This is a genomic window from Xanthomonas sp. NCPPB 2864 (assembly GCF_056675615.1).
This window is the reverse complement of record NZ_JBWWVS010000002.1, coordinates 402723-518065: the sequence shown is the minus strand read 5'-3', so window position 1 is coordinate 518065 and position 115343 is coordinate 402723. Positions and strand designations below refer to the sequence as shown.

The 115343-nt window shown below is 66.9% G+C and carries 96 protein-coding genes, 1 other RNA gene and 1 riboswitch (2 of these 98 cut by a window edge); of the genes, 32 read left to right on the top strand and 65 right to left on the bottom strand.

Annotated features, from left to right (window positions below; all coding sequences use genetic code 11):
- The 5 genes from lgt to AC1KVE_RS07125 form a co-directional block, all read right to left on the bottom strand.
- On the bottom strand, nucleotides 1–195 hold the start of the coding sequence (gene lgt / locus AC1KVE_RS07145; RefSeq protein ID WP_184457053.1) for a prolipoprotein diacylglyceryl transferase. Its footprint begins 696 nt before the window's first position; the window shows 195 of its 891 coding nt (coding positions 1–195); the start codon lies at nucleotides 193–195; its stop codon lies beyond the left edge, outside the window.
- A 54-nt stretch (nucleotides 196–249) separates the two neighbouring features.
- The gene (locus AC1KVE_RS07140) at nucleotides 250–741 is read right to left on the bottom strand and encodes a TPM domain-containing protein (protein ID WP_024938289.1); all 492 of its coding nucleotides are present in this window, start codon (nucleotides 739–741) and stop codon (nucleotides 250–252) included.
- Entirely contained in the window at nucleotides 741–1574 is an 834-nt protein-coding gene (locus AC1KVE_RS07135; RefSeq protein ID WP_481092162.1) for a TPM domain-containing protein, read from the bottom strand. The genes AC1KVE_RS07140 and AC1KVE_RS07135 overlap by 1 nt, the downstream gene beginning before the upstream one ends.
- 383 nt (nucleotides 1575–1957) lie before the next feature.
- On the bottom strand, nucleotides 1958–2578 hold the full coding sequence (locus tag AC1KVE_RS07130; protein ID WP_024938291.1) for a LemA family protein: 621 nt from the start codon (nucleotides 2576–2578) through the stop codon (nucleotides 1958–1960).
- A 263-nt stretch (nucleotides 2579–2841) separates the two neighbouring features.
- Entirely contained in the window at nucleotides 2842–3222 is a 381-nt protein-coding gene (locus AC1KVE_RS07125) for a diacylglycerol kinase (RefSeq protein ID WP_184381326.1), read from the bottom strand.
- Nucleotides 3223–3540: 318 nt separating this feature from the next.
- Between AC1KVE_RS07125 and AC1KVE_RS07120 the strand changes: the two genes are divergently transcribed.
- Complete coding sequence (locus AC1KVE_RS07120; protein ID WP_481092163.1) at nucleotides 3541–4242, top strand: SGNH/GDSL hydrolase family protein; 702 nt, start codon at nucleotides 3541–3543, stop codon at nucleotides 4240–4242.
- 235 nt (nucleotides 4243–4477) lie between these two features.
- Here the strand turns inward: AC1KVE_RS07120 and AC1KVE_RS07115 are convergent, their stop codons facing one another.
- From AC1KVE_RS07115 to AC1KVE_RS07105, 3 genes are all read right to left on the bottom strand, one after another.
- Nucleotides 4478–5749, bottom strand: coding sequence for a sensor histidine kinase (locus AC1KVE_RS07115; RefSeq protein WP_226426785.1), 1272 nt, complete (start codon nucleotides 5747–5749; stop codon nucleotides 4478–4480).
- A 144-nt stretch (nucleotides 5750–5893) separates the two neighbouring features.
- Nucleotides 5894–6607, bottom strand: a complete 714-nt coding sequence (locus AC1KVE_RS07110; protein WP_002811889.1) for a response regulator transcription factor — start codon at nucleotides 6605–6607, stop codon at nucleotides 5894–5896.
- 104 nt (nucleotides 6608–6711) lie between these two features.
- A complete protein-coding gene (locus tag AC1KVE_RS07105; protein WP_181106135.1) occupies nucleotides 6712–7380 on the bottom strand; it encodes an arylesterase in 669 nt (222 codons plus the stop codon).
- 103 nt (nucleotides 7381–7483) lie between these two features.
- Here AC1KVE_RS07105 and AC1KVE_RS07100 point away from each other — a divergent pair, with 103 nt between their 5' ends.
- The 7 genes from AC1KVE_RS07100 to AC1KVE_RS07070 all read left to right on the top strand — a co-directional run bounded on the left by AC1KVE_RS07100 (nucleotide 7484) and on the right by AC1KVE_RS07070 (nucleotide 15077).
- Entirely contained in the window at nucleotides 7484–8089 is a 606-nt protein-coding gene (locus AC1KVE_RS07100; RefSeq protein WP_345778024.1) for an ABC transporter ATP-binding protein, read from the top strand.
- Complete coding sequence (locus AC1KVE_RS07095) at nucleotides 8086–10569, top strand: ABC transporter permease (protein ID WP_184457059.1); 2484 nt, start codon at nucleotides 8086–8088, stop codon at nucleotides 10567–10569. The genes AC1KVE_RS07100 and AC1KVE_RS07095 overlap by 4 nt, the downstream gene beginning before the upstream one ends.
- A gap of 194 nt (nucleotides 10570–10763) precedes the next feature.
- Nucleotides 10764–11681, top strand: a complete 918-nt coding sequence (locus tag AC1KVE_RS07090) for a TauD/TfdA dioxygenase family protein (protein ID WP_184457061.1) — start codon at nucleotides 10764–10766, stop codon at nucleotides 11679–11681.
- 85 nt (nucleotides 11682–11766) lie between these two features.
- Complete coding sequence (locus AC1KVE_RS07085; protein ID WP_184457063.1) at nucleotides 11767–12813, top strand: ABC transporter substrate-binding protein; 1047 nt, start codon at nucleotides 11767–11769, stop codon at nucleotides 12811–12813.
- A gap of 3 nt (nucleotides 12814–12816) precedes the next feature.
- Nucleotides 12817–13656, top strand: coding sequence for an ABC transporter ATP-binding protein (locus AC1KVE_RS07080; RefSeq protein WP_102252746.1), 840 nt, complete (start codon nucleotides 12817–12819; stop codon nucleotides 13654–13656).
- Entirely contained in the window at nucleotides 13653–14537 is an 885-nt protein-coding gene (locus AC1KVE_RS07075; protein WP_184457065.1) for an ABC transporter permease, read from the top strand. Before AC1KVE_RS07080 ends, AC1KVE_RS07075 begins: the two co-directional genes overlap by 4 nt.
- A 186-nt stretch (nucleotides 14538–14723) precedes the next feature.
- Nucleotides 14724–15077 carry a DMT family protein gene (locus AC1KVE_RS07070; protein WP_024938302.1) on the top strand — a complete coding sequence of 118 codons (354 nt, stop codon included), beginning with the start codon at nucleotides 14724–14726 and terminating at the stop codon, nucleotides 15075–15077.
- 373 nt (nucleotides 15078–15450) lie between these two features.
- Here AC1KVE_RS07070 and AC1KVE_RS07065 read toward each other — a convergent pair whose 3' ends face one another.
- From AC1KVE_RS07065 to AC1KVE_RS07045, 5 genes are all read right to left on the bottom strand, one after another.
- Nucleotides 15451–16374, bottom strand: coding sequence for a DUF6607 family protein (locus AC1KVE_RS07065; protein ID WP_481092164.1), 924 nt, complete (start codon nucleotides 16372–16374; stop codon nucleotides 15451–15453).
- A gap of 27 nt (nucleotides 16375–16401) precedes the next feature.
- Nucleotides 16402–17034: a ChuX/HutX family heme-like substrate-binding protein gene (locus AC1KVE_RS07060; protein WP_166771747.1), complete on the bottom strand. Its 633-nt coding sequence runs from the start codon at nucleotides 17032–17034 to the stop codon at nucleotides 16402–16404.
- A gap of 5 nt (nucleotides 17035–17039) precedes the next feature.
- Nucleotides 17040–19271 carry a TonB-dependent hemoglobin/transferrin/lactoferrin family receptor gene (locus tag AC1KVE_RS07055; RefSeq protein ID WP_184457068.1) on the bottom strand — a complete coding sequence of 744 codons (2232 nt, stop codon included), beginning with the start codon at nucleotides 19269–19271 and terminating at the stop codon, nucleotides 17040–17042.
- A 156-nt stretch (nucleotides 19272–19427) separates the two neighbouring features.
- Nucleotides 19428–19667, bottom strand: coding sequence for a hemin uptake protein HemP (gene hemP / locus AC1KVE_RS07050; RefSeq protein ID WP_024938306.1), 240 nt, complete (start codon nucleotides 19665–19667; stop codon nucleotides 19428–19430).
- Between the two features lie 332 nt (nucleotides 19668–19999).
- Nucleotides 20000–20968: a potassium channel beta subunit family protein gene (locus tag AC1KVE_RS07045; protein WP_184457070.1), complete on the bottom strand. Its 969-nt coding sequence runs from the start codon at nucleotides 20966–20968 to the stop codon at nucleotides 20000–20002.
- A gap of 868 nt (nucleotides 20969–21836) precedes the next feature.
- Between AC1KVE_RS07045 and AC1KVE_RS07040 the strand changes: the two genes are divergently transcribed.
- The 4 genes from AC1KVE_RS07040 to AC1KVE_RS07025 all read left to right on the top strand — a co-directional run bounded on the left by AC1KVE_RS07040 (nucleotide 21837) and on the right by AC1KVE_RS07025 (nucleotide 26471).
- Nucleotides 21837–23135, top strand: coding sequence for a NupC/NupG family nucleoside CNT transporter (locus AC1KVE_RS07040; RefSeq protein WP_016903833.1), 1299 nt, complete (start codon nucleotides 21837–21839; stop codon nucleotides 23133–23135).
- A gap of 78 nt (nucleotides 23136–23213) precedes the next feature.
- The gene (locus tag AC1KVE_RS07035; RefSeq protein WP_016903834.1) at nucleotides 23214–24170 is read left to right on the top strand and encodes a ribokinase; all 957 of its coding nucleotides are present in this window, start codon (nucleotides 23214–23216) and stop codon (nucleotides 24168–24170) included.
- Nucleotides 24171–24616: 446 nt separating this feature from the next.
- The gene (dusB, locus tag AC1KVE_RS07030) at nucleotides 24617–25615 is read left to right on the top strand and encodes a tRNA dihydrouridine synthase DusB (RefSeq protein ID WP_016903835.1); all 999 of its coding nucleotides are present in this window, start codon (nucleotides 24617–24619) and stop codon (nucleotides 25613–25615) included.
- Nucleotides 25616–25643: 28 nt separating this feature from the next.
- The gene (locus AC1KVE_RS07025) at nucleotides 25644–26471 is read left to right on the top strand and encodes a class I SAM-dependent methyltransferase (protein ID WP_024938309.1); all 828 of its coding nucleotides are present in this window, start codon (nucleotides 25644–25646) and stop codon (nucleotides 26469–26471) included.
- A 60-nt stretch (nucleotides 26472–26531) separates the two neighbouring features.
- On the opposite strand, the gene AC1KVE_RS07020 is transcribed toward AC1KVE_RS07025, so the two are convergent.
- Both AC1KVE_RS07020 and AC1KVE_RS07015 read right to left on the bottom strand, forming a co-directional pair.
- Complete coding sequence (locus AC1KVE_RS07020; RefSeq protein WP_184457074.1) at nucleotides 26532–27620, bottom strand: metal-dependent hydrolase; 1089 nt, start codon at nucleotides 27618–27620, stop codon at nucleotides 26532–26534.
- A 233-nt stretch (nucleotides 27621–27853) separates the two neighbouring features.
- A complete protein-coding gene (locus tag AC1KVE_RS07015) occupies nucleotides 27854–28660 on the bottom strand; it encodes a UDP-2,3-diacylglucosamine diphosphatase (protein WP_047129583.1) in 807 nt (268 codons plus the stop codon).
- A gap of 447 nt (nucleotides 28661–29107) precedes the next feature.
- Here AC1KVE_RS07015 and metK point away from each other — a divergent pair, with 447 nt between their 5' ends.
- The gene (metK, locus tag AC1KVE_RS07010; RefSeq protein WP_024938312.1) at nucleotides 29108–30319 is read left to right on the top strand and encodes a methionine adenosyltransferase; all 1212 of its coding nucleotides are present in this window, start codon (nucleotides 29108–29110) and stop codon (nucleotides 30317–30319) included.
- Between the two features lie 960 nt (nucleotides 30320–31279).
- Here metK and AC1KVE_RS07005 read toward each other — a convergent pair.
- From AC1KVE_RS07005 to AC1KVE_RS06975, 7 genes are all read right to left on the bottom strand, one after another.
- The gene (locus tag AC1KVE_RS07005) at nucleotides 31280–32602 is read right to left on the bottom strand and encodes a histidine-type phosphatase (RefSeq protein ID WP_456362970.1); all 1323 of its coding nucleotides are present in this window, start codon (nucleotides 32600–32602) and stop codon (nucleotides 31280–31282) included.
- A gap of 585 nt (nucleotides 32603–33187) precedes the next feature.
- Complete coding sequence (locus AC1KVE_RS07000) at nucleotides 33188–34390, bottom strand: OmpA family protein (RefSeq protein ID WP_481092165.1); 1203 nt, start codon at nucleotides 34388–34390, stop codon at nucleotides 33188–33190.
- A 325-nt stretch (nucleotides 34391–34715) separates the two neighbouring features.
- Entirely contained in the window at nucleotides 34716–36692 is a 1977-nt protein-coding gene (locus AC1KVE_RS06995; protein ID WP_481092213.1) for an esterase/lipase family protein, read from the bottom strand.
- A gap of 44 nt (nucleotides 36693–36736) precedes the next feature.
- Nucleotides 36737–37774: a DUF4105 domain-containing protein gene (locus tag AC1KVE_RS06990; RefSeq protein WP_016902214.1), complete on the bottom strand. Its 1038-nt coding sequence runs from the start codon at nucleotides 37772–37774 to the stop codon at nucleotides 36737–36739.
- The gene (locus AC1KVE_RS06985; protein WP_016902213.1) at nucleotides 37771–38343 is read right to left on the bottom strand and encodes a TetR/AcrR family transcriptional regulator; all 573 of its coding nucleotides are present in this window, start codon (nucleotides 38341–38343) and stop codon (nucleotides 37771–37773) included. The genes AC1KVE_RS06990 and AC1KVE_RS06985 overlap by 4 nt, the downstream gene beginning before the upstream one ends.
- Nucleotides 38344–38467: 124 nt before the next feature.
- Nucleotides 38468–41182 (bottom strand): phosphoenolpyruvate carboxylase, encoded by a 2715-nt coding sequence (gene ppc / locus AC1KVE_RS06980; protein WP_481092166.1) that lies wholly within the window; start codon nucleotides 41180–41182, stop codon nucleotides 38468–38470.
- A gap of 389 nt (nucleotides 41183–41571) precedes the next feature.
- A complete protein-coding gene (locus AC1KVE_RS06975) occupies nucleotides 41572–44046 on the bottom strand; it encodes a S9 family peptidase (protein ID WP_425525136.1) in 2475 nt (824 codons plus the stop codon).
- A 188-nt stretch (nucleotides 44047–44234) separates the two neighbouring features.
- Nucleotides 44235–44348: riboswitch (S-adenosyl-L-homocysteine riboswitch) on the top strand.
- A gap of 31 nt (nucleotides 44349–44379) precedes the next feature.
- On the opposite strand from AC1KVE_RS06975, the gene ahcY reads away from it, so the two are divergent.
- The 3 genes from ahcY (at nucleotide 44380) to AC1KVE_RS06960 (ending at nucleotide 46719) form a co-directional block, all read left to right on the top strand.
- The gene (ahcY, locus tag AC1KVE_RS06970) at nucleotides 44380–45822 is read left to right on the top strand and encodes an adenosylhomocysteinase (protein WP_016902210.1); all 1443 of its coding nucleotides are present in this window, start codon (nucleotides 44380–44382) and stop codon (nucleotides 45820–45822) included.
- Between the two features lie 326 nt (nucleotides 45823–46148).
- A complete protein-coding gene (locus tag AC1KVE_RS06965) occupies nucleotides 46149–46397 on the top strand; it encodes an SHOCT domain-containing protein (protein ID WP_024938320.1) in 249 nt (82 codons plus the stop codon).
- A 16-nt stretch (nucleotides 46398–46413) separates the two neighbouring features.
- Nucleotides 46414–46719, top strand: a complete 306-nt coding sequence (locus AC1KVE_RS06960; protein WP_228911030.1) for a hypothetical protein — start codon at nucleotides 46414–46416, stop codon at nucleotides 46717–46719.
- Between the two features lie 261 nt (nucleotides 46720–46980).
- On the opposite strand, the gene AC1KVE_RS06955 is transcribed toward AC1KVE_RS06960, so the two are convergent.
- A complete protein-coding gene (locus tag AC1KVE_RS06955) occupies nucleotides 46981–47538 on the bottom strand; it encodes a DUF3228 family protein (protein WP_024938322.1) in 558 nt (185 codons plus the stop codon).
- A 57-nt stretch (nucleotides 47539–47595) separates the two neighbouring features.
- The gene (locus tag AC1KVE_RS06950; RefSeq protein ID WP_104553614.1) at nucleotides 47596–48141 is read right to left on the bottom strand and encodes a DUF2058 domain-containing protein; all 546 of its coding nucleotides are present in this window, start codon (nucleotides 48139–48141) and stop codon (nucleotides 47596–47598) included.
- A 383-nt stretch (nucleotides 48142–48524) separates the two neighbouring features.
- Between AC1KVE_RS06950 and AC1KVE_RS06945 the strand changes: the two genes are divergently transcribed.
- Nucleotides 48525–49895, top strand: a complete 1371-nt coding sequence (locus AC1KVE_RS06945) for an alpha-amylase family protein (RefSeq protein WP_024938324.1) — start codon at nucleotides 48525–48527, stop codon at nucleotides 49893–49895.
- A gap of 131 nt (nucleotides 49896–50026) precedes the next feature.
- On the opposite strand, the gene AC1KVE_RS06940 is transcribed toward AC1KVE_RS06945, so the two are convergent.
- A complete protein-coding gene (locus tag AC1KVE_RS06940; protein ID WP_039523575.1) occupies nucleotides 50027–50962 on the bottom strand; it encodes a Gfo/Idh/MocA family protein in 936 nt (311 codons plus the stop codon).
- Between the two features lie 369 nt (nucleotides 50963–51331).
- Nucleotides 51332–52309, bottom strand: a complete 978-nt coding sequence (locus AC1KVE_RS06935) for an NAD(P)H-quinone oxidoreductase (RefSeq protein ID WP_481092167.1) — start codon at nucleotides 52307–52309, stop codon at nucleotides 51332–51334.
- 364 nt (nucleotides 52310–52673) lie between these two features.
- Here AC1KVE_RS06935 and metF point away from each other — a divergent pair, with 364 nt between their 5' ends.
- Together metF and AC1KVE_RS06925 are read left to right on the top strand one after the other, a co-directional pair.
- Complete coding sequence (metF, locus tag AC1KVE_RS06930; protein ID WP_024938327.1) at nucleotides 52674–53501, top strand: methylenetetrahydrofolate reductase [NAD(P)H]; 828 nt, start codon at nucleotides 52674–52676, stop codon at nucleotides 53499–53501.
- A 70-nt stretch (nucleotides 53502–53571) separates the two neighbouring features.
- Nucleotides 53572–54243, top strand: coding sequence for a hypothetical protein (locus AC1KVE_RS06925; RefSeq protein ID WP_104569056.1), 672 nt, complete (start codon nucleotides 53572–53574; stop codon nucleotides 54241–54243).
- A gap of 159 nt (nucleotides 54244–54402) precedes the next feature.
- On the opposite strand, the gene AC1KVE_RS06920 is transcribed toward AC1KVE_RS06925, so the two are convergent.
- The 5 genes from AC1KVE_RS06920 to AC1KVE_RS06900 form a co-directional block, all read right to left on the bottom strand.
- The gene (locus AC1KVE_RS06920) at nucleotides 54403–54915 is read right to left on the bottom strand and encodes a P-loop nucleotide/nucleoside kinase family protein (RefSeq protein WP_104569437.1); all 513 of its coding nucleotides are present in this window, start codon (nucleotides 54913–54915) and stop codon (nucleotides 54403–54405) included.
- A 2-nt stretch (nucleotides 54916–54917) separates the two neighbouring features.
- Complete coding sequence (locus AC1KVE_RS06915) at nucleotides 54918–55865, bottom strand: Nudix family hydrolase (RefSeq protein WP_054591398.1); 948 nt, start codon at nucleotides 55863–55865, stop codon at nucleotides 54918–54920.
- Nucleotides 55866–55993: 128 nt separating this feature from the next.
- The gene (locus tag AC1KVE_RS06910) at nucleotides 55994–56362 is read right to left on the bottom strand and encodes a VOC family protein (RefSeq protein ID WP_054591399.1); all 369 of its coding nucleotides are present in this window, start codon (nucleotides 56360–56362) and stop codon (nucleotides 55994–55996) included.
- A 426-nt stretch (nucleotides 56363–56788) separates the two neighbouring features.
- The gene (gene secA, locus AC1KVE_RS06905) at nucleotides 56789–59527 is read right to left on the bottom strand and encodes a preprotein translocase subunit SecA (RefSeq protein ID WP_024938330.1); all 2739 of its coding nucleotides are present in this window, start codon (nucleotides 59525–59527) and stop codon (nucleotides 56789–56791) included.
- A gap of 155 nt (nucleotides 59528–59682) precedes the next feature.
- Nucleotides 59683–60627, bottom strand: coding sequence for a M23 family metallopeptidase (locus AC1KVE_RS06900; RefSeq protein WP_024938331.1), 945 nt, complete (start codon nucleotides 60625–60627; stop codon nucleotides 59683–59685).
- Between AC1KVE_RS06900 and AC1KVE_RS06895 the strand changes: the two genes are divergently transcribed.
- Complete coding sequence (locus tag AC1KVE_RS06895) at nucleotides 60628–61074, top strand: DciA family protein (RefSeq protein ID WP_024938332.1); 447 nt, start codon at nucleotides 60628–60630, stop codon at nucleotides 61072–61074. It begins immediately after the preceding gene.
- A 186-nt stretch (nucleotides 61075–61260) separates the two neighbouring features.
- Here the strand turns inward: AC1KVE_RS06895 and lpxC are convergent, their stop codons facing one another.
- From lpxC to mraZ, 15 genes are all read right to left on the bottom strand, one after another.
- On the bottom strand, nucleotides 61261–62172 hold the full coding sequence (gene lpxC / locus AC1KVE_RS06890) for a UDP-3-O-acyl-N-acetylglucosamine deacetylase (RefSeq protein ID WP_024938333.1): 912 nt from the start codon (nucleotides 62170–62172) through the stop codon (nucleotides 61261–61263).
- A gap of 233 nt (nucleotides 62173–62405) precedes the next feature.
- A complete protein-coding gene (ftsZ, locus tag AC1KVE_RS06885) occupies nucleotides 62406–63650 on the bottom strand; it encodes a cell division protein FtsZ (protein WP_104584569.1) in 1245 nt (414 codons plus the stop codon).
- Between the two features lie 293 nt (nucleotides 63651–63943).
- Entirely contained in the window at nucleotides 63944–65179 is a 1236-nt protein-coding gene (gene ftsA, locus AC1KVE_RS06880) for a cell division protein FtsA (protein ID WP_003485272.1), read from the bottom strand.
- Nucleotides 65176–66012: a cell division protein FtsQ/DivIB gene (locus tag AC1KVE_RS06875; RefSeq protein WP_054591400.1), complete on the bottom strand. Its 837-nt coding sequence runs from the start codon at nucleotides 66010–66012 to the stop codon at nucleotides 65176–65178. The genes ftsA and AC1KVE_RS06875 overlap by 4 nt, the downstream gene beginning before the upstream one ends.
- 169 nt (nucleotides 66013–66181) lie before the next feature.
- Nucleotides 66182–67138 (bottom strand): D-alanine--D-alanine ligase, encoded by a 957-nt coding sequence (locus AC1KVE_RS06870; RefSeq protein ID WP_184457103.1) that lies wholly within the window; start codon nucleotides 67136–67138, stop codon nucleotides 66182–66184.
- Nucleotides 67135–68568 carry a UDP-N-acetylmuramate--L-alanine ligase gene (gene murC / locus AC1KVE_RS06865; RefSeq protein ID WP_046345715.1) on the bottom strand — a complete coding sequence of 478 codons (1434 nt, stop codon included), beginning with the start codon at nucleotides 68566–68568 and terminating at the stop codon, nucleotides 67135–67137. Before murC ends, AC1KVE_RS06870 begins: the two co-directional genes overlap by 4 nt.
- Nucleotides 68565–69836 (bottom strand): undecaprenyldiphospho-muramoylpentapeptide beta-N-acetylglucosaminyltransferase, encoded by a 1272-nt coding sequence (gene murG / locus AC1KVE_RS06860; RefSeq protein WP_184457105.1) that lies wholly within the window; start codon nucleotides 69834–69836, stop codon nucleotides 68565–68567. Before murG ends, murC begins: the two co-directional genes overlap by 4 nt.
- Nucleotides 69833–71206 (bottom strand): putative lipid II flippase FtsW, encoded by a 1374-nt coding sequence (ftsW, locus tag AC1KVE_RS06855; protein WP_184551428.1) that lies wholly within the window; start codon nucleotides 71204–71206, stop codon nucleotides 69833–69835. The genes murG and ftsW overlap by 4 nt, the downstream gene beginning before the upstream one ends.
- Nucleotides 71206–72291 (bottom strand): phospho-N-acetylmuramoyl-pentapeptide-transferase, encoded by a 1086-nt coding sequence (mraY, locus tag AC1KVE_RS06850; RefSeq protein ID WP_024939425.1) that lies wholly within the window; start codon nucleotides 72289–72291, stop codon nucleotides 71206–71208. Before mraY ends, ftsW begins: the two co-directional genes overlap by 1 nt.
- Entirely contained in the window at nucleotides 72281–73774 is a 1494-nt protein-coding gene (locus tag AC1KVE_RS06845; protein WP_184457110.1) for a UDP-N-acetylmuramoyl-tripeptide--D-alanyl-D-alanine ligase, read from the bottom strand. The genes mraY and AC1KVE_RS06845 overlap by 11 nt, the downstream gene beginning before the upstream one ends.
- Nucleotides 73771–75246, bottom strand: a complete 1476-nt coding sequence (locus tag AC1KVE_RS06840) for a UDP-N-acetylmuramoyl-L-alanyl-D-glutamate--2,6-diaminopimelate ligase (protein ID WP_184457451.1) — start codon at nucleotides 75244–75246, stop codon at nucleotides 73771–73773. The genes AC1KVE_RS06845 and AC1KVE_RS06840 overlap by 4 nt, the downstream gene beginning before the upstream one ends.
- A gap of 8 nt (nucleotides 75247–75254) precedes the next feature.
- Entirely contained in the window at nucleotides 75255–77123 is a 1869-nt protein-coding gene (locus tag AC1KVE_RS06835) for a peptidoglycan D,D-transpeptidase FtsI family protein (RefSeq protein WP_184457112.1), read from the bottom strand.
- A gap of 82 nt (nucleotides 77124–77205) precedes the next feature.
- Nucleotides 77206–77469: a cell division protein FtsL gene (ftsL, locus tag AC1KVE_RS06830; RefSeq protein WP_005991913.1), complete on the bottom strand. Its 264-nt coding sequence runs from the start codon at nucleotides 77467–77469 to the stop codon at nucleotides 77206–77208.
- Nucleotides 77466–78509 carry a 16S rRNA (cytosine(1402)-N(4))-methyltransferase RsmH gene (gene rsmH, locus AC1KVE_RS06825; protein WP_160954919.1) on the bottom strand — a complete coding sequence of 348 codons (1044 nt, stop codon included), beginning with the start codon at nucleotides 78507–78509 and terminating at the stop codon, nucleotides 77466–77468. Before rsmH ends, ftsL begins: the two co-directional genes overlap by 4 nt.
- A 14-nt stretch (nucleotides 78510–78523) precedes the next feature.
- Nucleotides 78524–78979 (bottom strand): division/cell wall cluster transcriptional repressor MraZ, encoded by a 456-nt coding sequence (mraZ, locus tag AC1KVE_RS06820; RefSeq protein ID WP_024939430.1) that lies wholly within the window; start codon nucleotides 78977–78979, stop codon nucleotides 78524–78526.
- A gap of 314 nt (nucleotides 78980–79293) precedes the next feature.
- On the opposite strand from mraZ, the gene AC1KVE_RS06815 reads away from it, so the two are divergent.
- Nucleotides 79294–80067, top strand: a complete 774-nt coding sequence (locus AC1KVE_RS06815) for an NRDE family protein (protein ID WP_054591405.1) — start codon at nucleotides 79294–79296, stop codon at nucleotides 80065–80067.
- Nucleotides 80068–80336: 269 nt separating this feature from the next.
- Here the strand turns inward: AC1KVE_RS06815 and rnpB are convergent.
- Together rnpB and rsmI are read right to left on the bottom strand one after the other, a co-directional pair.
- Nucleotides 80337–80766, bottom strand: an RNA gene (gene rnpB / locus AC1KVE_RS06810) — RNase P RNA component class A.
- Between the two features lie 163 nt (nucleotides 80767–80929).
- Nucleotides 80930–81751 (bottom strand): 16S rRNA (cytidine(1402)-2'-O)-methyltransferase, encoded by an 822-nt coding sequence (rsmI, locus tag AC1KVE_RS06805; protein ID WP_039523544.1) that lies wholly within the window; start codon nucleotides 81749–81751, stop codon nucleotides 80930–80932.
- Nucleotides 81752–81833: 82 nt separating this feature from the next.
- Between rsmI and AC1KVE_RS06800 the strand changes: the two genes are divergently transcribed.
- The 4 genes from AC1KVE_RS06800 to AC1KVE_RS06785 are packed head-to-tail and all read left to right on the top strand — an operon-like array spanning nucleotide 81834 to nucleotide 85878.
- On the top strand, nucleotides 81834–83564 hold the full coding sequence (locus AC1KVE_RS06800; RefSeq protein ID WP_039530705.1) for a penicillin-binding protein activator: 1731 nt from the start codon (nucleotides 81834–81836) through the stop codon (nucleotides 83562–83564).
- A gap of 4 nt (nucleotides 83565–83568) precedes the next feature.
- Nucleotides 83569–83937: a YraN family protein gene (locus tag AC1KVE_RS06795; protein ID WP_046345708.1), complete on the top strand. Its 369-nt coding sequence runs from the start codon at nucleotides 83569–83571 to the stop codon at nucleotides 83935–83937.
- 19 nt (nucleotides 83938–83956) lie between these two features.
- Nucleotides 83957–84496: a metal-dependent hydrolase gene (locus tag AC1KVE_RS06790; protein WP_024939435.1), complete on the top strand. Its 540-nt coding sequence runs from the start codon at nucleotides 83957–83959 to the stop codon at nucleotides 84494–84496.
- Nucleotides 84493–85878 (top strand): FAD-binding oxidoreductase, encoded by a 1386-nt coding sequence (locus tag AC1KVE_RS06785; protein ID WP_184457114.1) that lies wholly within the window; start codon nucleotides 84493–84495, stop codon nucleotides 85876–85878. Before AC1KVE_RS06790 ends, AC1KVE_RS06785 begins: the two co-directional genes overlap by 4 nt.
- A gap of 13 nt (nucleotides 85879–85891) precedes the next feature.
- Here AC1KVE_RS06785 and AC1KVE_RS06780 read toward each other — a convergent pair whose 3' ends face one another.
- The 6 genes from AC1KVE_RS06780 to AC1KVE_RS06755 all read right to left on the bottom strand — a co-directional run bounded on the left by AC1KVE_RS06780 (nucleotide 85892) and on the right by AC1KVE_RS06755 (nucleotide 93987).
- The gene (locus tag AC1KVE_RS06780) at nucleotides 85892–86608 is read right to left on the bottom strand and encodes a response regulator (RefSeq protein ID WP_016903095.1); all 717 of its coding nucleotides are present in this window, start codon (nucleotides 86606–86608) and stop codon (nucleotides 85892–85894) included.
- Complete coding sequence (locus AC1KVE_RS06775; protein ID WP_065032075.1) at nucleotides 86598–89258, bottom strand: sensor histidine kinase; 2661 nt, start codon at nucleotides 89256–89258, stop codon at nucleotides 86598–86600. Before AC1KVE_RS06775 ends, AC1KVE_RS06780 begins: the two co-directional genes overlap by 11 nt.
- An 89-nt stretch (nucleotides 89259–89347) precedes the next feature.
- On the bottom strand, nucleotides 89348–90001 hold the full coding sequence (kdpC, locus tag AC1KVE_RS06770) for a potassium-transporting ATPase subunit KdpC (RefSeq protein ID WP_481092168.1): 654 nt from the start codon (nucleotides 89999–90001) through the stop codon (nucleotides 89348–89350).
- Nucleotides 90002–90004: 3 nt separating this feature from the next.
- Nucleotides 90005–92053: a potassium-transporting ATPase subunit KdpB gene (kdpB, locus tag AC1KVE_RS06765; RefSeq protein WP_039515790.1), complete on the bottom strand. Its 2049-nt coding sequence runs from the start codon at nucleotides 92051–92053 to the stop codon at nucleotides 90005–90007.
- 11 nt (nucleotides 92054–92064) lie between these two features.
- Nucleotides 92065–93879: a potassium-transporting ATPase subunit KdpA gene (kdpA, locus tag AC1KVE_RS06760; protein ID WP_184457118.1), complete on the bottom strand. Its 1815-nt coding sequence runs from the start codon at nucleotides 93877–93879 to the stop codon at nucleotides 92065–92067.
- A gap of 15 nt (nucleotides 93880–93894) precedes the next feature.
- Nucleotides 93895–93987 carry a potassium-transporting ATPase subunit F gene (locus AC1KVE_RS06755; protein ID WP_006452907.1) on the bottom strand — a complete coding sequence of 31 codons (93 nt, stop codon included), beginning with the start codon at nucleotides 93985–93987 and terminating at the stop codon, nucleotides 93895–93897.
- Between the two features lie 1006 nt (nucleotides 93988–94993).
- Here AC1KVE_RS06755 and AC1KVE_RS06750 point away from each other — a divergent pair.
- Nucleotides 94994–95332, top strand: a complete 339-nt coding sequence (locus tag AC1KVE_RS06750; RefSeq protein ID WP_039509881.1) for a hypothetical protein — start codon at nucleotides 94994–94996, stop codon at nucleotides 95330–95332.
- Nucleotides 95333–95372: 40 nt separating this feature from the next.
- On the opposite strand, the gene AC1KVE_RS06745 is transcribed toward AC1KVE_RS06750, so the two are convergent.
- Both AC1KVE_RS06745 and AC1KVE_RS06740 read right to left on the bottom strand, forming a co-directional pair.
- Nucleotides 95373–96299, bottom strand: a complete 927-nt coding sequence (locus AC1KVE_RS06745; protein WP_184457120.1) for a DMT family transporter — start codon at nucleotides 96297–96299, stop codon at nucleotides 95373–95375.
- Complete coding sequence (locus AC1KVE_RS06740) at nucleotides 96296–97087, bottom strand: PhzF family phenazine biosynthesis protein (protein WP_184457122.1); 792 nt, start codon at nucleotides 97085–97087, stop codon at nucleotides 96296–96298. Before AC1KVE_RS06740 ends, AC1KVE_RS06745 begins: the two co-directional genes overlap by 4 nt.
- Before the next feature lie 128 nt (nucleotides 97088–97215).
- Between AC1KVE_RS06740 and AC1KVE_RS06735 the strand changes: the two genes are divergently transcribed.
- Nucleotides 97216–98625, top strand: a complete 1410-nt coding sequence (locus tag AC1KVE_RS06735; RefSeq protein ID WP_184457124.1) for an aminotransferase-like domain-containing protein — start codon at nucleotides 97216–97218, stop codon at nucleotides 98623–98625.
- Between the two features lie 603 nt (nucleotides 98626–99228).
- Here AC1KVE_RS06735 and fghA read toward each other — a convergent pair.
- The 7 genes from fghA to AC1KVE_RS06700 all read right to left on the bottom strand — a co-directional run bounded on the left by fghA (nucleotide 99229) and on the right by AC1KVE_RS06700 (nucleotide 108328).
- Nucleotides 99229–100059, bottom strand: a complete 831-nt coding sequence (gene fghA, locus AC1KVE_RS06730; RefSeq protein WP_104556174.1) for an S-formylglutathione hydrolase — start codon at nucleotides 100057–100059, stop codon at nucleotides 99229–99231.
- 59 nt (nucleotides 100060–100118) lie between these two features.
- The gene (gfa, locus tag AC1KVE_RS06725) at nucleotides 100119–100694 is read right to left on the bottom strand and encodes an S-(hydroxymethyl)glutathione synthase (protein ID WP_039524052.1); all 576 of its coding nucleotides are present in this window, start codon (nucleotides 100692–100694) and stop codon (nucleotides 100119–100121) included.
- Between the two features lie 68 nt (nucleotides 100695–100762).
- The gene (locus tag AC1KVE_RS06720) at nucleotides 100763–101872 is read right to left on the bottom strand and encodes an S-(hydroxymethyl)glutathione dehydrogenase/class III alcohol dehydrogenase (RefSeq protein ID WP_054591879.1); all 1110 of its coding nucleotides are present in this window, start codon (nucleotides 101870–101872) and stop codon (nucleotides 100763–100765) included.
- A gap of 63 nt (nucleotides 101873–101935) precedes the next feature.
- A complete protein-coding gene (gene frmR / locus AC1KVE_RS06715) occupies nucleotides 101936–102211 on the bottom strand; it encodes a formaldehyde-responsive transcriptional repressor FrmR (RefSeq protein WP_016902624.1) in 276 nt (91 codons plus the stop codon).
- Between the two features lie 275 nt (nucleotides 102212–102486).
- The gene (locus tag AC1KVE_RS06710; protein ID WP_481092169.1) at nucleotides 102487–106065 is read right to left on the bottom strand and encodes a PAS domain-containing sensor histidine kinase; all 3579 of its coding nucleotides are present in this window, start codon (nucleotides 106063–106065) and stop codon (nucleotides 102487–102489) included.
- 362 nt (nucleotides 106066–106427) lie between these two features.
- A complete protein-coding gene (locus AC1KVE_RS06705; protein ID WP_481092214.1) occupies nucleotides 106428–106772 on the bottom strand; it encodes a hypothetical protein in 345 nt (114 codons plus the stop codon).
- A gap of 455 nt (nucleotides 106773–107227) precedes the next feature.
- A complete protein-coding gene (locus tag AC1KVE_RS06700) occupies nucleotides 107228–108328 on the bottom strand; it encodes a glycosyltransferase (RefSeq protein WP_154831460.1) in 1101 nt (366 codons plus the stop codon).
- Nucleotides 108329–108465: 137 nt separating this feature from the next.
- Here AC1KVE_RS06700 and AC1KVE_RS06695 point away from each other — a divergent pair, with 137 nt between their 5' ends.
- Both AC1KVE_RS06695 and AC1KVE_RS06690 read left to right on the top strand, forming a co-directional pair.
- On the top strand, nucleotides 108466–109185 hold the full coding sequence (locus tag AC1KVE_RS06695; RefSeq protein WP_087962308.1) for a response regulator: 720 nt from the start codon (nucleotides 108466–108468) through the stop codon (nucleotides 109183–109185).
- Nucleotides 109182–110705 carry an ATP-binding protein gene (locus tag AC1KVE_RS06690; protein WP_481092170.1) on the top strand — a complete coding sequence of 508 codons (1524 nt, stop codon included), beginning with the start codon at nucleotides 109182–109184 and terminating at the stop codon, nucleotides 110703–110705. The genes AC1KVE_RS06695 and AC1KVE_RS06690 overlap by 4 nt, the downstream gene beginning before the upstream one ends.
- Nucleotides 110706–110840: 135 nt before the next feature.
- Here AC1KVE_RS06690 and AC1KVE_RS06685 read toward each other — a convergent pair whose 3' ends face one another.
- Nucleotides 110841–112205 carry a glutamate--cysteine ligase gene (locus AC1KVE_RS06685; RefSeq protein WP_024939451.1) on the bottom strand — a complete coding sequence of 455 codons (1365 nt, stop codon included), beginning with the start codon at nucleotides 112203–112205 and terminating at the stop codon, nucleotides 110841–110843.
- A 291-nt stretch (nucleotides 112206–112496) separates the two neighbouring features.
- Between AC1KVE_RS06685 and AC1KVE_RS06680 the strand changes: the two genes are divergently transcribed.
- On the top strand, nucleotides 112497–113333 hold the full coding sequence (locus AC1KVE_RS06680; protein ID WP_024939452.1) for a helix-turn-helix transcriptional regulator: 837 nt from the start codon (nucleotides 112497–112499) through the stop codon (nucleotides 113331–113333).
- Nucleotides 113334–113395: 62 nt separating this feature from the next.
- Nucleotides 113396–114415: an MBL fold metallo-hydrolase gene (locus AC1KVE_RS06675; RefSeq protein WP_481092171.1), complete on the top strand. Its 1020-nt coding sequence runs from the start codon at nucleotides 113396–113398 to the stop codon at nucleotides 114413–114415.
- A 70-nt stretch (nucleotides 114416–114485) separates the two neighbouring features.
- Here the strand turns inward: AC1KVE_RS06675 and yihA are convergent, their stop codons facing one another.
- Nucleotides 114486–115109, bottom strand: a complete 624-nt coding sequence (gene yihA / locus AC1KVE_RS06670; protein WP_024939454.1) for a ribosome biogenesis GTP-binding protein YihA/YsxC — start codon at nucleotides 115107–115109, stop codon at nucleotides 114486–114488.
- Between the two features lie 144 nt (nucleotides 115110–115253).
- Here yihA and AC1KVE_RS06665 point away from each other — a divergent pair, with 144 nt between their 5' ends.
- Nucleotides 115254–115343, top strand: the beginning of a protein-coding gene (locus AC1KVE_RS06665; protein ID WP_024939455.1) for a c-type cytochrome. Its footprint extends 708 nt past the window's final position; only the first 90 of its 798 coding nucleotides appear in the window; its start codon is at nucleotides 115254–115256; the stop codon falls past the right edge of the window.

Below are 115343 nucleotides of genomic sequence, written 5' to 3'. Positions count from 1 at the left end.
CACGCCGAGCATGCCGTAGAACAACAGGTCGGAAAATCCGTCCATGTCCACGCCCGGCAGGCGGCCGCGCAGGATGCGCGAGCGCCCCAGCGCCCAGGCAGAGAAGAATGCGGCCAGGTACATCAACCCGTACCAGTGCACCTGCACCGGTCCAAGCGAGAAGGCGATGGGGTCGATGGCGTGCAGATAGATCATGCGGACCGCGGATCACGAAAAAGCGAGGCGTCTATTCTGACACCTCGCACGCGTTCAGCCTAAGAGCTGGGGACGATCGGGCAGCTCATCTTCATGCTGGGAGCCGGCAGCGGCAGGAAAATGCTCGGTCAACAGCTCGGTTACCGCCTCGATCCCGGCCAGCACCGCCGCCTCGTGCTCGCCCTCGCGCAGGAACTGCTGCATGCGCCGGCACACCTCGGCCCACTGCGCTTCCGGCACCCGGCTGCGCAGCCCACGGTCGGCGACCACTTCGATGGCGTGGTCGGCCAGCAGCAAATACAGCAGCACCCCGTTATTGGCTTCGGTGTCCCAGGTGCGCAATTGCGCGAAGGCCTGCTCGGCACGCTGGCGCGCGGTGTGCCCGCGCCATAGCGCGTCCAGCGGCAGGTCGGCTTCCACCGCCACCATGACCTGGCCGGTATGGGTGCGCTCGCTGGCGGCAACCGCCGCCGCGATCGCGTCCATGCAGCCGGCCGGGAAACTGCGCTGCGCCGAGGGCGCGAAGACATGCCTGAGCCACCGCATTACCAGCTCCCCGAGGCGCCACTGCCTCCCGATGATCCGCCGCCACCGCCCCAGCCACCGCCGCCGACAAAGCGCCCCGGCGAACCGGACGCCAGGCCGGCCAGCAGCCCGATCACCGCAGCGCCGGCGCTGGCGAACAGCAGCGAGGTAAACAGCAAGGCGGCGCCACCGGCGGCGACGCCGGTCAGCAGCGCGCGCAGCGGCCGTGGCAGGGCACCAAGAATGCCGCGCGCCACCATCGCGACCACAAAACCGATGAACAAGGCCATGATCCAGCCGCCGCCACCCGAGCCATTGCCCGCGCCGCCATCGGCGTGCCCGCTGACCGGCGCGGGCAAGGCCTCGCCCTCGATCAGGCCGGCCAGCGTCGCAGTCGCCGCACTGATGCCACCGGCGTAGTCGCCCTCACGGAAGCGCGGCGCCAGATACTCCTGGATGATGCGGTTGGCCGTGATGTCGGGGATCGCGCCTTCCAGGCCGTAGCCGGGCTGGATCCGCACCCGGCGGTCGTCCTTGGCTACCAGCAGCAACACACCGTCGTCCACGCCCTTGCGGCCGATCTTCCACTGGTCGAACACGCGCTGGGTGTACTGCTCGATCGGCTCCGGCTGCGTTGTCGGCACGATCAGGACCTGCAACTGCGCGCCCTTGCGCTGCTGCAAGGCCAGCGCCTGCTGCTCGAGTTGCCGGGTCTGCGTTGCGTCCAATGTGCCGGTGGTATCGACCACGGGCGAGCGCAGTGGCGGAATGGCTGCCAGATCCTGCGCCAGCAGCGAGGCCGGCAACAGCAACAGCGCCAACATCCAGAACACCCGCATGTAGTTCTTCCGCATTCGCAACTCCTGGCTGATTAGCACTGACACGTCATCGGCACTGGCTTGACTGATCCTTCTCCCTGCGGGAGAAGCTGCCCCGAAGGGGCGGATGAGGGTGCGAGCGAAGCTTCGTCCAGTTGGAATAGCACGAGGACTTCACCCCATATCCTCCCCTCCCCCGCTCCGCCACCCGGCCCTCGCTAGCAGCGCGGGCGCTCCAGGGCACGTGCGCCAGCGGCGCGCAAGCCGTGCCTTATCGCCCCGAGGGCAGAGGCTTGATGTGCCGCGTCTGAAGTCGATTGCTCCAGCGAACGATGGATAGGTCGACATGGCCCAGCTAACAGTCCCACGCCATGCCATGCACGACACGCAGCAGTTGATGGCGCGCAGTTTGCGATTGCTTACTGCGCAGGCGCGGGCTGCTGCTGCGGCGCCTGCTGATTACCGAAATCCACCTGCGGTGCGCGCGAAATCTGCGCCTCGTTTTCCACGCTGAAATTGGGCTTGGGTTGGTAGCCGAAGATCTTGGCGGTGATCACCTGCGGAAACGAACGGATGTAGGTGTTGTACTCCTGCACCGTCTGGATGTAGCGACCGCGCGCCACGGTGATGCGGTTTTCGGTGCCTTCCAGCTGCACCTGCAGATCGCGGAACGACTGGTCGGATTTCAGCTGCGGATAGTTTTCGCTGACCACCAACAGGCGCGACAGTGCGCTGCCGAGTTCGCCCTGCGCCTGCTGGAACTGCTTGAGCGAGGCTTCGTCGTCGGCATTGACCTGGATCTGCCCGACCCGCGAGCGCGCATTGGTCACCTCGGTCAGCACCTGGCGCTCCTGCTGGGCATAGCCCTGCACGGTGCGCACCAGATTGGGAATCAGGTCGGCGCGACGCTGATATTGATTCAGCACCTCCGACCAACCTGCCTTGACGCCTTCTTCCTTCTGCTGGATCGCGTTGTAGCCGCAACCGGACAGCGAGACGGTCAGGATCAGCAACACCAGGGCGCGAATCAGGACGGGCATGCAGGCGATTCCGTTGAAAGAGAGCCGCAGCATGCCACGCGGCGAGTCAAGCCGGCATGCACGCGTGCGCCTGGCAGGCGATTCGACCAGGCACTATTACGCCCGGCCATCGGCAGAAGCAGTCGCGGCATGCCGCGTGACAGGTTGATACGTCAGCTGGCGCGATCCGGTGCGTCCCATCGCAACGAAGGTCTCCATGCACCTGCCAATCCAGTCGCCTACAGAAGCCGACTGGCAGCTGCGCGTCGCGCAGCCCACACTCTTCAGAGCAAGCGCGGCAGCAGGATCAGCCCCCAGCACAGCAGCACATTGATCAGCAGCAGGAACACCGCAGCCGAGCCCATGTCCTTGGCGCGGCCGGCCAGCACGTGGTGCTCGGGGCCGTAACGTTCGATCACCGCCTCGATGGCCGAGTTCAGCAGTTCGGCGGCCAGCACGATCAGCAACGGCGCGATCAGCGCAATGCGTTCCAGGCCGGACTGGCCAAGCCACAGCCCCAGCGGCAGCAGAACTGCCGCCAGGCACACCTCCAGCCGAAACGAGGATTCGTGCAGCCATGCCGCGCGCAGGCCCTGCCATGACCAGACCGCTGCCTTGAGCATGCGGCGCGGACCGCGTGGCACGTGTCCCAGTTGATCGGCCATGCGTCAGTGCTTCCGGCCGCAAGGGCATATCTGGGGACGGCTCGAACGCATGGCGTGGTCACTGCTGGGGAAAGTGCGAATCTTGCACCGTCGTGCAGCGCGCCGCCAGGGCGTGACCGAGTGCCGCAACAGCTGGCGTTGGGCCTGCAAGGCCGTCAGATGCTGCCGCATGGCGCAGTCTTTTCCACATTGCCGGTGCAGGCCCGGCGGCAGGCTCTGCGAGCAACCCGTGGCAGGCGCTGAACGCCCGCCGGTTTGCCCTCGGCTTCCAGCCTGTCGCACCATGGTGGTCCGCTTCACTGTCGCAGGTTCTTTCGCATGACCAAACATCCCTTGCGCACGCTGCTGTGCGCGCTTGCCTTGTTGTCCGGCCACGTCCACGCCGCCGCCCCGCACACCGCGCCACAGATACCGGCGCAGGTGTCCAATCCCGCCTGGGAAGACGACATGCGGCGCTTTTCCGACAGCGATGCGCAACAACCGCCGCCCAAGCACGGCATCGTCTTCGTCGGCAGTTCGTCGATCCGTTTCTGGGACACGCTGGCCCAGGATTTCCCCGGCATGCCGGTGATCAATCGCGGCTTCGGCGGTTCGGAGGTGCGCGACAGCACCTGGTACGCCGACCGCATCGTGGTCCCGTATGCGCCGCGCCAGGTGGTGCTGTATGCCGGCGACAACGATCTCAACAGCGGCCGCACGCCGCAGCAGGTGCGCGATGACGTGCTGGCATTCGTGCAGCGCATCCGCCGTGATCTGCCCACCGCGCGCATCAGCTATCTGTCGATCAAACCCAGCCCGTCGCGCGCGCATCTGCTGCCGTCGATCGTCACTGCCAACCGCCTGATCAAGGACGCACTCGCGCCGCTGCCGCACGTGGACTACGTGGACGTCTACACGCCGATGCTCGACGCCGACGGCAAACCGCGCGCCGAGCTGTTTCGCCAGGACATGCTGCATATGACCGCCGATGGCTACGCCATCTGGCGCAAGGCGGTGGCCCCGGTGTTGGAGCAGAAGTAGCGCCCTGCAGGTCGATCTGGCGAGGCGCTTGCCAGATCGGTCGATCAATTGCAGCAAGCGATCCCGCAGATGCAGCTGGCGTCTGCGGTGGATCGCCACGGCGCGCGGGATCAATGCAGCGCAGTCGAAAACACCATCATCGCAACCGCAAACGGCGCCCCAGGCGCATGCAGCGCGCCTGCCTCGTCAGCAGACGATTCCAGGCGACCCGCATGTCGCTAACGCCACCACTACCTCAGGCCACCACCACTGCAACCGAGGTGCCGACACCGGACTCGCTATGCAGCTCGATCCGCCAGCCGAAGCGATCGCACAGCCGGCGCACGATCGACAGGCCCAGACCGGTGCCCTGCGGGCGGGTGGGATCGGCGCGGAAGAACGGCTCGAATGCGCGCGCGCGCGCTTCCTCGCTCATGCCGATGCCGGTGTCGCGCACGATGATACGGTCCTGGGCGACTTCCACTTCGATGCTGCCGGTGTCGGTATAGGCACAGGCGTTGCGCAGCAGGTTGCTGAGCACCACCCGCATCACCCGCGGCGGGGCGAACATCTGCAGGCTGCGGTCGCCGACCATCGTCAGGGACACCGGCTTGTCGCCCAGCAGTTCGCGGGCGCTGTCGACTTCCTCGCTGGCCAGTTCGGCGGCATCGAAGGTTTCGCTTTGCGGGTCGATCTCCGCCTCGCGCGCCAGGATCAGGAAGGCGTCGATCACCGCTTCCATGTCGCGGCCGGCACGCTGGATCCGGCGCAGGCTGCGCTGGGTGCGCTGCGACAGTTCGTCGTCGGCCAGCGCCATGTCGCTGGCCACCCGGATCACCGTCAACGGTGTGCGCAGCTCATGGCTGGCATCGCGGGTGAAATTGCGCTCGCGTGCGACATGGTCGCTGACCCTCTGCCCCAGCGCATGCAGCGCGGCGGCCAATTGCCGCGTCTCACCCTGCAGATCGGCAGGCAACCGCTCCGGCGCCAGTTCGTCGACATCGGGATTGCGCGGATCCCACTGCGACACGCGCCGCGCCAGCCAGCTGATCGGCGAGACCAGCCGCTTGGAAATCCGGTAGGTCACCCAGAACACGCCATAGATCGCCAGCAGCACCAGCATCGCAGGCACCACCCCGAACCAGAGTGTCAGGTGCGCCGCGCGCGAGCGTGGGAACACCAGGTACAAGCGCCCTTCCGGACGTTGATCGACATACACCAGGGCGTCGGCGGCGGCCACTTCGCTGAAGCCCGGCGACAACTGCCGCAACGCCGCGGGCGCAGGATCGCGGCCCTGGCCGGAAGGGGAAAAATAACCCTGGATGTTGCGTGTATTCGGCGGCGGATTGCTCGGCGCGCTCTTGTGCAGGCGCCAGAAATGCACTGCCTCGTCGGCAAGCACGGTGCGCACCAGGCTGTACTTGATCACGAAGGACAGCAGATAGCCGCCCAGCACGATCGCCAGGCTCGCCAGGGCGACCTGCAGCAGGAAGGCGAGACGTATTTTTCGTGGAAGCCCGTGCGGCATTGCTGCATCCAGGGGAGAGCGCCGGATTATAGGCAACGCTTCCGTAAGCCCGTCGTGCAGCCAGACGGCAGCACGCGGAAGCGACAGGCGCGTGGGCGCCTAAAGGAGGTGACCGGCCGCCAGAACGGCGGCCGGCCGGTGACATCAGGCCATCGGCTGGGCGATGTCGGCGATGCGGTAGCCGGCGCTCTGCACGGTGTGCAGCAACGGACGGTCGAACGGCTTGTCGATGATCTTGCGCAGGTTGTACAGATGGCTGCGCAGGGTGTCCGAATCCGGCAACCCGTTGCCCCAGATCTCGCGCTCAATTTCCTGGCGGGTGACCACCCGCGGCGACTCGCGCATCAGGATGGTGAGAAGGCGCAGGCCGATCGGCGAGAGCTGCAGCTCGGTGCCGGCGCGGGTGGCGCGCATGCTGACCGGATCGAGCACCAGGTCGGCGACCTTGAGCACTTCCGAACCGACCTGGCGGCGCTCGCGGCGGATCAGGGCACGCAGGCGCGCTTCCAGTTCCTGGATCGCAAACGGCTTGGTCAGGTAGTCGTCGGCACCGAAACCCAGACCGGTGAGCTTGTCGTCCAGCGTGTCGCGGGCGGTCAGCATCAGTACCGGGGTGGACTTGCGTGCGTCGTTACGCAGGCGGCGACACACTTCGATGCCGTCCAGACGTGGCAGCATGAGATCCAGCACGACCACGTCGTAGCTGTTCTCGGCGGCCAGACGGTAGCCGTCGAGTCCGTCCTGCGCATAGTCGACCTCGAAGCCACGGCCTTCCAGGTACTCGCCGATCATTTCAGAGATATTGCGGTTGTCTTCGACGACCAGCACGAGGCCGGACGTTTCCTTGGTCTGACGCATGGACTTTCCTCGGTCTTCAGCTTTGTGAAACATGCCGGATCGGCAGTGGAAAGGGCGTGAAGACCAACTAACGTTCTGTGACGGTGCGCGGTGGCCGCCGGTTGTCAGCGCCCGAGCAACGGACGCAGCGCCGGCCACACCGTTTCCAGCACCCTGGGCTGGGCAGCGGCAGTGGGATGCAGGCCGTCTGCCTGCATCAGGCCTGGCTGCAGCGCGACCTTTTCCAGGAAAAACGGCACCAAGGCGGTCTTGTACTGCCTGGACAGGTCGGCGTAGCTCGCCTTCAGGCGCTCGCGGTAGGCGGGGCCGTAGTTGGGCGGCACATCGATGCCCAACAACAGCACCTTCGCCCCGGCCTGCTGGCTGAGCTGGATCATCTTTTCCAGGTTGCCCTTGAGCTGGGCCGGGGTCAGGCCGCGTAGCGCATCGTTGCCGCCGAGTTCGATCACCACCACGCCGGGGCGGTGCTTCTGCAGCAGGCCGGGCAGCCGCGTCAGCGCACCGGAGGTGGTTTCGCCGCTGATGCTGGCATTGACGACCGCCGGTGGCGTCGCCATGTCACGCTTGAGGCGTTGGTCCAGCAAGGTGACCCAGCCGGACTGCACCGGGATGTTGTGCGCAGCGCTCAGGCTGTCGCCGACCACCAGGATCGGTGCGGTCGCCACCGGACTTTTGGCAGAGGCAATTCCCGGCGCAAGCAGGGACAGTGTCAGCAGCCACAGGACCAGCGCGCCATATCGCAGTGTTCTTTCACGCATTCGGAGATTCCTCATCGACAGTCTGGCCCCCCGCTCCAGCACCCGCACCGCCATCGACGTCCGCGAGGTCGGCAAGTCCGTCAGCGGACCGGAGGGAACACTCCACATCCTCGACAACATCAGCGTGACGGTCAGTGAAGGCGACAGTATCGCCATCGTCGGCGCGTCCGGCTCGGGCAAGACCACCCTGCTCGGCCTGCTGGCCGGGCTGGACCTGCCCAGCCGCGGCAGCATCGCGCTCTCCGGCCAGCAGCTGGGCCAGTTGGACGAAGAGGCGCGTGCCGCCCTGCGCGCGCGCGAGGTGGGCTTCGTGTTCCAGAGCTTCCATCTGCTGCCGGCACTCACCGCCGAAGAAAACATCGCACTGCCGCTGGAACTGGCCGGGCGCGAGGACCCGGCGCGGGTGCGCGAGGTGCTGGAGGCGGTGGGCCTGAGCGCGCGCGCGCGCCACTACCCGCGCCAGCTGTCCGGCGGCGAGCAGCAACGTGTGGCGCTGGCACGCGCCTTCGTGGCCAAACCGCGCATCCTGTTTGCCGACGAGCCCACCGGCAGCCTGGACCAGGCCACCGGCGCGCAGATCAGCGACCTGCTGTTTGCGCTCAATGCCACCAGCGATACCACCCTGGTGCTGGTGACCCACGACATGACGCTGGCGCAGCGCTGCAACCACATCTACCGCATCGACAGCGGCCGCCTGCACGCCCAGCCCGGTTCGGCCGCATGAACGTGCTGCGCCAAGCCGCGCGCGCGGTGCGCCGCGAATTCCTGGCCGGCGACCTGCTGACCGTGTTTGCCGCGCTGGTACTGGGCGTGGCAGTGATGACGGCCGTCGGCACGCTGGTCGATCGGGTGACCCTGGCGCTGACCTCCAGCGCGGCCGAGGTGCTCGGTGGCGATCTGGGCGTGACCGGCCGCCAGGAGATTCCGGCCGACTTCGCCGCGGAAGCGCAGCGGCGTGGCTTGCAGAGCACGCGCATGGTCAGCTTCCCCAGCGTGCTGTTCCATGGCGACGCCAGCCAGATGGCCAATATCCGCGGGGTCGGCGCGGGCTACCCGCTGCGTGGGCAATTGCTGGTGTCCGCGGACAGTGCCGGCATGCAGGGCAAGCCTGCGGGCGCACCGCCGCCGGGCCAGGCCTATGCCGATCCCCGCCTGCTGGAGGCCCTGGGCCTGCGCGTGGGCGAACAGCTGGAATTCGGCGCCGGCCATCTCACCATCACCGGCGTGCTGCGTGCCGAACCGGATGCCTCCGGCGAGCTGATGCAGCTGTCGCCGCCGCTGCTGGTCAATCGCGCCGATATCGCTGGTGCCGGCCTGCTCGGCCCGGGCAGTCGCGCTTCGTATCGGCTGATGTTCTCCGGCGCGCCGGAGGCCATCGCCGACTTGCGTGCCTGGCTGAAACCGCGCGCCAGCGAATACCGCCTGGTCGGCATCGAGGACACCCAGCGCGGCATGCGCGCGGCGTTCGATCGCGCGGGGCGCTTTCTGGCCCTGTCGGCGTTGCTGGCGGTGCTGTTGTCAGGTGTGGCGACTGCCTTGGCAGCCAACCGCTTTGCGATGCGGCGTATCGACACCGTGGCGGTGTTGCGCTGCCTGGGCGCACGTCAGCGCGACATCCTGGCGATGCTGTCGCTGCAATTGCTGTTGACCGCGATCCCTGCCTGCCTGGTCGGTATCGGCTTAGGCATGCTCGCGCAGGAAGGCCTGGTGCAGGCGCTGGGCAGCCTGATCCCGAACCGGCTGCCGCTGCCGCAGGCCACCCCTGCCCTGGCGGGCGCAGGCATCGGCCTGGTGCTGTTGCTGGGCTTCGGCCTGCCGCCGCTGCTGCGGCTGCGCAACGTGCCGCCAATGCGCGTGCTCAACCGCAGCTTTGCCGCGGTGCCGCCGAGTTCCTTGCTGGTCTACGCCGCGGCATTGGCGGCCACGTTGGCGCTGACCGTGTACGCGACCGGCAACCTGGTGCTGGCCGGCTGGGTGCTGGGTGGCCTGGCCGCATTGGCGCTGGTGGCGATGGCGCTGGGACTGGGTCTGCTGGCCCTGCTGCGGCCGATCCAGCACCGCCTGCGCGGCGCCTGGAAGCTGGGCCTGGCCTCGCTGACGCGGCGCCGCGGGCTGAGCGTGGTGCAGCTGGTCGGGCTGTCGCTGTCGTTGTGCGCGCTGCTATTGCTGGCGGTGGTCGGCCCCGGCCTGCTCGGGCAATGGCGCGATCGGCTGCCGGCGGACACGCCCAACTATTTCCTGATGAATATCCAGCCCGAGCAGACCGAACCGGTGCTGCAGACGCTGCGCGGCCTGGGTGTGCAGGATGCGGCCGTGGAGCCGTTTTCGACCGGGCGCCTGGTGGCGATCAACGACAAGCCGCCACTGCGCGGCGACCGCGATCCGGCCGACGATGGCGACGGCGACAACCGGCCGGTCAATTTCTCCTGGCGGCATGCATTTCCGCCGGCAAACACCTTGCTGGAAGGCAAGTTCTGGGCGGCCGACAGCACCGCGCCGGAGGCCTCGGTGGAAGAAGGCTGGGCGCAGCGGTATCAGCTCAAACTGGGCGACCGCATCACCCTGCTGCTGGGCGAGCAGCAGCGCAGCTTCACCGTCACCAGCATCCGCAAGGCCGACTGGGACTCGTTCCGGGTCAATTTCTTCCTACTGCTCAACCAGGGCTCGGTCGGCGATGCGCCGTACAACCTGATTTCCAGCTTCCACCTGCCGCCCGGCAATGCACCCAAGCTGGCGGCGCTGAGCCGCGACTACCCCAACATTTCGGTGCTGGACATCGATGCGATCCTCGGCCGCGTACGCGAGGTGATCGACCAGGTGGCGCAGGCGGTGCAACTGGTGATGGGTTTCAGCCTGCTGGCCGGCGTGCTGGTGCTGCTGGCGGCCTTGCAGGCCACCGCCGGCGAGCGTCGCTATGACAGCGCGGTGCTGCGCACGCTGGGCGCGCGGCGCGGCCAGTTGCGTGGTGCGGTGCTGGTGGAGTTCGGCGCGCTCGGTCTGCTGGCGGCGACGCTGGCGGTGACCGCCGCCGCGGTGATCGGTGCGGTGGTCGGGCAAAAGGCGTTCGAGATCGCATTGACGCCGGACTGGCCGCGCCTGCTGCTCGGCGGCGCGTTTGGCCTTGCGCTGAGCCTGCTGGCCGGCTGGTCGGGCACGCGACGCATCCTGTCCACGCCACCGGCGTTGGCACTGCGGACCGATTAAGGCCGGGTCGGTTGAACCCGCGGACGGGCGGCGCGCAGGCGTCGCCCGTCCGCGTTCCGTCACACCGCTGCATATACCGGCAGCGCATAAGCACCTTGCCAATCGTACGTTCGCAGCGGCGACCGGACTGCCTACAGTGGTGTGTCCGGCCGCCGGCCCAGGCGGCCATCCGTTGCCGTCGAGGTGCCACCGTCATGGCCAGCGTCACTTCCGCTGCGCGTGCGCAGCCGCCGCGCGATGCGGTTTCCACAGAGCATTCTTCCAGTGTCCGGATCGTACCGTTCGATGCCCCGCTGGGCGCCGAAGTGATCGGCCTGGATCTGTCACAGCCACCGGATGCAGACACCTTTGCGCGCATCCATCAGGCGCATCTGGACTACCACGTGCTGGTGTTCCGCGAGCAACGCATCACACCGGCGCAGCAGGTCGCTTTCAGCCGTCGCTTCGGCCCGTTGCAGATCCATGTGCTGCGCAACTTCCAGTTGCAAGGACATCCGGAAGTGCTGGTGGTATCCAACATCAAGGAGAACGGCGAGCCGATCGGTCTGGGCGATGCCGGCCACTACTGGCACTCGGACCTGTCGTACAAGGACACCCCCAGCCTGGGATCGTTGTTGCATGCGCAGGAACTGCCCAGCGAAGGCGGCGACACCTTGTTCGCCAACCAGCACCTGGCCTGGCAGACCCTGCCCGACGCGCTCAAGCACGCGGTGCAGGACCTGCGTGCCGAGCACAGCTATCTGGCCAAGTACGAAGAACTGCGTGCGCGCAATCCGTGGCGCCCGGCGCTGACGCCGGAGCAGATTGCCGAAGTGAAGCCGGTGCAGCATCCGATCGTGCGCACCCATCCGGAAACCGGCCAGAAAGCGCTGTTTGTCAGCGAGCATTTCACCACCCGCATCGTCGGCTTGCCCGACGACGAAAGTGCTGCGCTGCTGCAGGCCCTGTTTGAACACAGCACCGGCGATGCGCTGGTGTATCGGCATCGCTGGCAGCCGCACGACATGGTGTTCTGGGACAACCGCTCGGTCACGCATCTGGCCGCCGGCACGCCCGATCATCTGCGTCGCCGGCTCAACCGCACCACCATCGAAGGCGATGCGCCGTTCTAGCCAAGGTGCTGCCTCGCGCGCGTTTCGCAACACGTAATGCGCTGGGAAACGCGCCTTCTTCCTCCCCCCTCGACTGGAGCGCCGCATGCGTTTGACCGTCAACTCTCACGCACGTCCTCAGCGCCGACGTTTTTCCCGACGTGTCGCGCTGCTGCTCCTGGCCGCATTGCCGTTGCTGCACAGCGCGCATGCGCAGGCCGAAGGAAAGCTGCGCATCGCCAAACAGTTCGGCATCGTCTATCTGTTGCTGGACGTGGCGCAGGATCAGAAGCTGATCGAGCAGCAGGGCAAGGCCGCCGGCGTGGACATCGACGTGCAGTTCCTGCAGCTGTCCGGTGGCGCGGCCGTCAACGATGCCCTACTGACCGGTTCGATCGATATCGCCGGTGCCGGCGTCGGGCCGTTGTTCACCATCTGGGACCGCACGCATGGCCGCCAGAACGTGCGCGGCGTGGCGTCGCTGGGCAACTTCCCGTACTACCTGATCAGCAACAATCCGCGCATCAGGAGCATCGGCGATTTCACCCCGCAGGACCGCATCGCGGTGCCGGCCACCGGCGTGTCGGTGCAGTCGCGTTTCCTGCAGCATGCCTCCCAGCAACGCTGGGGCGACAAGGGCACCCACCAGCTGGATCCGCTGCAGGTCGCCTTGCCGCACCCGGACGCGGCCGCCGCAATCATCCGTGGCCGCACCGAGATCACCGCGCATTTCGCCAGCCCGCCATTCCAGGAGCAGGAGCTGGCGCGCAACCCGGCCGCGCACATCGTGACCAGTTCCTACGAGATCGAAGGTGGCCCCTCCTCGGCCACCGTGCTGTATGCCACCGAGAAATTCCGCCGCGACAATCCCAAGACCTATCGCGCCTTCGTCGCGGCACTGGATCAGGCCGCGCGCTTCGTCACCGCGCATCCGGAGCAGGCGGCGGATATCTTCCTGCGTCGCAATGGCTCGAGCATCGATCGCGCGCTGGTGCTGCAGATCCTCAAGGACCCGAAAGTGCAGTTCACCGTGGTGCCGCAGAACACGCTGGGGCTGGGCAAGTTCATGCGGCACAGCGGCGCGATCAAGCAGACCCCGAGCAAGCTGGGCGACTACTTCTTCGACGATCCGCTGATTGCGGGCGGGAGCTGAGCGATGAGTCCGTCCACACCATTGCTGCAGGTCGATCACGTCAGCCTGGAATACGCCTCGGCGCAACGCGTGGTGCGCGCCACCCATCGCGTGCGCTTCGATGTGCATGAAGCCGATCGCTTCGTGCTGCTGGGGCCTTCGGGTTGCGGCAAATCCACCCTGCTCAAGGCGGTGGCCGGCTTCGTCACCCCGCGCGAGGGGCAGATCCGTCTGGATGGCAAGGCGGTCACCGGGCCGGGGCCGGACCGGGTCGTCGTCTTCCAGGAATTCGACCAGCTGGCGCCCTGGAAGACCGTACGCGAGAACGTGGTGTTCGGCCTGCGCGCAGCCCGCAGGCTGTCGCGCGCCGAGGCGCGCGAACGTGCCGACGACAGCCTGGCGCAGGTCGGGCTGAGCGCGTTTGCCCAGGCCTACCCGCACACCTTGTCCGGCGGCATGAAGCAACGCGTGGCGATTGCACGCGCGCTGGCGATGCGGCCGCGCGTGTTGCTGATGGACGAGCCGTTCGCCGCACTCGATGCGCTGACGCGTTCGCGCATGCAGGAGCAGGTGCTGGAGCTGTGGGAGCAATCGCGCTTCACCTTGTTGTTCGTCACCCATTCGATCGAGGAGGCGTTGGTGGTCGGCAATCGCGTGCTGCTGTTGTCGCCGCATCCGGGCCAGGTGCGCGCCGAGCTCAACGCGCATGCGTTCGGCCCGCACAGCGCCGGTAGCGTGGCATTCCAGCAGACTGCGCAGCGCATTCATCGGCTGCTGTTCGACCTGCCCGACGACGCCCTGGAAGACGCCAAGGTGGCGCCGCTGCGTCGCCCGGCCGAGCGCCAACGCGAGGCGCTGCCATGAGCCGCAGCAACGCCACCGCGCTGCCGCCACTGCCACCGGTGCGGGCCGAGTACGAAGTCGCCCTGCAGCCGCTGGACCCGGCATTGGTTGCAGCCGCCGCGCCGACGCGCTGGCAGGCACCGCCGTGGCTACGCAAGGCGCTGGTGCTGGTGATGCTGGTGGCGGTGTGGGAGATCGCCGCACGCGTGGTCGGCGACGATCTGATGCTGCCCAGCGCGCTGCAGACCGCACGCGCGTTCTACGACGGACTGCTGTCCGGCGAGCTGCTGCGCCGCGTGGGCGCTTCGCTGCGCGTACTGGCGCAGGGCTATGCGCTCGGCGTGGTGCTGGCCTTCGTGCTGACCGCGCTGGCCGCTTCCACGCGCTGGGGCCGCGACGTGCTCGGCACGTTGACCGCCATGTTCAATCCGCTGCCGGCGATCGCGCTGCTGCCGCTGGCCTTGCTGTGGTTCGGCCTGGGCACCGGCAGCCTGGTGTTTGTGCTGGTGCATTCGGTGCTGTGGCCGCTGGCGCTGACCACCTACGCCGGTTTCCAGGCCGTGCCGGAAACGCTGCGCATGGCCGGGCGCAATTACGGGTTGCGTGGGCCGCGCTACGTGGCGCAGCTGCTGATTCCCGCCGCGCTGCCGGCGATCCTGTCCGGGCTGAAGATCGGCTGGGCCTTCGCCTGGCGCACGCTGATCGCCGCCGAGCTGGTGTTCGGCGCCACCTCCGGCCAGGGCGGCCTGGGCTGGTACATCTTCCAGAACCGCAACGAGCTGTATACCGACCGCGTGTTCGCCGGCCTGGCGATGGTAATCGTGCTGGGCCTGTTGGTGGAGGGCGTGGTGTTCCAGGCGATCGAGCGGCTGACCGTGCGCCGCTGGGGCATGCAGCGCTAGCGGGATGACCGCAGGCGCTGCGAGCGCAGCGATGCGTGGCCAGGCGTTTTGCCTGGCCACGCTGCAGATGAACGTGTTGCGCCGGCCACCAACGCCCTGAGCCCGCGTGCCGGGCTCATCGGCACGGTCGCGTGCGCTTAACGGGGCTGGCTTATGCTGCCGGCCCCTTACCTGCCGTCTGCCGTCATGCCTACCGCCCCCTTCACTGCCTATCTGTATCCGGTGCTGTTGCTGATCGCCAGCAACGTGTTCATGACCTTTGCCTGGTACGGGCATCTGAAGTACAAGAGCACGCCGCTGATGATCGCGATCCTGGTCAGCTGGGGCATCGCGTTCTTCGAATACTGCCTGCAGGTACCGGGCAACCGCCTGGGCAGCGCGGTGTACTCGGCGCCGCAGCTCAAGGGCATGCAGGAAGTGATCACGCTGCTGGTGTTCGCCGGCTTCTCGACCTTCTACCTGGGCCAGTCGTTGAAGTGGAATCACTGGGCCGCATTCGGCTTGATCCTGGTCGCGGCATTCCTGATGTTCAAGGAATAACGACCAAGCGCCGTCTCGCCGGTAGGAGCGCACCCGGGCGCGACCTCGCGTGAGCGTCCCGCGGCGCGATGGGCCTTTTCGGGAATGCCACGTCGCGCCCGGGTGCGCTCCTACGGCATGCGGGTGGCTAATTCGCCGGTTCGACCCACTGCGCGAACACCGCGTCCTGCTTGGTTTTCGGACGCAGGCCGGGGCGGCGTATCGAGCAACCTGGCCCAGCGCGTGCGCACCTTGGCCCCATCGCTCTGGGCGCCCCGCCGTCTCGCTCGTAGGAGCGCACCCGGGCGCGACCTCGCAGGAGCGTCCCGGGCGCGATGGGCCTTTTCGGGAATGCCACGTCGCGCCCGGGTGCGCTCCTACGGCATGCGGGTGCCTAGTTCGCTGGTTCGACCCACTGCGCGAACACCGCGTCCAACTGCGCGTCCTTGATCCGCTTGCCGTTCTGCACCGCCTCGGCCTGCTGGAACATCGGCATGATCATCGCCATGCCGTCCGGCTTGGTCTTCAGATGCAGGCCGGGTGGCGTATCGAGGAACCTTGCCCAGCGCGTGCGCATCTTGGCCCAGTAGCCTTGGGTGCCCTTCCAGTACGCATAGGCCGGGGCGAAGTCGACCTCGGTGGTCTTGCGGTAATCGTTGAAGCCGAACTCGCGCGCGATCGCTTCCTGGCTGCCGTCGGGCTTGCGCAGTACCTTGGTGTTGAACTGTTCGTGGGTCCAGCCGTTGGGCGTGAGCGTGTGGCGATTGATCACCGCGAGCGCGTTGTAGTCGCTGCGCTTGGTGTACTCGCGGCGCGGCAACGGGCGCCAGCTCAGGTCGCTGGTCCAGGTGGGATGGCCGTCGGCATAGTCCCAGCGACCGGTGCCGCAATAGCGTGGCGCGTCGCTGACCTCGTAGACGCACTGGGTCCAGGCGCCGGCGGTGACTGCCGGGGGCAGCGCATGCACCGTCCAGGTCTGATCGGCGCTGAATTCGAAACGCTGCGGCGCCTCGTAGATCCAGTCCTGCCGCCAATGCTTGGTCACATGCCTGCTCTTCTCGTCGACCAGCAGATGCTGCAACACCAGCTTGCGCGGTGAATCCTCCACCACGATCACCACTTCGCTGGCGCCGCTGCGCATGGCCGATGCACGCTCGTAACCGGGCTTGAGCAACACCGTCTCGTCGAAGGCAAAGTCCACTGCGTATTCGCCCTGCATCGCCAGGATGCTCTGCCGATCGCGCTGGGCGTCGGCGGCGGCAATCAACGGCAACAGGCTCAGCGTCAGTGCGATACAACGGGAAAACGTTCGGCTCATCGTAGCTCTCGGGAGTGGTGGGAGACGTCAGCGGCGCAGGCGCACCAGCGACGTGGTCATGCCGGATGGGTTGTTGTTGCTGGATGTGGCGGAGGCCGTGCGCAAGGCGGCAGCGCGCGCGCAGCAGCAATCGTCCACCGCCACGCGGCCGTCGATGCCCTCTTCGCGCGCCAGGCGTGCGGCAACTTCCGCGCCCAGCGCCGACACGGTCGCCAGGCTGGCGACAAACGGTTGCTCGCGGGCGGCGGCCGCCTGCAGGCGCAATGCGCTCAATCGCCACGCCTCCCCACGCATGCGCCCGGCCAGACGACGCCACAGCCGCTCGCCGACGCCCAGCTCATGGGTTTCCATCGGCAACGGCGGCAGCCGCGAGACCAGGCGATCCCAGATCAGGAAATCGCTGTCAGGCAGCAGGCAGATGCGCCAGCAGCACTGCCCCTCGGCATCGAAGAACCAGATGCTCTCACGCACGCCATCGCTGTCGACCTGCCGGCACGCCGCCGCATCCACCGCATGCTGCCAACCATCCAGTTCGTTGCCCAATGCGGGCCGGTACAGGCACAGCACCGTGCCCAACGCCGCCAACTGCTGCGGACGCGGCAGCGCTGCGCGGGTGGCACGTGCATGCGACAACGACGGCAGCGGGCGGGCGATGGGCATGGCCGCTACCAGCTCACCGCCAGGCTGACCGAGGCGGTGCGCCCGGCGCCGGTGAAGCGATCGAGCACCGTGCTGCTGGCCAGCGTACCGTTGGGCAGCGCATTCCAGTCCACATAGCGGCGGTCGGCGAGATTGAAGATGCCGGCGGTGACCTTGGCACCGGGTGCGAACTGCCAATGCCCCATCAGGTCCAGCGTGGCGTAGCCGGCCGGGGTGTAATAGCTGTCCAGCTGCGGGCGACGCTTGCGCGCGACGAAGGTGCCGATCAGCTCCGCGCCCCAGGCATCGCTGTCGAAGGCCACGCCGAGCGTGCCGCGCAGCGGGTCGACCGAGTTGAGCGGGGTGTCGTCGGTGAGATTGTCGCCTTCCGCATACGCCACGGCGCTGTTGAGCGACCAACCCTGCCAGCCGGCCAGCGCGCCCAGGTCGATTCCGCCGCGCGCTTCGGCACCCTTGATCACCACATCGTCCACGTTGCGCGACTGGAACAGCATCAGCCCTTCGGCATTGAAGCCGGCCGGCGCATACGATTCGATGAAGTTGCGGTAGTCGGTGTAGTACACGCTGACACCGAGATAGCCGACTGCATCATTGAAACGCAGCCCGAGTTCGCCACCGCGGCTGGTCTCCGATTTCAGATCCGGATTGGCGATGGCGGTGTAGCGCGCCTGCAGATTGGTGAAGCCGATGTTGACGTCGTTGTACGGCGGCGCGCGGAAGCCGTGTGCGTAATTGGCATACGCCGACCACGCGTCCGAAAACCGCCACACCGCACCGAACTTGGGAGACACCTGGGTCTCGTCGATGGTCTCGGCGGCAACGCCGGGATTGTCTTCGCGAAAGATGTCGTCCACCTGCGGCGACAGCCGGAAGTAATCCACGCGCACCCCGGGCGTCAGCGACAGCTGGCCATCGAACAGGCGGATCTCGTCCTGCGCATACAGCCCGAGCTTGGTGGTCTCGCTCTTGGGAAAATCGCGCACCGGGAACACGTCCTGACCGACGCGGTTGGTGATTGCGCCATTGGCCAGATTGACCGAGTAGCCATCGCGCTTGGCGCGGGTGTCGGTCCAGGTGCCGTCCAGGCCATAGGTGATGTCGTGGCTGAGCGTGCCGGTGTCGATGGTCTTGTGCGCGTTGACCAGCAGGCCGTACACGCGCTGATCGAAGTTGTGTTCGTTATGACGGCGGGTGTTGTTGCCGCGTAGCTCGTCGGTACGCTGCAGGCTCTCGCTGTCCTGGCGATACAGCTGCCACTGCAGGTCGTCGGCCAGCGCCCAATCCAATGCATCCAGCTCGTGGCGCAGCGAGACGCGCGCGCGGGTCTGATGGTCGCGTCCGTCCTGCGACAGGATGCGCAGCGATGGCGTGGTCACGCGCGGGTCGATGCCGGTCAACGCCTCGATGCTGCCATAGTCTTCGTTGCCTTCCACGGTGAGCTTGAAGCGCTGCTGCGCGCTGGGCGCGTACACCAGCTTGGCCAGCACGCTGCGGCCATCGATGCGCTGCGGGTTGGCCGCAGTACGGGTGAAATCGCGGCTGCGGTTGTCGCCCTGGTTCTGTGCTTCCTGGCCCTGGCGATGGCTGACCGCCACCATGCCGCTCCAGCGCTCGCCGCCGAACGCGCCGGTGGCACCGGCGAACAGGCCGTTCCAGTCGCCTTCGTAGCCGAACTTCAGGCCGACATAGCTGCGCTTGTCGGCACTCAGGTAATCGGATGGATCCTTGGTGACGAAAGCCACCACGCCACCCAGCGCGTCGGAGCCGTACAGGGAGCTGGCCGGCCCGCGCACCACTTCGACGCGCTTGAGCGTTTCCAGATCGACGAAGTTGCGGTTGGCGTTGAGGTAGCTGCCGAAACTGAAGGTGTCAGACACCGGGACGTTGTCGACCAGGATCGCCACGCGGTTGCCGTCCAGCCCGCGGATGCGGATGCCGTTGGCGCCGGCGAAGCGGCCGCTGGTGCTGGTCACCGACACGCCGGGCGTGTAGCGGAACAGATCCTTGAGCTCGCGCACCAGTTGGTTGTCCAGTTGTTCGCGATCGATCACATCCACGGTGCTCGGCACATCGACCAGGGCACGCTGGGTGCGCGTGGCGGTCACCTGCAAGCGGTCGAAGTCGTGGACCTCACGCGCGGCGTCACCATTGGCGGCAAGGTCGGCAGCGTGGGCACTCAACGGAAGAGCGGGCAGCGCAAGCGACAGCGCGACCACCAGCGGATGCAGGCGAATCATCGGGAACCTTTGAGGGAAGTTCCCGGCAGCGTGTGCTGCAGACTAGGCCGCGACCGGCCGCCGGGAAAGAGCGTGGGATGCGCGGACGGCGGCGGCAACGCCCGCGGCAGACAACCCGATCCCCGGCGCCACTGCGCGGAATCGGAGGGTAAAAACTTACTTGGTCAGGATGAGCTTGTCGTTGCTGGTGTGGCGCAGGCGATAGACCCGGTCGCCATGCTGGATCAGCACTTCGCGACGGCCTTTGAGCAGCGCCTCGCTGCTGATGAGGTCTTCTGCGGGGACGGCGCGCGGAGCAGCACGGTCGCGCAGGTTGACCGGTTCGGAGCGGAGCAGCACGGGATGAGCGGTCATGATCTGGATCTCCAGTCGGTTGGCCAGACAAATAATAACCATTCTCATTTAATGATCAAGAGCCATTCTCATCTTCTTGACACGACCTTTGCATGGTTCAGACGATTTCGATTCACCAATCCTATTGAAAAGATTCAGCCGCGATTTCTGATTGGGGTTTTCCGTGCAGAGCTCGTGGCCTTGCTGATCACATCGGTGGTGAGGACTACGCTGGGCAAGCGCGAGGACTGAGCGGACGGCAGCACCTTGCGATGCATGGATTTGGCTGACGTGCACGACCGGTCAGATGCGGCTTCTCGCTTGTTTTGAAGCGCCCGACGAAAAAGCGTCGCAGCCAACCGTCCCGCACTTGCACCCACCGCATGGGGCATTCCTCAGCGCGTCGCCGCCTCCACCCGTGCCCAACCGTCGGCATCGACCTGGGTCAGGGTCTCCAGCGCGCCGAGATTTTCTTCCAGCTGCGCGACCCGGCTGGCCCCCAGGATCACCGTGGACACGTGCGGGTTGCGCAGGCACCAGGCGATCGCCAGGCGCGCGGGCGACTGGCCCAGCTCGGCGGCCAACGCGCAGAAGGTGCGGGCACGTTCCAGGCGGCGCGCTTCCGGTGCGCCCAGCACTTCGTCCTGCAGCCACTGATTGCCAGGCTGGCCGAGGCGGCTGTCCGCGTCCACGCCGGCGTTGTACTTACCGGTCAGCAGGCCAGAGGCCAGCGGCGACCAGATCGTGGTACCCAGCCCGCCCTCGCACAGCGGCGCGTATTCGCGCTCCAGCCGGTCGCGGTGCAGCAGGTTGTACTGCGGTTGCTCCATCGCCGGAGCGTGCAGGTGTTCCTGCCCGGCGATGCTGATGGCCTCGCGCAACTGCTCGGCGCTCCACTCGGAGGTGCCCCAGTACAACACTTTGCCCTGGCGGATCAGGGCATCCATGCTGCGCACGGTTTCGCGGATCGGCGTGTCCGGATCGGGCCGGTGGCAGAAGTACAGGTCCAGATAGTCCACGCGCAGGCGCTTGAGCGCGGCATGGCAGGCGTCGGTGACATGCTTGCGCGAGAGTCCGCGCTGGGTCGGGCGCGGGCTGTCCACCGCGCCGAAGAACACCTTGCTCGACACGCAGTAACCATCGCGCGGCAGGCGCAGGTCGGCGATCACATCGCCCATCACCTCTTCGGCGCGGCCGCGTGCGTAGACCTCGGCGTTGTCGAAGAAATTGATGCCGTTGTCCCAGGCGGCGGCAATCAGGTTGCGCGCTTCGCTGCGCCCGATCTGCTTGCCGAAGGTGACCCAGGCCCCGAACGACAGGGCCGACAGCTGCAGCCCGGTGGACCCCAGACGACGGTATTGCATTGGCAGACTCCAGCAACCTCCGCGGCGCCCTGCCCCGGATCGGCGTGCGCAGTGTAGGACGTGGTGCTGCCGGGGCGACAGGGTTGCGCGGCATCGATGCCGCTCAAGGTCCCATGCCGGCACGCGCAGGTACCACCGGTTCTATCGGTTCCGGAAAGAAGTGCGAACAGCCAGATGAGCTGCACGTTCTTCCTAGCGTCCATTCCTGGCGCGTGACGCCAGATGGATCGCTTACCGATCACAGCGGCCACGGAGTCCGCAGAGATCAACACGTGCTTGACGCATTGCTTGCCGATCAGCAGTGGCAATGCTGGAAGCGTGGTGTCGCGTCCGGGGGCGGGACCGTGTGGCGGCATGGATGCCGCCACCGAGCCTCCAGGGACGGATTCACGGCGTGTCCCGACGCCGGATGCGGCGCCGCGCCGCCGACCGACCACGCGCATGAGATCTTCAGGTTCTCAGTGCAAGCTCCGGTCTACCGAGGGCGCTTGCACGCGTACCGGCGTGGAACACGCCGCAAGTACGTCCATGTAGGCTCTGGCGCGGCATCCATGCCGCTCAAGGTCCCTCGCCGGTACGCGCGCAAGCACCACGGGTTTTGTCGACGGCTGATTGGAAAAGCGGCGTCCGGTAAGGTGATCGCGCTTCGGGGCGCGGTCTTTGCGGGCGACGCACGGGCGTCGAATCGACGCCCCCGCCCCAAGACCTTGCGCAAGCGCGGCTCGCCCGCCCGGGCGCAGGCAACTGCCCGCGCCCGCCCTGGCTTGCCTGCGGGCCAACGGGCGGGCCCTGAATGCTGCTCACCTTGCCCACGGTCACCCCCTGCTCTAGGCTTCTCGTTTTGCCGTCAGCAGCCCCGGGGATTGGAATGGTCGAAGGTTTGGGAAGGATCGGTTTCGGCCTGTTCGGTCTGGCGGTGCTCATCGGCATCACCTGGCTGTTTTCGAGCAACCGCCGCGCGATCGACTGGAGGCTGGTCGCCACCGGTCTGGCGCTGCAGATTTCGTTCGCCGCGCTGGTATTGCTGGTGCCGGGCGGACGCGATGTGTTCGACTCGCTGGGCAAGGGCTTCGTCAAGGTGCTGAGCTTCGTCAATGAGGGGTCCACCTTCATTTTCGGCAACCTGATGAACATCGACAGCTACGGCTTTATCTTTGCGTTCCAGGTGCTGCCCACCATCATTTTCTTCTCGGCGCTGATGGGCGTGCTCTACCACCTGGGCGTGATGCAGGTGGTGGTCCGCGCGATGGCGTGGGCAATCACCAAGGTGATGCGCGTGTCCGGTGCCGAAACCACCAGCGTGTGCGCCAGCGTGTTCATCGGCCAGACCGAAGCGCCGCTGACGGTGCGTCCGTACATCCCCAAAATGACCCAGTCCGAGCTGCTGACGATGATGATCGGCGGCATGGCGCATATCGCCGGCGGCGTGCTGGCCGCCTATGTCGGCATGCTCGGTGGCAGCGACCCCGCGCAGCAGGCGTTCTATGCCAAGCATCTGCTCGCTGCCAGCATCATGGCCGCGCCCGCCACCCTGGTGGTGGCCAAGCTGCTGGTGCCGGAGACCGGCACCCCGCTAACCCGCGGCACGGTCAAGATGGAAGTGGAAAAGACCACCAGCAACGTCATCGATGCGGCGGCCGCCGGCGCCGGCGACGGTTTGCGGCTGGCGCTCAACATCGGCGCGATGCTGCTGGCCTTCATTGCGCTGATCGCCTTGATCAACGCACCGCTGACCTGGCTGGGCGAGATCACCGGCGCCGCCGCACTGCTGGGCCGGCCGACCAACCTGTCGACGATCTTCGGCTACGTGCTGGCGCCGATCGCCTGGGTGATCGGCACCCCGTGGGTGGACGCGACCACGGTTGGTTCGCTGATCGGGCAGAAGGTGGTGATCAACGAGTTCGTCGCCTACAGCGAGCTGTCGCGTATCGTGAAGGGCGAAGTGCCGGGCGTGGGCCTGAGCGCGGAAGGTCGGCTGATTGCCACGTATGCGCTGTGCGGCTTTGCCAACTTCAGCTCGATTGCGATCCAGATCGGTGGCATCGGCGGGCTGGCACCGGAACGCCGTCACGATCTGGCCAAATTCGGCCTGCGCGCAGTGCTGGGCGGTTCGATCGCCACGTTCATGACCGCTACCATTGCCGGCGTGCTCTCGCATTTCGGTTGAGGCGGCGCGGGTTCATCGGCGTGACGGTCTAATCGCCGCACGCCACGTTTCATTCAGTCATTCAAGTCAAGGGTATTTATGAGTTCGGTCGTCGTTGTCGGGTCCTTCAATGTCGATCACGTGTGGCGCTGTGATGTCCTGCCTGCGCCGGGTGCCACCATCGCCGGTCGCTACAGCACCGGCCCGGGTGGCAAGGGCTTCAACCAGGCGGTCGCGGCCGCACGTGCCGGTGCCAGGACGCACTTCCTGTGCGCGCTGGGCGACGACGCCGGCGGCGCGCTGGCGCGCTCGCTGGCTGCGCACGACGGCTTTGCGTTGATCGCCGAGCCCAGCAACGAGCCGACCGGCACCGGCGGCATCTATGTCGACGCGCACGGCCGCAACACCATCGTGATCGGCGCCGGTGCCAACTCGGTGCTGAGCGCAGCGTTTGTGGACAACCAGCGCGCGTTGGTGGCCTCGTCCGGCGTGTTGCTGGCGCAGCTGGAGTCGCCGGCGGAGACCATCGAATCGGCGCTGGCGCTGGCACGCGAATGCGGCGTGCTGACCGTGCTCAACGCCGCACCGGCCAATGCGCCGACCTCGATCGGCCTGCTCAAGCTGTCGGACGTGCTGACGCCCAACGAAACCGAATTTGCAGCCCTGCTCGGCCGCCACGTCGGCGAACGCATCAATGCCGACGATGTGGCGGCGCTGGACGGCAACACGCTGCATTCGCTGTGCCGCAAGCTGCTGCCGGGCGGTACCGTGGTGGTGACGCTGGGATCGGTGGGCGCCTTCATCTCGCATGCGGAAGAACAGCTGCGCGGCGACACGGCCGCGCATTACCGCGTGGGCGCGGAAAGCGCGCAGACGGTGGACACCACTGGCGCTGGCGACGCCTTCAATGGCGCGCTGGTCGCCTCGCTGGCGCAGGCGCCGACTGCCAGCTTCATCACCCACGTGCGTTTTGCCACCCGCTACGCCGCGCGCTCTACCGAAGTGGAAGGCGCCGCCACCTCGATGCCGCGCATGGTGCCCGAACCGGCCGTGTGATCCGCACGCTTCAAGCAAACAACGAAGGCGACCGCAGCGATGCGGTCGCCTTTTGCGTTCAAGGCGTCGGCATACACAGGAGACTGCTTCGATCCGCGAACAGCATGTCGAGGCCTGTCCATCGACGGACGCCGCCAGACCCGCTGCGCCGGAGCTTCGATCTTCTTCATCGGATAGCAGTCTGGGCGGCAGGACCCGGCGTGATGCCGCGTCGGGCACTCGTACCCTCATCCGGCGCTGACGCGACACCGTCTCCCGACGGGAGAGGAGTTGGGGTGAAGGTACGGTCAGCCAGCAATCTCGCCGCTGCCCTCGCTCTACTGGTCACCTGACCCACACAGCAACCGCACAAGACCGAAGGCCGGAACTGCTCTCCCGATTCCCGATTCCCGATTCCCGATTCCCGAATCCCGATTCCCGAATCCCCACCCAGCTACAATGCCACCATGCAGATCGGCCCCTATTCCATCGACCCGAAAGTGATCCTGGCCCCGATGGCCGGCGTCACCGACAAGCCGTTCCGGCTGCTGTGCAAGCGGCTGGGCGCCGGGCTGGCGGTGTCGGAGATGACCATCTCTGATCCACGCTTCTGGGGCACGCGCAAATCGCTGCACCGCATGGATCATGCCGGCGAGCCGGATCCGGTCAGCGTGCAGATTGCCGGCACCGAGCCGCAGCAACTGGCCGAGGCGGCGCGCTACAACGTCGACCACGGTGCGCAGCTGATCGACATCAACATGGGCTGCCCGGCCAAGAAGGTCTGCAATGCCTGGGCCGGCTCGGCGCTGATGCGCGACGAAGACCTGGTGGCACGCATCCTCAGCGCGGTGGTGCAGGCGGTGGATGTGCCGGTGACCCTGAAGATCCGCACCGGATGGGACTGCGATCACCGCAACGGCCCGACCATCGCGCGCATCGCGCAGGACTGCGGGATCGCCGCGCTGGCCGTGCACGGGCGTACCCGCGATCAGCATTACACCGGCACTGCCGAGTACGCCACGATTGCGCAGATCAAGGCGGCGCTGCAGATTCCGGTGATCGCCAACGGTGATATCGACTCGCCGCAGAAGGCGGCGCAGGTGCTGCGCGAGACCGGCGTGGATGCGGTGATGATCGGGCGTGCCGCGCAGGGGCGCCCATGGATCTTCGGCGAAGTGGCGCACTATCTGTCCACCGGCGAGCTGTTGCCGCCGCCGTCGTTGGCGTTCGTGCGCGACACCCTGCTCGGCCATCTGGAAGCGCTGCATGCGTTCTACGGGCAGCCGCAGGGCGTGCGCATCGCGCGCAAGCATCTGGGCTGGTACGCCAAGGATCACCCGCAGAGCGCCGACTTCCGTGCAGTGGTCAATCGCGCCGAAACGCCGGAAGCGCAGCTGGAACTGACCCGCGCGTATTTCGACGCCTTGATCGCCGGTGTGCCGCCAGCGTTGTCGGTTGCCGCCTGAGTTTTCCTGCGTTGTTGGAGCTGCAGCCATGACCGCACCAAGCGACACCCCGACCTATCTGCATGGGTTTTCGTCTACCGAACAGGCACGCCTGCTCAAACAGGCGCGCCTGCTGGAAGCCACGCTGTTCAACCAGATCGACTACAGCGGCGCACGCCGGCTGCTGGAAGTAGGCAGCGGCGTGGGCGCGCAGACCGAAATCCTGCTGCGCCGTTTCCCCGACCTGCATGTCACCGGCGTGGACCTGAGCGAGGCGCAGTTGGGCGCGGCACGCGCCAATCTGGAACGGCTGGCATGGTGCCGCGAGCGCTACACGCTACAGCAGGCCGATGCCAGCGATCTGCCGTTCGAGGCGCGTCAGTTCGATGCGGCGTTCCTGTGCTGGGTGCTGGAGCATGTGCCCTCGCCTGCGCGCGTGCTCAACGAGGTGCGGCGTGTGCTGCTGCCGGGCTCGCCGGTGTATGTCACCGAGGTGATGAACGCCTCGTTCCTGCTGCATCCGTATTCGCCCAATCTGTGGCGCTACTGGATGGCCTTCAACGATTTCCAGCACGACCAGGGCGGCGACCCGTTCGTCGGCGCCAAGCTGGGCAACCTGCTGCTGGCCGGCGGCTTTCGCGATGTGCACACCGAGATCAAGACGCTGCATCTGGACAACCGCGAGCCGGGCCGGCGCAAGACCATGATCGGGTTCTGGGAAGAAGTGCTGCTGTCGGCGGCCGACCAGTTGCGCGAGGCCGGTGCGGTGAACGCAGACACCGTGGATGGCATGCGCCGCGAACTGGCGCAGGTGCACAGCGACCCGAACGCGGTGTTCTTCTACTCGTTCGTGCAGGCGCGCGCGACAGTGTATTGAGCCGGCGGGCTGCTCGGGCTTACTACGTCCGCGTTGCCGAGCGCCCCCCGCCAAGCAGGCCTACCGAGCTGCCGGAGCAGGCGTGGCGGCGTGTTCCAGGTCGCCGGTCAGCACCGTGCCGGCGGGCTCGTGCCAGATACGGCGCCACATCTGCGCCAGCACCTCGCCGATCTGATCGCGCGCCACCGGCGCGCGGTAGGCGGCCTGGATCTGTCGCGGCGTAATCGGTTGCCATTGCCCGTCTTGGCGATGCGCCACCACGAAGTTGAAGTTGTAGTCCGGCTCCAGACCCATGCGCAGGTCGCTGAGCATCAGCTCGTCATCGACCAGGCGTGCGCGCATGAAGCCGCGATTGAACCAGGTCAACCGGCGCACCGCGTCGAAACCGGCCACCTCGCCCAGGGCCTGGGTGTTGCTGGAATAGCCGCGAAACTGCATCGGTCCCTTGTCGGCCACCAGCGAGCGTTCGCCGATCACATAACCGTTGGGCGTCATCGCCACCACGCGCCACAGCAAGGTGTTGAGCGGCATCGGCACCGAGAAGCGCGGCGCATCCTTCAAGCCGAGCGCGGCCAGCGCACGGTCCGCCTCCTGGTCGACCATGTGCTTGGCCAGCAACGACCAGCCCAGATAGGCGGAGCTGAGCGCCAGCCCGATCACCAGCGCGTGCTGCGCGAGCGGCCGCGCGCGCGCAAACCATGCCACCGCGCAGGCCAGCAACAGCCATAGCGTGTAGGCCGGGTCGATGATGAAGACGCTCGACCACATTGCCGGATGCGGCTGCAGCGGCCACCACAGCTGAGTCCCGTAGACGGTGAAGGCATCCAGCAGCGGATGCGTGATCAAGGCCAGCTGGATCGCCCAGAACCAGCGCTTGGGCGCAGTGGCCACGCGCCCGTTGCCGTAACGGCGAAACAGCCACCAGATCAGCCAGCCCAGCAACGGCAGCACGAACAACGAATGGCTGGCGCTGCGATGCACCGTCATCAGCGTGACCGGATCGTCGGTCAGCGGCAGCAATACCAGCGCATCGAGATCGGGCAAGGTGCCCAGTGCGGCGCCGGCCAACAGGGCTGCACGGCGCTGTCCGGCCGGTGCGATGGCGGCAGCGACGGCGCCACCAAGAACGATCTGGGTCAATGAATCCATCGGCCGATGCTAGCAGGACGGGCATCGTCCAGTGCCATCACGTGCGTTCCGGCCGGCCGGCAGTCAGCCAGTAGCCGCAGTGCTCGCATCGCGCTGCGGCTCGCGGTCGAAAACGGCGCTGCAGCCGCCGTCCGCAGTCCTTGCACCAGGACAGCGAACGCTGCACGCCGCGCACGTCCGATGGCACATACCGGCAGCTGCGGTCTGCCGGCAGCTGCTGCGCCTGGCCAACCTCACGCCGCGCGCTGCTGCGCGGCATGAGGTTGCGGCGCCAGCTCGGCCAGCACGTCGCCGTGATGGTTGACCAGTTGCAGTGCGCCGGACTGCGTTTCGCGCAGCGCCGTCAGGCTCTCCACCCAGTCGCCGGTGTTGGCGTAGAGATGGCCGGCCTGCATGCGCAGTGCGGCGCGATGGATGTGCCCGCAGACGATGCCGTCCAGATCGCGACGCACCACATCGGCCAGGCCGGCCGCCACGAAGCGGCCGATGTAGCGCTCGGCCGCACCGCTGCGGCGCTTGAGGAACTCGGCCAGCGACCAGTAGCGCATGCCCAGGCGCCGCCGCAGACGATTGGTCAGCTGATTGCCGGTGAGGATGCGGTAATAGAGCCAGTCGCCAAATCGTTCCTGCAAGCCGCCGAAATGGGTTTGCGCGTCGTAATCGTCGCCGTGGGTGACCAGCAGCCGGCGCCCGTCCAGCAAGGTGTGGACGCTGCGTCGGCGCACCTGCATGGCCGGCATTACCAGGCCGCAGAAGCGGCGGATGGCACGGTCGTGGTTGCCGGGCACGTAGATGATCTCGGTGCCGCGCCTGGCCTGCGCATGCAGGGCGGCGATCACCTGCTGATGCGCCGCATCCCAGACCGCGCGCCGCTGCGACATCCACCACAGGTCGATGATGTCGCCGACCAGATACAGGGTCTGGCAACGCTGGCGGCCGATGAACGCGGCGATCTCGGCAGCATGGCAGTGCCGCGAGCCCAGGTGCAGGTCGGACAGGAACAGGGCGCGGACGGGAGGGTGCAATGTGGACACGTGCATGCGGACATCTCCAGGGCAAAAAATGTCGGCCGCGATCGGGCGCTGCGCAGGCAGGCTGCGTGCGCCGCCCGCAGGCATCGGCAGCGCGCTGACACAGATGCGCCCCGCAGCAAGCCGCGGCGTAGCACTGCAATCGGACGCGCGCATCCCGGCTCGTGGTCGCCATGGCAGCCATGCGCCCCTCGCCCCGGCACGCTGTCCGACGATATGGCTCATTCCCCTCCAGCGGCGTGGCTGCACGCAGCCATGCCGCCAGGCACGCGCGCATGCTGACCGGTCAGTACGACCGCTGCATGGCAAGCTGACGACACCCGGATGACCGTGCAAACCCCGCCACGACACGGGTTTAACGCCACAGCGGGCTGTTCAGGCGCACAATGCACGGGGTTGTCGGACGGTGTATCATCCGCACCCATCTTTTCATCCGAATCAAGGGATATAAGCCTGATGTCCAGCTACCTGTTCACCTCCGAATCGGTCTCCGAAGGCCATCCGGACAAGATCGCCGACCAGATCTCCGACGCAGTGCTGGATGCCATCCTGGCCCAGGACAAGCGCGCCCGCGTGGCGTGCGAGACGATGGTCAAGACGGGCGTGGCGATCGTTGCCGGCGAAGTGACCACCAGTGCCTGGATCGACCTGGAAGCGCTGACCCGCAAGGTCATTCTGGACATCGGCTACAACAGCTCCGACGTCGGCTTCGACGGCGAGACCTGTGGCGTGCTCAACCTGATCGGCAAGCAGTCGCCGGACATCAACCAGGGCGTGGATCGCAAGAACCCGGAACAGCAGGGCGCAGGCGACCAGGGCCTGATGTTCGGCTACGCGACCAACGAGACCGACAGCCACATGCCGGCCGCGATCCATCTGGCGCACCGCCTGGTCGAGCAGCAGGCCAAGATCCGCAAGAAGAAGAACTCGGCGCTGTCGTGGCTGCGTCCGGACGCCAAGTCGCAGGTCACCCTGCGCTACGAAGACGGCGTTGCGACCGCGATCGACGCGGTGGTGCTGTCGACCCAGCACGATCCTGGCATCAAGCAGAAGGATCTGGTCGAGGCCGTGCGCGAGGAAATCCTCAAGCCGGTGCTGCCGGCCAAGTGGCTGCACAAGGGCACCAAGTTCCACATCAACCCGACCGGCAAGTTCGTGATCGGCGGGCCGGTGGGTGATTGCGGCCTGACCGGCCGCAAGATCATCGTCGACACCTACGGCGGCTGGGCGCGTCACGGTGGCGGTGCGTTCTCCGGCAAGGATCCGTCCAAGGTCGATCGCTCGGCAGCCTACGCCGCGCGCTATGTGGCCAAGAACGTGGTGGCTGCCGGCCTGGCCGACCGTTGCGAAGTGCAGGTCTCCTACGCCATCGGCGTGGCCGAGCCGACCTCGATTTCGGTCACCACCTTCGGCACCGGCAAGATCGCCGACGAGCAGATCGAAAAGCTGATCCGCAAGCATTTCGACCTGCGTCCGTTCGGCATCATCCAGATGCTCGACCTGATCCACCCGATGTATCAGCAGACCGCGTCCTACGGCCACTTCGGCCGCAAGCCGAAGGACTTCTCCTACACCGACGCAACCGGTGCGCAGCACACCGCCACCGCGTTCTCGTGGGAAAAGACCGACCGCGCCGACGCCCTGCGCGCCGACGCCAAGCTGAAGTAAGCCAGCTGCTCCTGCGGGAGCGAATATAGTGAATTGCACATGGGCCGCTGATGCGGCCCATGTGCGTTTTGGTGGAGTGGATGCGTCCAACGAAGCACCACGGATGGATTCACTGCGTGTCCGGTTTTTTGATGCAGCCACCGCGTACTGACGAATCTCCGTGTTGGACGTCTAGTGGGGTTGTGCGAATGCTCCGGTCACTGATGCTTTGTTACTGAGGGCTTCGGCCACTGAAGGCGCTTGCACGCGTAGTGTCTGCCGATCAGCAGTGGCAATACTGGGAGCGCGGGGCCGTGTGGCGGCATGGACGCTGCCACCGGGCCTCCAGGGGCGGATTTACGGCGTGTCCCGACACCGGGTGCGCCGCCGCGCTGCCGGCCGACTCCGTACACCGATCGATCTTGCGCACGACACCTTGCGTTTCATGCATCTGCTTCGGTTTGCTGCGGGCGCTTGCACGCGTACCAGCGTGGGACACGCCGCAAGTACGTCCATGTAGGCTCTGGCGCGGCATCCATGCCGCTCAAGGTCCCACGCCGGCACCCGCGCAAGCACCACCGATCATTGTCGGCAACTGAGAGAAAAGCGGCGGCTGATTGACTGGTCGTGGCCTGGATCTTGTTTCTACCGCCACTACCTAACGACGAAGTGTTGAGGTGATCTCGACGACCTGGCCGACCCAATCCGCAGGCGCTACGTCTGCTTGAAAACAGTGCTTGCCGATCAGCAGCAGCAATGCTGGGAGCGTGGTGTCGCGTCCGGGGGCGGGACCGTGTGGCGGCATGGATGCCGCCACCGAGCCTCCACGGATGGATTTACGGCGTGTCCCGACACCGGATGCGGGGCCGCGCTGCCGACCAATTCCGTACTCCGATCAATCTTGCGCACGACATCTACCCGCTCCATGCGGATGCTTCGACGAGCTGAAGGTGCCTGCACATCGCAGCCCCGGCATTGCGTTCAAGGCTCACGTTGCAACTGTTGCTCCAACGCCTGAGCGAACGCCTTCAACGGACACGCCATGCGTTGCTCTGCTCTGCAAACTCCAAGCGCCAACTTCTGCTGCAACGGCGGATGTTCAAGATTTAGCGGCGCCAGCGTCCGCAGTTGATCCAGCGATTGCGCCAGATACCGCGCACGCACCACCTGCTGCCCATTCGGTTCGCGCCATAGCTCCAGCAGCAATGCACCACCCGGCGGCGGATCGTCGGCACCGTAGCCGGGGAGATGAAAGTGCACGCCCAGCAAACCGCTCAACGCAGCGATATGCGTATCACTGCCAACGAAGACCGAGACCTTTGGCGCCTGCAGATCGCCGAAGCGCTGCAGCACTTCGCGCGCCAGCGGTGCGCCCGAACGTGAGGCCATGTAATGCGGACGCGCGTAGATGTCGAACAACAAGGCATGCAGGCGCGAGACCTGCGCCAGCCGCTCGGGTGTGGCGCGGCCCCAGCCGACCTGTGACAGCGGCAGGCCTTCGGCGTATTGCAGCAGCAACACCTCGCCGGTGCCGGAGGTCAGATCGATCGGCCCACCCAGGGCCAGGCCGCGCCCGTTGACCGACGGCGCCAGCGTGGACGGCATCTGCGCGAAGTCGCAGGGCGTGCGCGTGCAACCCAGGATCTGCTGCATTGCCTGCAACTCGGCTGCGTGCCCTCGCAGCAATGCGGCGGGGCCACCGGTTTGCCTTTCGATCGCCGCAACCGCCGCCGTGCCATCGAACGGCACCGCGCCGGCTTCGATCGGGCGGAACAACGGATCGTTGCTGCCGGCCTGGCGATGTCCGGCGACGATCCCGCAGCCCGGTGCCAGCGCCTCGGCCAGCAAGGCGCCGCTGTCGATGGTGCGCTGATCGGTATTGGCCCAGACCGAGACGCTGCCTGCTGCCGGGCACCCGCCACGCGGTAGCACGCCCTGCTGCGCCAGCCATTGCCTTAGATAGTCACCGCTCAGCTGCACGCCGATGCGCCCGTGCGGCGTCAGCAGGCTGGCCGGTGTGGACCATTGCGGCCACGGCGCATCGGCATAGTGCGCTGCGGCGGCTTCGCCCTGCAGCGGTGCGCGCACGCCGTGCCGGAAGACAGCGACCACGCGTTCCAATTGCGCGGTCTGCGCGATTGCGGGCGGCCCGGGCGGACGCGGCGTGCAGCCGATCAGCAACAGCGCGCCGAGTGCGAGTGCCGGCATCCGCCATCGCGACCGCAGCGCTGTCGTCGCACGTTGCCTGGCACCTGCGTGCAACGGCGCATTGATCCCGCACGACGGCAACGACGCGATCCCCATCGCGTCGTTGCCGTCATCGCCTGCGGGCGTCTGTTCACCGCCCTGCCCCATTTTCTTCGCTTGCCTGGAACCCATACCTGTCAGTCATCCCGTTGTTCATCGCGGAATTTACCGGGCCAATGTGCAAGGCAGACGACACCTGGCGGAACTTATCCAACATGTCCGGGTAGCCACCACGCGGCGATGAATGCCCGGAAGCGGTCGCACGGTTGCGGTACCAGAGCGGCCAACACAAGAACGCTGACGGTCGTCAGGTAGGTGCGGACGCGCGCCCAGAATCGAAATGTACGAGTGGTCCGTGATGCTTCCGAGCACGGCCGCCCCGCATGCCGGCGGCGCAGTCGATGTGTTGGCCGCTCGAAGCGCGGCATCAGTTTTGTACACCCGCAACTCACCGCGTGGTGCGCCACTTTGAGTAGATCACCCGCGCACCGACCATCAGGACGCACTGCGCGAGGCCGCGCCGCGCTGACATGAGGTGGACCGGCATCCGTCCATCGACACACGCCTGCGCGGCGCGCCAGCTATCCGGGACCGTCGTGCTCCTGCGCCTGCATGCGACTGTATGCGTGCAGATCGGCCCACTCAGGTGCGCAGGAAGATTTCCACGCGTCGGTTGAGTTGTCGCCCGCCGGGGTTGTCCTGTCCATCCAGCGTATTGGGTGCCACCGGTTGCGATTCGCCATAGCCTTTTGCGCCGGCCGACTGCGCGGCACCGCGGGTGCGTAATGCGGCCAGCACCGCCTCGGCGCGGCGCTCGGACAGCGCCTGGTTATAGGCGTCGCTGCCCTTGGCATCGGTATGCCCGCGAACCTCCATGTCCTTGGCGCTGACCTTGCCGAGTGCGGCCGCCAGCACGTCGAGCACGCGCGCGGCATCGGGGCGGATTTCGGCCTTGTCGAAGTCGAACAGGATGCGCTCGTTCAAGGTGATCAGATAGCCGCACGGTGCGCCGGGAAGTGCGAACTTCTGCAGCAGCGGGAAGCGCCCGGCCGGCGGCACCTTCGGCAGCGGCGGCATGCGCACTTCGCGCGGCGGAGTACCGACGGTGCCGGTGCCATTGCCGCGGTTCTGCACCAGCCCGTCCGGGCCGTTCCAGGTTCCCGAGCCGTCGGCATTGATGGTGATCAGACCGCGCGGGCCGTTCCAGGTGCCGCTGCCATCGCCGTGGTTGTCGACCAAGCCGCTCTTGTCGCTGTTCCAGGTGCCTGCCCCCTTGCCATCCAGACTGATCAGGCCGGCCGGGCCGTTGTAGGTACCGGCGCCGCTGGCCTGGACCTGGATGATCGCGTCGTCGCCACCGGCGCCGCTGGCGTTGATGGTGCCGCTGCCGTCGGCATTGACGCGGATCAGGCCGCCGTCGAAGTTGGCGTTACCGCTGCCATCGGCCTTGAGGTCGAATAGCCCGCCGTCGCCGTTGCGCAGCAGATTGCCGTTGGCATCGACACTGGTGATGCCGGCGTCGTTGATCAGGCTGCCGCCATCGCCGCAGCGTGCCGGCGTCACGCTGACGCCTTCGATCGGGTCCAGAATGTCCTGCAGCGAGGCTTCCAGCGCGCGCTGCGCCGGGGTCACGCCAGCAATCTCCGGCACCACGATCGACGGGATGGCCGGGAACTCGGGCACCGCTTCATCGGCGACCGGTGGCGATGCGGATGGAGGCGCTGCGGTCTGCGCTGCCGGCGGCGTGGCACCCACAGGGTCGGCCGCCTCGCGTTGACCTTCGCCGCGGCCGCAACCGGCCAGCAGCAAGGGCACCCAGATCACTGCCGACAGCGTCTTGCGCATTGCGTCTTCCCTGGTTCGAGCGTGTTCGAGAACCGCCTGATAGCACGGGCCAGGTAAACAACGCGCTAAACGCGGCCAACGCAACGACTGCGCGACCGTCAGGCAGTGCGGTCGGTGCCGGGATCGGCATGCTCGTGCACTCCGCCTCCTGCGCGTCGTCCGCACCCACCGGATGACCGCGTGTTGCCCAGGTTTGCCGGCCCAGGCGTGAGCGATCGCAACGCCGGGACGCGTACCGGACAATGGTGCGCATTGGCAGCGGACAAACTCCACACCCCGCGGTGCGTGACTAGTAGCCACACCTTCCAGCGAGGGTGCAGCGCACTCAGAACGTCGCAGGCGTCGCAGCCGGGCGCGCGGCCTGCGCCTGGTTTGTGTCTGCCGCTTCCGATTGCAGCTGCTCGTGCAGGATGCGGCGAATCTCCAGAATTGCCTGCGGGGTTTCCTGCACGCTATGCCAGGAGGTCACCACCAGCTCCGACTCGGCACCGTCCAGATGCGCGCTGCGATACGGCACCAGGCCATCGTCGGAATCGGCCAGCGGCACCTGCGGTTTTTCGCGTCCGACGATGGTGTGGTAATGCACCTGCGGGGAGATCGGCAGGTCCATGCTGGCGCGCACGAACGGGTCGGTATCGCGCAGGTTGTCGATGCTGGTCGGCGGCAGCAGGCGCCGCTTGCGTCGCGGGTCGTCGCCCTGGCCGCCACGCTCGCTGCTGGCCAGGTCCTGAAACACATCGCCGAAGCGATCCAGCAAGGCGATCGGCAAACGCACCAGGCGGCCGACGAAGCGCCCGAGACCACCTTCGGCCAAGGGCGTGCCGCGATGCGGCGCGGCGATGAAGATGGCGCGGTCGACCTGCGGCATTGGCGAAAAATGCAGCAGCGGCGACAACTTCGCGCGGATGCGTGCGCCGCGCTCGCCGTCCAGCCGGTAGTCTTCCAGCAGCGAATTCCACAGGCGCTCGCCCGACGAAGACACCAGCAGGCGCCCGATCACCCCGCCCATGCTGTGGCCGATCAACACCATGTCGTGCGATGCGATCGCCGTGCCGGACGGATCGAAGTGCTGCAGGCTGCGCTCCACCAGCGCCTGGATTTCGGCGCGGTTGACCGCCACCGGCGCGTTGGTGGGGTAGTACACCTGCCAGATCTGGTAGCGCTGGCGCAGCGCTTCATCGCCCATCACTTCGTTGGCGACATTGACCCAGGCTTCCGGGCTGCTGGCAAGGCCATGCAGCATCAGCAGCACGCGTCGGTTCGGGTCGTAGGGCTGCATCAGATACAGATGCGGGCGGTCGATGCCGCGCGCGCTGCCCAGCATCGAGCGCAGGGACTGCGCGGCAAAACCGGACCTGGCCAGCCACAGGCCATACGCGGCGGTGAAGTTGGCCGCCAGCGGCACGCGCTGGCCATGCAGTACCACTTCGTTCTGGCGATACGGGTCGTAAGGCACCACGGTGACGGCACGACCGCGCAGCACCGCATCCAGCGTATCGCCCTCGAAGCGCAGCAGCAGCGTTGCCGGTGCATACGGCATCTCGCTGAAGGTAGGCAGCGGACGCTCAGGTGTCGCGACAGCGGCAGCAGATTGTTGCAAGGCCAGTCCGGCAGGGTCGCCGACCACCTGCGGGTCCACCTCGGCCACCAGTTCGGCGCCGAAGCCGTCGCGTCGATACGTGCTGCGCAGCCCATCGAAGCGCAATGCCGAGGCGGCGAAGATCGCGCGCGGCGTGTTGCCGCCGCCCGGCAACCGATATGCAGACATGTCGATACCGACCTGCCAGCGGCCTATGCTGGTCGGTTCGCGCTCGCTCTGGCCGGTCTGCTGCGCGCGTGCGAACAGGCGTTCGATCACCTGCTGCACGGCGTAGTTGTAGTAGTCGCGCACCTGCGTCTGGCGATTTTCGAACGCACGCGCGCTGGGCGCCCGATCGGTGAAAAACAGATACGCGTACGCATGCCGCGCGGCCTCCAACCAGGCGTCGACTGCGGCATCGCTCATGGTTGTCGGGTCGCGCCCGCCCAGCGCAATCGCATGCGCGGTCCATAGCTCGGCCTGCGTTGCCAGCCGGCGCTCATCGCCGATGCCTGCGACGGTGGCGAGTTGCTGCAGGCAGGGCATCGGGTCGCTGCGGCAGGCCTTGGGTTGCAGACCGGCCACCTGCACCGTCTCGCCGCTGGCCTGGCTCAACGCGCCAGTGCTGAGTACATCGCCACGCGTGCGCGCGATGAAGTCGCCGCTGCTGTGCGATTGCACCGTGACCATGGCGCAGCCGCTCAGCCACAGGCTCGCCAGCATGCCCGCCAGCACCGCGGCGGTACGACATCCACGCAGGCGCGGCGTCACCGGGGTGCGCTCGCGGTGGCCCCAGGCGCCGGTGCCTGCGGCATGCCGGCGCGGATGCGCTCGGAAAAATCGGCCGCCTTGTCTGCGGCGATCGCGCGTGCGGTGAAATGCCCACGCTGCTTCAGTGTCGCGAAGTCGTAGCCAGGCATCAGCCCATCGTGATCGTAGGCGTATTCGTCGGCGTAGCCGGACAGCAGCAGGCGATGATCCAGCGGCAATGTGGGCTGTAATTGCCGCGCCAACGCAAACACGATCGTGGTGCAGTTGCTGGTGAGCGTGTTGTAGAACGCCGGCGCGCGATTCAAGTCGTTGGCCAGGCCCACGTAGCCCATGAACATGCGGCGCAGCCCGGCCTTGGGAATCGCCAGCCGATACAGATACATGTCCTCGCCGCGGACATTGGTGCGCACGCGCAGGATGTCGCGCTCGTCGGCGGCTACCAGGGTCTCTTCGAAACTGCGGAAAAACCCGCCCAATGCCGAGAACGACTCGTCGCGCTCCTTGCGGATTTCCAGCGAGAACACCACGTGCGAGCCGTCGTCGAAACCGAACGACACCAGGGTGTGCGCGATGGCCGGGCCCATCCAGTACGACAGCGCCAGATCGGCGCTGACCAGACGGTCCAGATCGTACTGGCGGGTTTCCCAGCGCGGCTGGTAGTCGGTTTCGCTATGCCAGTCGAAATTGCGCACGTTGTGCAGCGTGACGATGTTGCCGTGCACCTCGGGCTGCAGGCGCTGGGCGACATCGTCGGCCCAGTCGCGGTCCTGGCTGGGCTGCATCATCCACCACGACACCGCCAGCACCGCAAACGCCGCACTGAAGATGCCCACCAAGGCCCAGTTCTCGCGGCCACGGCGCAGGCCCCACAACGCCGCGATTGCCATCGCGCACCACGAGCCCACCCACGCCGCACGCACGAACGCATTGCCGGTCAGTGCGAAATAGATCGCCAGCCCGCCCCAGAGCGCGGCCAGCACCAGCGCCACCCGCAACGCCCAGCGCCCGATGCGCGAACGCGTGGCCGGTTTCATCGGGTGCCGCCTTCCGGCACCTGCATGCCCAATGCGTGCATCAACAGATCGGCCGAACGATGGGCGAGGCGTTTGCGTTCGGACTCGTCATTGCCGCGCAGGCAGCTGCCCAGCATGTCGATCACCAGCAGCAGCTGTTCGTCGTCGACATCGGCACGGCACAGGCCCGCGTCGCGGGCACGGTGCACGAATGGCAGGAAGATGCTCACCACGCGCCGGTCGGCGGTTTCCACCGCCGGGTGCGCGCGTTCGATGGACCGCCAGAAATCCACCAGCGGCGCGGACTGGGCGATGTGCTCGGCCACGTCGTGCAGCAGCACGGCCAGTCCGTCCGGGCGCTCGGCCAGATCGGCGGCCAGCCGCTCCAGGCCATCCAGGCCGCGGGTCATCAGCGCGGTCATCAGCGCGAGCCGGTCGGGGAAATTGCGGTACAACGTGGCGCGGCCAAGGCCGGCACGCTCGACCACCAGTTCCAGCGGGGCATTGACGCCGTGTTCGCTGAACACTTCGTCGGCGGCATCGAGTATCTGCCGGCGGCGCAGCGCGGCATCAGGGCGGGAAGTCGTCATCGCGGCATTATCGGACAGATTTGTCCGGTTACGCCAGAGTCCGCTTGTCGATTTCGCGCCCTCTCCGACCAACGGTCGGATCGGATTGGACCATCGAATCCGACGGTCCAATCAGCGAACCGGATCAGCCGGTGTTCTGCACGCCTTGCGAGACGCCGTTGACGCAGGCGACCAGCGCGCGCAGCAGTTCGTCGTCCTCGCCATCGGTGGCACGCCAGCGTTGCAGCAGGTCCACCTGCAGCACGCTGATCGGGTCGATGTAGGGGTTGCGCAGACGGATCGACAAGGCCAGCCGCGGGTCGTGCTGCAGCAGCGACTGCTGGCCGGTCAATGCCTTCACCCAGCCCTTGGTCAGCGCCAGCTCGGCGCCGATGCCCGGGAAGAACCGCTGGTGCAGGTCGCCCGACAGCCGCGAGAACAGCTCGGCGATAGTGAGATCGCCCTTGGACAGCACCATCGCCACGTCGTCGAGAAAGGTGCGGAAGAACGGCCAGTCCTGCGCCATCTCGCGCAAGGTGTCCTCATGCCCGGCATCCACCGCCGCCTGCAGGCCGCTGCCCACGCCGTACCAGCCCGGGATCACCGCACGCGCCTGGCTCCAGGCAAACACCCACGGAATCGCGCGCAGGTTGGACAAGGCCGCGTCCTGGCCGAGCCGGCGCGACGGGCGCGAGCCCAGCGTCATGCGTTCGATCACATCGATCGGCGTGGCGCGGCGGAAGTACTGCATGAAATCCGGCGCGCCGACGAAGGCGCGATACGCCACGGTGCTGCGTTCGGCGACCAGGTCCATCACTGGCCGCCAGCGATCCTCGCGCGGCTCGGGCGCACGCGGGCGCAGGCTGGACAGCAGCACCGCGCCGGTCATCTGTTCCAGCGAGCGCAGCGCCAGTGCACGGATGCCGTACTTGCGGTGGATCACCTCGCCCTGCTCGGTCACGCGCAGCCGGCCATCGACACTGCCGCGCGGTGCGGCATCCAGCGCGCGGCTGGTCTTGCCGCCGCCACGTGCGATCGAGCCGCCACGGCCGTGGAAGAAGGTCAGCCGCACGCCCAGCTCGGCGGCGGCTTCGAGCAGTTCCACCTGCGCGCGCTGCAGCCCCCAGCGCGAGGCGGTGATGCCGCCGTCCTTGCCGCTGTCCGAATACCCGAGCATCACCATCTGCGTATCGCCGCGCGCGGCCAGATGCTGGCGGTAGACCGGGTCGGCCAGCAGATCCTGCACGGTGCCGGTGCCGCCGCGCAGATCGTCCACGGTTTCGAACAGCGGCACGATATCCAGCGGTACTGCGCCGGCGTCGTCGACCAGGCCGCCGCGCCGCGCCAGCGCCAGTACGGTGAGCACGTCGGCGCGGTTGTGCGCCATCGAGATGATGTAGCTGCCCAGCGCATCGGCGCCGTGGCGGCTGCGCGCATCGGCAAGCGCGGCAAACACCGCATCCAGCCGCGCATTGCCTTCGTCATCCACGAGCGGCAACGCCTGCTCACCGGCTGCATACGGACCGAGCAATGCAGCGCGCTGCCTGGCATCCTGTTCGTCCCAATCCGCCTGGCCGAGTGCATCGGCCACCGCACGTGCATGCACGCTCGATTCCTGGCGCACATCCAGCCGCGCCAGGTGGAAGCCGAAGGTGCGCACGCGCCACAACAGGCGGCGCACCGCGAACCAGCCGGCGTGCAGGCCCTTGTTGGCCTGCAGGCTGTCCAGGATCAATTGCAGGTCGTGTTCCAGCTCGGACGGGCTGGTGTAGGCACCCTCGGCATCGTCCAGCGTGGCCTGCAGACGCGCGCGCATCAGATCGTTGAGCAGCCGGTACGGCATGTCGCCGTGGCGCGGACGCGAGCGTGCGGCGTCCTCCGGCAACAACGCGCGGTAGCGCTGCAGTTGCTCGCTCAACGCCGGGCTCACCGCCACCAGCGTGGTCGACTGGCTGAGCAGGCTGGCCAGTTGCCAGAGTTCCTTCTGATACCGGTCCAGCACCGCACGCCGTTGCGCATCCAGCGTGCCGGCGATGGTGACGGCATCCACGTTGGGGTTGCCATCCATGTCGCCGCCGACCCAGGTGCCAAAGCGCAGCAGCCGCGGCAGGGTCGGCACGCTGCCGTAGGTTTCTTCGATGGCGTGTTCGAGGGTTTCGTACATCACCGGGACCACGCGATACAGCACCTGGGTGAGATAGAAGCCCACATGCTCGCGCTCGTCCTCCACGGTGGGGCGCACCGGCGAGGAGTCGGCGGTCTGCCAGGACGCGGTCAAGGCCATGCGGAAGCGCGCCGCGTCGGTGGCGCGCTCGTTGGGCGTGCGCATGCCGTCCAGGTTGTCGACCAGGCTGGCGACCATCAGCTGCTCTTTTTCCAGCAGCGCGCGGCGCACCGCCTCGGTGGGATGCGCGGTGAACACCGGCTCCACGTCAATCCGCGGCAACCACTCGCTGAGTTCGTCCAGCGTCACCCCCTGCGCCTTGAGCCGGCGCAAGGCATCGTGCAACCCGTCCGGCTGCGGCGTGTCGGTGCCGCTGCGCTGGTATTCGCGGCGGCGGCGGATGCGGTGCACGCGCTCGGCGATGTTGACCACCTGGAAATAGGTGCTGAAGGCGCGCACCAGCGACTCGGCCTCGCGCGGCTCGCGCCCGGCCAGCTGCTCGCTCAGCGTCGACGGCGGCGCATCGCTCTCGCGGCGCGCAATCGCCGTGGTGCGGACGCGTTCGATCTCCTCGAGAAATTCCGCAGAGACCTGCTCGGCTAGCAGGTCACCGACCAGTGCACCGAGCCGACGCACATCGTCGCGCAAGGCAAGATCGGGGGTAGCGAACACAAGACTGCTGCGGTACTCGTTCATCGGAAACGCACACCCTCTCAAGCGCAAAGTCGTCGAAGACTAACCCAAAAGGATTAGATGATCGCGACCGGCACGACGGTTTCAACACCAACCATCGTGCCTGCCCATGACCCCGTAGGAGCGCGCTGGCGCGCGATGGGGCTTTCCCGGTGATGCCCCATCGCGGGCAGGTCCGCTGCTACGCGAGGTGGCTGTCCTGGTCATGCTGCGTCGCGCCCGGGTGCGCTCCTACCGGTGAATGCGTCCGCCTCGCGTCCCGGGTAGATTCGCTGCGCCGTCCACGCGATTGCCGCGATCACCGGTAGGAGCGCACCCGGGCGCGACGAGGCGTTATCGATAAAGCCGCATCGCGCGCAAGCGCGCTCCTACCGGTCCAAACGCACCACCGATCACCGCGTGCGCGTAGCGCCGGTCTCCTTCACCGGCTCGCCGAGATTGGTCTTCAACCACTGCTCGCTCTCGGCCAGCATCTGCAGGATCGACTGCCGCGCGCGGTACGCATGCGATTCGTTGGGCAGCAGCACCAGCCGCGCGTTCCCACCCAGGCCCTTGATCGCGGCGAACATGCGTTCGCTCTGGATCGGGAAGGTGCCGGTGTTGTTGTCGTCCTGGCCGTGGATCAACAGCAGCGGATCCTTGATCTTGTCGGCGTAGTTGAATGGCGACATCGCCTGATACACCGATTGCGCCTGCCAGTAGTTGCGCTCCTCGGCCTGGAAGCCGAACGGGGTGAGGGTGCGGTTGTAGGCCCCGCTGCGCGCGATGCCGGCCTTGAACAGCCGCGTGTGCGCGAGCAGGTTGGCGGTCATGAAGGCGCCGTAGGAGTGCCCGCCGATGGCGATGTGCTCGCGGTCGGTGACCCCGCGCCGCACCACTTCGTCCACCGCGGCCTGCGCATCGGCGACCAGCTGCGGCACGTAGGTGTCGTTGGGTTCGGCATCGCCTTCGCCGACGATCGGCATGGTGGGGTTGTTGAGCACCACATAGCCGATCGCCAGAAACGCCTGCGGCCCCCAGTAGCTGATCGCGTTGAAGCGATAGGGCGAGTCGGTGACCTGGCTGGCGGTGTCGGCACTCTTGAACTCGCCCGGATAGGCCCACATCAGCAGCGGCCGCGGGCCGTCGCGCTTGGGGTCGTAACCGGGCGGCAGCAGCAGCGTGGCAGTGAGGTCCACGCCATCGGCGCGCTTGTAGCGGATCTGCTCCTTCTGCACGCCACGCAACTGCGGCAGCGGATGGGCGAAATGCGTCAACGCCCGCGGCGCAGGCGCTGCATCGCCCAATGCCTGCACCACATAGTTGGCCGGCTCCTCAGGCGACTCGCGGCTGAGCAGCAACTGCGTGACTTGCGCATCCAGCAATGCCAGCGGTGCGGAATAGGTCGGCGCCTGCGAATGGAACAGGCGCGTGGCGCGTCTGCTCTGCAGATCGAAGCGATCCACGAACGGGCGGTCGCCTTCCGGCGAGGCGCCCTTGCCGAGCAGGAACAGGCTGTTGCCATCGGCACCGGTCTGCAGCAGCGTGCGGCCCTTGCCGTCGGCCACGGTCGCCGGCGTGCCGGGATCGTTGTAGCGGTCCTGCGAGGAGCGGTCCCACAGCAATTCGGGCGCGCGCTGCGGCTGGTCCGGTGCGATACGCCACTGCTTGGTACGGCGGGTCTTCCACCAGCTTTCGCTGAGGATGGCCAGATCGCCGCGGCCCCACTGGATGCCTTCGAAGCGGCTGCCCAGTTGCGCCAGCGTGACCGGCGCACGCGTAAATGGCGCAGCCTGCATCATCACCGCATCACGGACCTTGCTCTCGCGTGCCGGGTCGCCGCCGTCCTGCGCCTCGGCCCAGACCAGCGTGGCCGGCGCATCGACGCGCCAGGCGATGTCGCGCACGCCGGTGGGCACGGCATCGTTGCCGGTCGGCAGGCCTTCCACCAATGGCAGCCGGGCGATCTGGCGCACCAGCTTGCCCTGCAGGTCCAGCACCTCGATACGGCGTGCGAAGTTGTCCACTGGCACCAGATACGAGAACGGCCGTTCGCTGCGTTCGCTCAGGATGTAACGGCCATCCGGCGACACCGAGAGATTGAGATAGATGCCGGGCGTGGCGATCGGGCGCACCTGCCCGCTCACGCTGACGATGACCGGCTGGCCGGTGGCGTAATACTCGAACACGCGCGCATCGGCCTCGTTGCGCAACAGGTCCTGATAGGTCGGCAGCGAGCGCACGCCGGCAGCGGCACTGGTCTGCTGGATCGCCGGGCCGTCGGGCACCGCATCGCGGGTGGGCGGCGCGCCCTGCCCGGCCACTTGCTGCTGCAGCAGCAGGCCGCTGCCATCGGGCAACCAGCGCAGATCGTCGTTGACGCTGGTGTTCAAACCGGCCACCAGACGCCGCGCCTGCCCGGCCGCCACGTCCACCAGCCACAGCTCGTTGGCGCCGCTGGCCGCGTCCTCGCGGCGGAACGCCAGGTAGCGCTGATCGGGCGACCAGCTCAACGTGGCCAGCGACAACGGTGACGGCAGCCCGGCGATCTGCCGCTCGCTGCCGTCGGCCACCGACAGCAGCCATAGCTTGTCGGCAAAGGAGAACCGGCTGCTGGCAAAGGTTTTGGGATGGATGCGCAGGCCGGCCAGCTTGAGTTCGGGCTGGGCCACCTCGGCGATGTCCGGCAACGCCGGCAACTGCACCATCGCGCCCAGGTCGCGTTTGGGCGACAGGTGCAGCAGCGGCGCGCGAGGGGCATCCACCACTGCCTGCAGCGCCTTGGAGGGCAGTTGGTAGCCAGTGCTTGCCGCAGCGGCAGGCGGGCCAGCCGGCGCGACGGCTGCGGCCGCAGCCAGTGGTGCGCTCAGCGCCAGTACGCCTGCCAGGGCCCATCGCTGTTGCCGCTTGCCGTGCCGTGCATCGGGTGTCGCCTGCATTGTCCATCCCCAGTGTCGATCGACTCCGGACCATAGCAGCCACACGCCCCCCGCTCCCCTGCCGTTGGTTGGGGCGCGTGCCGATTCAAGCCGGCCAATTCATGCCGGAGGGGGGTGCTGCCGATATAATCAACGCTCTCGTCGAGGGGCGCTGCGACCGGTATGGCGGACTGATCCGCCAACTGCACGAAAAGTGCAGGAAATACGGCCAGGCTCGACAAGCATTCATCGTTCAACGGCGCCCCGCATTGCAGACATTGGTCTGCTTACCGGAGCTATTGCATGAACGCTGTCACGAAAATCGCCCCACATACCGATTACAAGATCGCCGACCTCTCCCTGGCCGATTGGGGCCGCAAGGAGCTGGACATCGCCGAGCACGAGATGCCGGGCCTGATGTCGATCCGCCGCAAGCATGCGCAGACCAAGCCGCTGAAGGATGTACGCATCACCGGCTCGCTGCACATGACCATCCAGACCGCAGTGCTGATCGAAACGCTCAAGGACATCGGCGCCAACGTGCGCTGGGCCTCGTGCAACATCTTCTCCACCCAGGACCACGCGGCCGCCGCGATCGCCGCCTCCGGCACGCCGGTGTTCGCCTGGAAGGGCGAGACGTTGGAAGAGTATTGGGATTGCACCCTGGACGCGCTGACCTTCACCCTGCCCGACGGCACCCAGACCGGCCCGGAACTGGTGGTGGACGACGGCGGCGACGTCACCCTGCTGATCCACAAGGGCTATGAGCTCGAAAATGGCAGCACCTGGGTCGACGAGCCGGCGTCCTCGCACGAGGAAGGCGTGATCAAGGCGCTGCTCAAGCGCGTGGCCGTCGAGCGTCCGGGTTACTGGACCCGTGTGGTCAAGGACTGGAAGGGCGTCTCCGAAGAGACCACCACCGGCGTGCACCGCCTGTACCAGATCGCCGAAGCCGGCAAGCTGCTGATCCCGGCCATCAACGTCAACGACTCGGTCACCAAGAGCAAGTTTGACAACCTGTACGGCTGCCGCGAGTCGCTGGCCGATGGCCTCAAGCGCGCGATGGACGTGATGCTGGCCGGCAAGGTCGCGGTGGTCTGCGGCTATGGCGACGTCGGCAAGGGCAGTGCCGCCTCGCTGCGTGCCTACGGTGCCCGCGTGATCGTCACCGAGATCGACCCGATCTGCGCCCTGCAGGCGTCGATGGAAGGCTTCGAGGTCAACACCATCGAATCCACCCTGGGCCGCGGCGACATCTACGTCACCACCACCGGCAACAAAGACATCATCACCGTCGAGCACCTGCAGGCGATGAAGGACCAGGCCATCGTCTGCAACATCGGCCACTTCGACAACGAGATCCAGGTCGATGCGCTGAACGCACTCAAGGGCGTGGAAAAGATCAACATCAAGCCGCAGGTCGACAAGTACGTGTTCGGCAACGGCAATGCGATCTTCCTGCTGGCCGATGGCCGCCTGGTCAACCTGGGCTGCGCCACCGGCCACCCGAGCTTCGTGATGTCCAACTCGTTCGCCAACCAGACCCTGGCGCAGATCGACCTGTGGGAAAAGCGCGACAGCTACGAGAAGAAGGTCTACATCCTGCCCAAGCACCTGGACGAAGAAGTGGCACGTCTGCACCTGGAAAAGATCGGCGTCAAGCTGACCACCCTGACCAAGGACCAGGCCGACTACCTCGGCGTGGACGTGGCCGGCCCGTACAAGCCGGATCATTACCGCTACTGATCAACCGGGCGGTTGATTGCCCGCATGTCACCGCTTGAACAGAACGGGCGCCGCAAGGCGCCCGTTTCTTTGCAGGATGCTGGATGGCCCCGCGTGCAAGCGGACCCACATGGCGACCAATCTGCGTTCGTGCCTGCGGCATCGACATGCATCGCATGGATGCAACGCCTCGAGCAAGACACCATGGAATCCAGCACGCCGGGTAGCCTTGCCGTCGGCGTGCCAGCTGTTGCCGTGTGCGATACTCGCGCAAGGCTTGCGACTTACCTGCGTGGCAGCAAGACCGGTCAACCACTACGTAACACCCATCGTCAAAAGGAACCAACATGGGCGGCTTCAGCATCTGGCACTGGATCATCGTTCTTTTCTTCTTCTGCAGCATTGCTGCCGTGATCAGCCTGATCGTCTGGGTCGCAAAGCGCGCGTCGCGCAAATCGACTGTGGCAACGACGGGGTCAGCAGTGCCGAAGAGCGCTCACGCCAGACTGCTGGAGCTGGACACGCTGAGGTCGCAGCAATTGATCACCGATGCGGAGTACCAACAGCGCCGCAGCCATATCCTCAGCGAGATCTGAGCAGCGGCTGCAACGCATGAACCATGTTTCCGCTGTCCTGGATCAACATGTCCATGTGATCTGCGACAGTGCCCTGCGCCAGCGATTGCTGATGCGCGGCAGTTCGATGCAAGACCGCATCAGTCTGAGCTTCAAGGGCTCTGAAGAACTTGCCGAAATCCTCAGCCTGCTGCAATCACTGCAGATTCCCTTCGCCGACGCACCTGCGGGCTGGCCGCCTGCGGCCGTCTTCGCGCAGCTCAGAGATCAGGGACTGGTGCAAGGCACGATCACTACCGTCGTATGGGTCGCCCCGGACATGCCCGTGCTCGGCGTCGGCTAGCACGCATCTGCGCCAGGGGTGCCGGCAGCTGATCCGGTGCGATCCACGCAATGCCGCGCTTGAGAATGTCGCGCTGCGGCAAGTCCGAAAACTGCAGACGCAGCTCGGCTCTGCAGTCGCACCTGCAGCTACGTTTGTGCTCGACGAAAACAAGCGCTCGCGGTGGCGAGCGGCACCGCACCGCCACGCCTGAGTTCAAGAGCAGCGCCGCTTTCCCTGCCGCGCGGAAGAATTGCACGACATGCCGCGGCTATCGGCCCGCTACGGCCGCCAGTTCGCATTGCGTTCCCAGAACGCAACGCTGCGCCGGTACGCATCGCGATCCAGTGCCACACCCGAGCCGCCCTCGTCCACGCCCAGTGCATTGCGCAGCATGGTGATGGGCGCCATTGGAATTTCTTCCGGCTCGGTGGTGTAGAGGCAACCGACCACGCCCCAGTCGGCGTCGATCGGCGCGCCCTCCTTGGCCAGCTGATCGCGGCTATAGAGGATCGGCAGCAGATACGTCGCCACCGGTGGCTCCACACCTTCGAACCAGCGCACCAGCACCGGTAACTCCTGCGTGCTGCGTGCCTCGTAGCCGGAGCGCAGCTGGTGGCGGTTGTCGTCGGTGATCGGTGCAGTGAGGCAGCGCGTCGAGGTCCAGTTGCGGTGCACATGCAGCTGGCAGAACGGCGCATAGCCTTCGATCACGCGCACCGGCGCCTCTTCATTGAGCCGCTGGATGAACTGCTCGGGCGTGCAGTCCTGGATGGCGTTGCGACGACCATCGCGGGGAAACAGACGGGTGCGGGCAAACGGTGTGAGAACGATGGACATGACGGTGGTGGGTGGCAAAGAACGCCAGGGTAGCCTGCAGCCCTGCCATGCGACCACTTACCAGATCAGATCGTCCGGCACCTTGAACTGGCTGTAATAGTCGTCGTCGCTGTCCGGCGCCGGAGGCGTGCTGCTACGGCCATGATCCAGCACCACAGTGTCCGCATCGCGGCTGTAGACCTTGTCGGCGGCGGCGCGCGGAATCAGCTCGAAGCCATCGCCATGCCGCACGATCACCAGCGCTCCGCTGGCCAGCTGGCTGCGCAGCGTGGGATTGACCAGCACGCTGCGGATGACGCGGCCGTCGTTGAAGCGGTAGTCGATCTCGCCATCGCGCTTGACCTTGTTGGTCTCGACGATCTGCCGGACCTGGGCCAGCACTTCCTGCCGCCGCAGCTGCAGCTTGCGTTCTTCGGCCAGCGCGCGATCGCGCTCGGCGCGCTCGGCCTGTAGCCGCGCCGCGTCCACCTTGTCGACCTCGGCCGGTGCCACGGCCGCGCCCTTGGCATGACGCTGCTTGTTCTGCTCGCGCGCGACCTTGTCCACCTGGGCCTTCTTGACCAGGCCGGCCTTGAGCAGTTGTTCTTGCAGCGGATTGCGCATGGGAGGGGAACCGGTGAATGTGCGCCCAGTTTACCGCGCCCCGCGCCACCCAGCCTGACTGCCCAAGCCCGCCCCGGCTGCAGCACCGCGCCGTACCGCGGTACCGCGATCCACCCGCACCGCGCAAAGCGCGACCTGCATCGGGGTTTTCGCGGGTACTCGCATTGAATACGTATGCACAACAGCGATGTTGCGCCGCGATGCACGCTTAGCATCACCGCGCGCTGCACGCCGTGCGCGCGCTTTCCGGAACAGGGGCCGGAGGCCTTGATGCGGGCATCGCACAGCATGCGTGTGCTCGCGCTTACCGACTGGAGATCCATCCGATGCGCGATACGCACACTCCACCCCCACCCTCACGGCTTCAACGCAGCTCGCGGCTGCTGCTCGCCGCGCTGGTGCTGCTGCTGACCACCGCCAATGTGCAGGCCGATGTGATCCTGCATGCCTTCAATTGGCCGTATGCCACCGTGGAAGCACGCGCCAAGCAGATTGCCGATGCCGGCTATCGCAAGGTGTTGGTCGCTCCCGCCTATCGCTCGCAAGGCAGCGCGTGGTGGGCACGCTACCAGCCGCAGGATCTGCGCGTGATCGATGGCCCGCTGGGCGACACCGCCGCGTTCTCGCGCATGGTGCAGGCGCTGGCCAATAACGGCGTGGAAACCTATGCCGACGTGGTGCTCAACCACATGGCCAACGAGGCCGCGACACGCTCGGATCTCAACTACCCCGGCAGCGCCGTGCTCGCACAATACGCTGCAAATCCAGGTCGTTACGATACCTTGCGTTTGTTCGGCACCTTGCAATCGAATTTCCTGAGCGCCAGCGATTTCGGTCCGGCCCAGTGCATCACCAACTACAACGACGCCTACCAGGTGCGCACCTATCGCATCTGCGGCGGCGGCAGCGATCCGGGCCTGCCCGACCTGGTCGGCAACGATTGGGTGGTGCAGCAGCAGCGCGCCTATCTGCAAGCGCTGAAGGGCCTGGGTGTGACCGGCTTCCGTGTCGATGCGGCCAAGCATATGAGCTTCGACCATCTCAATCGGGTCTTCGATGCGGGCATTCGCTCCGGCGTGTATGTGTTCGGCGAAGTGATCACCGGCGGCGGCAGCGGCAATGGCGATTACGACCAGTTCCTGGCGCCGTACCTGCAGTCCACGCCGCATGCGGCCTACGATTTCCCGTTGTTCAACGCGGTGCGCAATGCATTCGCCATTGGCGCCAGCCTGCAGCAGCTGGTGGATCCCGCGTCCACCGGACAGGCGTTGCCGGGCAATCGCGCGGTGACCTTCGCCGTCACCCACGACATCCCCAACAATGCCGGCTTCCGCTACGCCATCCTCGACCCCGTCGACGAGACGCTGGCATACGCGTATCTGATCGGCCGCAACGGCGGCATGCCGATGGTCTACACCGACAACAACGAAAGCGGCGACAACCGCTGGGTCAACGCCTATCTGCGCGACGACCTGCGCCGCATGATCGGCTTCCACAACGGCGTGCAAGGCAGCGACATGCAGGTGCTGTCGTCCAGCTCCTGCCATGTGCTGTTCCGGCGCGGCAGCCTGGGCATCGTCGGCATCAACAAGTGCGGCAATCCGGTCACCACCACCGTGGCGATGAATGGCAGCGTGCTGTACTGGAATGCGGATTATGTGGATGCACTGGGCTCGGGCAGCGTGGTGCGCATTTCCAGCGGCTCCTACACCTTCACGCTGCCGGCGCGCGGTGCACGCATGTGGCGCCGCTGAGCTGTCTGGCCAGCACGAGGCGTCCGCTGCGTGGTTGAAGCACGTCTTAAAGACACCCAGCCTTTGACACAAAAAACACCGGCTTATCGCCGGTGTTCTGGATGCTGCAACACGTTGGATGGTGCGACCGGCTACCAGGCGAACGGCGCGGTGACCTTGCGCGCGCCGAGCATGAACGCATCGGCCACGTGCACGAACGGGGTGACATCCACCTCCGATTCGCCGGCGCGCACCAATTGCACGAAACGCCGGTACAAGCCGTCGTATTCGCCGGCGGCTTCCACTGGCTGCGGCTGGCCATCGATACTGAGCCTGGCACCGCCCTCGCTGAGCATGAGCAGGCCGTCGGTGGTGTCCACTTCGATATCCCAGCGCTGATGGCCGGTCTGCAGAAAATCCAGTTCCGCCGTTACCGGCACCCCTGCGGTATCGACAAAACCAAGCCTGGCGTACAGCGGTGCCTGGCGATTTTCGGGCGTGTGCAACTCCGCTTCGCGCAGCGCGAAGGGGCGCGGCAACAGATGCGTGACGATGGACAGCGCATTGATGCCGGGGTCGAACACGCCCATGCCGCCCGGCTCCAGGATCCAGTCCTGGCCCGGGTGCCAATGGCGAATGTCTTCCTTCCAGGTGATGTGCGCGCGCAGGATCTGCTTGTCGGCCAGCCACGCCCGCGCAGGCTCCACGGCAGCAGCGCAGCGCGAATGCCAGCTGGTGAACAGGCTGCGTTGCGCACGCTGCGCCAACGCGCGCAGATCGTCGATCTCGGCCAGGGTGGCGGCCGGTGGTTTTTCCAGGAACACATGGCGCCCGGCGGCCAGCGCGGCCTGTGCCTGCGCGTGGCGGCCGACCGGTGGCGTGCACAGCGCCACCGCTTCAATCTGCGGATGCGCCGCGAAGGCCTCTTCCAGGCTGTGATAGGCCGGCACTCCATCGACCGTGCCATGCCGGCTCACCGTGGCCACCAGCTGCACATCGGCACGCGCGGCGATGGTGGGCACGTGCTGGTCGCGGGCGATCTTGCCGATGCCGACAAGGGCAATGCGCAATGCGTCTGGATGCTTCATCGAAACCTTCGGGCTGATAGTGACGTGGCGGGACCCGCGCGATCGCCCGTTTCAGGCGCATGCACGGACACTGCGGCAGCGGCGCGCTGCACCAGCGCACGCAACGGCGCAGTGTAAGGTCAGGCTGCGGTTCGCTGCGAGACATCGCTCCTGCTTGTTTTGCTATACCTGCGCCGCCCGGTGGCCGTGCAGGAGCCGCCATGCTGCATCGGTGCAACTGCACGGCACGCCTTGCCGTTCGTGGCCTTCCACCTGGTCGCGCTGGAGCACTCGGCGGCTGCGGTGGGGCGCCCGGCCTGCGGCCGATGTATGGCCAGGCCTGCGACGCCGGCTGCAGAAAAAGCTACCTGCATGCGCCTTGCGATGCGCTCACATCTCCAACACGACCTTGCCCAGGTGGCTGCCCTGCTCCAGATAGCGATGCGCTGCAGCGGCTTCGCCGAGCGGGAAGCGCTTGTCGAGCAGCACGCGCAGCTTGCCCTGCGCGATCCACGGCCACACCACGCGCTCCACTTCCGCGGCCAGGCGCGCCTTTTCGTCGGCACTGCGCGGGCGCAGCGTCGAGCCGGTGAGCATGGCCTGCTTGCGCATCAGCAGCGGGATCGGCACCTCGATGGTCGAGCCGGCCTGCGAGGCGATATAGACGATGCGCCCGCGCGGGTTGAGCGCCTCCAGGGTGTCGGCGAATACCGCAGCGCCCACCATGTCCAGCGACACATCCACCCCGCCGTGCGCCTTGGCCACGTCGACAAACGATTCGGTGGTGGAGTCGATCGCCACATCGGCACCCAGTTCGCGCGCCTGCGCCGCCTTACCTGCCGAACGCGCAGTCGCCAGCACATGCGCACCGACGGCCTTGGCCATCTGGATCGCAGTCACGCCGATCCCGGACGTGGCGCCATGCAGCAGCAGCCATTCCCCGGCCGCCAGCCGGCCATGCTCGAACAGGTTGGTGTACGCGGTAAAGATGGTTTCCGGCAGCGCCGCGGCATGCGCCAGATCCATGCCAGGCGGAATCGGCAGCACATGCCGCGCGTCGACCGCTGCGTACTGTGCGTATCCGCCACCGCCCAGCAGTGCACACACCCGATCGCCGACCTTCCAGCGACCGGCCGGCTCCACGATCTCGCCGGCGATTTCCAGCCCGAGCGTCTGCGGCGCGCCGGGCGGCGGCGGATAGTGGCCGGCACGCTGCAGCAGATCGGGACGATTGATCCCGGCCGCATGCACGCGGATCAGCACCTGCCCCGGCGCCGGACGCGGGCGCGGCTGCTCGCTGGCGTACAGTGCATCCGCATCGCCCTTGCCATCGCGTATGGCGATTGCAGTCATCGTGGTATCGCTCATGCGCAGCACTCCGTAGAAAGTGCACCCAGTGTAGAGCTGCCCGCGTCAACGTCCGGCGCAAGCCCGCTCGCGACATGGCACGCAGGCGCAGCGCAACCACTGTCTCCGCCAAGTCACGGTAAGCAACCACGCGATGACCGGCATCACGCGTGAAACCAGTGCGGCGACAAACGCGATTCGCCTGCCCGCTGCAAGGCAAGGCTTCGCTCGCCACCGCGCGGCAAGCGCCTGCAGGGCCCCGCAGAGCGCGCTGTCATTCCGCTGACAGCACCCCAGGTAACCGAATGCACGACACCCGCAACCAAATATGCATTCATCGCGATGAAGCGATATTATGCTGGCACGATCCGCCGGACCTGCCGCGATGACGCATCTCAGTTTCGAGTTCTACCCGCCGAAGACCGACGACCAGCGCGCCCAGCTGGACCGCACGGCGGCCAGGCTGAAGGGCTACGCGCCGGAATACGTGTCGTGCACCTTCGGTGCCGGCGGCTCCACGCTCAGCTATACCTCCGAGACGGTGCGTCACCTCAAGCAGAAGCACGGTTTCGAAGCCGCCCCGCATCTGTCCTGCGTCGGCGGCAGCCGCCAGGAGATCCGCGAGCTGCTCAAGCTGTATCGCGCGATCGGCTGTACCCGCATCGTCGCGCTGCGCGGCGACCTGCCCTCGGGCATGGGCCATCCGGGCGACCTGCGTTACGCCTCGGACCTGATCGCCTTCATCCGCGCCGAGCACGGCGATGCGTTCCGGATCGAGGTCGGTGCGTATCCGGAAACCCATCCACAGGCGACCGACGCGCTCAGCGATCTGCGTTACTTCAAGGCCAAGGTGGATGCCGGCGCAGATGCCGCGATCACCCAGTATTTCTACAACGCCGACGCGTACTTTCATTTCCGCGACGCCGTGCAGCGCATGGGCGTGGAGATCCCGATCATCCCCGGCATCATGCCGATCTCCAATTTCTCGCAGTTGCGGCGCTTTTCCGAGCAATGCGGTGCGGAAATTCCGCGCTGGATCAGCAAGAAGATGCAGTCCTACGGCGACGATGCCGATGCGGTGCGCGCCTTCGGTGCGGAAGTGGTGGCCACCGTGTGCGAGCGCCTGATCGCCGGCGGCGCGCCTGCCCTGCACTTCTACACGCTCAACCTGGCCAAGCCGACCACGCAGGTGCTGCAGCTGCTCGGGCGCTGAGCCAGCCGCTCGCAGCCATGCCCTCGGCAGGCGTATCTGTGCGGGCACATCACTGGCAAACGCGCGTGTGATGCGCAAACGCCGTGCAAGCTCTTTCGGTCCCGGCGCGTTGCTCGCCGGCTCACGCAGGCCCCGTTACGCTGCGCCGATGCCTCGCCTCCTGCTGCCGTTGCTGCTGTTGTTCTGCCTGTGCCCGGCCACGCGCGTGCAGGCGCAGGAGATCCGTCGCTGCGTGACAGCGGACGGGCAGACCATGTTCACCGACCGCCGCTGCGAAGATGTCGGCGCCGCGGCGCGCCCGCCGCCGGCCGCGCGCACGCAGGGCAACACCGGCCTGCATCGCTACGGCTGCCCGCGCCGGCTGAGCGAACTGGTGTCGTTGCTGCAACTGGCGGTGGACAGCCGCGACGTCAATCGGCTCTCCAGCCTCTACCTGTGGAGCGGCCAGTCCGACGCCGCTGCCAACCAAGTGCTGAGCCGGCTGGAGGCGATCGTGCAACGCCCATTGCTGGACATCGTGCCGATGTACCCGCAACGCGATCCGCCGACCTGGGAAGCCGATGCCGGCACGGCAGCGGCTTCATCCCTGGACGGCAGCGCCATCGACGCCCCACTCCCGGCACCGCCAAGCCGCCCACGCCCCTGGGGCCTGCGCCTGGAACAGAACCTCGCCAGCGGTGCGCCGGCAAGCAGCGTGTTGCGGCTGCGCCGGCAGTACAACTGCTTCTGGGTGACGTTTTAGCGCAGCGCCCGGCGTGAGCGGATTGCAGCGGCCAAGTACATGCGACGGCGCATTGCCCCGGCAATCGGTGATGGTGACGATGGTGGTGTGGGCTGCGAGGCAGTGAGCGTATCGGCTCAGAGACCCCGAACCTCATGCCTCATAGGTGACGCTTGCAGGCTATACGACAAGCCGGCCCATGATCTGCGTGACCGCCTGCTGCGGGCTCAGCACGGCGCTGTCGATCACCCAGTGCGGCTCGGTCCAGGCCACATAATCATGCGCGAGCACGGAGGCCCACCCCGGCACGCGCAATCCGACCACGTCGCTTTGCCGCGATTCCACGCGCTGCCGATGCACGTTGCGATCGCTGCACACTACCTCGATCTCCAGCAAACGGCTCCGTGTGCGACGAGCTACATCGCGCCACGCTTCACGGGTGACCGGCAACGGGTTCACGCAATCGGCGACCACCACGTGACCCTGCTGCAGATTGGCCTCGGCAAGTGCGTAGGCGGTCATGTAGCCGGCTGCTCCGACGTCGTTGGCGAGTACACCACTTTCGCGTAGTGACTGCTCAATCGTATCGATACGCAAATAAAACGCAGTGCATTGCGTCAGTAGCGCCTGGGCAATGGAACTCTTGCCGACGCCCGGCAATCCGCCGAACACCACCAAGATCGCTGACTGCAGGGTCACTGCGGCCACAGCGCACGAATTGCCGCGATGCCTTGCGCGCCATGCGAACGGGCTTCGCGCAGGTCGTCGACCTGCATGCCACCGAGTGCGTAGATCGGCAAGGAGACCTGCTCGCGCAAGCGTTCGAATCCTTCCCATCCCAGGGGTGTCGCACCCGGATGCGACGCGGTCGCCTGCACCGGGCCCAGCACCGCAAAATCGCAGCCAAGACGCTGGGCGTGGCGAAGGTCTTCCAGCCCGTGACACGAGGCGGCGACCGGCTGCTCGGCCGGCAACGGGCGCTGCTGCAGGCTGGCCAGTTGCTCCGAACCCAGGTGCACGCCGATGCCGAGTTCGCTGGCCAGTGCGATGTCGCGGTTGAGCAGCAGTTGCGCGCGCGCACGGCCGCGCAGGCGCATCACCTGCTGCAGCAAGGCCTGCCAGCGCGCCGGTTCGGCCTGCCGCGCACGCAACTGGATGCGCGTGATGCCGTCCTGCAGCGCACGCTCCAGACCTTCCAGCCACAGCGCGTCATCGTCCGGCTCGGGCGTGATCAGATAGCGGTCGGGCTGGCGCAGCACACCGACCACCGGCACATCGGCCGGCGGCATCGAATAGCGGGTCAGCTTGTCGGCGGCCACCCAGGTCATCGCCTGGCCTTCGCGGCCGCGCGGGCTGCCTTTCCATGCGGTAATGTGGCGCACTTCCAGGCGCAGCCGCTTGTCCGGGTACAACTGCGGCACGTCCATCAGCCACTCGCCGACCTGCGCCTCGATACCGAGCTCTTCGTTGAGTTCGCGCACCAGTGCCTGTTCGGAGGTCTCGCCAGGTTCGCGCTTGCCGCCCGGAAACTCCCACAGGCCGGGCATGTCGCGGGTTTCGGTACGGCGGGTCAGCAGGATGCGGCCGCGGGCGTCGGTGATCACGCCGGCAACGACGTGGATGGATCTTAGAGAATCAGGCATGGCACAAGAGTGCCGCGAGTGAGCCGTTCAGTGCAATCGCTTGGCGGCGGGGATTGGGGATTGGGGATTCGAGATTGGTCAAAGCGCGGCACGTGTGCTTCTGCCAATCCCGAATCCCCAATCCCGGCCTACAGTGGATGCCCGATGCGCCAGAGCACACCGCTGGGATCGTGCAAGGTGAAATCGCGTGCACCCCACGGCCGATCTTCCGGCGCGCTGCAGCTCACCCCGAACTGCGCGCCCAGGCCGGTGTCGTGCACGTGCTGCCACCAGCTGTCGGCATCGTCCACCCACAGGTGCAGCATCAGGTTCTCGGCCAGTTCGCGCAGATAGAAATCCTGCAGCAGAAACGCGCAATGCGTGCCATGCCGGAAGCAGGTCACATTGCCTACCTCGTCCTCCTGCACGAAGCCCAGCGCGCGATAGAACCGCTGCGACAGCGCGTAGTCGCGCGCAGGCACGAACACCTTCAATTGCTGGCTGGACAGCAACGCCATGACCGCACTCCACGCAGGATATGGATCGAGCATACGCCCCGCAGTGGCACCGGCGGAGACGCTTGTATGCGGCAGGCGCCGTTGGCGCCGCGAGAGATGGACAGCGTGTGGCGGACCTGCCGTGCCGAGGCCCGCCGCAAGACAGCTCGCCGGACGCTTCCAGCGTCTATGCGGTTGGTGTCCCGTCGTTGCCTGGCAACGATGCAAGCCATGCCTTCGCGGGGAATTGGCCAAAGGCGGCGAAACCTGAGCGTGGCCTCGTACCCGGTCTGCGATATCCCCTTTCCTGCTTCAAGACCCCCTCAGGATCCCATCCGTAAGCAGAGCCCCCTTGGTAAGGGGGCGCGCCAAAGGCGCGGGGATCGGAAGCAAGGACCGTGCACCAGGCATCCGCGGAGCGGATGCCTGGTGCACGGTCAACTCAGCTCAGCTGAGTTGACCGTGGCAGTGCTTGTACTTCTTGCCGCTGCCGCAGGGGCACGGATCGTTACGGCCCACCTTGGGCTCGTCGCGGGTCACCTGCGACACCGGCACCGGGGCGTTGCCGCCCTGCATCTGTTCCACTTCCTCGTCGGCACCATAGCCGCCGGCGTCCTGATGCTGGAACTGCGAGGCCATCAAGCGCGCCTGCGCCTGCAGACGCTCCTGCTCTTCCAGTTCGGCCACTTCCTCTTCGCTGCGGATGCGCACGCGCGCCAGCAGGTTGATCACTTCGCGCTTGACGTTCTCCAGCATCTCCGAGAACAGCTCGAAGGCTTCCTTCTTGTATTCCTGCTTGGGCTGCTTCTGCGCATACCCGCGCAGATAGATGCCCTGGCGCAGGTAATCCATCTTGGCCAGATGCTCCTTCCAGCCCTGGTCGAGCACGGTCAGCATCACGTGCTTTTCCAATGCGCGCATGGTGTCGTTGCCCACCGCCGCTTCCTTCTCGGCAAAGTGCGCATCCACCGCTGCCTGCACCTTGGCCGCAATCTGCTCGGCGTCCAGTTCTTCCTGCGTGCGTGCCATCTCGCTCAGCGCCAGCGGCATGCCCAGCTCCGATTCCAGCGTGGCTTCCAGACCCTTCAGGTCCCACTGCTCATCGACGGAGTTGGGCGGCACGAAGCGTGCGACCAGGTCGTAGATCACATCGCCACGGATGCCGTCGACGTTGTCCTTGACCGATTCGGCATCCAGCAATTCGTCGCGCTGGGCGTAGATCACCTTGCGCTGGTCATTGTTGACATCGTCGAAGTCCAGCAGGTTCTTGCGTATGTCGAAGTTGTGCGCTTCCACCTTGCGCTGCGCCTTTTCGATCTGCCGGCTGACCAGGCGATCTTCGATGACGTCGTCTTCCTTCATGCCCATCATGCGCATCGCCTTCTGGACCCAGTCCGAGGCGAAGATGCGCATCAGGTTGTCTTCCAGCGATAGATAGAATCGCGACGAACCCGGGTCGCCCTGACGACCGGCACGGCCGCGCAGCTGGTTGTCGATACGGCGCGACTCGTGCCGCTCGGTACCGATGATGTGCAGGCCGCCGGCCGCCTTGACCGCATCGTGACGACGCTGCCATTCGGTCTTGGCCGCAAGGCGCTGCTCGTCGCTGATGTCGTCGCCCATGGCATGCAGCTCGGTTTCCAGCGAACCGCCCAGCACGATGTCGGTACCGCGGCCGGCCATGTTGGTGGCGATGGTCACCGCGCCCGGCTGGCCGGCGTTGGCCACGATGGTGGCTTCGCGCTCGTGCTGCTTGGCGTTGAGCACTTCATGCTTGACCCCGGCCTTGCGCAGGTGCTCGGACAGCATCTCCGAGGTCTCGATCGAGGTGGTACCCACCAGCACCGGCTGGCCGCGCTTGGCGCAGTCCTCGATGTCGGCCAGCACCGCGTTGAACTTGCCCTTGCGGTTGAGGAACACCTGGTCCGGATGGTCCTTGCGCACGGTCGGGCGGTTGGTCGGGATCACCACCACTTCCAGGCCGTAAATGCTCTGGAATTCGTAGGCTTCGGTGTCGGCCGTACCGGTCATGCCGGACAGCTTCTTGTACATGCGGAACAGGTTCTGGAAGGTAATGCTGGCCAGCGTCTGGTTCTCGCGCTGCACCGGCACGCCCTCCTTGGCCTCGACCGCCTGATGCAGGCCGTCGGACCAGCGGCGCCCGCTCAGCGTACGGCCGGTGAATTCGTCGACGATCACCACCTCGCCATCGCGCACGATGTAGTCCACGTCGCGCTGATAGATCGCATGCGCGCGCAGCGCGGCATTGAGGTGATGCACCACGCTCAGGTTCTGCGCGGCGTACAGGCCGTCCTCGGCATTTTCCAGGATGCCGGCCTGCATCAGCAATTCTTCGGCGTGGCCCATGCCCGCCTCGGACAGATGCACCTGCTTGCCCTTCTCGTCGATCCAGAAGTCGCCCTCGCCCTCTTCGCTTTCCTGCCTGGTCAGCTGCGGCACGATGCGGTTGACGCGGATGTACAGCTCCGGCGACTCGTCGGCCGGGCCGGAGATGATCAGCGGGGTACGCGCCTCGTCGATCAGGATCGAGTCGACTTCGTCGACGATCGCGTAATGCAGGTTGCGCTGGTAACGGTCGGCCTTGGACAGCGCCATGTTGTCGCGCAGGTAGTCGAAACCGAACTCGTTGTTGGTGCCGTAGGTGATGTCGCTGCCGTAGGCCTCGCGCTTGTCGCTATGCGGCATGCCCGGATACACCACGCCCACGCTCAGGCCCAGCCAGTTGTACAGCTTGCCCATCTGCGCGGCGTCGCGGCGCGCCAGGTAGTCGTTGACCGTGACCACATGCACGCCCTCGCCCTGCAGCGCGTTGAGGTACACCGGCAGCGTGGCGACCAGGGTCTTGCCTTCACCGGTGCGCATCTCGGCGATCTTGCCCAGGTGCAGCACCATGCCGCCGATCAGCTGCACGTCGTAATGGCGCATGCCGAGCACGCGGCGGCTGGCCTCGCGGCACACCGCAAAGGCTTCGGGAAGAATCTTGTCCAGGGACTCGCCGGCGGCAAGTCGCTGCTTGAACTCCGGGGTCTTGGCTTGCAGCTCGGCGTCGGAGAGCTTCTCGATCGTCGGCTCCAGCGCATTGATCTGGGTGACGAGGCGGTTGAGCTGGCGCAGCTGGCGTTCGTTACGACTGCCAAAGACACGGGTAAGCAGACTGTTGATCATTGAAGAAACCGGTTGAAAAGGAACGGTTTGACCGACGCCGGTCCCCAAGACCCGGCCGCCGTAAACGAAACAGGGCGCACTGCGCCCTGTCGATGGCAACACCCTATTGTAGCTTGGGGCGGGCCTTCACGAATCAAGCGCCGCCCGCGCCGTCGTCAACCGCGCCCGCGGCGGCCCACCGGCGTGTTGGTATCGCCCAGGAACTTGCGCGGATTGACCACCCGCCCGTCCGCCCACACCTCGAAATGCACGTGGGCGCCGGTGGAGCGGCCACTGGATCCGGCCCGGGCCACCTGCTGGCCGGCGCGGACCAGGTCGCCCACCTTCACCACCAGGCGCGAGTTGTGCGCATAACGGGTCACATAGCCGTTGCCGTGGTCCACTTCCACCACGTTGCCGTAGCCGCCGCGCACGCCGGCATAGCTGACCACGCCGTCGGCGACCGACATCACCGGGTCGCCCACGTTGGCGTGGAAGTCCACGCCCTTGTGGAAGGCCGAACCACCGTCGAACGGATCGGCGCGGCCGCCGAAGCCGGAGGTGATGTAGGTGTTGCGGATCGGCATCCGCGAGGGCACCGAATTCTGTTCGAGCTGATGATCGAACATCAGCGCGGCCAGCACGTTCAGTTGCTGGCCGGAGGCGGAGAACTGCTGTTCGACCTGCCCCAGCGTCTGCTTGAGCGACTCGACCGGCATGTCGCTGACCGGCTCGTCGCCGCCACCGACGCCGACCGGGGCGTCGAAGTCGAACTCGCCGTCCTTCAGCTTGCCCATTTCGGTCAGCCGCTCGCCCAATGCATTGAGACGGGTGGCCTGCGCCTGCAGCTCGCCCATGCGCGCGGCCAGTGCGTTGACCTGCGCCTGCGAGGCGCGCTGCGCCTGGGCCAGCTCGGCCTGCTGCCGGGCAACCTTGGCCTGCAACGCGGAATTGGTCACCATGCCGGTGGCGGTGCTGGCACCGATGCCGATCAACATGCCCAGCCCAAGCACGGCGCCGAGGACTACCATCGGTCGATCCGCGGCAAAGCCCTGGAACTGGCGGGCCAACCGCTGCGCCCGGGTTTCGCGAGATTTGATTACAACTTTCTTCAACGCCATATGAGTGTCATGTCCAAGCCCAAGTCCAACGCACGCAACCCTTCCGTCCCACAACCGGCCATCGAGGCCGCGTTGGGTGAAAAGGCTGGCGACCCCTTGCGCCGAGCGTTGTGGCTCGATGCGCTGGACCGACAGTTGCGCCCCCTGTTACCGCCTCATCTGGCCACCCGTTGCCGGCTGGCCAATGTCAGAGACGAACAGCTCGTTTTTCTGGTTGATTCACCTGTCTGGCATGCCAAGTTGCGACTTGCCGAGACCCAATTACTGGATGCCGCCCGATCCATCGGACTGAAGGCCACCGCAGTGACCATCAAGACCACTACCACCCCGCTGCATTCCCCAATGCAGCAGAATCGCGAGCGTCCGCGCCCCGTCTCGGAGGCCACGCACAGAGGTCTGCGCGATGCGCTGGCCTCCCTGCAGGATGTTCCACCCACCAAACGGTGAGCACCGCGCCGCTGGTGCGAAGCGGCCGCCGCAGCGTGAAAGAATTGCGAAGACCGCGCACGACCCGACGCATCCTAGCGGGCCTCAGCCACGCAGGAGTTAGAGAAGTCTTAAATAAAAGTTAAGAACGGGCCGGTAATCCGACGCAGTTCACACTTCGAACGCCGACTGCGGCATTCCCCGACATCAGGCGTAGACGGGGCTGGCGTAGGTGACCGGCGGTTGCACGGTGCCTTCCGGGAAGCTGACCCATTCCCAGGCGGCCTGATCCGCCAGAAGCGCACGCACCAGCTTGTTGTTGAGCGCGTGGCCGGACTTGAAGCCTTCGTAGGCGCCCAGAATGGCGCCGCCGGCCAGGTACAGGTCGCCGATGGCGTCCAGGATCTTGTGCCGCACGAATTCGTTGGTATAGCGCAGGCCGTCCTCGTTGAGCACGCGGAACTCGTCCAGCACGATGGCGTTGTCCATCGAACCGCCCAGGCCCAGATTGCGCTCGCGCATGTATTCAAGGTCGCGCATGAAGCCGAAGGTGCGGGCGCGCGAGATTTCCTTGACGTAGGCCGAGGTGGAGAACTCGATTTCCTGGCGCGACTGCTTGGCCGGGATCATCGGGTGATTGAATTCGATGGTGAAGCCGAGCTTGTAGCCCTCGTACGGCTCGAAGCGCGCGACCTTGTCGCCCTCGCGCACTTCCACCGTCTGCTTGATGCGGATGAAGCGCTTGGCCTTGTTCTGCTCGACGATGCCTGCCGACTGCAGCAGGAACACGAACGGGCCGGACGAACCGTCCATGATCGGCAACTCGGCCGAGGACAGTTCGACGATGACATTGTCCACACCCAGGCCGGCCAGTGCCGACATCAGGTGCTCGACGGTCTGGATCTTGGCGCCATTGCAGGTCAGGCCGGTGCACAGCGTCGTCTCGGTGACCAGCTCGGCATCGGCGGGGACTTCGACGATCGGCTCCAGGTCCACACGCCGGAACACCACGCCATGATCGACCGGAGCCGGCCGTAGCGTCATGTACACCTTGTCGCCGCTGTGCAGGCCGACGCCGGTGGCGCGAATGGTGTTCTTGAGAGTGCGTTGCTGGGTCATATGCGAAGTCTGGATGAACAATGCAGACAGACGCTGAACCGGCTGTCTAATCCGTAGAGATTATCTGAATTTTAACAAGTCGCGCGTGACGGGAACTGTAATCCCCGGGTCACGCCACTGCAAAAGCTGCCGGATCGTGGCCGATCCGGCAGAAAGGACATGGCACTGCAACCCCCGGGGCGAACCCCGGGGCGGAACGGACCGCGCCGCCGTAGCGACGCAGCCGACGATCCTCAGTCGGCCTGGCGGCGCAGGAACGCCGGGATATCCAGGTAGTCGTTGGGCAGGTCTGCGGCCGGCGCAGCCGAACCGCCGCCGTTGTTGCTGCCGCTGCCGCTGCCGACCGAGTCGCTGCTCGGACGACGCAGGCCCAGGCCCATGCTGCCGCCGACGGCCTTGGACACCGCATCGCCGCCGCTGGTGTCGAAATCGCCGAACTCCGGCTGGCCGGTGGTGGCATTGCGCACCAGCTTGATCGGCGCGCGCTGGTCCGGACGCTGGGTCTGGCGGGCAACCGCACGGTTCAGGCCAGTGGCCACCACGGTGACGCGCACTTCGTCCTGCATGTCCGGGTCGAGCACGGTGCCGACGACCACGGTCGCATCTTCCGAGGCGAACGCTTCGATGGTGCGGCCGATCTCGTCGAACTCGGACATGGTGAAGTCCGGGCCGGCGGTGATGTTGACCAGGATGCCGTTGGCACCGGCCAGGTTGACGTCGTCCAGCAGCGGGTTCTGGATGGCGGCTTCGGCAGCGGCCTGCGCGCGATCGTCGCCGCGAGCCGAGCCGGTGCCCATCATGGCCAGGCCCATTTCCGACATCACGGTGCGCACGTCGGCGAAGTCGACGTTGATCAGACCCGGACGCACGATCAGGTCGGCGATGCCCTGCACGGCGCCCTGCAGCACGTCGTTGGCAGCGCGGAAAGCCTGGATCATGGTGGCGTTGCGGCCGAGCACGGTGATCAGCTTTTCATTGGGGATGGTGATCAGCGAGTCGCAATGCTGGCTCAGTTCCTCGATGCCCTTGAGCGCGACCTGCATGCGGCGACGGCCTTCGAACGGGAACGGCTTGGTGACCACGGCCACGGTCAGGATGCCCATTTCCTTGGCCAGCTGTGCAACCACCGGGGCGGCGCCGGTGCCGGTGCCGCCGCCCATGCCGGCGGTGATGAACACCATGTCCGCACCCTGCAGCGCGTCCATGATGCGCTCGCGGTCTTCCAGTGCGGCCTGGCGACCGACTTCCGGATTGGCGCCCGCGCCCAGGCCCTTGGTGACGTTGGTGCCGAGCTGCAGCTGCAGCTTGGCGCCGCAGTTCTTGATCGCCTGCGAGTCGGTGTTGGCGGTGATGAACTCCACGCCATCGACATTGGTGTTGACCATGTGCGCAACCGCGTTGCCGCCGCCGCCGCCCACGCCAACGACCTTGATTACCGCGTTGGGAGCCATCTTTTCGATCAGTTCAAAATGTGCCATGTCAGTGTCCTCTTGAGCCGGGATTGGGGGGTGGGGATTGGGGAGTCGCAAACGCGCTGGTCCCTGTCCCACTCCGCATCACGGCGAGTGTTGTTGTTTGAAAGTCGGGATTCGTGTGCCTGGGCCATGGATGCGCTGTTGCGCTCTACGACTCACGGCACCTACTCCTCGACGCAATGCCTGCAAAAAATTTTACCGCCTACCCGCTCGCCGCTCTCCACTTAATCGTTGCTACCACTCTGCTTTTTTTCGCCCTTGCCAATCCCAAATTCCGAATTCCAAATCCCGGCCCCTCAGAATTCCCCGCGATACCAGTTCTTCAATTTCTTGAACAAGCTCCCGGCGCGACCGGTCGGGATCGACGGGCGGCGCGGGTGTTCGATCTGGCTGCCCATCAGCAACAGGCCCACGCCGGAGGCGTGCACCGGGTTGCCGACGACTTCGCCCAGGCCGGTGACGTGCTGGGGAATGCCCACGCGCACCGGCATCTGCAACATCTCTTCGGCCAGTTCGACCACGCCTTCCATCTTCGACGCACCACCGGTGAGCACCATGCCGGCGCGCACCATTTCCTCGAAACCGGAGCGGCGCAGTTCGGCCTGCACCATTTCGAAGATTTCCTCGTAACGGCCCTGCACTGCCTGCGCGAGCGCATGCCGCGGCATGCGCCGCGGCGGACGATCGCCGACCGACGGCACCTGGATGCTTTCTTCGGCGGTGGCCAGCTGCGCCAGCGCACAGGCGTAGCGCACCTTGATCTGTTCGGCTTCCGGGGTGGGCGTGCGCAGCATGTGCGCGATGTCGTTGGTGACGTGGTCGCCGGCGATCGGCAGCGAGGCGGTGTGGCAGATCGCGCCCTGCACGTAGACCGCAAGATCGGTGGTGCCGGCGCCGATATCCACCAGCACCACGCCCAGTTCGCGCTCGTCGGCGGTCAGGACCGCCACGCTGGAGGCCAGCGACGACAGCACCAGATCGTCCACCTGCAGGCCGCACTTCTGCACGCACTTGGTGATGTTGGCCGCTGCCGATTGCGCGCACACCACCAGATGCGCGTGCACCTCCAGGCGCACGCCGGTCATGCCGACCGGATTGCGGATGCCTTCCTGCGAATCGTCCAGCACGTACTCGCGCGGGATCGCATGCAGGATGCGCTGGTCAGCAGGAATGGCCACGGCCTTGGCTGCATCCAGCACGCGCTCCAGATCGCTCCAGGTCACTTCGCCGTCGCGGATCGGCACGATGCCGGGCGAGTTCTTGCACTGCACGTGGTTGCCGGAAATCGACGCGTACACCGAGCGGATTTCGCAGCCGGCCATCAGCTCGGCCTCTTCCACCGCGCGCTGGATCGACTGCACGGTGGATTCGATATCCACCACCACGCCGCGCTTGAGACCGCGCGATTCATGCGAACCGATGCCGATCACTTCGATCGGATTGCCGGGCGAGTACTCGCCGACCAGCGCGACGACCTTGGAGGTGCCGATGTCCAGTCCAACGATGAGGGATTTGTCGCCTTTGCGGTTCATGTCTTAAAGCCGGGATTCGGGATTTGGGATTCGGGATTGGAGAAAAGCGGGGTATGGGTGCGAGGGAGTTGCAGCACGACCGTGTGATGTGCGGCGGGCGTGGCCGGCGGAGGTTTTTTCTTGGTCTCGGGCACCGCGTTTTCCAAATTCCGTTCGACCGTGAAGCCGTTGGTGTAGCGCAGGTCGGCGCGGGCGATCGGACGTTGCGGGTCGGCCAGTTGCGGCAGCACGCGGGCGAAGCGCTGCAGGCGCGCGCGGGCGTCGTCGCGGCCGATCACGATCTGCACGCCGTTGCTCAGGCCCAGCGACCAGCTGCCGCGCGCGTCCATTTCCAGGCGCTCCACATCCAGCCCGGTCGGCGCGAACAACGCGCGCGATTCGTTGTAGAGCGCCACCACGTCCTGGGTCTTGCTGTCGGGGCCACCGAGTTGCGGCAGCTTGAAATCCTTCAACAACGGCGGGGTGCGGAACAACCGGCCCTGCTCGGACAACATGCGGTCGGTGCCCCAGCGCGCGAACGGCTTGTGCTCGGTGACGTGCACTTCCAGCACGTCCGGCCAGCGCTTGCGCACCTGCGCACTTTCCACCCACGGCAGGCGCGCGATGGCGTCCTGCGCGTTCTGCAACTTCACCGCGAAAAAGCCCGCGCGCGCATACGGCAGGACCACCGCGCGCAACTCTTCGGCCGGCACCCGCTTGAAGTCGCCCGACACCCGCAAGCGCGCCAACGGCCAACGCTCGGCACCGACCCAGCCATTGAGCACGGCCACCACCGGCAACGCGACCAGCGCCACCGCGAGCAACCACGCCAGGATGCGCAAGGTGGCGTTCATGCGCGCGCTCCGCGCGCGGGAATGGGGAATCGGGAATAGGGAATCGCAACGGCGCGCGCTGCGCGCGCGGGATTGGGGATTAGGGATTGGAGATTCGCCACGGCAACAACAACGGCGCGCATGGCGTCGCTGTTGGCCAATCCCGAATCCCGAATCCCCAATCCCCGCGTCATAGCGTCTGCTCCAGCACGCGCCAGACCAGTTCTTCGAAATCGATGCCGAGCTGGCGCGCGGCCTTGGGCACCAGCGAGTGGCTGGTCATGCCGGGGGCGGTGTTGACCTCCAGCAGATACAGCTGGCCGCTGGCACGGTCGCGCATCACGTCGACGCGGCCCCAGCCGCGGGCACCGGCAGCGCGGAAGGCGTCCAGGGCGAGCTGGCGCAGTTGCGTCTCGGCATCGCCGTCCAGGCCCGGGCACAGGTACTGGGTGTCGTCGGCCAGGTACTTGGCGTTGTAGTCGTACCACTGGCCCTTGGGCACGATGCGGATCGACGGCAGCGCGACCTCGCCGAGCACGGCCACGGTGAGTTCGTCGCCTTCGATCAGTTGCTCCATCAGCAGCGCGCCGTCGTAGCGCGCCGCCAGCAGCACGGCTTGTTCGAGCTGGGCCTGGTCGAACACGCGGCTGATGCCGACGCTGGAGCCTTCATTGGCCGGCTTGACGATCACCGGCAAGCCGATCTGCCGGGCGGCGGCATGGATGTCGTCGGCGCTGGCACCGGCGGCCAGGCATGCATAGCGCGGCGTGGACAGGCCCAGCGACAGCCACACCTGCTTGGTGCGGATCTTGTCCATGCTCAACGCCGAACCCAGCACGTTGGAGCCGGTGTACGGCACCTTGAAGGCTTCCATCAGGCCTTGCACGATGCCGTCTTCGCCGCCGCCGTTATGGCCGTGCAGCACGTTGAAGACGCGATCGAAGCGTTTTTCGACCAGCGCCTGCGCCAGGGCTGGAATGCCGTCGACCGGCTGCGCGTCGACACCGCGCGCGCGCAGTGCGTCGAGCACGTTGCTGCCGGAGTTCAACGACACTTCGCGCTCGGACGAGGTACCGCCGAGCAGCACGGCGACGCGTCCGAACGCGGCCGGATCGCTGGTACGTGCGTTGGGAATCACCGCGCTCATGCGCTCGCTCCGGTGAAACCGTTGTTGATGATGTGCTGCGCGACATAGCCGATATCGCCGGCGCCCATCATCAGCAGCAGATCGCCGTCCTGCAGCACGTCCGGCAGCACTTCGGCCAGGCCGGAAATCTGCCCGACCACCACCGGTTCGCTGCGGCCGCGTGCACGGATCGCACGCGCCAGCGCGCGCGCATCGGCGCCTGGAATCGGTGCTTCGCCGGCCGGATAGACCTCGCTCAGCACCAGCGCATCGACGGTGCTCAGCACCGCGGCGAAGGCATCGAATTGATCGCGGGTACGGCTGTAGCGATGCGGCTGGAAGGCGACGACCAGACGCTTGTCCGGCCAGCCGCCACGGGCGGCGGCGAACACCGCTTCCAGCTCGCGCGGATGGTGGCCGTAATCGTCGACCACGCGCACGCGCGCACCGGTGCTGGTGGTGACTTCGCCCAGGTCGTTGAAGCGGCGGCCAATGCCGGCGAAGTTTTCCAGCGCACGCGCGATGGTCTCCGGCGCCACGCCCAGCTGCCAGCCGATCGCAGCGGCCGCGAGTGCGTTGAGCACGTTGTGACGGCCCGGCAAGGCCAGCGTCACCGGCGTGGTGGTGCCTTCGGGCAGACGCAGCGTGAAGCGCATGCGCGGGCCGTCCTGCACCACGTCTTCAGCGCGTACGTCGGCGTTTTCGCTCATGCCGTAGCTCATCACGTGGCGCGGCGTCTTGCCGGCCAGCGCGGCCACTTCCGGGTCGTCGATGCACAGCAACGCCAGGCCGTAGAACGGCAGGCGCTGCAGGAACTCGGCGAAGGCGGCCTGGATGCGTGCGAAATCGTTGCCGTAGTTTTCCAGGTGATCCGAATCGATGTTGGTGATCACCGCCATCAGCGGATTCAGGCGCAGGAAGCTGCCATCGCTCTCGTCGGCCTCGGCCACCAGCCACTGGCCGCCGCCCAGCTTAGCGTTGGCGCCGGCGGCCAGCAACTGCCCGCCGATGACGAAGGTCGGATCCAGCCCGCCCTCGCTCAGCACCGCTGCGGCCAGGCTGGTGGTGGTGGTCTTGCCATGCGTGCCGGCCACCGCGATGCCGCGACGGAACCGCATCAACTCGGCCAGCATTGCCGCACGCGGCATGATCGGAATGCGCTGGCTGCGCGCTTCCATCAGCTCGGGGTTGTCTTCGCGGATCGCGCTGGACACCACTACGCAATCGGTGCCGAGCACGTTGGCCGCCGAATGCCCGCGCATCACCCGCGCACCCAGCTTGGCCAGCCGCCGCGTCGCCGCGTTATCGGAGTTGTCCGAGCCGGAGACTTCATAGCCCAGCGTCAGCATCACCTCGGCAATGCCGCTCATGCCGGTGCCGCCGATGCCGACGAAATGCACGCGCGGAAACGCACGCACCAGATCGCCACTGTCCTGCAGACGGCGGATCACGCGGCACCTCCGGTGGAGGTGCCGGGATTGGGAATTCGGGATTGGAGATTGGCAACGGCGGCGATCGATCGCGCCGAGAATTGACCATTAACGGATTTCTGCATGCTTTCCTGCTTGTGCTGTTGCTCTTTACGAATCCCCAATCCCGAATCTCCACTCCCGGCTTCCTGAAGAATGATGTCGGCGATGCGTTCGGCGGCGTCCGGCTTGGCCAGGGTGCGGGCGGCCTGCGCCATCGCCAGGCGGCGGGCGGGGTCGGCGAGCAGGGTCTGCAAGACCTGCTGCAGGCGAGCGGCCAGGGTGTCGTCCTGCTTGAGCAGCACGGCGGCGTCGGCGCCGACCAGGTATTCGGCATTGCGGGTCTGGTGGTCGTCCACCGCTGCGGCGAAGGGCACCAGCACGCTGCCGATGCCGGCGGCGCACAGTTCGGCCAGCGTGGAGGCACCGGCGCGGCACACGACCAGGTCGGCCCAGGCGTAGGCGGCGGCCATGTCGGCGATGAAGGGTTCGACGCTGGCGTTGACGCCCGCCTGCGCGTACGCGGCCTCGGCTTCGGCACGCAGCTTTTCGCCGCACTGGTGGCGCAGCTCGACATCCGGGTGACCGAGCGCGGCCAGTGCCGCCGGCACGGCCTGGTTCAATGCGCGTGCGCCCTGGCTGCCACCGAGCACCAGCACACGTACCGCAGTTCCACGGCCGAGCAGGCGCGTGGCCGGCGCGGGAAGCGCTGCGATTTCCGCACGCACCGGATTGCCCACCGCTTCTTCGCCGGCGAAGCTGCCCGGGAAACCGGTCAGCACACGGCGCGCAAACCGCGACAACACCTTGTTGGTCATGCCGGGCGCGCGGTTCTGCTCATGCACCAGCAACGGCACCCCGAGCAGCCGCGCTGCCAGGCCGCCCGGGCCGGCCGCAAAGCCGCCGAAACTGATCACCGCGCGCGGCTGGCGCTTGCGCAGCACGAAGCCGGCGGCGCGCACCGCGCGCATCACCCGCACCGGTGCACCGAGCAATTTCACCAGGCCCTTGCCGCGCAGGCCGCTGATGGCCAGCGTATCGAGTTGAATATCGTGCTGCGGTACCAGCCGGGTTTCCATTGCGCCGTCGGCGCCCAGCCAGGTCACCGGCACGCCACGCGCGCGCAGCACCTTGGCCACGGCCAGACCCGGGAAGATATGCCCGCCGGTGCCGCCAGCCAGAATCATCACTGGTCGGATCCCCGCACCTGGATGTGCAGGCGTTTGCGCGGGATTCGCATGAGCGCTCATGCAATCCTCCCGAAGGTCGGTTCCACGCGCGGCTGCATGCGGCTGGTGCCGCGCAGGAACTCAGACGCATGCGCAGACGTGGCCGAGGCTGCGGCAACCGGTGCCGGCGCGGCGGCAACCGGCTCGCGCTGCGGTTTGCGCGCGGGCGCGTAGGCCGGCGTGGCCGACTCGACCACCGGTTCGGCCGGCTCGGCCGACGGTGCGCCAGCACCCTGCGGCGACAACTTGCTGCGCAGGCGCTCGGCACGATCCATTTCGTAGGACACGCGCAGCAGCAGGCCCATTGCCACGCAGGTCATCAGCACCGACGAACCGCCGGAGGAAATCAGCGGCAGGGTCAGGCCCTTGGTCGGCAGGATGCCCAGGTTCACGCCTACCGAGACGAAGCTCTGCAGGCTGATCCACAAGCCGATGCCGAAGGCGATGTAGCCGGAGAAGTGACGCTTCATTTCCACGCAGCGCATGCCCAGCCAGAACGCGCGGCCGACCAGCAGCGCATACAGCGAGATCACCCCACACACGCCGACAAAGCCGAGTTCTTCGGCGATGACCGAGAAGATGAAGTCGGTATGCGCTTCGGGCAGGTAGTTGAGCTTCTGCACCGAGGCGCCCAGGCCCACGCCGGTCCACTGGCCGCGGCCGACCGCCATCAAGGCGTTGGACAGCTGATAGCCGGAGCCGAGCTGGTCGGCCCACGGGTCCAGAAACGAGGTGATGCGACGTAGCCGGTACGGCTCCAGGATCGCGATGAAGGCGAACACCGGCAGGCCGAACACGATCGGCATCGACATGCGCGGCAGGTTCACCCCGCCCAGCACCAGCATGCCGGCGGTGATCGCCAGCAGCAGCGTGGACGAGCCGAAGTCCGGCTGCATCAGCAGCAGGCCGACCAGGGCGATCGCCACGCCCAGCGGCTTGAGCATCGCCGGCCAGGTCGCATTGACCTCGTCGCGAAAGCGCACCAGGTAGCTGGACAGCCACACGATGTAGAGCACCTTGACCGCTTCGACAGTCTGGAATTTCGACACGCCCAGGTTGATCCAGCGCTTGGCGCCGTTGACGCTGCTGCCCAGGCCGGGCACGAACACCACCATCAGCAGGCCGAAACAGGCCAGCAGCAACACCTGGTTGTACTGCTCGATGGTCTTGAGCTCGGTGCGCATCGCCCAGAACGCCAGGCCCACGCCGATGCCCAGGAACAGCAGATGGCGGGTCAGGTAATAGAACGGGTTGTCGGACAGCTCGATCGAACTGGACGCCACCATCACCACGCCCAGCGAGGCGAGCGTGGCCGCTGCCCCGAGCAGCCACGGGTCGTAGCGGCCGCCGATGGCGTCCAGTCGCGTGGCCTGGCGGGACATGTCGTTCATCAGCGCACCTTCAACGTGGCAAGGCCGATCAGCACCAGCACCACCGAAATGATCCAGAAGCGCACGATCACGCGCGGCTCCGGCCAGCCCTTGAGTTCGAAGTGGTGATGGATCGGCGCCATGCGGAACACGCGCTTGCCGGTCAGCTTGAAGCTGGCGACCTGGATCATCACCGACAGCGTTTCGATCACGAACACCCCGCCCATGATCACCAGCACCATCTCCTGGCGCACGATCACCGCGATGGTGCCCAGCACCGCGCCCAGCGACAGCGCGCCGATATCGCCCATGAACACCATGGCCGGATAGGTGTTGAACCACAGAAAGCCCAGGCCTGCGCCGGCGATCGCCGAGCAGATGATGATCAGCTCGCCGGCCCCGGGAATCAGCGGGATCTTCAGGTATTCGGCAAACACCACGTTGCCCGAGGCGTAGGCGAACACGCCCAGCGCACAGGCCACCAGCACGGTCGGCATGATCGCCAGGCCGTCCAGACCGTCGGTCAGATTGACCGCGTTGGAGAAGCCGACGATCCAGAAATAGGCGATCACCACAAAGCTCACGCCGGCCAGCGGCAGCGCGATCGACTTGAACATCGGGATGTAGAAGGTGATCGCGGCCGGCACGTCGGCGGTGTAGTACAGGAACAGGCCCGCGGCCAGGCCGAAGATCGACTGCAGCAGATACTTCCAGCGCGACTTCAGGCCGTTGGGATCGCGGCGCACGATCTTGATCCAGTCGTCGTACCAGCCGATCGCACCGAAACAGACCATCACCGCCAGCACCAACCATACGTAACGGTTGCGCAGGTCGCCCCACAGCAGCACCGACAAGGTCACCGTCAGCAGGATCAGCGAGCCGCCCATGGTCGGCGTGCCGGCCTTGGAGAAATGCGTCTGCGGGCCGTCCTGGCGGATCGGCTGGCCGCCCTTGAACTGGGCCAGCTTGCGGATCACCGCCGGGCCCATCCACAACGACAGGAATAGCGCGGTCAGCGCGGCCAGGATGCCGCGGAAGGTCAGATAGTTGAACAGCCCGAACAGGCTCTCCAGTTGCTGCAGCCAACGCGCCAGCTCAAGCAGCATGGGATGCGTCCTCCGCCGGTGCGAGCAGCGCGGCGACGATGCGGTCCATGGCGCTGCCACGGGAGCCTTTCACCAGCAGCGTGGGCGGGGTTTGCGCCGTGGTGGCGGCAGTCTGCGCCGCCGCACCGGTGTGTTCGTACATCGAAGAAGATTCCTGCGTTTGGGTCGGCGAAACGGCGAGCTGCGCCAGATCCGCCTGCAAGGCCGCGATCAACGCGGCATGGGTGGCGAACACGCGGCCGCCCTCGCCGAACGCCTGTGCGGCGGCGGCACTGAGCTCGCCCAGCGCGTACAGGCGCTGCAGCTTGGCCGCGCGCGCGCGACGTCCGGCGGCGGCATGCAGGGCGGCGCCTTCCGGGCCGAGTTCGCGCATGTCGCCGAGCACCAGCCAGCCTTCGCCAGGCGCAGCAGCCAGGGTGTCGATGGCGGCATCCAGCGAGCCGGGGTTGGCGTTGTAGCTGTCGTCGATCAGCACCGCGCCGCCAGGCAGGGCGTGGGTGATCTGACGGCCGGCCACCGGACGCACCTGCGCCAGACCGGCGGCGATGATCGGCAAGGCGATGCCCGCACCCAAGGCCAGGCCGGCCGCCGCCAGCGCGTTGAGCACGTTGTGGCGGCCCGGCAACGGCAGCGCGATCTGCGCCTGGCCTTGCGGGGTCACCAGGGTGAATTGCGCGCCACTGGCCTGCAGCCGCAAGCCATGCGCGGTAATGTCGGCACTGGCCTGCAGGCCGTAGCGCAACACGCGGCGGCCCTGCACCGGCTGCGCATGCAGTTGCTGCTCGAACCAGGCACCGAAGGCATCGTCGGCATTGATCACCGCCACGCCATCGGCCGGCAATGCGGCGTAGATGGCGCCCTTGGTGCGGGCGACGCCGAGCAGGCTGCCCAGGCGTTCCAGATGGGCGGGGGCGATGTTGTTGACCAGGGCCACGTGCGGCTGGGCGATCTCGGTGAGATAGGCGATGTCGCCCGGCTTGCCGGCGCCCATTTCGTAGATCGCCAGGTCCGCATCGTCGGGGGCGGCGATCACCGCCAGCGGCAGGCCGATCTCGTTGTTGCGGTTGCCCGGCGTGGCGTACACGGTGGTGCCGTCGACACGCCCGGCCTCGGTCAGGATGGCCAGCAGCAGCGCCTTGACGCTGGTCTTGCCGTTGGAGCCGGTCAAGGCGATCACCCGCGTGGCACGATCGCGCTGCATGCCGGCGGCGATACGCGCCAGCGCCAGTTCGGTATTTTCCACCAGCACCTGCGGCACGCTCAGCGCCGGCAGCAGGCGATCGACCAGCACACCGCTGGCGCCGTGCGCCACCGCGTCTGCGACAAAGTCGTGCCCGTCGAAACGCTCGCCGCGCAGCGCCACGTACAGGCTGCCGTTGGCCAGCGTGCGGGTGTCGTTGCCGACGGTGTCGATCATGGCGTCGTCGCCATGCAGCTCACCACCGGCCCAGTGGGCGATCAACGACAGCGGCGTGAGCTTCATGCGCGCACTCCCAGCACGGTACGCGGCAACAAGGCCTGCGCCGCCACGATGGCGTCGTCGAAGGCATGCCGCACGCCGGCGACTTCCTGGTACGGCTCGTGACCTTTGCCGGCGATCAGCACGATGTCGGAGGCACTGGCCATGCTGATGGCCTGATGGATCGCCGCGGCGCGGTCGCGCTGCACGATGGCCGCATCCGGACGTGCGAAGCCGCGCAGGATATCGGCCACGATCACATCGCCATCCTCGCCACGCGGGTTGTCGTCGGTGACGATCGCCACGTCGGCATTGATCTCGGCAATGGCCGCCATCTGCGGGCGCTTGCCGGTGTCGCGCTCGCCGCCGCAGCCGAACACGCAGATCAGCCGGTCCTGTGCATGCGCACGCAGGCTGGCCAATGCCTGTTCCAGCGCGTCGGGCGTATGTGCGTAGTCGACGACCACCAGCGGTGCGCCATGCGCGCCGCCGAGGCGATTCATGCGGCCGTGGATCGGTTGCAACCGACCGAGCACTTCGGCGATCTGCGCCGGCGCGATCTCCAGCGCAGACAACGCACCGGCCACGGCCAGCAGGTTGTCCACGTTGAAGCGGCCCAGCAGCGGCGAGTGCACCGGGTGCACCTGGCCGTCGAGATGCAGCGCGAAATTGATGCCGTTGTGATCCAGCTGCAGTGCCTGCGCACGCACGCCTGCCTGGGCCTGCGCGCGCGAACTCACGCCGATCGCGCGCAGCGCGGGGTCGAGCGAGGCCAGCAGCGTGCGGCTGAATTCATCGTCCAGGTTCACCACCGCGGCTTTCAATCCGGCGCGCGTGAACAGCCTGGCCTTGGCCGCGCCGTACTGCGCCATGTCGCCGTGGTAATCGAGATGGTCGCGGGTGAGATTGGTGAACACCGCCACGTCGAAATGCACCGCATCCACGCGGCCCTGGTCCAGCGCATGCGAGCTGACTTCCATCGCCACCGCCTGCGCGCCCGCGTCGCGCAACTGCGCCAGCAAGGCATGCGTTTGCAGCACCAGCGGCGTGGTGAAACCGGTCGGCACGGCGCTGCCGTACAGACCGACGCCCAGGGTGCCGAGCGTGCCGGCAGGGGTGCCGAGCAGCGTCAGGGCCTGCGCCAGCAATTGCACGGTGGAGGTCTTGCCATTGGTGCCGGTGACGCCGACCATGCGCATCGCCCGCGAGGGCTGGCCGTGGAACTGATCGGCCATCGCGCCCAGGCGCGCCCGCAGGCCCGGCACCGCGATCGCGTCGGCCGGTGCCGGCAGATCGGCCGGCGCCGGCGGCTCGAACAACACCGCCGCCGCGCCATTGGCGCGCGCCTGGTCGACAAAGCCCAGACCATGCGCACCGAAACCGGCGATCGCCACGAAGGCATCGCCCGCACGCACCGCACGGCTGTCCATCACCAGGCCCGACACCTGCACCTCGCGCGCAAGCGGCACGTCCGGCAACAACTGCGACAGCGGCATGCTGCGGCTCACTGGCGGCTCTCCTGCAGCGGTGCAGGCTGGGCGGGTGCGGGCAGTGCAGCCGGTGCGAGTGCGGTGGGAATACCCGCAGACACTTCATCCACCGGGTCCGGCACCAACGCCGGGTCCAGATCGGCCGGCTGCGGCTTGACCACCGGCTGCCCGGTCTTGCCGGCGGCCTGCGCCGCCAGCCACGACTGGATGTCGTCCGGCGGCACGTCCATCAGCCGCAGCGCGCCTTCCATCACCCTGTGGAACACCGGCGCCGACACCAGGCCGCCGTAATACACCTTGCCCTGCGGATCGTTGATCACGATGACGGTGGCAAAGCGCGGCCGCGTGGCCGGCACCAGGCCGGCGAACAGCGCGTTGTAATGCCCGCGCTCGTACCCGTTGGCGCCGTTCTTGCGGGCGGTACCGGTCTTGCCGGCCACGTGATAGCCCAGGATCGCCGCGCCCTTGGCGCCGCCCTGGGTGACCACGGTTTCCATCATGTCGATGACCTGGCGCGCCACTTCCGGAGTGACCACCTGGCGGGTCTCGTTGTGCTGGCCGCGCACGAAGGTCGGCGGGGTCAGCTTGCCGCCGTTGCCCAGCGTGGCGTAGGCCTGCGCGATCTGCAGCGGCGTCACCGACAGGCCGTAGCCGTAGGACATGGTGGTCTTGGACGGGCCGCTCCAGCGCGCCGGCTGCAGCACCACGCCGGCCGATTCGCCGGGAAAACCGCTGTGCGGGGCAGCGCCGTAACCGAAGTTGCGGATCGACTGATAGAAGGTCTGGTCCGGCACCTTGGCGGCGATCTTGGCCGCGCCGATGTTGGAGCTGCGGGTGATCACGCCGGTGACGTTGAGCACGCCGTTGTTGCGCGGCACATCGCGGATGGTGAAGCGCCCCACCGACATGTAGCCGGGGTTGGTGTCGATGACCGTGTCCTTGGTCACCACACCGGCGGTCAGCGCGGTGGCCACGGTCAGCGGCTTCATCGTCGAGCCCGGCTCGACCAGATCGGTGACCGCACGGTTGCGGCGCGCCGACGGGTTGATGCCGGTGACCGCATTGGGGTTGTAGGTGGGCAGGTTGACCATCGCCAGCACTTCGCCGGTGGCCACATCCATCACCACCATCGACCCGCCGGCCGCATTGTTTTCGACCAGTGCGTTGCGCAGCTCCTTGTAAGCCAGGAACTGGATGCGGCGGTCGATGCTCAGCGTCAGGTCCTTGCCCGGCTGGGCCGGACGTACCAGATCCACACTCTCCACGATCGCGCCGCGCGCATCGCGCACCACCTTCTTGGAGCCCGGCTTGCCGCGCAGCCATTCGTCGAAGGCCAGCTCCAGGCCTTCCTGGCCGCGGTCGTCGATATTGGTGAAGCCCAGCACGTGGGCCATCGCCTCGCCTTGCGGATAGAAGCGACGGAACTCGCGCTGCGAGAACACACCGGGGATCTTCAGGTCGACAATGGCATGTGCCTTGTCCGGGTTGATCCGGCGCTGCAGGTACATGAATTCCTTGCCGGCCTTCTGCGCCAGCTTGGCGTTCAACTCGTCCAGCGGCTGGCCAAGCGCCTTGGCCAGCTCGGGGACGCGGTCCGGGTTGCGCAACAGTTCCTGCGGATTGACCCAGATCGATTCCACCGGCGTGGACACCGCCAGCGGCTCGCCGTTGCGGTCGGTGATCATGCCGCGCGAGGTGGCGATCGGCAGTTCGCGCAGGTAGCGCGCTTCGCCCTGGCGCTGGTAGAAATCGCGGTTGACCAGCTGCACGAACGCCGCCCGGCCGATCAGCGTCACCGAGCACAGGCCCAGCGCGATGCCGACCAGCGTCAAGCGGCCACGCAGATTGAAGTTGCTGCGCGCGCGGTTGCGGCCGGCCTTCATTCCGCACCTCCGTGTGCGCCACCCTGCGGGCGGCTACGCCGTGCACAACGGCTGTCCTGCCGTTCGGTCACCTGCCGTCTGCTCATGGGCGCACCACCACGATGTCGTTGGTCTCCGGGAACTTCATCCCGATGCGCGCACGCGCAACCTGATCCACGCGATTACTTTCCGCCCAGGTGGCCTGCTCCAGCTGCAGCCGGCCGAATTCGATATTCAATTCATCGCGCGTGTGCTCGAGCTTGGACAACTGCACGAACAGCTTGCGATGCATGTGGCGCATGTACACGACCCCGATCGCCGAGGCGATGCTGCAGGCAAGCAGCACGATGAGCAGCAGGCGGCTCATGCAGCGTCTCCTTGAGACGCCGGGATTGGGGATTCGGGATTCGAGATTCGCTCAGAGCGCTTTTCCAATCCCGAATCCCTACTCCCGAATCCCAGCTTCTCAGCCACCCGCAACACCGCGCTGCGGGCGCGCGGGTTGACGCTCAGTTCGGCGTCGTCGGCCTTTATGGCGCCACTGATCAGCTGCAGCGTCGGTACGAACGGCTGCGCTTCGGGCAGGCGGCGGTTGCTCGGCGGGGCCTTGGCGTAGCGGGCCATGAACTGCTTGACGATGCGGTCTTCCAGCGAATGGAAGCTGATCACCGCCAGGCGGCCGCCGGGCTTGAGCGCGCCCAGGGCGGCGTCCAGGCCGGCTTCCAGATCGTCCAGCTCGCGGTTGATGTAGATGCGGATCGCCTGAAAGCTGCGCGTGGCCGGGTGGGTCTTGCTGTCGCCGCGCGGCATCACCGAGGCGATCAGCTCGGCCAGTTGCGCGGTGCGCAGCAGCGGCTGTTCGGCGCGGCGGGCCACGATGGCGCGCGCGATGCGGCGGCTCTGGCGCTCTTCGCCATAGGTCCACAGCACGTCGGCTATCTCGCGGTCGCTGGCATGCGCCAGCCACTCGGCCGCGCTCTGGCCGGCGTCCGGATCCATGCGCATGTCCAGCGGGCCGTCCTTGCCGAAACTGAAACCGCGCCCGGCCACGTCCAGCTGCGGCGAGGACACGCCCAGATCCAGCAGGATGCCGTCGACGGTTGCCGCAGCGACCACCTGGCCGAGGCCGGCAAAGCTGCCGCGATGGATGGACACGCGCGCATCGTCACCGAACGACTGTTCGGCCACGGCGATCGCGTCGGGGTCCTTGTCCATCACCAGCAGTCGACCTCCCGGGCCAAGATGTTGCAGCACGCCACGGGCGTGTCCGCCACGTCCGAACGTGCCATCGAGATAGGTTCCGTTTTCGATCACCTGCAGGCCGTCCAGAACCTGCGTGTACAGCACCGGCACATGGGCCGCCGGTGGCTGCGACACCGGGTGACCGGGCTGCGCTTCACCGCGCATCCGGGCACCCCGGCTCACAACCTGAGATCGAGCAATTCATCGCCCAGATCCCCGTCAGACAATGTCTGCTGGATCAGTGCGCGATGTGCCTGCTCGCTCCAAAGTTCGAATTTGTCGCCCATGCCCAGCAGCACGGCCTTCTTCTCGATGCCGACCGCATTGCGGTGGCTGGCCGGGATGCTCAGACGGCCATTGGCGTCCAGCTCCAGCACTGCGGAAGAACCCACCAGTTTCTGCTGCAGCGTGCGGATCACGCGTTGGGTATTGGGCTTGGACATCACATCGTCACGCACCCGCTCCCACTCCTTTTCCGCGTACAGCCACAGGCACCCGGCTTCGAACGGGTTGTAGGTGAGCACCAGGCGATTGCCGCTCACACGCGTGACCAGGTCGCGGTACGCGGTTGGCACCGCCATACGCCCCTTGTCGTCCACCGTGATGGCAGTCTCGCCCTGAAACACCGAATACAACCTCGAATACCCGCTGGGGGATCATTGAACCACGAAAAACCACAAAACACCTGGTTTTCCCTCCGTTGCCCACCTTAGCAGCGCGTCAAAGGTTGTCAACAACTTTGAAGGTCACAAATCGCCAGTCGCATCAATGAGTTGCAGCACTCTTTAGAGACTTGTTCAAAGGTTATCCACAAGTTGCTGTTTCATCTCAGATTTTGAGATTGAACAAAAATTCAGGGGCGTGAAGGCCATGTAAACCCGACCGCAGTCTCACTTCACACTGCGCCAGCTGCACATGGTCGTTGCGCAAACAGGCGACAATCGGCGCCATGTGCCTGGTCGCTCTTGCCTGGAAAACCCACCCCCGTTGGCGTCTGCTGCTGGCGGGCAACCGCGATGAATTCCACGACCGGCCGACCGCTGCACTGGCGCCCTGGCCGGCACCCGCCGACGGCGTGCTGGCGGGCCGCGACCTGCGCTCGGGCGGCAGCTGGGTGGGGTTGGGCAGCGACGGCCGCGCCGCGGTGGTGACCAATGTCCGCGACCCGCTCGCCACGGCGTCCGGCCGCTCGCGCGGACATCTCATTGCCGACTACCTGGCCGGCAGCCTGGACGCGGCCGTGTACGCCGGCGACCTGGCAGCGGCCGCGCACGAATTCCCGCCATTCAATCTATTGCTGTGCGACGCCGAGCGCTGCGAACACCTCAGCAACCACCCGCCGTTGGCACGCACGCTGGCGCCGGGCATCCACGGCATGTCCAACGGCCCGCTGGACGCGCACTGGCCCAAGACCGCCGCGCTGACTGCAGTCCTGCACGACTGGTGCGCGGCAGGCAGCGACGACCTGCAACCGCTGTGGAGCGCCCTGGGCAACCCCGCCATCGCGCCCGACGCCGCCCTGCCCCACACCGGCGTGGACCTGCCCACCGAACGCCTGCTCTCGGCCGCCTTCATCAACGGCTCCAGCTACGGCACCCGCGCCAGCACCATCGTCGCGGTGGACCACCAGGGCAGCGGCTTCATCCACGAACGCCGCTTCGGCCCCGCCGGGATCTTCCAGGGCGAAACGCGGCTGGACATCGTCGGGACGCGTCGACAATGACTGCCGCAACCAGCGCACAGTGATCGCAGCCAAGGCAAGGCGCCCAGCAACGCACCCAAGTGCAAGCCCCCTTGAGTCAAGGGGGCGCGGCGACAGCCGCAGGGTTTTGGCATGCCTAGGAGCGGGGCCCGCGTTTTGTACTGCCAAAGGCGGTACGAAGCGTGGGTGTCTGCTTAGGGCGAACACCCAAAGAAGGCAGCGACACAGCCGCGGAATTCTGGCCCCCAGAGGGGCCCCGCGTTGAGAAGGGCGAACGCCCGAAAGTAAGGTGGCGGAGCCGGCCGGTAAGCCGGGTTCTGTCGTGGACAGTCATTCGTCTAGGCGCTACGTCACCGCAGCGCTCAAGCAACCTACCCGGATCCAGCGCGGGCCACGCCAATGGATCCCTATTTGGTCTTGCTCCAGGTGGGGTTTGCCGTGCCGGTCCGTTACCGGACTCGCGGTGCGCTCTTACCGCACCATTTCACCCTTACCGGCCCCTCGCCACCCCTCTGCGGCCTCCGAACGCACTTGGCGATGCCTATATGCATCGCCGACACGCTTCAGTGGCGGCAGAGGGGTGACGAGGGACGTAGGCGGTATCTTTCTGTTGCACTTTCCGTCGGCTTGCGCCGCCCAGGCGTTACCTGGCACCTTGCCCTATGGAGCCCGGACTTTCCTCGGCACTCTTGCGAGTGACGCGACTGTCTGGCCGACTCCGCCGGGGCGCACTATACGCTATCGCCACCGTGCAGAACGGCGCCGCGAGCCGGCCCCGCCATCGCCGGCAGGCCCGCAATTGCCCGTAGGAGCGCACCCGGGCGCGAGAGGCGCTACCGAGAAAAATCCCAGTGCACGTCAACGTGCTCCTGCAACAGCACACCTAGCCGCCATACAAGGCCTTGCGCGGCGCACCGGTCAGCTCGGCAGCCAGCTTGGCAGCGGTGGACGGCGGCAGGTGTTCGGCCAGCTTGGCGTAGACGCGGCGGCCTTCGGCCAGCTGGCCTTCGGCGGCGTCGGCGGCGCCCTGCACCATCACCACGAACTCGCCCTTGCGCTGGTTGTCGTCGGCTTCGACCCTGGCCTGCAGCTCGGCCAGGGTGCCGTCGAGCACGGTTTCGAACAGCTTGGTCAGCTCGCGGGCGATCACCGCCGGGCGCTCGTCGCCGAAGGCCCCGCGCAGGTCGGCCAGCGACTCGACGATGCGGTGGGAGGACTCGTAGAACACCAGGGTGCGGGTTTCCCCGGCCAGGTGCGCCAGGCGCTCGCGGCGGGCGGCGCTCTTGGCCGGCAAAAAGCCTTCGAAGCCAAAACGGTCGCTGGGCAGGCCGGCCACGCTGAGCGCGGCGATGGCGGCGCAGGCACCCGGCACCGGGCTGACCCGGATCCCGGCCGCACGGGCGGCGCGCACCAGCTTGAAGCCGGGGTCGCTGACCAGCGGGGTGCCGGCGTCACTGACGATGGCCAGCGACTCGCCCTCGCGCAGGCGCGCGACGATGCGCTCGGACATCGCCTCTTCGTTGTGGTCGTGCAGGGCCAGCAGCGGGCGGTCGATGCCGAAATGGCCGAGCAGCTGGCGGGTATGGCGGGTGTCTTCGGCGCAGATCGCGGCCACGCCACGCAGCACCTCCTGCGCACGCGGCGACAGGTCGGCCAGGTTGCCGATCGGCGTGGCGACCACGTGCAGGGTTCCGGGGGAGGTCATCAACGGTATTCCGTAGGGCAAAGGGTAGAATCGTAGCGTTTTTAACGGTCCGCCCCGGCGGGCCCCGTCCAATGGATCTGAAATGAACAAGCGTGTTGCAAGGATCTCCGCCCTGTCGCTGATGGTGATGCTGGCCGCCGGCTGCGCCACCAGCAGCGTGACCCAGACCGCCTCGCCGACCCAGAGCGCGGCGCTGGCGTTGCTGGACCAGGGCAAGCCGCGCGAGGCGGCGCAGCAACTGGAAGCCGAGGCCGCCAGCGCCAGCGGTGCGCAGCGCAGCCGCCTGCTGGCCGCGTCTGCATTCGGCTGGCACGACGCTGGCGATGACGCACGTGCGCGCACGCTGCTGGCGCAGGTGACCCCGCGCCATCTCAGCGGCGAAGACCGCGCCCGCTTCGCGCTATTGACCGGCGAGCTGGCGGTGATCGACAAGCAGGCCGCGCAGGCGCTGCAGGCCCTGGGCGACAGCCCGCAAGGCCTGCCGCAGCCGCTGCAGACCCGCTGGCTGCTGGCACGCGCCGCCGCACTGGAAGGCACCGGCGACCTGTTCGGGGCCGCCGCCGACCGCGCACGCGCCGACGCCAGCCTGACCGGCACCCCGCGCAGCGAGAACCAGCGCGCGATCGTGCGCCTGCTCGCCGCACTCGACGACGCCACGCTGAAGGGCCGCACTGCGGCGCTGCCGGCGGGCGACCCGCTGTACAACTTTGCCGGCCGCGCCTTGATCAGCCGCGGGCTGGCGCTGCCACGCGCGTTCGATCGCGACGCGCAATGGGGCTTTGACACCAGCAAGCGCCCGCCGGCCGAACGCGACGGCTATCGCCCGCCGGTCAAGCTGGGCGTGCTGCTGCCGCTCAGCGGCAGCCTGGCCACCGCCTCGGCGCCGGTGCGCGACGGCCTGCTGGCCGGTTACTACGCCGAAACCCGCCGCCGCCCGGAACTGCGCTTCTTCGATACCGCCGGCACTGCCGCCGGCGCCAATGCCGCCTACGACAAGGCGGTGAGCGCCGGGGTCGACTACGTGGTCGGCCCACTGGGTCGCGACGAGGTCAGCGCCGTGTTCGCGCGCGGCCAATTGGCAGTGCCGGTGCTGGCGCTCAACCGCCCCACCGACAACAAAGCACCGCCCAGCGGCAGCGCCGGCTTCTCGCTGGCGCCGGAAGACGACGGCATCATGGCCGCCGAATACCTGCTCTCGCGCGAGCGCCGCAACGTGCTGATCGTCGGCACCAGCGACGACAACGGCAAGCGCACCATCAAGGCCTTCCGCGACCGTTTCACCGAACGCGGCGGCAGCGTCGCCGGCAGCATCAGCGTGGCCGAGGTACCGGGCGACATCGGTGCGCAGCTGCGCAACTACGGTGCTGCCGATGCGGTATTCCTGGCGGTGCGCGGCAACACCGCGCGCGCGCTGGCGCCGCAACTGGCCTTGAGCGGATTCGCCGGCAAATCGCGCGTGGGCACCTCGCAGCTGGTGGCCGGCACCGGCAAGGTCGAAGACGACCTGGCCCTGGACGGCATCATCTACCCCAGCGAAACCTGGACCGCGCTGGGCGTGTCCGGGCTGCCGGCCTCCACCCAGGTTGCCAGCACGCTGCCCAGCGCACGCGGACCCGGCGCGCGCCTGTTCGCGTTCGGCTACGACGCCTGGAAGATCAGCGCCTATCTGGAAAAACTCGCCACCGGCACCGACGGCGGCCTGCGTGGCGCCACCGGCACGCTGCATCTGGATGGCTTCGGCAACGTGCTGCGCACCCCGGCCTGGTCCACCTTCAACGGTGGCCGCCCGGTGCCGATCGCCGACGGCCGTTGACGCCATGCCGGCAGCGCGCCAGCAGCGGGGTGCGGCGGTGGAGGCGGCCGCACGCACGCTGCTGGAGCAGGCCGGGTTGCAGCTGGTGGTGGGCAATGCCAACTACCGCGGCGGCGAACTGGATCTGGTGATGCGCGACGGCCAGGCACTGGTGTTCGTGGAAGTGCGCTATCGCCGCGACAACCGCTTCGGCGGCGGCGCGGCATCGGTGGATGCGCGCAAGCGCCGCAAGCTGGTGCTGGCCGCGCAGTTGTTCCTTGCCTATCACCCGGCGCTGGCGACCTTGCCGTGCCGCTTCGATGTGGTGGAAGCCAGCGGCGAGCCGGTGGTGCTGAACTGGATCCGCGACGCCTTCCGCGCCGACGATTGCTGACGACGACGACCCACGCGCGATGCCGACCATCATCACCCATGCCGCGGTGCCGCTGGCGCTCTGGTGCGCCAGTGAACGCGGCCGCCTGTCGCCGCGCCTGCTCGGTGCCGGCATCGTCGCGGCGATGTTGCCCGATGCCGACGTGCTGGCGTTCGCGTTGCATGTTCCGTATGCGGATGCGTTCGGCCATCGCGGTGCCAGCCACTCGTTGCTGTTTGCCGGGCTGATCGCGCTGCTGGGTGGTGTTGCGCATCGCCTGTTGCGTGCGGACGCGCTGCAGGCAGCAGCGTTCTTGTTCGTCTGCGCCGCATCGCATCCATTGCTGGATGCGATGACCTCCGGTGGCCTGGGCGTTGCACTGACCTGGCCCTGGAGCGAGGCGCGCTGGTTCGCGCCATGGCGGCCGATTCGCGTGTCGCCTTTCGCCAACGGTTTCTTCAATGCGCGCGGCCTTGCCACGCTGCTCTCCGAGCTGCGCTGGGTCTGGCTGCCGCTCACCGTCGCGGTGCTGGGATGGAAATGCATCCAGCGCGCGGCACCACAGGATCACACTTCATGACCGATGTGCTTCCCACTGCCCTGGCCGCGTTACTGGCCGCGCGGCTTGGCCCCGATGGCTGGTTGACCGGCGACGACGCGCGGCGCCGCTATGGCGAGGACGATTCGCGCCGCTGGGCATTGCCCGCCGCCGTCGCCTTGCCGGGCGATACCGAGGATGTGGTGGCCATCGTGCAGGCCTGCCGCGCGCATGGCGTGCCGATCGTCGCGCGCGGCGCCGGCACCGGCACCACCGGTGCGGCGGTGCCGTTTTCCGGCGGCGTGGTGGTGTCGATGGCACGCATGGATCGCATCCTTGCGCTGCGTCCGGCCGATCGCTGCGCCATCGTGCAACCGGGCCTGCTCAACGGCCAATTGCAGCAGGCCTTGCAGCCGCATGGCCTGTTCTGGCCGCCGGATCCGTCCAGCGCGGACATCTGCAGCGTCGGCGGCAATCTGGCCACCAATGCCGGCGGCCCGCGCGCGGTGAAATACGGCGCCACCCGCGACAACGTGCTCGGCCTGGTCGCTGTGACCGGCACCGGCGAGGTGATCCGCTGCGGCGGCGCGTACACGAAGAATTCCACCGGCTACGACCTGACGCATCTGCTGGTCGGCAGCGAAGGCACCCTGGCGATCATCGTCGAAGCGACCTTGAAGCTGACGCCGCGCGCGATCGCGCAAGCCGGCGTGCGCGCGCTGTATCGCGATGCGGCCAGCGCCGCGGCGGCGGTGTCGCGCATCATGGCGCAACCGACCACGCCGACGATGCTGGAATTCATGGATGCCAGTGCGATCGCATTACTGCGCCGCAACGGCAGCGATGTGCCCGAGGCCGGCGCGATGCTGCTGATCGAAGCCGATGGCGATCACGACACCCTGCCCTACGCATTGCAGGCCTTGCACGATGCCGCCGATGGCGAAGGCGTGGTGAGCCTGGACGTGGCCGCCGATGGCAGCGCGCGCGACAGGTTGTGGGCCGCGCGGCGTGCGCTGTCGCCGGCATTGCGCACGATCAAGCCGGGCAAGATCAACGAGGACGTGGTGGTGCCGGTCTCGCGCATCCCCGAACTGGTGGCCGGCGTGGAAGCGCTTGCCGCCGAATTCGCGTTGCCGATCGTGGCCTTCGGCCATGCCGGCAACGGCAACCTGCACGTCAACATCATGTACGACCCGGCCGATGCCGACGAGGACGCGCGCGCACATGCCGCATTGCCGCGTCTGTTCGCACTGGTGCTGTCGCTGGAAGGCACACTCTCCGGCGAGCACGGCATCGGCGTGGCCAAGCGCGACTTCATGGCCCAAGCCTTCAGCGCAGAGACGCTGGCGGCGATGCGCGCGATCAAGGCCGCGCTGGATCCGGACGGGATCCTGAATCCGGGCAAGGTGCTGCCAACGCGCTAGTGGCGTGGTCGCCTCAGCGCGTCACCCCGATAAAGCGCAAACCCACGCCCGGTTCGGTGACGATGTAATGCGGGTCGGCGGCATCGTCGTGCAGTTTCTGGCGCAGCTTGCCGACCAGGATGCGCAGGTAATGGGTGTCTTCCTCGTGGGTGGGGCCCCACACCTCGCGCAGCAGTTGCGGCTGGGTGACCACGCGGCCGGCGTGCTTGAGTAGCAGCGCGAGCAGGGCGTATTCCTTGCGGCTCAAGGGCACCGCTTCGCCATCGAGGGTGACCTCGCGCAGGCCCAGGTGGATGTGCAGGCGGCCGTCGTCGAACACGCTCTCTTCCACCGTGCTGCCGGCGCCGGCCTGGCGCAGCAGCGCGCGGATGCGCGCCATCAGTTCCTGCACGCCGAACGGTTTGGTGACGTAGTCGTTGGCGCCGGCATCGAGCGCGGCGACCTTTTCGGTTTCGCCGGCGCGCACGGTGAGCATGATCACCGGCACGTTGGACCACTGGCGGATCTCGCGCAGCACCTCGTGGCCGTCGCGATCGGGCAGGCCGATGTCCAGCACCACCAGTTCGGCGCCCTGCCCGGCCAGCGTGGCCAGGCCTTCCTCGGCGGTGCCGGCCTGCAGCACGCGGTAGCCCTGCGCACGCAGGCTGATGTCGAGAAAGCGGCGGATCTGCGGCTCGTCGTCGACGATCAGCACGCGGGCAGGCGGGATGGCAGTGGGGTCAGTCGGCATCGGGGCGAGGTGGCGCAGCGGGAACGAGCAATGGCAGCGTAATGCGGATCGTGGTGCCGTGACCATCTGCACCAGCCAGCGCCTCCACGCTGCCGCCATGCGCGCCGATCATGCCCTGGCAGATGGTCAGGCCCAGCCCGGTGCCGTGACGGCCGCGGTCGCCACGCTCCACGCTGTAGAACATGTCGAAAATGCGCGCGCGCTCGTCCTCGGGAATGCCGGGACCCTGGTCGCCGATATCGATCTGCAGCGCGCCAGCCTGCAGCCGTGCCTGCACGGTGACGGCCACACCGGCTGGCGAAAATTTTGCCGCATTCTCCAGCACGTTGAAGATGGCCTGTTCCACCAGCGCCGGGTGCACCCAGATCGCCGGCAGGTCGGCGGCCAGATCCAGTTGCAGGCGCACCGCCGGCTGGTAGCGCTGCAGCCGCCGCGTGGCCGAGCCGATCAGCTCGTCCACGCCGATCCAGTCGCGCTTCAAGGTCAGCCCGGTGTGGCCGAGCCGGGTCATGTCGAGCAGGTTCTGGATGTAGCGATCCAGCCGCTCGCCTTCGAGCTGGATAGTGTCGAGCAGGCTGTGGCGGTCCTGCGCGTCCATCGCATCGCCGTAGCTGGCCAGGCTGCTGGCCGAGCCGATCATCGAGGCCAGCGGCGAGCGCAGATCGTGCGAGACCGAGGACAGCAATGCCGAGCGCAGGCGCTCGGTTTCGCCACTGACACGCGCTCCTTCCAGATCGGCGACCAGGCGCGTGCGCAGCGCCGCCTGGCCGATGTCCTCCACCATCGCTTCGGCCAGCCGACGCTCCTCCAGGCCGGGCCGCTGCACGCTCTGACGGAAGCGCAGCGCGGCCACCCCCAGGCTGCCGCGTTCGTGCCGCACCGGCAAGCACCACCACTGCGCACCGGCCAGCGTATCGGTGAAGCGGCCGGCCGGCTGACCGTGGCGCTGGGTCCAGTCCGCCGCGCTGCGATCGAGTGCACCGAAGCTGGCCGGTGCATCGCTTTCGCGCTGCTCCAGACGCAGCCAGGCCTCGGCATCCAGGGCCGTGGTCAGCGCGCGACGGCCGGCTTCCAGCACCTGCCCCAGGTCGGCGGCGGTGCTGAGCTCGCGGGCCAGCGTCTGCAGCGCATTGGCATGCGCATTGGCGGCGCGCAAGGCCAGCACCTGGCTGCGCAGGCGCGAGGCCAGGCGGCCGGCGACCAGGGCAGCGATCAGGAACAGGCACACCGTCACCACGCCCTGGCGCGCGCTGATGTGCAGGGTGAAGCGCGGTTCGATGAAGAAGAAGTTGTAGGCGACAAAACTCAGCAGCGCGGCGATCACCGCGGCAGCCATGCGCGTGCGCGAGGCCACCAGCACCACCGCGACGATGAACACCATCGACAGGTCGTCGATGTCGGTCCAGCGCTGGATCACCCACGCCACCGCGACCGCGGCAGCGGCGGCGATCGCCGCGAAGGCCAGGTCGTAACGCTGCAGCCACTGGCGCGGATTGCGCCAACGCTGGCGTGCGCGTGCGCGCGCATCGGCGGAACTGACGATGACCAGTTCGTAATGCGCGCCACGTTGCAGCAGTTGCTGGGTCAGCGTGCGGTTGAACATGCGCGCCAGCGGGCGTTCGCGCGTGCGCCCCAGCACCAGCGTGGACACGCCGTTTTGCGCGGCGAAATCCAGCAACGCCTCGGCGACGTTGGCGCCGTGCAGCAGCGCGGTATCGCCCCCCAGGCGGCGTGTAAGTGCGAAGGCGCGGTCGATCTCCAGCTGCCAGGCGGCGTCGGCCACGGTGCGCGTCTGCACGGTGACCACCGTCCACGGGGCATCGCGTCGTTCGGACAACCGCCGCGCCACCCGCACCAGATAATCCGAGCTGCCACGCCCATCGATGGCCACCACCACGCGGCGGCGCAAGGCGGCAGTGCCCGGCAAACCGCGTGCGGCCTGGGTGTCGCGCAGGTCGCTGTCGACGCGGTCGGCCGCGGTCTGCATCGCCAGCTCGCGCAGCGCGGTGAGGTTGGAAGGCGAGAAAAACGCCTGCAAGGCCTGTGTCGCCTGCTCGGGCAGATACACCTTGCCCTGCTGCAGGCGCTCGATCAGTTCGCGCGGCGGCAGGTCCACCAGCACGATGTCGCGCAGGCGGTCGAACACCGCATCGGGCACGGTTTCGGACACGCGCACGCCGGTGATGCGCAGCACGATGTCGTTGAGGCTTTCCAGGTGCTGGATGTTGACCGTGGTGTAGACATCGATGCCGGCATCAAGCAGTTCCACGATGTCCTGCCAGCGCCGTTCGTGCCGGCTGCCCGGCACGTTGCGATGGGCCAGCTCGTCGATCAGCGCCAGCTTCGGCTTGCGCGCCAGCAACGCGTCCAGGTCGAGTTCTTCCAGCTCCCGGCCCTGGTAGTTGATACGGGTGCGCGGCAGTAGCGGCAGGCCATCCAGCAGTGCCGCGGTTTCGCTGCGGCCATGGGTTTCCACCACTCCGGCCACCACGTCCATGCCCTGACGCAGGCGCTCGCGCGCCCGCGACAGCATGGCGTAGGTCTTGCCGACCCCGGGCGCCGCGCCCAGAAACACGGTCAGGCGCCCGCCATGTTCGCGCTGCAGTTCGCCGATCAGCGCGTCGGCTTGTTGGGTGCGGGCGTCAATCATGGAGGCCGGGATTGGGGAAGCGGGATTGGGGATTGGGGATTGGGGATTGGGGATTGGGGATTGGTGCAGCCTACCGCGAGCTGACAGCTCTAGTGCTGTTGCTTGGACCCATTCCCGATTCCCGACTCCCCATTCCCAGCGCGATCGAGCGCCAGGTTCAGTGCCAGCACATTCACCCGCGGCTGCCCGAGCAGACCGAACTGTGGCTGTTCGGTGGCGGTCCTTACCAGCGCGGCCACGCGCTGTTCCGGCCAGCCGCGCGCGGCGGCGACCCGGCGCACCTGGACCTGGGCGCCGGCCGGGCTCAGGTGTGGATCCAGGCCACTGCCGGATTGGGTGATCAGCTCGGCGGGGACCGCCTCCGGTGCGATGCCGTCGCGTGCAGCCACCTCGGCGCGCGTGGCGGCGATGCGGCTCTGCAGGTCGGGATTGGAGCGCGCCTGGTTGCTGCCGGCCGCCGCGCTCGGGTCGTACTTGGCCGCCGAGGGGCGTGGCTGGAAATAGCGCGCATTGGCAAACGGCTGCGCCACCAGGGCCGAGCCGACCACACGCGCGTCATCGCGCAGCAACGAGCCATGCGCCTGCTCGGGGAACAGCGCGCCGGTGATGCCGGTGGCGACCAGCGAATAGCTCAAGCCCAGGCCCAGCAGGATGAACAACGCCAGCATCACCGCCCCGCGCAGGGCGCCGTCGTCACGCAACGGCTGCGCCGTGGACGGACCGGCTTTCGAAGAAATCGTCATGACTCAGTTCCCCAAAGTGGCGACAAGCGCCAGGTCGATCAACTTGATCGCGGCAAACGGCAGCAATACGCCACCGACGCCGTACATCAGCATGTTCCGGCGCAGCAGGGCCGTGGCGCTGGACGGGCGAAAGCGCACGCCGCGCAACGCCAGCGGAATCAATGCAGGGATGATCAGCGCATTGAAGATCAACGCCGCCAGCACCGCATGCCGCGGGTTGGACAACTGCATCACGTTGAGCGCGGCCATCGACGGAATCGCCGCCGCAAACAGCGCCGGCAGGATCGCGAAATACTTGGACACGTCGTTGGCCAACGAGAACGTGGTCAACGCACCGCGCGTGATCAGCTGCTGCTTGCCCACTTCGACCACTGCCAGCAGTTTGGCCGGATCCGAATCCAGATCGACCATGTTGCCGGCCTCCTTGGCCGCCTGCGTGCCGGAGTTCATCGCCAGGCCCACGTCGGCCTGGGCAAGCGCCGGCGCATCGTTGGTGCCGTCGCCGACCATCGCCACCAGCCGCCCGCCGGCCTGCTCGGCACGGATGCGGGCCAGCTTGTCTTCCGGGCGCGCCTGGGCGATGTAGTCGTCCACGCCGGCTTCGGCGGCAATCGCGGCGGCCGTAAGCGGGTTGTCGCCGGTGATCATCACCGTCTTGATGCCCATCGCACGCAGCTGCGCGAACTTTTCCTTGATGCCTTGCTTGACCACATCGCTCAGCTCGACCACGCCCAGCACATGCCGGCCTTCGGCCACCACCAGCGGGGTAGCGCCGCCGCGCGCGACTTCTTCGATGCGGCCGTTCAACTCCGGCGACACCGTGGCGCCCTGCGCCTGCACATAGGCCACGATCGCATCGCCGGCACCCTTGCGGATGCTGCGCCCGGCCAGATCCACGCCGGACATGCGGGTCTGCGCGGTGAAGCCGATGAAATGCGCGCCCTCCGGCTCGACCGCCACCGCGCCCTGCTGGCGTGCCAGCTTGACGATAGATTTGCCTTCCGGCGTCGGGTCGGCCAGCGAGGCCAGCATTGCCGCATCGCGCAGCTGCGCACGGTCGATACCGGCCAGCGGATGGAACGCGGTGGCCTGCCGGTCGCCGTAGGTGATGGTGCCGGTCTTGTCGAGCAACAGCACGTCCACGTCGCCGGCCACTTCCACCGCCTTGCCGGATTTGGCCAGCACATTGGCAGACAGCGCGCGGTTCATGCCGGCGATGCCGATCGCCGGCAACAACCCGCCGATGGTGGTCGGGATCAGGCACACCAGCAGCGCGATCAGCAACAGCGGATCCAGCGTAACGCCGACAAAACCCGCAATCGCCGGCAGCGAGGCCACCACGATCAGGAAGGTCAGCGTCATCGCCGCCAGCAACAAGGTGAGCGCGATTTCGTTCGGCGTCTTCTGCCGGTTGGCGCCTTCCACCAAGGCGATCATGCGATCCAGGAAACTATGCCCCGGCTCGGCGGTGACCTTGAACACGATCTCGTCGGAGAGCACGCGCGTTCCGCCGATCACGCCACTGCGATCGGTGCCGGCCTCGCGCAGTACCGGTGCCGATTCGCCGGTGACCGCCGCTTCATTGATCGTTGCAACGCCGCGCACGATCTCGCCATCGGCCGGGACGAATTCGCCTTCGGACACCATCACGTAGTCGCCCGGGCGCAGCTCTGCCGCCGGCACGCGGGTCTCGCGGCCGCCGAGTGCGGTTTCCACCCGGCGGGCGACCAGATCCTTGCGCGCACGGCGCAGCGATGCGGCCTGCCCACGCCCGCGCGCCTCGGCGATGGCCTCGGCGAAATTGCCGAACAGCACGGTGACGAACAGGATCGCCGTCACCGCCCAGCCGAACCCGGCATTGCCATACCCGCTGGCGGTGATCACCGCCGCCAGCAGCGTGCCACCCATCACCACCGCCATCACCGGGCTGCGCAGCAGATGCCGCGGCGCCAACTTGAGGAAGGCCGCGCGCATTGCCGCCACCAGCACGGCGGCGTCGAACAACGCCGCGTCACCGCGCGCGCGTTTTTCAGTCGTATCGATCGTAGACATTGCTCAAACTCTCAGGACGCCGCCAGGGCGAGGTGTTCAGCGATAGGACCCAGCACCAGTGCCGGCATGAACTGCAGCACGGTGAGCACCAGCACGATCGCCATCAGGGTCAGCGCGAAGGTTGGCGTTTCGACATGCAGGCTGCCGGCCGATTCCGGCGCGCGCCGCTTCACTGCCATGCGCGCGGCCACCATCAGCGGCAGGATCAGCGCGGGATAGCGGCCCAATGCCAGCACCGCCGAGCAACTCAGGTTCCACCAGTACGTCGCATCGCCCAGGCCTTCGAAACCCGACCCATTGTTGGCAAAGGCCGAGGTGTACTCGTAGAACACCTGGCTGATGCCGTGGAAGCCGGGATTGGAATTGGCGGTAAATGCCGGCACCGCCAGCGCCACTGCGGTGAAGCCCAGCACCACCAATGGCTGCAGCAGGATCAGCAGCGCAAGCAACTGCACCTCGCGCGCTTCGATCTTGCGGCCGAACAACTCCGGCGTGCGCCCGGTCATCAAACCGGCCAGGAACACGCTCAGCAGCAGATACACCACGAACTGCTGCAGGCCGCAGCCGATGCCGCCCCAGATCGCGTTGATCAGCATGTCCACCAGCGTGACAAGGCCGCTCAACGGCGCCAGCGAATCGTGCATCGCATTGACCGAGCCGTTGGAGGTCTGCGTGGTCAAGGCCGCCCACAACGCAGACGCATCTGCGCCGACACGCACCTCCTTGCCTTCCATCAAGGCAGCCGAGCTGGCGCTGGCCGAATGCGCTTCGGACCACAGCAACAGCGCGGTGGATGCGACCGACATCGTCAGCATGGTGCCGAACACCAGCGCGGTGAGACGCTTGCGCCCGGTCAGATAGCCGACCATAAACACCACGCTCATCGGCAACAGCACCAGCGCCAAGGTCTCCAGCAGGTTGCTCAGCGGCGTGGGATTTTCCAGCGCCACCGAACTGTTGGGGCCGTACCAGCCGCCACCGTTGGTGCCGAGCTGCTTGACCGCGACCATCGCCGCAACCGGCCCGACCGGAATGGTCTGCTTGGACATGCCGGCGCTGCTGTCCAGCGGTGCGGCAGTGGCCGCACCCTGCAGCGTGGAGGGCACGCCCTGCCAGCCGAGCAGCACAGTCCACAGCAGGCACAGCGGCAGCAACACACGCACGCTGGCGCGGATCACATCCGCCCAGTAATTGCCGACGTCTGCCTCCGGCAACGCTTCCAATCCGGCAGCCGACTGTTGCCGCCCCGGGCGCGGCGTGACGATCTCCGGCTCCTCCAGCCCGGCCACCCGTGGCTTGGCGCTGGCCGTCGCATTGGATGCCGGCAAGGCGTCGGACACAGTTGCAACGGCACGCCCACCGAACAATGCGCGCAAGGTCGCCACCGCCAATGCCAGGCCCATCATCGGCGTGACCACCTGCAGGCCGACGATGCCGGTCATCTGCGCCAGATACGACAACTGCGCCTGGCCCGAGTAGTGCTGCTGATTGGTGTTGGTGACGAACGACACCATGGTGTGCAGCGCGGTGTCCCAGCGCATGTTCGGGATGGCGTCCGGGTTGAACGGCAGCCACGCCTGGGTCATGAACACTGCCCAGGTCAGCAGGCCGACAACCAGGTTGCTGAGCAGGAACGCCACTGCATACCCGCGCCACGACATGCCCTGCTGCGGGCGGGTGCCGAGCAACGCATACAACGGCCGTTCGATCCAGCCGAACAGCACGTCGCCACGCATCGGGGCGCCGCGCATCACCGCTGCCAGATAACGGCCCAGGGGCCAGGCCAGCACGATGGCCAGCGCGTAGACAAGGAGAGTTTCAATCATTGGAGCGCACTCGCATCAGAAGTCTTCGGGGCGCAGGACCACGTACAACAGGTACGCGGCGGCAACGAGTACGGCCACGCCGCACAACAGGGACAACCAGGCAGGCATGTCAGCTACTCCCCGAGGCGCGCGCAACGCGGCGCGATGGATGCGAGATGCGGCGGCGCATGCAGCGTCTGCAGGCCGACAAGGCAAAGCGCTGCCGCACCGCGCGCGCAGCGGCGATGGAGCAGACAGGTCAAGGGATGCATCGGAATCGTCCACGGCGGAACCGCTCCGCCAACCTGCGCAGTGTCTGCCCGGGCTGCGTAAAGTCGCTATGGATCTGCGACAGCCGCCGCGTAAATTCCGCATAAATGCTGTGTGGCGACGGTCTGCAGTCACGTCTCCACGCTATGCAGCCGTTTCCGGGCAACTTCGGCCTCTAGTCCCAACTCAGGACGACCAGGTTTTGAGTCAGGACGTTATGAGGTGGTAGCAAAGCCGCGTTGGTCGAGGGCGCGGTGCCCTCACCACTTCCGGGACACGCCGTAGATCCGTCCATGGAGGCTCCTTGGCGGCATTCATGCCGCCAAGGGTCCCGGAACCGGCAAGGTCACCGCACCAGGACGTTCTGAGATTGCTTTATCGAAAGCCTGCTGATTGCTCGGCTCGTCTTGGCAACTGATTGGGCATGCTGCAAACACTGCATGCCACGCCCTGCTCGCCCGTGCACACCGACTATCTGGACTGGTCCTTGCCCGCCCACCGTCGCGGGACCTTACGCGGCATGGATGCCGCGTAAGAGCCTACACGGACGTACTTGCGGCGTGTCCTGCGATGGTGGGCGGGCAAGGGCCCTGCAGTGGAGCCGCAGATCAGCCGCTCTACAACTGATCTAGCCGAGCGACCTCATTCCTAATACACGAGGAGCCAAAATCAGCCGGGATTCCGAGTTGCAGCCTCGTTCACCAGATGCCGTCAAGACCTGGCGGGACGAGCGCACAGCACCCTCTTCGCTCGCGGAACAGGCCGTGACTTCGCACCTGGAGGCTCCCACCTGTCCCCACCTGTCGACGGAGCGATCACCGTCGCTGCACTAACGTACCGGCGTCATCCATCAGAGTCCTTGCACATGCCTGTCAGCTACTCGATCAGCCTGCCCGACCCCAAGCTCGCCCGCGGCGGCGATGCGAGCGTGAGCTTTAGTGCCCATGGTGCCGAGGCCTTTGCCGAACAGTTGCAGGCCGCCTTGCGTGATCCGGCCTGGTTCGATCGCTGGCGCCAGCTGCAGGCCGACCCGGACGCGGTGGACCCCAGCCTGGGCGTGACCGATCCATCGGCCACGGTTACCGGCAAGCAGGGCGACCTGCGTGTGGACCTGGTCGCCACCACCAGCATCCCCGGCGACCTGCTCAAGCAGCGCATGCAGGCCCTGGCCGGGCACCACTGGGAACTGCGCGACGTACGTTGAGTTCCACGGCCGCCGCGTGCACTGCGCGGCGGCACTTTGTTCAGGCCGGTGCGCTGTCTGCCACACGCCGCGGCCAGCGCCATTTCAGATTCACCGCCAGCGTGCCCATCACGATCAGCGCCAGGCCCAGCCACTGCACCGGCACCAATGCGTGGCCGTAGAGCAGATAGTCCAGCAGTAGCGTCACCAGCGGATACACGAACGCCAGCACCGCAATCGTGGCCACATGCAGATGGCGATAGGACGAATAGAACAGCACATAGACGATGCCGCTGTGGATCACGCCCAGGCCCGCCAGCCACAGCCAGTGCAGACCCGGATGCAACGCCGCACTGCTGGAAAACCCGGCCAGCAGGAACGTGCCGACCCAACACTGCACCGTCACCACCGCCAGCGGCCGCTCGCGACTGATACGGCGCGACATCAGCAGCGACGCACCGCATAGCAGCGCCGCCAACAGCGTGAGCGCGATGCCGATCAGATAGCCACGGTCGGCCGCCTGCCACAACCGCGCCGGATTTGCCGAGCAGGCCACGCCGACGAATGCCAGCAACGTCCAGCCCAGATCGGCACGCCGCGTGCGCTCGCCTTGCACCAGCGCGGCCAGCAGCAACATCACGAACGGAAACACGTGGTAGACCATGGTCGCCACGCCGATCGACGAGCGCGCCATGCCGGCGAACAACGCCACCCAATTCAACACCAGCAGCACACCGCTGACGATGGCATCGCGCAACAGCGCACGCTCGCGCCATAGCCCTCGTAGCTGTCCACCGACCAAGCCGCATACGGTAAGAAACAGCGCCCCGAACAGGCAACGATAGAACACCGCCGTCACCGGATCCTGCCCGCTTTCGTGGACGAACACGCCGACCGAACCGATCAGGACTTCGGCAACCAACAATTGCCAGACCGCCCGTCGCCCAGCGCCGGCCGATACTGCATGCACAGATAAAGAAGTGTTCATAGCGCAATGGTTCCCTGCAGATACTGGACAGCGCTGCCGCGCACGTAGACATGCCGCGGCTCGACCCGGCACTGCAGTTCGCCGCCACGCGCGGAGGCCTGCAGCGCGGTGAGCTGCGTCTTGCCCAGCCGCTGCGCCCACAACGGCGCAAGCGCGGCATGAATCGATCCGGTAACCGGATCTTCGCTACCGCCGTTGCAGGGCCAGAAGTAGCGAGAAACAAAATCATGCTCAAGGCCTGGCGCGGTGACCGCCACATCGCGCGGCGCCAGTGCCAGCATCCGGCCCAGATCCGGCGTCACCGCACGCACCTGTGCTTGGTCGGCGTAGACGGCGATATACGCCTGCGCGTTCGCATAGACAGCTTGGGGCGCGATCGATAACGACTCAGACAACGCGTGCGGCACCACTTGCAGCAGCGACGGCTCATGGTTGGGAAAGCGCAGCTCGAAGCTGCGCTCATCCATCCTGGAAACGCCGATCTCACCGACAGCCGGCGCACGCAAGCGTAGTGGAAACGCCGCCAGCTGGTGCGTCGCGATCACGAACGCGCTGGCCAAGGTCGCATGCCCGCAGAAGCCGACCTCCTTGAGCGGAGAAAACCAGCGGATGTCGAACACCCCGCTGTCGTCGCGAACGAAGAAGGCGGTCTCCGAAAGATTGTGTTCGCTGGCGATGGCCTGCATCACCGGCTCCGGCAACCAGGCCTGCAATGGCACCACGGCTGCCGGATTGCCCTTGAAACGCAGCGTGGTGAACGCATCGACGATAAACACAGGAAGCAGCACGGCCAACCTCACAGAGGGGAAGATACCCGGGGTACTCACCGGGCACGGCCAGTCTGCAACGTGCTACCCGACCATCACAGATTCAGATACGCTGCAAATTGACCAATACAGATGGAAGGCGTCCGCAAATGCTGCTGTACGAATCGCTGGCCACGCAGCTGCGGCAGCAGATCGACGGCGGCACCTTGCGTGCCGGCGAGCGCCTGCCCTCGATCCGGCAACTGGCCGCCAACCATGGCATCAGCACCGCCACCGCCGTGCAGGCCTGCCTGCAACTGGAACGCGAGGGGCGCGTGCAAGCGCGCCCGCGCTCGGGCTACTTTGTGCGCAGCGCGGCGCCTGCATTGCCGGCCGCCGCACCCGTCACACGTCGGCGCAAACCGAGCATGGTCGACAACCCGGCCTTGCAGCGCGTACTCGACACCTTGGCGCGCACCGACCTGGTGCCGCTGCACACTGCCACCCCCGCGCCTGCGTTATTGCCCACCTCGCAACTGGCCGCAGCCCTGTCGCGGCAGCTGCGTCGCCAGCGCACGGCGGCGCTGGATTACGCACCGCCGCAAGGGCACGCCGCACTGCGCCGTCAGATCGCACAACGTTATGCACACTGCGCAACCACCGTCGACGCAGAAGAGGTGGTGATCACCGCCGGCGCGATGGAGGCGATCAGCCTGGCGCTGCGCACGCTCACCGCACCAGGCGATGTGGTGCTGGTGGAAACGCCCACGTATCACGGCATCCTGCAGGCGGTGGCGGCACTGCGCCTGAAGGTGCTGGAGGTACCCAACCGTCCCGGCCAGGGTATCGATGTCGCGCGTCTGGATACGCTGTTGCAGCGCACGCCGGTGCGTGCGGCAGTGCTGATTCCCAACTTCAACAATCCAAGCGGCAGCCTCACGCCCGACAGCGCCAAGCGCGCATTGCTCGACAGCTGCGCACGCCATGGCACCGTGGTGATCGAAGACGATATCTACGGCGAACTGGATTGGTCGGGCCAACGTCCACGTCCGCTGCGCCATTTCGATGCCCGTGCCAACGTGATCACCTGCGGCTCGTTCTCCAAGGTGCTCTCGCCCGGCCTGCGGGTGGGGTGGTTGCTGGGTGGCGACTGGACCGACGCCCTGGTGCGCGCCAAGTACTTTTCCACCGTCGGCAGCGCCAGCCTGCCGCAACTGGCACTGGCCGACTACCTGGCGCAACACGATCTGGAACGGCACCTGCGCAAGCTACGCCGCACCCTGGCCGACAACGGGCAGCGGCTGCGCGATGCCATCGTGCGGCATTGGCCGGAAGGCACGCGCGTGGGCGACCCGGCAGGCGGGTTATCGCTATGGCTGCAATTGCCCGACGGCGGTAGCGGCCAGGCCGTGTTCGAGGCCGCGCTGGCAGAACGTATAGGCACCTCGCCCGGTCATCTGTACTCCAGCCGTGGCGACTACGCAGACCACCTGCGGCTGACCTGCGGCCAGCCATGGAGCGACACGCTGGAGCGCGCGATGCGCCGATTGGGCAAGCTTGCGGCGCAGGTAGTGCATTAGCCGTTCTTGGTTTGTGGCAATGGCTATAGCCGACAAGATAATGATGTGACGCAGCTGGTCGACGCAGACTTCAGATGCGAAAAGGCTGCTTGCGCGCCTTACCAGGAAGTTTGCAGGGCGTTGTGTTGAAGCCTGCCTGTTGAATGCGCTGTATTGAAAAGCTGACAGGACGCCGTTATCCAAACAACGGCACGCCATGCTCTGCTTGCACCAGCGCACCGACCATCTCGCCTGGTCCTTGCCCGCCCACCATCGCGGGACCTTACGCGGCATGGATGCCGCGTAAGAGCCTACAGGGACGCACTTGCGGCGTGTCCCGCGACGGTGGGCGGGCAAGGGCTCTGCAGCCACGCCGCAGATCGGCTGCTCTACAAGCCCACCTGCCTGCTCCACCAGCTTTGCTCGTCACCTCATCCGCCAGTGAGCCCGTACCCTCATCCGCCCCTGAGGGGCACCTTCTCCGATAGGAGAAGGGAGGTCGATTCGACGCCTTGCTCAAGCCGCGGCCCACGCAACACGGCAGCGCGGCAATGCAAGGTAAGGCAATGCCCACTACCATCCACCATCGCATACCACGCATCTACCGCGCACTCGACCAGCCGATCAACCACGCAACGCCGCGGCGTGGTGCGCGATGTGTTCGCCGATAAAGCTGGCGATGAAGTAATAGCTGTGGTCGTAACCGGGCTGCAGCCGCACCGTGACCGGATAACCGGCGGCCTTGGCGGCCTGTTCAAACAGCGACGTCTTCAGCTGGTTCTCGAGGAATTCGTCGCCATCGCCCTGATCGATCAACAGCGGCAGGCGCTCTTGTGCCTGTGCGATCAACGCGGTGGCGTCGTACGCTTGCCACGCTGCGCGGTCCGCCCCCAGATACTGGCCGAATGCCTTCTCGCCCCATGGCACCTGGCTGGGCGCGACGATCGGCGAGAATGCCGACACGCTGCGATAGCGGCCCGGATTCTTCAACGCGATGGTCAAGGCGCCATGGCCACCCATCGAGTGGCCGCTGATCGCGCGCGCACCGGTGGTGGCGAACTGCGCTTCGATCAATGCCGGCAATTCGTTCACCACATAGTCGTACATGCGGTAATGCGCCGCCCACGGCTGCTCGGTGGCATCGACATAGAAGCCGGCGCCCTTGCCGATGTCGTAGCCATCCGCGTCGGCCACATCGTCGCCACGCGGGCTGGTGTCGGGCGCGACGAGGATCACGCCATGCTCGGCCGCATACCGCTGCGCGCCGGCCTTGCTGATGAAGTTCTGTTCGGTGCAGGTCAGCCCGCTCAGCCAGTACAGCACCGGTAACGGGCCATCGGCGGCCTGCGGGGGCAGATAGACGCCGACCTGCATGCTGCAGTTCAAGCTCTGCGACTGATGCCGGTAGACGTCTTGCCAGCCGCCGAAGCAGGCGTGGTGTTCGATACGTTCCATGAGATTCCTTCGATAAAAAACCCGCGGCCGGCACGAGCGCCGGCCGCGGGGTTGGACGGTCAGTGCAGCAAACCTTTCTTGCGTGCCACATTGGCGGCCAGCGCATCCATCAATCCCGGCGACAGGCAGTCGTACGGGGTCAGCCCGAGCTCGTTGAGACGCGCACGCACGCCGTCCATGTCCGCCGGCGGCGTGCCGGTTTCGATGATGGAGGACACGAACGCCGCAAAGCCCGGCGGCGACCAGCCTGACTGCTGCGACAACTCGGTATGGATGAAGTCCAGACCGTAAAACGCGTGCCCCTTGTCTTCGATGCGACCGAACATATGCACGCCGCAGCCGGTGCACGCATGCCGCTGGATCGCCGCGCTTTCGTCGACGACCTTGAGCTTTTCCGCATGCGCGGTCACCGTGACCTTGTCGCGCGGCACCACCGCAATCACTGAAAACGTTGCTCCTTCCGGCTTCCAGCATTTACTGCAGCCGCAGGCGTGGTTGTGCGCGGTCTGCGCAGCCACGTCCACGGTCACCTTGTCGCTGGCGCAGTGGCATTCAAGGGTTCCGCCCTGAAAGCTCTCCGCACCGCCACGCGCTATACCACTGTCTACCGAAGGATGAATCGAGACGCTGGTCATCATGCCCCTCCCGGAGTATCGGGTACCACGTGCGCGGAAGCGGCCGCGCGCCGCTCCTGGCCGTACGGTCAGAAATGGATCACGGTGCGGATCGACTTGCCTTCGTGCATCAGGTGGAAGGCCTCGTTGATCTCTTCCAGCGGCATGGTGTGGGTGATGAACGGATCGAGATCGATCTCGCCGTTCATCGATTGCTCCACCATGCCCGGCAACTGGGTCCGTCCCTTGACGCCGCCGAAGGCCGACCCGCGCCATACGCGGCCGGTCACCAGCTGGAACGGACGGGTGCTGATTTCCTGGCCGGCGCCGGCCACGCCGATGATGACGCTCTCGCCCCAGCCCTTGTGGCAACACTCCAGCGCCGAACGCATCACGTTGACGTTGCCGATGCACTCGAAGCTGAAGTCCACGCCGCCATCGGTCAGCTCGACGATGACCTCCTGGATCGGCTTGTCGTAGTCCTTGGGGTTGATGCAATCGGTGGCGCCCATGCTGCGCGCCAGATCGAACTTACCCGGGTTGGTGTCGATGGCCAGGATGCGCCCGGCCTTGGCCTGCACCGCGCCCTGGATCACCGCCAGCCCGATGCCGCCCAGGCCGAACACCGCCACGCTTTCGCCCGGCTTGACCTTGGCGGTGTTGTGCACCGCGCCGATGCCGGTGGTGACGCCGCAACCGAGCAGGCAGACCTTTTCCAGCGGCGCTTCCGGGTTCACCACGGCCAGCGAGATCTCCGGCACCACGGTGTACTCGCTGAAGGTGCTGCAGCCCATGTAGTGGTAGATCGGCTCGCCGTTGTAGGAGAAGCGCGTGGTGCCGTCGGGCATCAGGCCCTTGCCCTGGGTGGCGCGCACGGCCTGGCACAGGTTGGTCTTGCCCGACAGGCAGAACTTGCACTTGCGGCATTCGGCGGTGTACAGCGGGATCACGTGGTCGCCGACCTTGACGCTGGTGACGCCCTCGCCGACCTGCTCGACGATGCCGCCGCCCTCGTGGCCCAGCACGGACGGGAAGATGCCCTCCGGGTCGTCGCCGGACAGCGTGAACGCGTCGGTGTGGCACACACCGGTGTGGGTGATGCGGACCAGCACTTCGCCAGCCTGTGGCGGTGCGACGTCGATCTCGACGATTTCCAGCGGCTTGCCGGGTCCGAATGCAACTGCTGCACGGGATTTCATGTGGTGGCGCTCCTGACGATGGGGTTCAAGGACGGGCACGGCAGGCGCCGGCCCGGTGGGAGTTCATTTGAGATAGGACCGGACCAGCCCGAGCAGCTCCTGCACCCGCTCGGCGCGCTGCGCGTCGGAAGCGGCGGCGTGGCCGAAGTCCTCGCGGATATGCGCTTCGAGCACCTGCGACATCAGTCCATTGACGGCACCCCGGATTGCGGCGATCTGCTGCAGCACAGGCGCACAGTCTGCGCCCGCCTCCAGCGCGCGCTCAAGCGCGTCGCATTGCCCGCGCAGACGTCGCACGCGTGCTAGCGCCCGCTTTTTTTCCTGCGGCGAATGCGGCATGACGGCTCCGGCCAGATACTGGGGGGCAGTATATGGATTCGCCCGAAAAAATCCACGCCCATGAGCATGTCGGCGCAAAGAGGCTGCTGACGGTTGTGGACTGGATCGGAGTCCAGCTGCGACACCACCACGCCAGCCATGGCGTTGAAGGTCCATCCAGGCGTCCGCAGCTCCTCGCCCCTTGCTGCTGCACGGCGGCGGATTCGGCCCGCCGGCCGCCGCCGCCGCACTGCAGCACGCCATTGGCGGGCATGTGCAGGCGCAACACGCGCCCGTCAGCTGTCGTCGCTGTCCAGACGCATGCTCTGCGATACCGGCAGCTCGATGGTGCAGCGCACGCCGTCCGGCCCCAGCGCGTAGGTCGTCTCGGCCTGCAGCTGGTACGGCAACGCGCGTTCGATCAGCTCGCGCCCATAGCCGGAGCCCTGCGCCGCTTCGCCAGGCGCCGGCATATGCACACCGGTCTCGCTCCACTCGATATGCAGGCGGGTGCCCTTGGCGGTACCCAGCAGGCGCCAGCGCACCCGCAACTGGCCGCCGGCCTGTGCAAGTGCGCCGTACTTGTTGGCATTGGTCGCCAGCTCATGCAGGGCCAGCGCAAAGGTCTGCACGGTGCTGGAGCGCAGACGCACGCCGGCGGGGCCGTCCAGTGTCACGCGGTCGCCTTGGCCTTGCGCATCGATCGCGCCCATGGCCGACAGCTCGACCCGGATCAATTCGTCGAACAGGATACGATCGCCCTCGTTCAGGCGCGACAGCAGGCCCTGCACGCGCGCCAGGGCATCCAGGCGATCGTTGTAGATCAGCGCCAGCTCGGCGATGGTCTTGCTGCTGCGCTGCGTGCGATTGAAGACCACACGCACCACACCCATCAAATTACGCGTGCGGTGCTGCAGCTCGGCCAGCAACACCTGCTGGCGATCTTCCCACTGCCGTCGTCGGGTCACGTCCTGGCCGATCTTGAGATAGCCCAGCGGCTCGGCGCTGCCATTGCGCAGCGGCCGCGTTGCGCCTTCGATGAAGACGTGCCGGCCATCCTTGCACTGATGCCAGCGCACATTCGGCGCGCCGCCGGTGTAATGCGCCTGCTCGATCTCGCGCTGCGGCACGCCGGTCAGGCGATCTTCGGCAACGAAGGTCATCGCGATGTGTTGGCCGATCGCCTCTTCCGCGGTCCAGCCGAACACAGCCTCCGCTCCCGGTGGCCAGGTCTGGATGTGTCCGCGCGTATCGGTGGTAAAGATTGCGTAGTCGAGCGCGCTCTCCAGAATCACCCGGTAGCGCTCCTCGCTTTCGAGCAGCGCGCCCTGTGCACGCGCACGCTCCAGCGCTGCCCAGGTGCGCTCGGCGGTTTCCTCTGCCAGAAGGATCTCGGCGGCATTCCAGTTGCGTGCGCTGCGTTGATTGACCACGAAGGTCGCCACCAGCCGGCCGTCCCTGATCAGCGGCACCACGATCAGCGCAGCGATCTGGTTGCCCAGATAGGCCGCGCGCTGATCGTCGGGCAATGCAGGATCGGTGGCGGCATCGCGCACCACCCAGGTCTGCGCGTCGAGCAGCCAGGGCATCGGCCAGTCGGTCAACGCGAAACGACGTGCATGACTGGTTTCATCGGGCTGATGCCAGTCGCGCTCGACCACGTACTGCTGCGCCCTGGCATCCACCTCGACGTAGTAGGCGCGGCCGACGGCCAGATGCTCGCCCAGCACGCGCGCGGCCTCGCCCTGGATCGCAGCCGGATCGGACAGCGGCCGCAGCGCGTCGGAGAGTTTCAGCAGGAAGGCATTGCGGTCCTGCACCTCGCGCAGCGCCGCTTCTGTGAGCTTGCGGTCGGTGATGTCGAGCACGAACTCGAAGCCGGTGCCGTCGGGCAAGCGCTTGGACGCAAACAGGGCCCAGCGCCGGGTTCCGTCCTTGCACAGGTATTGGCGCTCATACGGTGTGGCGCTGCCCTTGGTCCTGAGTTCCTCGAACGCCCGCTCGCACAGGTCCCTGGCTTCGGGTGGGGTCAGCGCCTGCCAGGAGAGCGTGCCCGCTTCCACGTCGGCACGGCTGTAGCCGCTCATTTTCAGGAAGGTGTCGTTGGCATCGGTGAGGCGGCCGCCCATGTCGAAGTAGGTCGCACCGACGGTTTCGATCGTCAATGCGGTGCGGAAGCGTTCTTCGCTGGCACGCAGCCGCGCGTCGGCGCGTTTCTTGTCGGAGATGTCGCGGAAGTACACCGACATGCCGCCATCGTTGGTGGGATAGATGCTGATATCCACCCAGTACCCCAATGCCGGCGACAAGGCTTCCAGTCTGACCACCTGGCGTGTCTGTGCCGCGCGCACATGCGCCTGATACGGAAGCGACCCGATCGAGTCGGGAAACTGCTCCCACAGCAGGTTTCCCAGCAGTTGGTCGCGTGCACGCCCCCACAGCAGTTCGGCTTTCTGATTGATGTAGGTGAAGCGCCCCTGCGCGTCGACGCCATAGAAGGCATCGGAAATACTTTCGAGGATGTCGCGATTGCGCTCGGCAAGCGCGCCCACTTCCGTCTGCACCTGGCGCTGCACCGTGACGTCCTGCACCACCGCAACGCCACCGGTCACACGGTCCTCTTCGCGCAGCGCCACCGCGGTGATGCGCAACCAGCGCTGCGCAGTGTCACGGGGATCGAGGAAATCCACCGGCATGGTCGCATCTTCGCCACGCAGCGCACGGGCGCAGGGAAATTCCTGGATCGCAACCGCCCGCCCCTGCTGGTCGACCCCGGCCCACGGTTGCTCCTGCAATGACTCGCGCGAGGGCACCCGCTCTGCCAGCTGCTCACGCAGTTGTGGATTACGGTAGGTGAAGCGGCCTTGCGTATCGAACAGGCCGATTCCGATCGGAACCTGATCGAGCACATAGGTCAGCCGCGCCTCGCTCTCGCGCAGATGTTCCTCGGCCTGCTTGCGCGCGGTAACGTCGGCGCCGGCACCGAACCACTCGGTGATGCGCCCGTCCGCATCCAGTGCCGGTACCGCCTTGGTCGCCATCCACGCAATGCTGCCATCGGCGCGTCGCACCCGGTGCTCGAACACGATCGCGCTGCGCGCGCGGATCCCTGCATCGATCCTGCTCCGCACCAGCGCCTGATCCTCTGCAGGGATGTAATCCATGATCCAGGAACGGCTGGTCGCCATCGCATCGGCAGTGCGTGCGCCGGCGGTCAGCTGGTGCATCTCGTCCCAGTCGGCGCTCATGCGGTAATGCACCTCGGAACTTGCCGCCGACAGCGCGGCCAGCCGCGACTCGCTCATGCGCAAGGCCAGCTCGCCGCGATGGCGCTCGATGTAGTCGGCAGCCGTCCATGCGAGCAGTTCGAGCAATCTGAGTTCGTGCTCCGCAGGCCGATACGGCACCGTGAATTGGGTCCCGAGCAATCCCAGCAGGCCACCGGCACGATTGAACAACGGAGTGAACTGGGCAGCACGGATGCCGCTGCACAGCGCGGCCTCGTAATCGGGCGTTCCCTTCAACGGGGTGAAGGTTTCGATGTCCTCGATCACCAACTGCCGACGTTCGCGCCGCACGGTGTCGCAGGTCGCCTGGAAGCCGTCCTTCAGGAACTGCTGGACGAATGCGCTGCGTTCGTCATGTCCGCGATAGACACGCAGCTCCATCTCGCTGTTGTGTGCACTGACCAGTTGCACGCAGCCGCAGTCGGTACGCGCGAAGGCACAGGCAAGCGCGGTGATCTCCTGCAGCGCGATGCGCGCATCGGCCTGTGCCGCCAGGCTCACCTGTAGTGCATGCAGGCGACGCATGCCGGAAAGCTCGTCCCGCAGCGCCGCGTTGTCCTGCATGGTGTCGTCGGGCACGGCACTCATCGTGGCCGGCTCTTGCCTGCGCGCATCGTCGTCGATCATTCGTACCGGGTGAGCCCACACAGTGGGCAATCGATGGCGAAGAGCTTGTCAGTAGCGTGCTCGACACTGCCGAGTGTCGTCGAGTGCCTGGCGTACGGATAGGACCCGGCTGAAGCATCACGGAGGGAAATCGCTTCAGTCGGCCTCGCGACTGCCTGGCGATTGTCAGAGGATCCAGGTAAAGGCCGCCAAGCGCGGCCAGTGTCCGCTTCGTCCGGATCCAGCAATGCATCGTGCAGGGCGACCGCCGCTCCTGCGCAACTCACTCCAGCTGCAGCGTCGCCGCCAGCAGCTGGAACCGACGGGCGGCGTGATCAGCACGATCAGCCATGCCGCGGCGGTGGCGCGAAACCTTCGGCCTCCAGGCATTGCGACAGCGCGGGCGGAGGCGGGCCAAGGGGCGGCGCGTCAGGCGCAGGCAACGCGATGCCTTGCGCGGTGGCACAGGCCTGCAACGCGGCGTCGAAGTCGGGATCGTGGGGTGGCGGACCATGTGGTTCGCCAGGCCCGTGCGGGCGATCTGGCGCCGGGCCGTCGCGCCAGGGCCCGCCGGGCAACGGCGTTGGCCGCCGCACGCCGTTGCTGGCCAGACAGCGCTCAAACGCACTGCGGTCCATGCCCTGCGTGGGCGCATCGGGATGCGGCGTGGCCGCAGCTGGCGGGGGCAAGGCCACTCCCTGCTCTTGAGCACAGGCCTGCATCGCGGCCAGATCGCTCGCACTCGGTGGCGGTGGTGGTGGCGGACCACGCTGTGCCTGTGGTGGCGCGGGCGGCGGCGGTGGCCCGCCGGAAGGCGCGCCGCAGAAACTGGCGCAGCCGCCCAGGCCAAGCACTGCGAGCAATGCACTGATGGCAACGGCTGTGGAACGTGTCTGGACCATCGTCAATCTCCCTGGCTGGATGGCGCATGCGCTTACCGCACGCACATGGCAATGGCGGGCTGTACCCGCTTGGTCAGGGAGAGCGTTGCATCGCGATATGTCGTGCATTTGCCGCTGCGCGCCGATCGCTGGCGTGCGCCGTCATGCAGCGTGCAAGACCTGGGACCACGCCAGCACCGTGCTGCATCCAACACGCAGGGCTTTGTCAGAGCGGTGACCCGGCCAAGCCAGGGGCTAACGCATCAATTTTCGACGACCGCCTGGGCCACGTCCGTGGTGACCTCCGCCGCATCTGCCGGCAACGACGCCAACACCGCATTGCGAAAGCGCGCGGCGAACGCGGCATCGTTGGCCTGGTAGAACGCCCGCGCGTTGGCAGACAGCTGATCCAGCTGCGCCTGCGACAAGGCCAGCGCGGTTTCCACCGCCTGCGCAATGCCCGCCGCGTCCACGAAGTAGTACGACGCCAGACGCCGCTGGTGCACCTCGGCCACCGGAATCAGCACGCCGTGCTCGGGCCTGACCAGTTCGTTCATCGGCTCACCGTCGGTGGCCAGCGTCACCGCGCCCACGCTCAGCGCTTCCATCAGGTAATGCCCGAAGCCTTCGGCCTCGGATGGGCACAGATGGAACAGGTGCGCGTTCTGCAGGCGGCGCAGTTCGGCGTCGTCGAGATAACGGACGCGGTGGTCGATGTTCGGCGCCACCACCGGCTTGCCGGCCGTGCGCGGATTCTGCACCACCGTCAGCAGCGGCCATTCCGGATGCCGCTGCCAGGTCTCCAGCAGCACACGGGTGCCCTTGGCGGTGCTGCGCCCGGCCAGATGGAAGAACGCACGCTGACGCACGACCTGTGCGTCGTAGCGATCCGGGCTGGTGAAGCCGATGAATCGCGTGGTGCAGCCCAGACTGCGGAAAATCCGCTCCGCGTGATGGGTCTTGCACAACACCGCGTCGAACTGCGGCAGCCGCGGCAGCCACTTGGGCAGCAACCATTCCGGATTGGGCACCAGCAGGTTGGTCTGGCCCAGCGGCAGGCAGCGCGCATACACGCGCTCGGAAAAGATCTGCACCGGCACCCGCCCGAACAGCGCGCGACTGGCCCACAGACGGGCTTCGCGTGCGGTGTCGTGCAGCCGCTGACTGGTGAAGCCCACTTCCTGCACCGGTATGCCGCCGGCACGCAGCGTCTGCGCCATCAGCACCATGTCCCGGGTCAGGCCCACGCCGTTGTCGCGGCTGATCACCCGCATCATCGGAAACGCCTTGTCATGCGTACACTCGCCATTGCTGCGGCACAGTGTCGATGGCCCGGTTTCCTGCGCGATGTCCCGTTCTGTCATGTTGCGTCACACGTGTGCCAAAGGTTGACAAATTCAATCATTATGATGCGTGCTCCAGCCCTGCAACTGCGAGCACCATGTACCCGGTCGCCACCACCCTGCGCGGGCCAAGCTCCGCGCCACCGACGATGATCTCCATGGACATGCAACAACCCTGCGTTCTTGTGGTCGACGACGACCCGGACCTGCGCAAGCTGATCGGCGAGTTCCTCAGCGCCCACGGCTACCAGGTGGACGTTGCCGAAAACGTGGCGGAGATGCGCAAGAGCATCGCCCAGCGCCGCCCGGACCTCATCGTACTCGACGTGATGATGCCCGGAGAAGACGGCCTGAGCGCGGCGCGGGCGCTGGCCAGCGAGCGCGGTTCACCTGCGGTCATCATGCTCAGCGCGCTGGGCAACGACACCGACCGCATCATTGGCCTGGAAGTGGGCGCCGACGATTACCTGGCCAAACCCTGCAATCCGCGCGAACTGCTGGCGCGGGTACGCGCCCTGCTGCGCCGCAGCCAGGCCAGCAGCGAGCAGGCCGACCACCGTGGCAATGTCTACGAGTTCGCCGGTTGGCGGCTGGACGTGGTGCGGCGCGACCTGCGTGACCCCACCGGCATCTTCATCAACCTGTCCGACGGTGAGTTCGCGCTGCTGCGTACCTTCGTCGAGCATCCGCAGCGGGTGCTCAGCCGCGACCAGTTGCTGGACTACGCCCGTGGCCGCGACACCGACGTCTACGACCGCGCCATCGACAGCCAGATCAGCCGCCTGCGCCGCAAGATCAACGAGCGCGTGCATACCGAGTTGATCCGCACCGTGCGCAACGAGGGTTACATGCTGCTGCCGGGCGTCTCGCGTCTGTGAGTAAACCGGCACGTCGCGGGCTGTCGATCTTTGCCCGTACCTTCGTGCTGCTGGCGGTGGCACTGCTCACCGCCCAGGCGGTCGGCATCACCCTGCTGGTGATGCGCACCCCGGTCTACGAGCCGCCGGTGCATCCGCCGGAGGTGGTGGCGCTGCTGTCCACGCGCATGCCGGCCGGCACCCAGACCCTGACGGTGCACGAATCGGCCCAGGCCCCGCTGCCGCCGGCAGGCCAGGTGCGCGACGGGTTCGCCGAAATGCTGCTGGCCCATTGGCTGGATGTCCCCGAGCAGCGCGTGCGCTTCTACCGCAACGCCGACGATCGCCAGGGCCCGCGCATCGGCATGTCCCCACCGCCGCGCATGCCCGGCCAATCGCAGGCATTCGGGGCCGATGATGGCGATGCCAGTTACGCCGGCAATCGCCACGAGGCCTTGCAGCGCTCGCCGCCGGCGCCAGGCGACTGGCCGCGCGAGCGCCACCCCGGTGCCCCACCGTTCGGCAATGGACTGCGTCCGGACGACAGCCCCGGCGCCTGGGAAAGCGAGCGCCTGACCCCGGGCGTGCCCTTGCTGGACGGCTTCACCGCCGCGCTGCAACAGCCCGATGGCCGCTGGCGCACGGTCGAATCGCCACCGCGGCGGCTGTCGGCCGAGTTCAAGACCCATGTGGTGCTGCTGTTCCTGGCCGGCCTGCTGGCCAACGTCCCGCTGGCGTGGTGGTTCTCGCGTGCGTTGTCGGCGCCGATCAAGCGCTTTGCCGAAGCCGCCGACCGGCTGGGCCGCAACCCGGATGCTGCCGCACTGCAACGCAGCGGCCCACCGGAGATCGTGCGCGCGGCCGATTCGTTCAATGCGATGCAGGCCCGCCTGAACCGCCTGATCAACGAACGCACCCACATGGTGGCGGCGATCGCGCACGACCTGCGCACGCCGCTGGCGCGCCTGTCGTTCCGCCTGGACGGCCTGCAGCCGCCGTTGCGCGACAAGGCGCTGGCCGACATCGACGAGATGAAGGCGATGATTTCCGCCGCGCTGGATTTCATCCAGAACGATCGCCACCGCGGCAAACGCGCGCCGCTGGACCTGCGCCTGCTGGTGGAAAGCGTGGTCGACAACGCCACCGACATCGGTGCCGATGCCGAACTGCTGCCCGGCCCGGCGATCACCCTGGATGGCGACCCGCTGGCCTTGCGGCGCGCAGTGATGAACCTGCTGGAGAACGCGCTGAAATACGGCAAGCGCGCGCGCCTGCAACTGCAGCGCGACGGCGAAGAGGGCGTGCTGTGGATCGACGACGACGGCCCCGGCATCGACCCGACCCAGCGCGAACAGCTGCTGTTGCCGTTCGTGCGTGGCGAGTCCTCGCGCAATCGCGACACCGGCGGCATCGGGCTGGGCTTGTCGGTGGCGCACAGCATCGTGCTGGCGCATGGCGGCGACCTACGCCTGGACAACCGTGCAACAGGTGGCGGCCTGCGGGTGACGGTGCGCCTGCCGTGCATTCCGGAGCGGCGCTAGGGCCGGGTTGGAGCACGTTATCCCGCCCGCAGGCTCGGCGGTGCAGGCCGGCGCGCACCCGAGAGTTCACGCCTGCAAGCAACGATCCGCGCGATCGATCAGCCGCGCGCGACCACTGCTGCAATCAGCAAGCGCTCAGTACGCAAACTCGCGGAACACGCGATCGATGTCGCCCTTCCATGCACCGTGATACAGCGCCAGCTTACGCTCGGCGGCGGTGACACCGCTCTCGGCGATCTCGGCGATCACATCCACAAAGCCGGTTTCGTCCTGACCATCGGCATTCAGGCGCGCACGCCGACGCAGACCCTCGCGGGCGATCTTGACCGCTTCCACCGCCAAATCGCGCACCGTGCCATTGCGGAACGGCAGGCCGAGCGCATGCTTGGGCACGCCGTCGCGCAGCGCGTGGCGCTCGGTGGTGCTGAAATCCTTGACCAGATCCCAGGCCGCATCCAGCGCGGTGTCGTCGTACAGCAATCCCACCCAGAACGCCGACAGCGCGCACAGGCGGTCCCACGGGCCGGCATCGGCGCCGCGCATTTCCAGATACTTCTTCAGGCGCACTTCCGGGAACGCGGTGGTCATGTGGTCCGACCAGTCGCGCAGCGTCGGCAACGCGCCCGGCAATGCCGGCAACCTGCCCTGCATGAAATCGCGGAAGCTCTGCCCACTGGCATCGACATAGACGCCGTCGCGGTAGGAGAAATACATCGGCACATCGAGCAGGTAATCGACATAGCGCTCGTAGCCGAAGCCGTCCTCGAACACGAAGTCCAGCATGCCGGTGCGGTCGGCGTCGGTATCGGTCCAGATGTGCGAGCGGTAGCTGAGGTAGCCGTTCGGCTTGCCTTCGGTGAACGGCGAATCGGCGAACAACGCGGTGGCGATCGGCTGCAACGCCAGCGACACGCGGAACTTCTTCACCATGTCCGCTTCGGTGGCGTAATCCAGGTTGACCTGTACCGTGCAGGTGCGGGTCATCATGTCCAGGCCGAGCGAGCCGACCTTGGGCATGTAGTTCTTCATGATCTGGTAGCGGCCCTTGGGCATCCACGGCATTTCATCGCGGCGCCACTTGGGCTGGAAGCCCATGCCCAGGAACCCCAGCTGCAACTCACCGGCCACCTGCGCCACTTCGTCCAGATGGGTGCCGGTTTCCACGCAGGTGTGATGCAGGGTTTCCACCGCCGCACCCGACAGTTCCAGCTGGCCGGCCGGCTCCAGCGTCACCGAGGCGCCATCGCGCAGCAGCGCGATGGTGTGGCCATTTTCCTGTACCGGCTCCCAGCCGAAGCGGGTCAACCCGGTCAGCAGCGCCTGGATGCCGCGCTCGCCTTCGAACGTGGGCGCGCGCAGGTCGTCGAGCTGGAAGCCGAACTTTTCGTGCTCGGTACCGATCCGCCAGTCAGCGCTGGGCTTCTCGCCGGAGGCCAGCACCTGGACCAGCTCCGCGCGTTCGGTGATCGGCGTTTCGGCAACGTGGCTGGGACTCGACAAGGGCAGGCTCGCAGGAAAATTTAGGGGAACGATGTGGGGGTCCTCCCCTGCCACCGCAAGGCCCGCACTATAACCGCAGGGCATGGAAAGAATTGCTGCCATCGGCCGGGTCTGAGATTTCCATCCATGCGCACGGCGTGGCCGCGGCAGCCGAGGCCGGGCGTGACGGAGGCGCAGTGGGTCGCAACCGTCCAGGCTGAAACTGGACACCCGCAACTTCCCGCAGGCGCGGATGCACGGCGTTTGATCGTCCTCAGCCGCGCAGCCGCGATCCTGTAGCATCGCCCGGCCATGACCGTTGCGCCCACACCCACCGACGCCCTGCTCGCGCAGATGGCCAGCCTGCTGCACTGCGAGCGCGCCGAGGGGTTTGCCTGCGTGAGTGCGCGGCGCGAACACGGGGCGCGCTCGGTGGATCTGACCCAGGCGCAGTTCGCGATGGTGCTGCAGGGCCGCAAGCAGGTGCGCAGCGCGACCCAATCGCTGCAGTTCGTGCCGGGCGACCTGTTCCTGGTGACGCGCCGTTGCCGCATCGATGTGATCAACACGCCCGACCCGCAGACCGGGCTCTACCTGAGCGTGGTGGTCCCCCTCTGCGAAGAGGCGCTGGCCGCTGCACGCGCATTGTGGAACGAGCCGCTGCCCGAGGCCGGCGCCGACATCGCGCAACTGCCGGCGATCGATTTCGCGCTGACGCTGCGGCAATGGCGCGATGCGCTGCAACACGGCCTGTATACCGAAGCACGCCTGGCGCTGGCCGCACTGGTCGTCACCCTCTGCCGCCGCGGCCACGGCGGCCTGTTGCTGCCGCCGGCACCAAGCGTTGCCGAGCAGGTGCGTACGCTGATCACCGCGCAACCGCAGCGGGCGTGGCGCTCGCGCGATATCGAGGACAGCCTGGGCATCAGCGGCGCCACCTTGCGCCGGCATCTGGCTGCCGAACACCGCTCGCTGCGCGAACTGATCACCGACGCGCGGCTGGCGCACGCCATGGCCTTGCTCTACAGCACACGCTGGCCGCTCAAGACCGTGGCCGCGCGGGCCGGCTATCGCTCTACCCGCAGCTTCAGTCAGCGCTTCCAGCAGCGCTACGGGTTGGATCCGGCCAGCATCGGCAATAGCCGCTAGATCGCCGACGCGAGCGCTTCGCGCAGCGCAATGAGCGAATCGCGCAGGTCGCAGCGGCCAGCATGGCGACACCGCGGCGCTTGCCGCCTGTCCTGGAGTTGCTCATGCCTGTTTTTCCCGCCCTGCGTCCGCTGGCGCCGCTGTTGCTCGCCGCAAGCGCCACGCTGGCGCACGCCGCTGCGCCCGCATCCACCCACGCACAGGTCCCCGGCTTCTACCTGCAGCGCATCGGCACGCTGCGCGTCACCGCCTTGTTCGACGGCAGCGTGGCGTTGACGCGGCAACAGCTGTCCAACGTGGCCCCGGCAGAGCGCGACCGCCTGCTCGCGCAGGGCTACGTGCCCGAAGACGGCAAGGGGCTGCAGACGGCAGTCAACGCCTATCTGATCCAGGACGGCAGCCACCTCAGCCTGGTCGATACCGGCACCGCGCAGTGCCTGGGGCCCGGCCTGGGTCAGGTGCTGAGCAACCTGCGCGCCGCCGGTTACGACCCCGCCCAGGTCGACGATGTGCTGCTCACCCACGCGCATCCGGACCACCTGTGCGGGCTGCTCGATGCACAGGGCAGGCCGGCCTTTCCCAACGCCACGGTGTGGCTGTCCGAGGCCGACGCCGCGTACTGGCTGGATCCGGCCTCGGAGGCCGGTGCCGCGCCGACGCTGCAGTTCGCCTTCCCGCTGGCACGCGCAGCGGTGGCGCCGTATCAGGCCCAGGGTCGGCTGCGCCGCTTCCAGCCCGGCATCAGCGCATTGCCGGCCGGCATCACCGCGCTGGACAGCCAGGGCCACACGCCCGGCCATGTCTCGTACCGCTTCGACGGTGGCACCGGCAACACGGTGCTGGTATGGGGCGATGTGCTGCACTACCACGCCGTGCAGTTTGCCCGGCCGGACGCTTCATTCGAGGCCGACAGCGACCGCAGCAAGGCGATCGCATCACGGCGTCGTCTGCTGGCGCAGGCCGCCGCCGGCCGCTGGTGGGTGGCCGGCGCGCATCTGCCGTTCCCAGGGCTGGGTCATGTGCGCCGCGAGGGCAAGGCGTTCGGCTGGGTGCCGACCGAATTCGGCGCGGTGCCGCAATGAAATCGGCGAGCCCTGGCTCGCCGTCCTGATGCTCTGAAGGCCAGGCGTCATGCGCCAGGCCCGGCCCGGCTCACTCCGCGGCAGGCGCCGCGACGTCCAGGCCCAGCCAGCCGCCGACGATGCCGCGCAACTCGTCCACGCCCTGGCGCGACTCGCCGGAATAGGTCTGCACGGTCACGCTGTCGCCAAAGCGCGAGGTCACTTCCTTCTTGACCTTCTGCAGCGTCTGCATCTGCTGGCCACGGCCGAGCTTGTCGGCCTTGGTCAGCAAACCGTGCGCGGGCAGGCCGCGCTCGGCCGCATAGCCGAGCATCTGCAGGTCGTAATCCTTGAGCGGATGGCGGATGTCCATCACCACCACCAGCCCGCGCAGGGCTTCGCGGGTGCGGAAATAGCGGTCGATGAAGGCCTGCCAGTGCGCCTGCAGGTCCTGCGGCACCTTGGCGTAGCCGTAACCGGGCAGATCCACCAGATAGCGCTCGGGCTGGATCTGGAAGAACACCAGCTGCTGGGTGCGGCCGGGGGTCTTGGACACGCGGGCCAGTGCGTTCTGGCGGGTCAGCGCGTTGAGCGCGCTGGATTTTCCGGCGTTGGAGCGGCCGGCGAAGGCGACCTCGTAGCCGCCATCGTCGGGCAATTGCCGGGCGTTGTGGGCGGACAGGTGGTAGCGGGCTTGTTCGATAAGGAGCGACATCTCCCTAGGATCGCACGTTCGGGGCCTGACGGTTTTGCTGCACTGTTCGTTGACCCTGGCGCAAAGGCGTGTCGATAATCGAAGCACGCCTGCCACAGCCAGCACCCAACGCGCGCGGGCCGGGTCCATACGGAGCTTTAGCTGATGCGCCATGCTCGTGTGCTAGTCCTCGCCGCCCTCGCCGTGCCGGTCATCGCCGCCGTGGCGTTTGCGCAGTCGGCGGTCACGCCGATC

Coding starts and splice junctions, on each gene's coding strand:
- AC1KVE_RS07140 (WP_024938289.1), bottom strand. CDS start 741: ATGCGGTGGCTCAGGCATGTCTTCGCGCCCTCGGCGCAGCGCAGTTTC.
- AC1KVE_RS07135 (WP_481092162.1), bottom strand. CDS start 1,574: ATGCGGAAGAACTACATGCGGGTGTTCTGGATGTTGGCGCTGTTGCTG.
- AC1KVE_RS07130 (WP_024938291.1), bottom strand. CDS start 2,578: ATGCCCGTCCTGATTCGCGCCCTGGTGTTGCTGATCCTGACCGTCTCG.
- AC1KVE_RS07125 (WP_184381326.1), bottom strand. CDS start 3,222: ATGGCCGATCAACTGGGACACGTGCCACGCGGTCCGCGCCGCATGCTC.
- AC1KVE_RS07120 (WP_481092163.1), top strand. CDS start 3,541: ATGACCAAACATCCCTTGCGCACGCTGCTGTGCGCGCTTGCCTTGTTG.
- AC1KVE_RS07115 (WP_226426785.1), bottom strand. CDS start 5,749: ATGCCGCACGGGCTTCCACGAAAAATACGTCTCGCCTTCCTGCTGCAG.
- AC1KVE_RS07110 (WP_002811889.1), bottom strand. CDS start 6,607: ATGCGTCAGACCAAGGAAACGTCCGGCCTCGTGCTGGTCGTCGAAGAC.
- AC1KVE_RS07105 (WP_181106135.1), bottom strand. CDS start 7,380: ATGAGGAATCTCCGAATGCGTGAAAGAACACTGCGATATGGCGCGCTG.
- AC1KVE_RS07095 (WP_184457059.1), top strand. CDS start 8,086: ATGAACGTGCTGCGCCAAGCCGCGCGCGCGGTGCGCCGCGAATTCCTG.
- AC1KVE_RS07090 (WP_184457061.1), top strand. CDS start 10,764: ATGGCCAGCGTCACTTCCGCTGCGCGTGCGCAGCCGCCGCGCGATGCG.
- AC1KVE_RS07085 (WP_184457063.1), top strand. CDS start 11,767: ATGCGTTTGACCGTCAACTCTCACGCACGTCCTCAGCGCCGACGTTTT.
- AC1KVE_RS07080 (WP_102252746.1), top strand. CDS start 12,817: ATGAGTCCGTCCACACCATTGCTGCAGGTCGATCACGTCAGCCTGGAA.
- AC1KVE_RS07075 (WP_184457065.1), top strand. CDS start 13,653: ATGAGCCGCAGCAACGCCACCGCGCTGCCGCCACTGCCACCGGTGCGG.
- AC1KVE_RS07070 (WP_024938302.1), top strand. CDS start 14,724: ATGCCTACCGCCCCCTTCACTGCCTATCTGTATCCGGTGCTGTTGCTG.
- AC1KVE_RS07065 (WP_481092164.1), bottom strand. CDS start 16,374: ATGAGCCGAACGTTTTCCCGTTGTATCGCACTGACGCTGAGCCTGTTG.
- AC1KVE_RS07060 (WP_166771747.1), bottom strand. CDS start 17,034: ATGCCCATCGCCCGCCCGCTGCCGTCGTTGTCGCATGCACGTGCCACC.
- AC1KVE_RS07055 (WP_184457068.1), bottom strand. CDS start 19,271: ATGATTCGCCTGCATCCGCTGGTGGTCGCGCTGTCGCTTGCGCTGCCC.
- hemP (WP_024938306.1), bottom strand. CDS start 19,667: ATGGTTATTATTTGTCTGGCCAACCGACTGGAGATCCAGATCATGACC.
- AC1KVE_RS07045 (WP_184457070.1), bottom strand. CDS start 20,968: ATGCAATACCGTCGTCTGGGGTCCACCGGGCTGCAGCTGTCGGCCCTG.
- AC1KVE_RS07040 (WP_016903833.1), top strand. CDS start 21,837: ATGGTCGAAGGTTTGGGAAGGATCGGTTTCGGCCTGTTCGGTCTGGCG.
- AC1KVE_RS07035 (WP_016903834.1), top strand. CDS start 23,214: ATGAGTTCGGTCGTCGTTGTCGGGTCCTTCAATGTCGATCACGTGTGG.
- dusB (WP_016903835.1), top strand. CDS start 24,617: ATGCAGATCGGCCCCTATTCCATCGACCCGAAAGTGATCCTGGCCCCG.
- AC1KVE_RS07025 (WP_024938309.1), top strand. CDS start 25,644: ATGACCGCACCAAGCGACACCCCGACCTATCTGCATGGGTTTTCGTCT.
- AC1KVE_RS07020 (WP_184457074.1), bottom strand. CDS start 27,620: ATGGATTCATTGACCCAGATCGTTCTTGGTGGCGCCGTCGCTGCCGCC.
- AC1KVE_RS07015 (WP_047129583.1), bottom strand. CDS start 28,660: ATGCACGTGTCCACATTGCACCCTCCCGTCCGCGCCCTGTTCCTGTCC.
- metK (WP_024938312.1), top strand. CDS start 29,108: ATGTCCAGCTACCTGTTCACCTCCGAATCGGTCTCCGAAGGCCATCCG.
- AC1KVE_RS07005 (WP_456362970.1), bottom strand. CDS start 32,602: ATGGGGATCGCGTCGTTGCCGTCGTGCGGGATCAATGCGCCGTTGCAC.
- AC1KVE_RS07000 (WP_481092165.1), bottom strand. CDS start 34,390: ATGCGCAAGACGCTGTCGGCAGTGATCTGGGTGCCCTTGCTGCTGGCC.
- AC1KVE_RS06995 (WP_481092213.1), bottom strand. CDS start 36,692: ATGCTGGCGAGCCTGTGGCTGAGCGGCTGCGCCATGGTCACGGTGCAA.
- AC1KVE_RS06990 (WP_016902214.1), bottom strand. CDS start 37,774: ATGAAACCGGCCACGCGTTCGCGCATCGGGCGCTGGGCGTTGCGGGTG.
- AC1KVE_RS06985 (WP_016902213.1), bottom strand. CDS start 38,343: ATGACGACTTCCCGCCCTGATGCCGCGCTGCGCCGCCGGCAGATACTC.
- ppc (WP_481092166.1), bottom strand. CDS start 41,182: ATGAACGAGTACCGCAGCAGTCTTGTGTTCGCTACCCCCGATCTTGCC.
- ahcY (WP_016902210.1), top strand. CDS start 44,380: ATGAACGCTGTCACGAAAATCGCCCCACATACCGATTACAAGATCGCC.
- AC1KVE_RS06965 (WP_024938320.1), top strand. CDS start 46,149: ATGGGCGGCTTCAGCATCTGGCACTGGATCATCGTTCTTTTCTTCTTC.
- AC1KVE_RS06960 (WP_228911030.1), top strand. CDS start 46,414: ATGAACCATGTTTCCGCTGTCCTGGATCAACATGTCCATGTGATCTGC.
- AC1KVE_RS06955 (WP_024938322.1), bottom strand. CDS start 47,538: ATGTCCATCGTTCTCACACCGTTTGCCCGCACCCGTCTGTTTCCCCGC.
- AC1KVE_RS06950 (WP_104553614.1), bottom strand. CDS start 48,141: ATGCGCAATCCGCTGCAAGAACAACTGCTCAAGGCCGGCCTGGTCAAG.
- AC1KVE_RS06940 (WP_039523575.1), bottom strand. CDS start 50,962: ATGAAGCATCCAGACGCATTGCGCATTGCCCTTGTCGGCATCGGCAAG.
- AC1KVE_RS06935 (WP_481092167.1), bottom strand. CDS start 52,309: ATGAGCGATACCACGATGACTGCAATCGCCATACGCGATGGCAAGGGC.
- metF (WP_024938327.1), top strand. CDS start 52,674: ATGACGCATCTCAGTTTCGAGTTCTACCCGCCGAAGACCGACGACCAG.
- AC1KVE_RS06925 (WP_104569056.1), top strand. CDS start 53,572: ATGCGCAAACGCCGTGCAAGCTCTTTCGGTCCCGGCGCGTTGCTCGCC.
- AC1KVE_RS06915 (WP_054591398.1), bottom strand. CDS start 55,865: ATGCCTGATTCTCTAAGATCCATCCACGTCGTTGCCGGCGTGATCACC.
- AC1KVE_RS06910 (WP_054591399.1), bottom strand. CDS start 56,362: ATGGCGTTGCTGTCCAGCCAGCAATTGAAGGTGTTCGTGCCTGCGCGC.
- secA (WP_024938330.1), bottom strand. CDS start 59,527: ATGATCAACAGTCTGCTTACCCGTGTCTTTGGCAGTCGTAACGAACGC.
- AC1KVE_RS06900 (WP_024938331.1), bottom strand. CDS start 60,627: ATGGCGTTGAAGAAAGTTGTAATCAAATCTCGCGAAACCCGGGCGCAG.
- AC1KVE_RS06895 (WP_024938332.1), top strand. CDS start 60,628: ATGAGTGTCATGTCCAAGCCCAAGTCCAACGCACGCAACCCTTCCGTC.
- lpxC (WP_024938333.1), bottom strand. CDS start 62,172: ATGACCCAGCAACGCACTCTCAAGAACACCATTCGCGCCACCGGCGTC.
- ftsZ (WP_104584569.1), bottom strand. CDS start 63,650: ATGGCACATTTTGAACTGATCGAAAAGATGGCTCCCAACGCGGTAATC.
- ftsA (WP_003485272.1), bottom strand. CDS start 65,179: ATGAACCGCAAAGGCGACAAATCCCTCATCGTTGGACTGGACATCGGC.
- AC1KVE_RS06875 (WP_054591400.1), bottom strand. CDS start 66,012: ATGAACGCCACCTTGCGCATCCTGGCGTGGTTGCTCGCGGTGGCGCTG.
- AC1KVE_RS06870 (WP_184457103.1), bottom strand. CDS start 67,138: ATGAGCGCGGTGATTCCCAACGCACGTACCAGCGATCCGGCCGCGTTC.
- murG (WP_184457105.1), bottom strand. CDS start 69,836: ATGAGCGCTCATGCGAATCCCGCGCAAACGCCTGCACATCCAGGTGCG.
- ftsW (WP_184551428.1), bottom strand. CDS start 71,206: ATGAACGACATGTCCCGCCAGGCCACGCGACTGGACGCCATCGGCGGC.
- mraY (WP_024939425.1), bottom strand. CDS start 72,291: ATGCTGCTTGAGCTGGCGCGTTGGCTGCAGCAACTGGAGAGCCTGTTC.
- AC1KVE_RS06845 (WP_184457110.1), bottom strand. CDS start 73,774: ATGAAGCTCACGCCGCTGTCGTTGATCGCCCACTGGGCCGGTGGTGAG.
- AC1KVE_RS06840 (WP_184457451.1), bottom strand. CDS start 75,246: ATGCCGCTGTCGCAGTTGTTGCCGGACGTGCCGCTTGCGCGCGAGGTG.
- AC1KVE_RS06835 (WP_184457112.1), bottom strand. CDS start 77,123: ATGAAGGCCGGCCGCAACCGCGCGCGCAGCAACTTCAATCTGCGTGGC.
- ftsL (WP_005991913.1), bottom strand. CDS start 77,469: ATGAGCCGCCTGCTGCTCATCGTGCTGCTTGCCTGCAGCATCGCCTCG.
- rsmH (WP_160954919.1), bottom strand. CDS start 78,509: ATGCGCGGTGAAGCGCAGCCCGGTCACCCGGTGTCGCAGCCACCGGCG.
- AC1KVE_RS06815 (WP_054591405.1), top strand. CDS start 79,294: ATGTGCCTGGTCGCTCTTGCCTGGAAAACCCACCCCCGTTGGCGTCTG.
- rsmI (WP_039523544.1), bottom strand. CDS start 81,751: ATGACCTCCCCCGGAACCCTGCACGTGGTCGCCACGCCGATCGGCAAC.
- AC1KVE_RS06800 (WP_039530705.1), top strand. CDS start 81,834: ATGAACAAGCGTGTTGCAAGGATCTCCGCCCTGTCGCTGATGGTGATG.
- AC1KVE_RS06795 (WP_046345708.1), top strand. CDS start 83,569: ATGCCGGCAGCGCGCCAGCAGCGGGGTGCGGCGGTGGAGGCGGCCGCA.
- AC1KVE_RS06790 (WP_024939435.1), top strand. CDS start 83,957: ATGCCGACCATCATCACCCATGCCGCGGTGCCGCTGGCGCTCTGGTGC.
- AC1KVE_RS06785 (WP_184457114.1), top strand. CDS start 84,493: ATGACCGATGTGCTTCCCACTGCCCTGGCCGCGTTACTGGCCGCGCGG.
- AC1KVE_RS06780 (WP_016903095.1), bottom strand. CDS start 86,608: ATGCCGACTGACCCCACTGCCATCCCGCCTGCCCGCGTGCTGATCGTC.
- AC1KVE_RS06775 (WP_065032075.1), bottom strand. CDS start 89,258: ATGATTGACGCCCGCACCCAACAAGCCGACGCGCTGATCGGCGAACTG.
- kdpC (WP_481092168.1), bottom strand. CDS start 90,001: ATGACGATTTCTTCGAAAGCCGGTCCGTCCACGGCGCAGCCGTTGCGT.
- kdpB (WP_039515790.1), bottom strand. CDS start 92,053: ATGTCTACGATCGATACGACTGAAAAACGCGCGCGCGGTGACGCGGCG.
- kdpA (WP_184457118.1), bottom strand. CDS start 93,879: ATGATTGAAACTCTCCTTGTCTACGCGCTGGCCATCGTGCTGGCCTGG.
- AC1KVE_RS06755 (WP_006452907.1), bottom strand. CDS start 93,987: ATGCCTGCCTGGTTGTCCCTGTTGTGCGGCGTGGCCGTACTCGTTGCC.
- AC1KVE_RS06750 (WP_039509881.1), top strand. CDS start 94,994: ATGCCTGTCAGCTACTCGATCAGCCTGCCCGACCCCAAGCTCGCCCGC.
- AC1KVE_RS06745 (WP_184457120.1), bottom strand. CDS start 96,299: ATGAACACTTCTTTATCTGTGCATGCAGTATCGGCCGGCGCTGGGCGA.
- AC1KVE_RS06735 (WP_184457124.1), top strand. CDS start 97,216: ATGCTGCTGTACGAATCGCTGGCCACGCAGCTGCGGCAGCAGATCGAC.
- fghA (WP_104556174.1), bottom strand. CDS start 100,059: ATGGAACGTATCGAACACCACGCCTGCTTCGGCGGCTGGCAAGACGTC.
- gfa (WP_039524052.1), bottom strand. CDS start 100,694: ATGACCAGCGTCTCGATTCATCCTTCGGTAGACAGTGGTATAGCGCGT.
- AC1KVE_RS06720 (WP_054591879.1), bottom strand. CDS start 101,872: ATGAAATCCCGTGCAGCAGTTGCATTCGGACCCGGCAAGCCGCTGGAA.
- frmR (WP_016902624.1), bottom strand. CDS start 102,211: ATGCCGCATTCGCCGCAGGAAAAAAAGCGGGCGCTAGCACGCGTGCGA.
- AC1KVE_RS06710 (WP_481092169.1), bottom strand. CDS start 106,065: ATGAGTGCCGTGCCCGACGACACCATGCAGGACAACGCGGCGCTGCGG.
- AC1KVE_RS06700 (WP_154831460.1), bottom strand. CDS start 108,328: ATGACAGAACGGGACATCGCGCAGGAAACCGGGCCATCGACACTGTGC.
- AC1KVE_RS06695 (WP_087962308.1), top strand. CDS start 108,466: ATGGACATGCAACAACCCTGCGTTCTTGTGGTCGACGACGACCCGGAC.
- AC1KVE_RS06680 (WP_024939452.1), top strand. CDS start 112,497: ATGACCGTTGCGCCCACACCCACCGACGCCCTGCTCGCGCAGATGGCC.
- AC1KVE_RS06675 (WP_481092171.1), top strand. CDS start 113,396: ATGGCGACACCGCGGCGCTTGCCGCCTGTCCTGGAGTTGCTCATGCCT.
- yihA (WP_024939454.1), bottom strand. CDS start 115,109: ATGTCGCTCCTTATCGAACAAGCCCGCTACCACCTGTCCGCCCACAAC.